Source organism: Roseibium porphyridii (assembly GCF_026191725.2).
Lineage (GTDB): Bacteria > Pseudomonadota > Alphaproteobacteria > Rhizobiales > Stappiaceae > Roseibium > Roseibium porphyridii.
Genome location: NZ_CP120863.1, coordinates 1,888,670 through 2,004,012, shown reverse-complemented (window position 1 = coordinate 2,004,012; position 115,343 = coordinate 1,888,670). Strand labels below are relative to the sequence as shown.

Annotated in this window: 100 protein-coding genes and 2 tRNA genes (1 of these 102 cut by a window edge); 63 read left to right on the top strand and 39 right to left on the bottom strand. The window is 55.3% G+C overall.

Annotated features, from left to right (window positions below; genetic code table 11):
- Positions 1-164 precede the first annotated feature (164 nt).
- Positions 165-2,312, top strand: a complete 2,148-nt coding sequence (locus tag K1718_RS09270) for a di-heme-cytochrome C peroxidase (protein WP_265684006.1) — start codon at positions 165-167, stop codon at positions 2,310-2,312.
- Between the two features lie 65 nt (positions 2,313-2,377).
- On the opposite strand, the gene K1718_RS09265 is transcribed toward K1718_RS09270, so the two are convergent.
- The gene (locus K1718_RS09265) at positions 2,378-2,851 is read right to left on the bottom strand and encodes a DUF6428 family protein (RefSeq protein WP_265684005.1); all 474 of its coding nucleotides are present in this window, start codon (positions 2,849-2,851) and stop codon (positions 2,378-2,380) included.
- Between the two features lie 75 nt (positions 2,852-2,926).
- On the opposite strand from K1718_RS09265, the gene K1718_RS09260 reads away from it, so the two are divergent.
- The 9 genes from K1718_RS09260 (at position 2,927) to K1718_RS09220 (ending at position 9,156) form a co-directional block, all read left to right on the top strand.
- Positions 2,927-3,253, top strand: coding sequence for an ArsR/SmtB family transcription factor (locus tag K1718_RS09260; RefSeq protein WP_265684003.1), 327 nt, complete (start codon positions 2,927-2,929; stop codon positions 3,251-3,253).
- A 291-nt stretch (positions 3,254-3,544) separates the two neighbouring features.
- Positions 3,545-3,619: transfer RNA gene (locus K1718_RS09255), tRNA-Thr, on the top strand.
- Position 3,620: 1 nt separating this feature from the next.
- Positions 3,621-3,685 (top strand) — tRNA-Leu (locus K1718_RS09250).
- 80 nt (positions 3,686-3,765) lie between these two features.
- Positions 3,766-4,020: a hypothetical protein gene (locus tag K1718_RS09245; protein ID WP_152500652.1), complete on the top strand. Its 255-nt coding sequence runs from the start codon at positions 3,766-3,768 to the stop codon at positions 4,018-4,020.
- 63 nt (positions 4,021-4,083) lie between these two features.
- Positions 4,084-5,235, top strand: a complete 1,152-nt coding sequence (locus tag K1718_RS09240; protein ID WP_265684682.1) for a slipin family protein — start codon at positions 4,084-4,086, stop codon at positions 5,233-5,235.
- Between the two features lie 112 nt (positions 5,236-5,347).
- The gene (locus K1718_RS09235) at positions 5,348-5,911 is read left to right on the top strand and encodes an RNA 2'-phosphotransferase (RefSeq protein ID WP_265684000.1); all 564 of its coding nucleotides are present in this window, start codon (positions 5,348-5,350) and stop codon (positions 5,909-5,911) included.
- Between the two features lie 73 nt (positions 5,912-5,984).
- A complete protein-coding gene (locus K1718_RS09230; protein ID WP_265683998.1) occupies positions 5,985-7,460 on the top strand; it encodes an MFS transporter in 1,476 nt (491 codons plus the stop codon).
- Between the two features lie 156 nt (positions 7,461-7,616).
- Entirely contained in the window at positions 7,617-8,519 is a 903-nt protein-coding gene (locus K1718_RS09225; RefSeq protein WP_265683997.1) for a M91 family zinc metallopeptidase, read from the top strand.
- A gap of 70 nt (positions 8,520-8,589) precedes the next feature.
- On the top strand, positions 8,590-9,156 hold the full coding sequence (locus tag K1718_RS09220; RefSeq protein ID WP_152500649.1) for a hypothetical protein: 567 nt from the start codon (positions 8,590-8,592) through the stop codon (positions 9,154-9,156).
- Between the two features lie 15 nt (positions 9,157-9,171).
- On the opposite strand, the gene K1718_RS09215 is transcribed toward K1718_RS09220, so the two are convergent.
- The 4 genes from K1718_RS09215 to K1718_RS09200 form a co-directional block, all read right to left on the bottom strand.
- Positions 9,172-10,398: a DUF930 domain-containing protein gene (locus K1718_RS09215; protein WP_285806066.1), complete on the bottom strand. Its 1,227-nt coding sequence runs from the start codon at positions 10,396-10,398 to the stop codon at positions 9,172-9,174.
- A 145-nt stretch (positions 10,399-10,543) separates the two neighbouring features.
- Positions 10,544-12,538 (bottom strand): RNA polymerase sigma factor RpoD, encoded by a 1,995-nt coding sequence (gene rpoD / locus K1718_RS09210; RefSeq protein WP_152500646.1) that lies wholly within the window; start codon positions 12,536-12,538, stop codon positions 10,544-10,546.
- Between the two features lie 531 nt (positions 12,539-13,069).
- Positions 13,070-15,010, bottom strand: a complete 1,941-nt coding sequence (dnaG, locus tag K1718_RS09205; RefSeq protein WP_265683992.1) for a DNA primase — start codon at positions 15,008-15,010, stop codon at positions 13,070-13,072.
- A 130-nt stretch (positions 15,011-15,140) separates the two neighbouring features.
- Complete coding sequence (locus tag K1718_RS09200) at positions 15,141-15,641, bottom strand: GatB/YqeY domain-containing protein (RefSeq protein WP_265683990.1); 501 nt, start codon at positions 15,639-15,641, stop codon at positions 15,141-15,143.
- Positions 15,642-15,887: 246 nt separating this feature from the next.
- Here K1718_RS09200 and carA point away from each other — a divergent pair, with 246 nt between their 5' ends.
- The gene (gene carA, locus K1718_RS09195; protein WP_265683988.1) at positions 15,888-17,075 is read left to right on the top strand and encodes a glutamine-hydrolyzing carbamoyl-phosphate synthase small subunit; all 1,188 of its coding nucleotides are present in this window, start codon (positions 15,888-15,890) and stop codon (positions 17,073-17,075) included.
- A 90-nt stretch (positions 17,076-17,165) separates the two neighbouring features.
- Here carA and K1718_RS09190 read toward each other — a convergent pair whose 3' ends face one another.
- A complete protein-coding gene (locus tag K1718_RS09190; RefSeq protein WP_265683987.1) occupies positions 17,166-17,603 on the bottom strand; it encodes a MerR family transcriptional regulator in 438 nt (145 codons plus the stop codon).
- Positions 17,604-18,503: 900 nt separating this feature from the next.
- Here K1718_RS09190 and K1718_RS09185 point away from each other — a divergent pair.
- The 4 genes from K1718_RS09185 (at position 18,504) to K1718_RS09170 (ending at position 23,459) form a co-directional block, all read left to right on the top strand.
- Positions 18,504-18,746, top strand: a complete 243-nt coding sequence (locus tag K1718_RS09185) for a helix-turn-helix domain-containing protein (protein WP_173005937.1) — start codon at positions 18,504-18,506, stop codon at positions 18,744-18,746.
- Positions 18,747-18,917: 171 nt separating this feature from the next.
- Positions 18,918-22,280 (top strand): carbamoyl-phosphate synthase large subunit, encoded by a 3,363-nt coding sequence (carB, locus tag K1718_RS09180; RefSeq protein ID WP_265683984.1) that lies wholly within the window; start codon positions 18,918-18,920, stop codon positions 22,278-22,280.
- A gap of 123 nt (positions 22,281-22,403) precedes the next feature.
- Complete coding sequence (greA, locus tag K1718_RS09175; protein WP_152500639.1) at positions 22,404-22,877, top strand: transcription elongation factor GreA; 474 nt, start codon at positions 22,404-22,406, stop codon at positions 22,875-22,877.
- A 111-nt stretch (positions 22,878-22,988) separates the two neighbouring features.
- A complete protein-coding gene (locus K1718_RS09170) occupies positions 22,989-23,459 on the top strand; it encodes a hypothetical protein (RefSeq protein ID WP_265683982.1) in 471 nt (156 codons plus the stop codon).
- A 17-nt stretch (positions 23,460-23,476) separates the two neighbouring features.
- On the opposite strand, the gene K1718_RS09165 is transcribed toward K1718_RS09170, so the two are convergent.
- Entirely contained in the window at positions 23,477-23,944 is a 468-nt protein-coding gene (locus tag K1718_RS09165; protein ID WP_152500637.1) for an Lrp/AsnC family transcriptional regulator, read from the bottom strand.
- Between the two features lie 213 nt (positions 23,945-24,157).
- Here K1718_RS09165 and K1718_RS09160 point away from each other — a divergent pair, with 213 nt between their 5' ends.
- Genes K1718_RS09160 through K1718_RS09150 form a run of 3 tightly spaced genes read left to right on the top strand, consistent with a single transcriptional unit; the run spans position 24,158 to position 27,126 of the window.
- A complete protein-coding gene (locus tag K1718_RS09160; RefSeq protein WP_265683980.1) occupies positions 24,158-25,159 on the top strand; it encodes a mitochondrial fission ELM1 family protein in 1,002 nt (333 codons plus the stop codon).
- A 47-nt stretch (positions 25,160-25,206) separates the two neighbouring features.
- The gene (gene trxB, locus K1718_RS09155) at positions 25,207-26,175 is read left to right on the top strand and encodes a thioredoxin-disulfide reductase (RefSeq protein ID WP_152500636.1); all 969 of its coding nucleotides are present in this window, start codon (positions 25,207-25,209) and stop codon (positions 26,173-26,175) included.
- Positions 26,176-26,229: 54 nt separating this feature from the next.
- Positions 26,230-27,126: a LysR family transcriptional regulator gene (locus K1718_RS09150; protein ID WP_152500635.1), complete on the top strand. Its 897-nt coding sequence runs from the start codon at positions 26,230-26,232 to the stop codon at positions 27,124-27,126.
- 501 nt (positions 27,127-27,627) lie between these two features.
- Here the strand turns inward: K1718_RS09150 and msrP are convergent.
- Entirely contained in the window at positions 27,628-28,590 is a 963-nt protein-coding gene (gene msrP / locus K1718_RS09145) for a protein-methionine-sulfoxide reductase catalytic subunit MsrP (RefSeq protein WP_265683979.1), read from the bottom strand.
- A gap of 190 nt (positions 28,591-28,780) precedes the next feature.
- Complete coding sequence (locus tag K1718_RS09140; RefSeq protein ID WP_265683976.1) at positions 28,781-30,844, bottom strand: elongation factor G; 2,064 nt, start codon at positions 30,842-30,844, stop codon at positions 28,781-28,783.
- Between the two features lie 476 nt (positions 30,845-31,320).
- Here K1718_RS09140 and K1718_RS09135 point away from each other — a divergent pair, with 476 nt between their 5' ends.
- Positions 31,321-31,617 (top strand): hypothetical protein, encoded by a 297-nt coding sequence (locus tag K1718_RS09135; protein WP_152500632.1) that lies wholly within the window; start codon positions 31,321-31,323, stop codon positions 31,615-31,617.
- 74 nt (positions 31,618-31,691) lie between these two features.
- On the opposite strand, the gene K1718_RS09130 is transcribed toward K1718_RS09135, so the two are convergent.
- Positions 31,692-32,171: a DUF992 domain-containing protein gene (locus K1718_RS09130; RefSeq protein WP_265683974.1), complete on the bottom strand. Its 480-nt coding sequence runs from the start codon at positions 32,169-32,171 to the stop codon at positions 31,692-31,694.
- A 531-nt stretch (positions 32,172-32,702) separates the two neighbouring features.
- Between K1718_RS09130 and K1718_RS09125 the strand changes: the two genes are divergently transcribed.
- From K1718_RS09125 to K1718_RS09110, 4 genes are read left to right on the top strand one after another with little or no spacing between them, the layout of a single operon-like run.
- Positions 32,703-33,704, top strand: a complete 1,002-nt coding sequence (locus tag K1718_RS09125; protein ID WP_265683973.1) for a glycosyltransferase family 2 protein — start codon at positions 32,703-32,705, stop codon at positions 33,702-33,704.
- Positions 33,688-35,217, top strand: coding sequence for a hypothetical protein (locus K1718_RS09120; RefSeq protein WP_265683971.1), 1,530 nt, complete (start codon positions 33,688-33,690; stop codon positions 35,215-35,217). Before K1718_RS09125 ends, K1718_RS09120 begins: the two co-directional genes overlap by 17 nt.
- Positions 35,214-35,984, top strand: a complete 771-nt coding sequence (locus K1718_RS09115) for a class I SAM-dependent methyltransferase (RefSeq protein ID WP_265683970.1) — start codon at positions 35,214-35,216, stop codon at positions 35,982-35,984. The genes K1718_RS09120 and K1718_RS09115 overlap by 4 nt, the downstream gene beginning before the upstream one ends.
- 36 nt (positions 35,985-36,020) lie before the next feature.
- Entirely contained in the window at positions 36,021-36,932 is a 912-nt protein-coding gene (locus K1718_RS09110) for a hypothetical protein (protein ID WP_265683968.1), read from the top strand.
- A gap of 65 nt (positions 36,933-36,997) precedes the next feature.
- Here the strand turns inward: K1718_RS09110 and K1718_RS09105 are convergent, their stop codons facing one another.
- Positions 36,998-38,197 (bottom strand): pyridoxal phosphate-dependent aminotransferase, encoded by a 1,200-nt coding sequence (locus K1718_RS09105; RefSeq protein WP_265683963.1) that lies wholly within the window; start codon positions 38,195-38,197, stop codon positions 36,998-37,000.
- 285 nt (positions 38,198-38,482) lie between these two features.
- Between K1718_RS09105 and K1718_RS09100 the strand changes: the two genes are divergently transcribed.
- A complete protein-coding gene (locus tag K1718_RS09100) occupies positions 38,483-40,216 on the top strand; it encodes a caspase family protein (RefSeq protein ID WP_265683960.1) in 1,734 nt (577 codons plus the stop codon).
- 7 nt (positions 40,217-40,223) lie between these two features.
- On the opposite strand, the gene K1718_RS09095 is transcribed toward K1718_RS09100, so the two are convergent.
- On the bottom strand, positions 40,224-41,354 hold the full coding sequence (locus tag K1718_RS09095) for a hypothetical protein (protein WP_152500625.1): 1,131 nt from the start codon (positions 41,352-41,354) through the stop codon (positions 40,224-40,226).
- Positions 41,355-41,608: 254 nt separating this feature from the next.
- A complete protein-coding gene (locus K1718_RS09090) occupies positions 41,609-42,184 on the bottom strand; it encodes a TetR/AcrR family transcriptional regulator (protein WP_152500624.1) in 576 nt (191 codons plus the stop codon).
- A gap of 73 nt (positions 42,185-42,257) precedes the next feature.
- On the opposite strand from K1718_RS09090, the gene K1718_RS09085 reads away from it, so the two are divergent.
- From K1718_RS09085 to K1718_RS09075, 3 genes are all read left to right on the top strand, one after another.
- Complete coding sequence (locus K1718_RS09085) at positions 42,258-42,671, top strand: RidA family protein (protein ID WP_152500623.1); 414 nt, start codon at positions 42,258-42,260, stop codon at positions 42,669-42,671.
- Positions 42,672-42,915: 244 nt separating this feature from the next.
- Positions 42,916-43,146, top strand: coding sequence for a hypothetical protein (locus K1718_RS09080; RefSeq protein WP_152500622.1), 231 nt, complete (start codon positions 42,916-42,918; stop codon positions 43,144-43,146).
- A gap of 38 nt (positions 43,147-43,184) precedes the next feature.
- A complete protein-coding gene (locus K1718_RS09075; protein WP_152500621.1) occupies positions 43,185-43,424 on the top strand; it encodes a hypothetical protein in 240 nt (79 codons plus the stop codon).
- Positions 43,425-43,543: 119 nt separating this feature from the next.
- Here K1718_RS09075 and K1718_RS09070 read toward each other — a convergent pair whose 3' ends face one another.
- The gene (locus K1718_RS09070) at positions 43,544-43,960 is read right to left on the bottom strand and encodes a VOC family protein (protein WP_152500620.1); all 417 of its coding nucleotides are present in this window, start codon (positions 43,958-43,960) and stop codon (positions 43,544-43,546) included.
- A gap of 330 nt (positions 43,961-44,290) precedes the next feature.
- Here K1718_RS09070 and K1718_RS09065 point away from each other — a divergent pair, with 330 nt between their 5' ends.
- The 5 genes from K1718_RS09065 to K1718_RS09045 all read left to right on the top strand — a co-directional run bounded on the left by K1718_RS09065 (position 44,291) and on the right by K1718_RS09045 (position 51,052).
- Positions 44,291-45,523, top strand: coding sequence for an ABC transporter substrate-binding protein (locus tag K1718_RS09065; protein WP_152498999.1), 1,233 nt, complete (start codon positions 44,291-44,293; stop codon positions 45,521-45,523).
- A gap of 135 nt (positions 45,524-45,658) precedes the next feature.
- Complete coding sequence (locus tag K1718_RS09060) at positions 45,659-46,552, top strand: carbohydrate ABC transporter permease (protein ID WP_152499000.1); 894 nt, start codon at positions 45,659-45,661, stop codon at positions 46,550-46,552.
- A 64-nt stretch (positions 46,553-46,616) separates the two neighbouring features.
- Positions 46,617-47,444 (top strand): carbohydrate ABC transporter permease, encoded by an 828-nt coding sequence (locus K1718_RS09055; RefSeq protein WP_209006944.1) that lies wholly within the window; start codon positions 46,617-46,619, stop codon positions 47,442-47,444.
- Between the two features lie 10 nt (positions 47,445-47,454).
- The gene (locus K1718_RS09050) at positions 47,455-48,546 is read left to right on the top strand and encodes an ABC transporter ATP-binding protein (protein WP_265680013.1); all 1,092 of its coding nucleotides are present in this window, start codon (positions 47,455-47,457) and stop codon (positions 48,544-48,546) included.
- A 19-nt stretch (positions 48,547-48,565) separates the two neighbouring features.
- A complete protein-coding gene (locus K1718_RS09045; protein WP_265683955.1) occupies positions 48,566-51,052 on the top strand; it encodes a glycoside hydrolase family 2 protein in 2,487 nt (828 codons plus the stop codon).
- On the opposite strand, the gene K1718_RS09040 is transcribed toward K1718_RS09045, so the two are convergent.
- The 5 genes from K1718_RS09040 to K1718_RS09020 form a co-directional block, all read right to left on the bottom strand.
- Complete coding sequence (locus tag K1718_RS09040) at positions 51,049-52,020, bottom strand: LacI family DNA-binding transcriptional regulator (RefSeq protein ID WP_285806065.1); 972 nt, start codon at positions 52,018-52,020, stop codon at positions 51,049-51,051. The genes K1718_RS09045 and K1718_RS09040 overlap by 4 nt on opposite strands.
- A 154-nt stretch (positions 52,021-52,174) precedes the next feature.
- Complete coding sequence (locus tag K1718_RS09035) at positions 52,175-52,675, bottom strand: thioredoxin domain-containing protein (protein WP_152500617.1); 501 nt, start codon at positions 52,673-52,675, stop codon at positions 52,175-52,177.
- Between the two features lie 30 nt (positions 52,676-52,705).
- Complete coding sequence (locus K1718_RS09030; RefSeq protein ID WP_265683948.1) at positions 52,706-53,380, bottom strand: L,D-transpeptidase; 675 nt, start codon at positions 53,378-53,380, stop codon at positions 52,706-52,708.
- A gap of 21 nt (positions 53,381-53,401) precedes the next feature.
- Entirely contained in the window at positions 53,402-53,980 is a 579-nt protein-coding gene (locus K1718_RS09025) for a L,D-transpeptidase (protein WP_152500615.1), read from the bottom strand.
- A 65-nt stretch (positions 53,981-54,045) separates the two neighbouring features.
- Positions 54,046-54,372 (bottom strand): hypothetical protein, encoded by a 327-nt coding sequence (locus K1718_RS09020; protein WP_265683946.1) that lies wholly within the window; start codon positions 54,370-54,372, stop codon positions 54,046-54,048.
- Between the two features lie 476 nt (positions 54,373-54,848).
- On the opposite strand from K1718_RS09020, the gene K1718_RS09015 reads away from it, so the two are divergent.
- Positions 54,849-55,322, top strand: coding sequence for a DUF3775 domain-containing protein (locus tag K1718_RS09015; RefSeq protein WP_173005935.1), 474 nt, complete (start codon positions 54,849-54,851; stop codon positions 55,320-55,322).
- A gap of 390 nt (positions 55,323-55,712) precedes the next feature.
- Positions 55,713-56,672, top strand: coding sequence for an acetyltransferase domain-containing protein (locus tag K1718_RS09010; RefSeq protein WP_265683942.1), 960 nt, complete (start codon positions 55,713-55,715; stop codon positions 56,670-56,672).
- Here the strand turns inward: K1718_RS09010 and K1718_RS09005 are convergent.
- Entirely contained in the window at positions 56,660-58,057 is a 1,398-nt protein-coding gene (locus K1718_RS09005) for an FAD-dependent oxidoreductase (protein WP_152500612.1), read from the bottom strand. The genes K1718_RS09010 and K1718_RS09005 overlap by 13 nt on opposite strands.
- Before the next feature lie 92 nt (positions 58,058-58,149).
- A complete protein-coding gene (locus K1718_RS09000; protein WP_265683937.1) occupies positions 58,150-59,037 on the bottom strand; it encodes a choline/ethanolamine kinase family protein in 888 nt (295 codons plus the stop codon).
- A gap of 40 nt (positions 59,038-59,077) precedes the next feature.
- Here K1718_RS09000 and K1718_RS08995 point away from each other — a divergent pair, with 40 nt between their 5' ends.
- Complete coding sequence (locus K1718_RS08995) at positions 59,078-59,368, top strand: Rdx family protein (protein WP_152500610.1); 291 nt, start codon at positions 59,078-59,080, stop codon at positions 59,366-59,368.
- An 88-nt stretch (positions 59,369-59,456) separates the two neighbouring features.
- Here K1718_RS08995 and K1718_RS08990 read toward each other — a convergent pair whose 3' ends face one another.
- Entirely contained in the window at positions 59,457-60,692 is a 1,236-nt protein-coding gene (locus tag K1718_RS08990; RefSeq protein ID WP_152500609.1) for an alpha/beta hydrolase, read from the bottom strand.
- Positions 60,693-60,758: 66 nt separating this feature from the next.
- On the opposite strand from K1718_RS08990, the gene K1718_RS08985 reads away from it, so the two are divergent.
- Positions 60,759-61,229 (top strand): MarR family winged helix-turn-helix transcriptional regulator, encoded by a 471-nt coding sequence (locus K1718_RS08985; RefSeq protein ID WP_152500608.1) that lies wholly within the window; start codon positions 60,759-60,761, stop codon positions 61,227-61,229.
- Positions 61,230-61,356: 127 nt separating this feature from the next.
- On the opposite strand, the gene K1718_RS08980 is transcribed toward K1718_RS08985, so the two are convergent.
- From K1718_RS08980 to K1718_RS08970, 3 genes are all read right to left on the bottom strand, one after another.
- Complete coding sequence (locus K1718_RS08980) at positions 61,357-62,388, bottom strand: fatty acid desaturase (RefSeq protein WP_265683933.1); 1,032 nt, start codon at positions 62,386-62,388, stop codon at positions 61,357-61,359.
- Positions 62,389-62,686: 298 nt separating this feature from the next.
- Entirely contained in the window at positions 62,687-63,082 is a 396-nt protein-coding gene (locus K1718_RS08975) for a carboxymuconolactone decarboxylase family protein (RefSeq protein ID WP_152500606.1), read from the bottom strand.
- Positions 63,030-63,512, bottom strand: coding sequence for a MerR family transcriptional regulator (locus tag K1718_RS08970; RefSeq protein ID WP_265683930.1), 483 nt, complete (start codon positions 63,510-63,512; stop codon positions 63,030-63,032). Before K1718_RS08970 ends, K1718_RS08975 begins: the two co-directional genes overlap by 53 nt.
- Positions 63,513-63,723: 211 nt before the next feature.
- On the opposite strand from K1718_RS08970, the gene betC reads away from it, so the two are divergent.
- On the top strand, positions 63,724-65,238 hold the full coding sequence (gene betC, locus K1718_RS08965) for a choline-sulfatase (RefSeq protein WP_265683928.1): 1,515 nt from the start codon (positions 63,724-63,726) through the stop codon (positions 65,236-65,238).
- Positions 65,239-65,267: 29 nt separating this feature from the next.
- On the opposite strand, the gene K1718_RS08960 is transcribed toward betC, so the two are convergent.
- From K1718_RS08960 to K1718_RS08950, 3 genes are all read right to left on the bottom strand, one after another.
- Positions 65,268-66,158 carry a hypothetical protein gene (locus K1718_RS08960; RefSeq protein WP_265683925.1) on the bottom strand — a complete coding sequence of 297 codons (891 nt, stop codon included), beginning with the start codon at positions 66,156-66,158 and terminating at the stop codon, positions 65,268-65,270.
- A 170-nt stretch (positions 66,159-66,328) separates the two neighbouring features.
- Positions 66,329-67,930: a D-Ala-D-Ala carboxypeptidase family metallohydrolase gene (locus tag K1718_RS08955; RefSeq protein WP_265683924.1), complete on the bottom strand. Its 1,602-nt coding sequence runs from the start codon at positions 67,928-67,930 to the stop codon at positions 66,329-66,331.
- Positions 67,931-67,954: 24 nt separating this feature from the next.
- Positions 67,955-68,938 carry a hypothetical protein gene (locus K1718_RS08950; protein ID WP_265683922.1) on the bottom strand — a complete coding sequence of 328 codons (984 nt, stop codon included), beginning with the start codon at positions 68,936-68,938 and terminating at the stop codon, positions 67,955-67,957.
- A gap of 303 nt (positions 68,939-69,241) precedes the next feature.
- On the opposite strand from K1718_RS08950, the gene uvrB reads away from it, so the two are divergent.
- The 4 genes from uvrB to K1718_RS08930 all read left to right on the top strand — a co-directional run bounded on the left by uvrB (position 69,242) and on the right by K1718_RS08930 (position 74,582).
- Positions 69,242-72,259, top strand: a complete 3,018-nt coding sequence (uvrB, locus tag K1718_RS08945; protein ID WP_265684681.1) for an excinuclease ABC subunit UvrB — start codon at positions 69,242-69,244, stop codon at positions 72,257-72,259.
- 135 nt (positions 72,260-72,394) lie between these two features.
- Positions 72,395-73,075, top strand: coding sequence for a HipA family kinase (locus K1718_RS08940; RefSeq protein ID WP_265683919.1), 681 nt, complete (start codon positions 72,395-72,397; stop codon positions 73,073-73,075).
- Positions 73,063-73,917, top strand: a complete 855-nt coding sequence (locus K1718_RS08935) for a DUF3037 domain-containing protein (protein WP_265683915.1) — start codon at positions 73,063-73,065, stop codon at positions 73,915-73,917. The genes K1718_RS08940 and K1718_RS08935 overlap by 13 nt, the downstream gene beginning before the upstream one ends.
- A gap of 377 nt (positions 73,918-74,294) precedes the next feature.
- Positions 74,295-74,582, top strand: coding sequence for a GIY-YIG nuclease family protein (locus tag K1718_RS08930; protein WP_265683913.1), 288 nt, complete (start codon positions 74,295-74,297; stop codon positions 74,580-74,582).
- 351 nt (positions 74,583-74,933) lie between these two features.
- Here K1718_RS08930 and K1718_RS08925 read toward each other — a convergent pair whose 3' ends face one another.
- Positions 74,934-76,082, bottom strand: coding sequence for a caspase family protein (locus K1718_RS08925; protein WP_265683911.1), 1,149 nt, complete (start codon positions 76,080-76,082; stop codon positions 74,934-74,936).
- 129 nt (positions 76,083-76,211) lie between these two features.
- Positions 76,212-77,525 (bottom strand): adenylate/guanylate cyclase domain-containing protein, encoded by a 1,314-nt coding sequence (locus K1718_RS08920; RefSeq protein ID WP_265683909.1) that lies wholly within the window; start codon positions 77,523-77,525, stop codon positions 76,212-76,214.
- Positions 77,526-77,757: 232 nt separating this feature from the next.
- Between K1718_RS08920 and K1718_RS08915 the strand changes: the two genes are divergently transcribed.
- Complete coding sequence (locus tag K1718_RS08915) at positions 77,758-78,972, top strand: DUF1176 domain-containing protein (protein WP_265683906.1); 1,215 nt, start codon at positions 77,758-77,760, stop codon at positions 78,970-78,972.
- Positions 78,973-79,021: 49 nt separating this feature from the next.
- On the opposite strand, the gene K1718_RS08910 is transcribed toward K1718_RS08915, so the two are convergent.
- A complete protein-coding gene (locus tag K1718_RS08910) occupies positions 79,022-79,405 on the bottom strand; it encodes a hypothetical protein (protein WP_265683904.1) in 384 nt (127 codons plus the stop codon).
- A gap of 331 nt (positions 79,406-79,736) precedes the next feature.
- Between K1718_RS08910 and K1718_RS08905 the strand changes: the two genes are divergently transcribed.
- Complete coding sequence (locus tag K1718_RS08905; protein WP_152500594.1) at positions 79,737-81,230, top strand: coiled-coil domain-containing protein; 1,494 nt, start codon at positions 79,737-79,739, stop codon at positions 81,228-81,230.
- A 99-nt stretch (positions 81,231-81,329) separates the two neighbouring features.
- Here the strand turns inward: K1718_RS08905 and K1718_RS08900 are convergent, their stop codons facing one another.
- From K1718_RS08900 to K1718_RS08890, 3 genes are all read right to left on the bottom strand, one after another.
- The gene (locus tag K1718_RS08900) at positions 81,330-82,328 is read right to left on the bottom strand and encodes an NAD-dependent epimerase/dehydratase family protein (RefSeq protein WP_265683895.1); all 999 of its coding nucleotides are present in this window, start codon (positions 82,326-82,328) and stop codon (positions 81,330-81,332) included.
- Positions 82,329-82,441: 113 nt separating this feature from the next.
- Positions 82,442-83,050, bottom strand: coding sequence for a class I SAM-dependent methyltransferase (locus tag K1718_RS08895; RefSeq protein WP_265683892.1), 609 nt, complete (start codon positions 83,048-83,050; stop codon positions 82,442-82,444).
- A gap of 205 nt (positions 83,051-83,255) precedes the next feature.
- On the bottom strand, positions 83,256-84,749 hold the full coding sequence (locus K1718_RS08890; RefSeq protein WP_265683890.1) for a multicopper oxidase domain-containing protein: 1,494 nt from the start codon (positions 84,747-84,749) through the stop codon (positions 83,256-83,258).
- A gap of 219 nt (positions 84,750-84,968) precedes the next feature.
- On the opposite strand from K1718_RS08890, the gene K1718_RS08885 reads away from it, so the two are divergent.
- Positions 84,969-85,505 carry a helix-turn-helix transcriptional regulator gene (locus K1718_RS08885; protein WP_265683888.1) on the top strand — a complete coding sequence of 179 codons (537 nt, stop codon included), beginning with the start codon at positions 84,969-84,971 and terminating at the stop codon, positions 85,503-85,505.
- A gap of 99 nt (positions 85,506-85,604) precedes the next feature.
- On the opposite strand, the gene clpS is transcribed toward K1718_RS08885, so the two are convergent.
- Positions 85,605-85,901, bottom strand: coding sequence for an ATP-dependent Clp protease adapter ClpS (gene clpS / locus K1718_RS08880; RefSeq protein WP_152500589.1), 297 nt, complete (start codon positions 85,899-85,901; stop codon positions 85,605-85,607).
- A gap of 378 nt (positions 85,902-86,279) precedes the next feature.
- On the opposite strand from clpS, the gene K1718_RS08875 reads away from it, so the two are divergent.
- The 7 genes from K1718_RS08875 (at position 86,280) to K1718_RS08845 (ending at position 96,396) form a co-directional block, all read left to right on the top strand.
- Positions 86,280-86,843: a chalcone isomerase family protein gene (locus K1718_RS08875; RefSeq protein WP_265683886.1), complete on the top strand. Its 564-nt coding sequence runs from the start codon at positions 86,280-86,282 to the stop codon at positions 86,841-86,843.
- The gene (locus K1718_RS08870; protein WP_265683883.1) at positions 86,840-88,228 is read left to right on the top strand and encodes an MFS transporter; all 1,389 of its coding nucleotides are present in this window, start codon (positions 86,840-86,842) and stop codon (positions 88,226-88,228) included. Before K1718_RS08875 ends, K1718_RS08870 begins: the two co-directional genes overlap by 4 nt.
- Before the next feature lie 36 nt (positions 88,229-88,264).
- Positions 88,265-88,642, top strand: coding sequence for a DUF6665 family protein (locus K1718_RS08865; RefSeq protein ID WP_265683880.1), 378 nt, complete (start codon positions 88,265-88,267; stop codon positions 88,640-88,642).
- A 278-nt stretch (positions 88,643-88,920) separates the two neighbouring features.
- Positions 88,921-90,951 (top strand): calcium-binding protein, encoded by a 2,031-nt coding sequence (locus tag K1718_RS08860; RefSeq protein WP_265683878.1) that lies wholly within the window; start codon positions 88,921-88,923, stop codon positions 90,949-90,951.
- A 167-nt stretch (positions 90,952-91,118) separates the two neighbouring features.
- Positions 91,119-94,208 carry a PAS domain-containing hybrid sensor histidine kinase/response regulator gene (locus tag K1718_RS08855; protein ID WP_265683875.1) on the top strand — a complete coding sequence of 1,030 codons (3,090 nt, stop codon included), beginning with the start codon at positions 91,119-91,121 and terminating at the stop codon, positions 94,206-94,208.
- Entirely contained in the window at positions 94,205-94,915 is a 711-nt protein-coding gene (locus K1718_RS08850) for a response regulator (RefSeq protein WP_265683873.1), read from the top strand. Before K1718_RS08855 ends, K1718_RS08850 begins: the two co-directional genes overlap by 4 nt.
- Before the next feature lie 479 nt (positions 94,916-95,394).
- Entirely contained in the window at positions 95,395-96,396 is a 1,002-nt protein-coding gene (locus K1718_RS08845; RefSeq protein WP_152500584.1) for a DUF1402 family protein, read from the top strand.
- A 27-nt stretch (positions 96,397-96,423) separates the two neighbouring features.
- On the opposite strand, the gene K1718_RS08840 is transcribed toward K1718_RS08845, so the two are convergent.
- A complete protein-coding gene (locus tag K1718_RS08840; protein WP_152504198.1) occupies positions 96,424-97,062 on the bottom strand; it encodes an MBL fold metallo-hydrolase in 639 nt (212 codons plus the stop codon).
- 213 nt (positions 97,063-97,275) lie between these two features.
- On the opposite strand from K1718_RS08840, the gene K1718_RS08835 reads away from it, so the two are divergent.
- The 7 genes from K1718_RS08835 to K1718_RS08805 all read left to right on the top strand — a co-directional run bounded on the left by K1718_RS08835 (position 97,276) and on the right by K1718_RS08805 (position 102,895).
- Positions 97,276-98,373, top strand: a complete 1,098-nt coding sequence (locus K1718_RS08835) for a DUF1176 domain-containing protein (protein WP_265683870.1) — start codon at positions 97,276-97,278, stop codon at positions 98,371-98,373.
- Between the two features lie 214 nt (positions 98,374-98,587).
- Complete coding sequence (locus tag K1718_RS08830; RefSeq protein WP_274706380.1) at positions 98,588-99,448, top strand: cold-shock protein; 861 nt, start codon at positions 98,588-98,590, stop codon at positions 99,446-99,448.
- A 159-nt stretch (positions 99,449-99,607) separates the two neighbouring features.
- Complete coding sequence (locus K1718_RS08825; protein WP_265683867.1) at positions 99,608-100,132, top strand: GNAT family N-acetyltransferase; 525 nt, start codon at positions 99,608-99,610, stop codon at positions 100,130-100,132.
- A complete protein-coding gene (locus tag K1718_RS08820; protein WP_265683865.1) occupies positions 100,129-100,977 on the top strand; it encodes a 23S rRNA (adenine(2030)-N(6))-methyltransferase RlmJ in 849 nt (282 codons plus the stop codon). The genes K1718_RS08825 and K1718_RS08820 overlap by 4 nt, the downstream gene beginning before the upstream one ends.
- 94 nt (positions 100,978-101,071) lie before the next feature.
- Positions 101,072-101,518 (top strand): hypothetical protein, encoded by a 447-nt coding sequence (locus K1718_RS08815; protein WP_209006882.1) that lies wholly within the window; start codon positions 101,072-101,074, stop codon positions 101,516-101,518.
- A 28-nt stretch (positions 101,519-101,546) separates the two neighbouring features.
- A complete protein-coding gene (locus K1718_RS08810; protein WP_265683862.1) occupies positions 101,547-102,200 on the top strand; it encodes a ribonuclease T2 in 654 nt (217 codons plus the stop codon).
- 47 nt (positions 102,201-102,247) lie between these two features.
- On the top strand, positions 102,248-102,895 hold the full coding sequence (locus tag K1718_RS08805; RefSeq protein ID WP_265683860.1) for a glutathione S-transferase family protein: 648 nt from the start codon (positions 102,248-102,250) through the stop codon (positions 102,893-102,895).
- 108 nt (positions 102,896-103,003) lie between these two features.
- Here the strand turns inward: K1718_RS08805 and K1718_RS08800 are convergent, their stop codons facing one another.
- The 3 genes from K1718_RS08800 to K1718_RS08790 form a co-directional block, all read right to left on the bottom strand.
- Entirely contained in the window at positions 103,004-106,183 is a 3,180-nt protein-coding gene (locus K1718_RS08800) for an efflux RND transporter permease subunit (protein WP_152500579.1), read from the bottom strand.
- Positions 106,184-106,226: 43 nt separating this feature from the next.
- Entirely contained in the window at positions 106,227-107,732 is a 1,506-nt protein-coding gene (locus K1718_RS08795; protein WP_265683853.1) for an efflux RND transporter periplasmic adaptor subunit, read from the bottom strand.
- Between the two features lie 187 nt (positions 107,733-107,919).
- Entirely contained in the window at positions 107,920-108,591 is a 672-nt protein-coding gene (locus K1718_RS08790; RefSeq protein WP_152500577.1) for an outer membrane protein, read from the bottom strand.
- 376 nt (positions 108,592-108,967) lie between these two features.
- On the opposite strand from K1718_RS08790, the gene K1718_RS08785 reads away from it, so the two are divergent.
- The 5 genes from K1718_RS08785 to K1718_RS08765 form a co-directional block, all read left to right on the top strand.
- The gene (locus K1718_RS08785) at positions 108,968-109,984 is read left to right on the top strand and encodes a calcium/sodium antiporter (RefSeq protein ID WP_152500576.1); all 1,017 of its coding nucleotides are present in this window, start codon (positions 108,968-108,970) and stop codon (positions 109,982-109,984) included.
- Positions 109,985-110,063: 79 nt separating this feature from the next.
- The gene (gene uvrC, locus K1718_RS08780) at positions 110,064-112,037 is read left to right on the top strand and encodes an excinuclease ABC subunit UvrC (protein WP_265683848.1); all 1,974 of its coding nucleotides are present in this window, start codon (positions 110,064-110,066) and stop codon (positions 112,035-112,037) included.
- Between the two features lie 170 nt (positions 112,038-112,207).
- Entirely contained in the window at positions 112,208-113,755 is a 1,548-nt protein-coding gene (locus tag K1718_RS08775; RefSeq protein WP_265683845.1) for a tetratricopeptide repeat-containing sulfotransferase family protein, read from the top strand.
- 78 nt (positions 113,756-113,833) lie between these two features.
- Complete coding sequence (locus tag K1718_RS08770) at positions 113,834-114,943, top strand: endonuclease/exonuclease/phosphatase family protein (RefSeq protein WP_265683842.1); 1,110 nt, start codon at positions 113,834-113,836, stop codon at positions 114,941-114,943.
- Positions 114,944-115,040: 97 nt separating this feature from the next.
- Positions 115,041-115,343, top strand: the 5' portion of a protein-coding gene (locus K1718_RS08765; RefSeq protein WP_152500574.1) for a thymidine kinase. 276 nt of this gene lie beyond the right edge of the window; only the first 303 of its 579 coding nucleotides appear in the window; the start codon lies at positions 115,041-115,043; the stop codon falls past the right edge of the window.

Genomic DNA, 115,343 nt, shown 5'->3' with positions numbered 1-115,343 from the left:
CAGCAGCCAAGGCAACCTCGCATTCAAATAAACTTCAGAAGGAAATGAACAAGTCTCATTTCATTGACACAAAATACGAGCTAACCTAACGTAAAGAAGTATTTCTATTATACAACCCGATACACCTTTTAATTGTATTTCCAAGTTGAATTGAGGAAGATACAATGAAAATACTCAAGATTTTCAGCTTATTGATCTTAGCAATTGCCACAACCAGCCTTTCAGTAACAGCATCAGCAGAAGAATGTGTCCCCGCAAGTTTTGATGGAGCCTTCGATGGTGAGATCACCCTTTGCCAGAACTGGGATGCACAAGCGCAACAGGAATTCTGGTTTACACCGCAAGGGTCCAGGGTCATGCCCTATGCCTGGTTCCTGGCACTTGAACAGGCAGGCTCACAAGCGCCCTTTTCCGACAGCAATCACCTGGACACTTTCCGGTACTTGCCGCAAAAGCCGACACCCCTCAATCCTGATGGGCTGCCCATCGGCTTCACCCGTGACAAGATTGCCGATGATGATCCGCTTGCACCGGTTTCAACCGAGTGGCTCGGACTGACATGCTCCGCCTGCCACACCGGGCAGATCGAGTTCAACGACAAGAAGCTCCTGATAGACGGCGCGCCGGCAATGGCCGACTTCGAAGGCTTCATGTGGTCTCTAGAGGACGCGCTCACGGCAACCGTTGAAGATGAAGCCAGGTTCGAACGCTTCGCCGAAAAGATCCTCGGTCAACCGACAACAACAGCTGGCGACAAGACGACACTGAAGAAGCAGCTCACCGAACTGGCCCAAACACGTTCAGCCTGGAATGAGCTGAACAAGGGAGATCATGAGTACGGATTTTCACGGCTTGACGCCATCGGCGCCATCTTCAATGCCGTCTCGGTTTCCGCACAAGGCCTGGACGATGAGAACGGCAAGCGCGCCAATGCACCGGTTAGTTACCCGTTCATTTGGGACACGCCGCAGCACGATTTCGTCCAGTGGAACGCGAGCGTGGCCAACGAAGGGGCGGGTGCGTTGGGCCGGAATGTCGGCGAAGTTCTCGGTGTATTTGGAGGCCTCAACTATAACCCGATCGACGGCAAACTGTCTGAGTGCCTCGCTGAAGATACTGGTTTCCTGGGCCGGTTGGCTCAGGTTTGGAAGAGCATCTGGGGCGGCCTCGACAACACGATTTGTATCGGACACGCCTCTTCGATCAAGGCTGACGGTCTTTTTAAGCTGGAGGCCTTGCTCTGGAACTTGCAGTCGCCCGAATGGCCGGAAGACGTTCTGGGCAAGATCAATTCTCAGCCGGCAACCGACAACGGCCCCTCCATGGTGGAGCGCGGCAAGGCACTTTATGAGCAACGCTGTCTTGAATGCCATGATGGCCGGCTGGACAACACCGAACTGACCACAGCCTTCAAACGCGACGACCCAAACCGGCGCATAGAAGCAGAACGTGTTTCAGTTGAGAAACTCGGGACAGATGCCCAGATGGCCGGAAATTTTTTGGGTCAGGTCTATCCCATCTCTGAAGAAATCAACGGACAGGTCAAAGCCTTTCTCCCACTGACGTTTCCACTAACTGACAAACACCGCTTTTCGTCTCAGGGCGGCGGTGCAGAGCTTGTCAGTTACGCAGTGCGCGGCGTGATCGTGAACAAGGTTCTCAACGATCCCCAAAACACGCTTGATGCCATCATGCTGGGCCAACCGGAAGAGCGGCGGGCATTTCTTGAGCGGGTACAGGCCCGCCTTGTTGAAGCGCAGGATGCAAGCAATCTGAAGCGTATTCGCATACTGATAGACGCCATAGAAGAGGCGGAACGCGATGATCTGATCGACTGGGTACAGGGTCTCGACATTTCCCGTGACGGTATTTTGCGGTCGAAAATCCGCGAGATCCTAAGACGGAACGAACCGTCGACGGATGGCGACACGTCCGCCGCGGACGCGGAGGCGGCACGACAACGGCTGTTTGTGTACAAGGCCAGACCCTTGAACGGCATATGGGCAACTGCACCCTATCTGCACAATGGATCAATCAGAACGATGCGTCAGCTCATGTTGCCGGCGGAATGCCCGGAGACAGGCGAAGAAATCGATGCTGAAACAGGCCAACGACTGTGCCGCCAGAAGACGTTTGAAGTCGGCAGCAGAACATACGATCCAGATACGCTCGGCTTCATCGACGCCGGTGGCTTTGTGGTCGACACCTCGCTGCCGGGCAACAGCAACACGGGTCACGAATACAGCACCCGGTTTTTCAGGGACAATCCGGAACAGCTCGACGCGCTCCTGGAGTATATCAAGACCCTTTAACGTCACCCCTGGCAGAGTCTGAAAATGACTGTGCCAGGGAAGCCTTGGTTACAGCGCAGACCTCATCACCCGCAGCATTGAGACTGTGGCGAGGCCCCACAACAGCTGGACAGGTTCTGGTTTGCAGGCATCTCCGGTGCCGGTTTGCACTGCGCGCGAAGCTGCGTCAGCCGAACAATGACCTTCGCACCCGTCAATTCGGGTGTATCGATCCCATAGAGTTGCATTCCCTCGTTTCCGTGCGCGAACTCCGCTTTCAGAGGCACGGTCGCCAGGCCGCTGACCCTGGACATGCTTTGTCCGAGGATGGCGCTCAGTTTTCCAACCGTCATATGGCGGCCATTCGCGCCATCGAGCAACTGGAGCGCTGCCTCGGACCAATTGGCAATGCGTGTGCCGCAGTCGATGCTGGTTACATGAGACAGCTTGAGTTCAGTGACATGATAACCCGCTCCAATTTCGCCCTCATCTGTCAGAAATACGACCGGCGCTTCACTCGGCAGTGCCTGAAGTGTTTCCACAAGATCACTTAACGACATATCGTCTCCTTTCATTTCAAATTTTATTGAAATATATTTTCATGGATCAATTGAAATTTCAAGAAAGTTTGAAATATGGATGAAGCCGAAGCACTTTCCGCCCTTTCCGCGATTTCCAGCGCGACACGGTTGCGGATCTTGAAGAGACTGGTTGCGGCGGGCCCGGACGGCATGACCGCCGGAGAGATTGCGGAGGCATCCGAGGGAACACCGTCGCGAACATCTTTTCATTTGTCGAACATGGCCGATGCAGGCCTGATCACAGCGAACCGGAGATCAAGACAGATTTGTTACAAGGTGGATTTTACGGCGATGGGCGCATTGATCCGGTATCTCCTTGAGGATTGCTGCAACAACCATGAAACAGTTCGCGCCTGCTGCACACCAGCGTGCCGTTGCTGATTATCGTCGCAGTGCAGATTGTCACAGGAAACACTAAACTCGTTACGCTCTGAAGGAAGAACAGCAGCGCGAAATGCGGATGTGACAAAATTACCACTAATAGTTGCCCATTTGCATCATTCAGGAATAGTAAGCCTTTTCACACTTGAGCTCGTCGCCTGTTTTGTATTATCACCCTTTCGCCGGTCAGATTTTCGGACCAAATGTCAGCGGTTAGGCTATTTTTGCCACTCGCGTGATCCGACACTGTCGCAATCACGTACGGACGTTGTTTTGAACATTCCGGCACAAGCGCATGTAGTTCAACGGTAGAACACCGGGAATGTTACCCGGAAGCAACAGGTTCGACTCCTGTCTTGTGCTCCATGGATAGCTCAGTTGGTAGAGCATCGGATCCAGATTCCGAATGTCGCGGGTTCAACTCCTGCTCCAAAACCCGGTCGTGAAAACCGGACTGGCCTTCCAAGCCAGCAGCTAGTCAAGCTGTTAACAATGCGGGATCTGAAGAGAGCTTGCGGACGCGGTTTGTACATCTGTCCTTCGGCCTGAATGTGCAAGTTGCAGATGTCGGAAGCCTTCGTCCGGTCGCGTTTCAAGGTCGCGCCGCAGCCTTGCTGGAAATACCGGTTTTCGAACGGGTGTGCCCTGCCCTGCTGCCGCAAGATCCGCTGTCTCGTGCCCCGCCGAAAGCCTTTGTGCTTTCTTCAGGTCTCAATATTTCGTCCCGGAAGCCGACAGTCGGTCTGCCGGATTTCAACAACCTCTAACCAGCTTCAACCCGAAGAAAGGACAACCACGTGCCTTAGTGCAATGGAAGGAATATCGAAATGATGAACTTTCTCAACAAGATCCGCGGGCGAACCCGCGTACTGATTTCTGAAAACGAACGTGCTCTTCACCTGTTGAAGGGTGAACTTAAGGGTATCCTTGGACCAGGGGACCACAGCCTGAAAAACGGCCGCGGATCACTCGTGATCGAGCGACACAATCTGGCGATACCTCAGTTTCGTTCTGTCTATGAGAAGGCACTTTTCGATAAGTTTCCTGACGTTGTCGAAAAGCACCTCACGGTAGTTCGAACCGGACCGGGTGAAATCGCGATTGTCGAGCGCGACAAGCTCATTCATGCCGTGGTTGGACCTGACGAAAGGCTGGTTCTCTGGAACGAAGCCGGCCCCTGGACCTGGCAGGTAGTCGACACGGTTGCAGAACCTGAATTGCCTGCAAAGCTGCAGCGTCGTTTGAGCGAAGCCCAAAAGGCCCAGCACCATGTGGTGATCCCGGTGACTGACGGTAGCGTCGCGCTTCTGTTCGTTGATGGAGTTCTCACAAAGGTTCTGCAGTCAGGTCTGCATGCTTACTGGAGCACTGGACGAAAGGTGTCTCAAAAGCTGATTGATCTGAAGCGTCAGAGCCTGGATGTCACCGGTCAGGAAGTCTTGACGCTCGACCGTGTCACGATCCGGATCAACCTGTCTGCGGAATACCGCGTGGTTGACCCGGTAAAAGCCACGCAGGACGTGAAGGACTTCACGGACACGCTCTATAGGGCGCTCCAGTTGGTGTTTCGTAAGCAGCTTGGTGCGCTGAAGCTTGACCAGATCCTTGAACGCAAGGGAGAAGTGAACGAAGAAGCCGAGGCGCAGATCAAGACTGACATGGCGAAGATCGGTATCGAGGTTTCCGATATCGTTCTGAAAGATGTCATTCTGCCTGGCGAAATGCGTGAGATTCTCAACAAGGTGGTGACGGCTGAAAAAGAAGCTGAAGCCAATGTCATCCGCCGCAGGGAAGAAACGAACGCAACACGTTCGCTTTTGAACACCGCAAAGGTCATGGCCGAAAATCCGGTCATGTTGCGCCTGAAAGAGTTGGAAGCTCTCGAGGCCATCGCAGGCAAGGTGGATCGTTTGACGGTCCACAACGGGACTGGAGGCCTCATGAACGACCTCGTCAAGCTGCGTGACGACACTGCAGCGTGACTACGACATTGAACGGCGCAGGGAAACCTGCGCCGTTTGCGGTTAAGGATGGTTTGCAAATTGTTTTTCAACCGAACAGCCCAAAGGGCTCGCAAACTAAAGAAAGCAAATATTGAAACGTGAAGTAAAGATTTCCAAAACCTTGTCATTCTGGCTCCGTCACAAGCCAGATGATGCAGATATTTCTCCGTCGCCCGAGGGATGGGTAGAGGTAGGTGACGTTCTAAAGGCCTTTGAGAAAAAGAAAATCTATTGCAGCTACGAGCTGCTAGAACAGATCGTCACTTCGAACGACAAAAATCGTTTCGAGTTTTCAAAAGATGGTCGGCGCATAAGGGCCAGGCAAGGTCATTCCATACCGATAGACCTCGGACTAGCTCCAACTAAGCCGCCGAATGTGCTCTTTCACGGCACCGCGACGGGTTTCCTTCCCTCAATCCAAAAGGGAGGGCTCAAGCCAATGAAACGGCACCATGTACATCTTTCATCCGATGCCAAACTAGCGGTTACCGTTGGTGCAAGGCACGGAAACCCTGTCGTTCTCGAAGTTGATGCCCAGACGATGCATCATGTTGGCTTCATCTTTTTGCAGACCGAAAATGGCGTCTGGCTCACAGAAAGTGTTCCTGAAAGATTCCTCTCAATCCATCAATCAGCAGCTATATCATTCAGCTGATTAAATAAGTTTTTCTTTTTTTATTACTTTTCCTCCTATATAGAAAGGTAAATCTTTTTTTATTGAGGTTCCCATGGCCGTCAGCTCGCCTGCTCAGGATTGCCCTCCACATCTGTTTTCCCGTGACCGCGCTGCAGGAACTCTGGCCCTGATGCTCGGGGTTGGGTCTCATGCCATCAACGGGTTTGTCACGACAGCGGTTCTCCCGGACATCATTCGCGATCTCGGTGGACAAGACCGGGCCTTTTGGGTTTTCAGCTCCTTTGAAATGATGGCCATCCTGGCAGGCTGTCTGACCGGTGCAGTCAAAGTGCGTTTCGGCGCACGTCTGCCGTTTCTCTTGGCGACCAGCCTGCTTGCATTCGGTTCCACGCTGGCAGGTCTCAGCGGTACTCTGGAAGGTCTAATTGCCGGGCGCGCCTTCCAGGGTTTCGGGGAAGGCATGATCATCGCCCTTTGCTATGGGCTTATACCCGACCTTTTTCCAAACCATGTCGCACCCCGAGTTTTCGCTTTGCTGTCGGGTGTTTGGGCTCTCGCAGCTGGCATCGGCCCCGTTTCCGCAGGTCTTTTGTCAGAGCTTTGGTCCTGGCGCGCTGCATTCCTGGTGAATATTCCACTGGTCCTGTTGCTATTTGTCCTTATGAACACGGCGCTGCCGGCAGGGTCCGCTGTGGCCCGCTCTGGTCACAAACCGGAACAGTCAACGGGAAGCAATCGAATTGCCCTGCGCCTCCTTCTGCTGATCACGAGCATTTACCTGCTGACCGTAATCGGCGAGGCACAGACGCCTGTCCGGTTGGCACTGACCATTTTGGCCGGGCTTCTTGCGGCCACTATTTTGTTGAAGATCGATGCAAACAGCATCCGCAGGCTCTTCCCGAGACAGGCCTTCCGGCTTGAAACGTTGATCGGACTGGGCACCTGGATTGTTTTTCTGACCTCAGTGGTTGCGGCAGTCCGCGCAATCTTTGTGACCACCTTCGGACAAGTCTATTGGGACATGAGCGTGACCGAAGCGAGCTATGTTGCGGCTGGTCTTGCTTTTTCGTGGACAGCCTTTTCCTGGGTGTCCGCACGCGCACCATCCCGCAAACGCGAGTTGACCTATCTGGTCACAGGTCCCGTATTGATCGCCATTGGCATGGCGATGACCGGCTATTCCCTGGAAACGCGCTCGCTCATCCTCTTTGCCCTGGCCGCCATTGTCGCCGGTGCCGGACACGGGCTGTCCAGCCAGATCCTGATGCGCTCACTGATGTACACAGCGAAAGGTCAGGAGCAGAACCTTGTTTCCAGCATTCTGCCAACCATCTCCTCAGCCGGCATTGCGATCGGTGGCGGCCTGACAGGTCTGATTGCAATCCAGACCGGACTGATTACGCCCGGCGCCGAGACCTTGTTGACCAAGGCCGCCATCGCGCAGTCAGGTGCTTCGGTATTCTACACCAACGCATTCCTGATGTTGGTACCGGCAAGCGCAATGATGATATTGCGGCGGCGTCTCATTCTCGTGGAAAGCCGAGACGTTAAACCTGATCGAGCCTAAGCCCCGATCTCGCAGGCAATCCCGGATGCACTAAACCTGGCCAGTGAACGCAAAACCTGAATGTGCTGAAAGACGAAAAGTGTGACGTAGCGGCATTGACTAAAAAGGGCCCAAGGCGGAAAATTTCATCATTATTGCTCGAAAAACGGTAGTTACATGAAATTTCCCGCCGCCCGGCTCCTCATTGACCAGCACATCTGCCCGATGTGTTTTGGTGTGCCGTTGCCGATTGTCTGGAAATGTGCCTGGACGGTACTCACCGGCATGATGCCCCAGGCGCGCGTCACTGATCTTTGCATCTGCGTTGGCCCGCCGCCGCCCATAGGTGGCGATCCGATTGTAACCGGAGCCTGGACGGTTCTGGTCGAGGGCTTGCCGGCTGCACGCATGACCGACCTGACCCTGAAAGCAGGCTCCATCGTTACCGGATACCCAACCGTTCTGATAGGCACAGCAGGCGCAGGAGGTGGCGGCGGAGCTGGAGGTGGTGGCGGCGCAGCCGGCCCCGGCCCGGTCGGCACCACCAAAGTTGGACCGTCAATTGAAATTGAAGGAACTGAACAGTTCCGAGAGCAAACCGTTCAGGCACTGGCCAAAATCGCGCAGACGCCGTCCGGCGCCAAGCTTTTGACCGATCTGCACAACTCAGGCAAAACGATAACGATAAAAGAGACCACTGGCGGGAATAAGGTCACTGGCTTTACCAATGACGGCAAACTCGATTCCAGCGGCAATCCGGGTTCAGGCTGTGATACGACCGTGCACTACAATCCCAACCGGACGAGCTATGGAACTGCACAGCCCTGGCAGACACGCCCGCCCGAAATCGGTCTCGCCCATGAGCTGATACACGCTCAACATGCCGCCGATGGTGAGCTGGATTTCTCGAAGGTGGACAATGACAGCAAGCCAGATCCTGCAGATCCGACCAAAAAGGCCAAGGTCATCAAGGAAGAAGCCAAGACCGTTGGAATACCGCCACATGACAACGAACCCTACAGTGAAAACAAAATCCGTGAGGAATGGGACCCCAAGCAACCCGAACGATTATTCTATTAATCGACGCTTTCTGCTGCTCGGGCTGTTGTCCTCAGGCTTCAATTTCAGTTTCCAGAAAAAGGCATCCGCAATGTCATCGTCCAGCAATCAAAACAATGACATATCCTTGGCGGTTCAATTGCAGCAAGACGGTCCGACGCTCCGTCTCAACTACCAGGTAAGCAATCTGAGCGATCGAACCGCATATCTATTCGATGTCCTTCATGACGAGTTCAACGGCTCTGTTTTTCCGCTGGTAGAGGCTTCTTACGCAACAATCGAGCAAGGCCAACTGGTGTTCAGCCGTCAGATTGTCGACGTACCCGAGGGAATGCTTCTTGAAGGGTTCAATATTCCCTTTGTCACACCGGTCAGGCCAGGCCGTACTATCAAAAAGTCAATCTTGCAGCCACAACCGGTTTACCCCTGGACCGCCTATATCGACCGGGATGACTTCCCACCGGCGCAAGGTGTTCTCGACATGAACGCCTATTTTCGTATCGGCTACTTTATGGAAGCACAGGGTACAAGCGAACTCGCCCGTGTGGCGGAGACCGACAACGGGTCTCACCCGTATTTCGACCCGTTCCCCATAGAGTCCCAGAAGTACCTCATGACCGGACCACTTGGCACAGTCCGGGTCTATGACCTTGGCTGAGGCAATCAGCGCCTCCTAAAAGCCTGTCAGCCCCCTCTCAGCCCATTGGCTTTGAGGAATTTCCGGTCCGATCTTGAAAGCGAATTTTTCAACGCGTGTCACCTCGCCATCCGTCTCGCACCGGAAAGCGACATCGAACCAACGCCCCAGACTTCGAAACGCGGCCCGCCTGGGTTCCAGCACCGTGCCGGGCTGAGGCCTGAAGCTGGGCAAAAGTTCAGGTGGAACCGGGCTGGCAATCGTCAGCTGCGCACGCAACTCTGTCATACACAAAAGGTTCAGCCGTTGCCCGGCTGGCATTCCCCGCATGGCTGTCCGGCTGCGTGTATCGTCCAATATCCGCTCAGAATAGAGTTCGCGTGCCTGCAATAAATCCTGACGTTGAGGAGCTGATGCGGCAGGGCGCACACTTGCCTGAGGCCTGTCGGGCTTGGGCGTTGGCGTTTGAGACGTCGCGATCCGGCCAACCGTTCCAAAGTCCTCAACAGGCGCAGCATCGTCATCGCCAAGAAGCCGTTCAACGCCCGGCTCCTCGACGACATCCGTCTCCACTTCCTGCTCTGGCTCTGGCTCTGGCTCTGGCTCTGGCTCTGGCTCTGGCTCTGGCTCTGGCTCTGGCTCTGGCTCTGGCTCTGGCTCTGGCTCTGGCTCTGGCTCTGGCTCTGGCTCTGGCTCTGGCTCTGGCTCTGGCTCTGGCTCTGGCTCTGGAGCAGAATTGTCTACCGTCTCGGTCTCTTCAATCTCTTCCTGCGGCAGGTCAGTCTCTTCCTCTACTATCTCAGAAGTGTCTTCAGTCGTTTCTTCCGGAAGCTCTTCTGAAACCTCGTCTGTCTCGCTATCCTCTGCGTCCGGAGTGGAGGTGCCCTCTTCGTCTTCGTCGCTAAACTCTTCCACCGACGGCAGTACCGGCGTCTCCTGCGGCTGCTCTGCTTGTGCAAGTTCTTCTGGCGCAGGCGCGGATTGCTCGGGTTCTTCTGCTTCAGGCTCTTCCGATTCCGGTGGCGGCTCTTCTGCCTCGGGTTCTTCCGGGATCTCTGCGACTTCCGGCTCTGGCGGTGTGATCAGCTCAACTTCAATGGGTGTTTGCACCGGCGTCGGCTCATAACCGGATATCACACCGGTTAACAGAAGAGCGGCCAGCCCGTGCAACAGCAAAGACGCCGTCAGACCGAGTGCAAGATACCGTTTTTCCTCGGAGTTTACGTCCTCCATAGGTCTGTCTGTATCTGCGATTAGGGCCAAAAAAGCGCTCCTGAGCGAAAACCCGCCGTCAATCCAGTGTCACATTTTCTGAAAATGGTGTCGATGTTCTGTCACACCGTGCCATTGAGCAAACAAAAACCCGGCATCACTGCCGGGTTTCCGCATTAGTGTTCTGAAAGCAGCCTTAGCTGTCGAGGAACGAGCGCAGCTTGCGAGACCGGCTGGGGTGTTTCAACTTGCGAAGTGCCTTTGCCTCGATCTGGCGAATACGTTCACGCGTCACGGAGAACTGCTGACCAACCTCTTCCAGAGTATGGTCGGTGTTCATGCCGATGCCGAAGCGCATTCTGAGAACGCGCTCTTCACGCGGTGTAAGCGAAGCCAGAACACGTGTGGTGGTTTCACGCAGGTTCGACTGGATGGCGGCATCGATCGGCAGAACGGCGTTCTTGTCTTCGATGAAATCGCCCAGATGCGAATCTTCTTCATCCCCGATCGGCGTTTCAAGCGAGATCGGTTCCTTGGCGATCTTGAGGACCTTGCGGACCTTTTCAAGCGGCATCTGCAGCTTTTCAGCCAGCTCTTCTGGTGTCGGTTCGCGTCCAATCTCGTGCAACATCTGACGCGATGTTCGCACGATCTTGTTGATCGTCTCGATCATGTGCACCGGAATTCGGATCGTCCTCGCCTGGTCCGCAATCGACCGGGTAATCGCCTGACGGATCCACCACGTTGCATATGTGGAGAACTTGTAACCGCGCCGGTATTCAAATTTGTCCACCGCCTTCATGAGGCCAATGTTGCCTTCCTGGATGAGATCCAGGAACTGAAGACCGCGGTTTGTGTATTTCTTTGCAATAGAGATCACGAGGCGCAGGTTGGCTTCGACCATTTCCTTTTTGGCGATGCGTGCTTCACGCTCGCCCTTCTGGACCATTGCTACGATCCGGCGGAATTCGGTGATCTCCAGACCCGTTTCGGTTGCCAGTGTCTGGATTTCCTGACGCAGCTCGCGAACGGTTTCTTTTTCCTTGGCGATGAAGTTCTTCCAGCCACGGGTGGAAAGATTTGCCACCTTGCGCAACCAGTTCGGGTCGAGTTCGGCACCCTGATACTGTTTCAGGAAGTCGGTACGGTCGACGTTGTAGCTGTCTGCAAGACGCAAAAGCCGGCCTTCATAACCCATCAGACGCTTGTTGATGTCGTAAAGCTGAGCAACCAGGGCGTCGATACGGTTCTGGTTGAGAGACAGGCTCTTCACATCGACAATGATGTCTTCTTTCAACTTCTTGTAGCGGCGCTCCTGGCTCGGCGACAAGGTCTTGTTGGCCAGCTTGTTTTCAACCAGTTGGTCCTGAAGACGGCGCAGCTTCTTGTAGTTGTCTGCGATGTTGTCGAAAGTTTCCAGCACTCCCGGCTTCAGCTCGGCTTCCATGGCCGAGAGAGAGACGTTGGATTCAAACTCGTCGTCATCGTCCTCGTCGCTGTCGCCTTCACCCTCTTCACCTTCGGTTTCTTCCGAAACGCCGCCAGTGGATTCAGCTGGTTTTTCACCGGGTGCAACGTCATCGTTTGCAACGGCCGGGCCCGCTTTGGCGTCCGGGCCAGCATATGTCGCTTCAAGATCGATAATATCACGCAGCAGGACCTGGGCTTCATTCAGCTCGTCGCGCCAGATGATGATGGCCTGGAACGTCAGCGGGCTTTCACACAAGCCTGCGATCATGGCCTCGCGGCCGGCCTCGATGCGCTTTGCGATAGCGATTTCGCCTTCGCGGGAAAGCAGCTCCACCGACCCCATTTCACGCAAGTACATGCGAACAGGATCGTCAGTGCGGTCTGCCGGTTCCTTGGTCGTGGTCGTCTTGGCAACCGCCGTCGTCGTGGCCGTCACCAACTCGCCGCCATCGACTTCGTCCGGGCCGTCATCAGCTTCTTCGGAATCGATCACATTGATGCCCATGTCGGAAAGCATCGACATGGTGTCTTCGATCTTTTCGGAGGACACCTGCTCTGAAGGCAGGACTTCGTTCAGCTCATCGTAAGTGACATAGCCGCGCTTCTTGGCTGCTTTGATCATCTTCTTGACGGCGGCATCCGACAGGTCCAGCAGCGGGCCGTCCGGACCGTCCGTGCTCTGCTCCTGATTTTCGTCTGCCTGTGTCGCTTTGGCTACCATATCGTGCTCCAGTTCGTGGCCGATGCGGCCACGCAGCGCCCTTTGTTTAGCTTCAACCCAATCCGGTTTCGGCGCGCCTGCTTTTACTTGCGGCGTCGATCCAAAGAATCAGTCTGGGTTGTTTGTAAGCCGTGTCCCTTAAGTCCCAATTAACCGTACACTTTTCGACATTGTGAAAAATCAGCATCGACGAAGCGCACGACCTTCTTGTCTCACACTCGACAATCGAGCGCGGGTGTGGTGTTCAAACGGGTTGCAGCGTTTCTTCAGACTATTGCCGCGAGCTGGCTTGGTGGCTGCGGCGCGCAATGGCTGCAAAACCCCTATTTAGCTCGACGCTCACGATTCGCAAGTGTGATTCGTCACAGGTCAATGGGAAAATGCGTTTTTTGGCCTTTTGCGGGGCAACAAGCGGGTTTTTATGGCTTCTTTCAAGCCCGCGCGGCATTCGACATTCAAGAAAGAGAGCTCAACTTTTCCGCCGTCTTTGCCGGCAATCACTCAAGAAGTTCACGACGGCACCGATCTGGTCTATCCAGCAGCAACTGTTTCAGCCGGTGCCTGTGGTCCTGCCTGTCTGATTTTTTTGGCCCGTTCCGCAAGATCCTGTTCCTCGCGCGCGCACTCCTCACGCCGCCGACTGAGATCCTGCGTCAACGCCTGAATGCGCGCCCAGGAATGTTCGTCGATTTCTTCATCGGTACTTTTGAGTTCCGTTGCCAATTCGTCTTCCAGGGCGTTTAGCTCCAGGACGTCGATGAAATGGAGGTAGGCCGCTTCGACAAAATCCTCCGGTGGATTTGATTTCAACAAGGGGAAACGGTGATTGAGCGCGGAAAACTCCGCTCGCTTTTGCTGCTGAAGTCCGATCGTCTCCAACATCATCTCATACATGATGTCCTTTAGCGGTTCGTCAAAGGCACTCGTCAGATCCGCAATCGGCGTCTCTTCCAGATCGTCCACGATGCGGCACAGAATATCGCGCAGTTGCACATGCAGTTCATTGACAAACGGCAGTCTGGAAAACCGCTCGAAATTCCGGTCCAGCAGGTGCGGGAACCGCATGCAAAGACCCAACACCAGGCGTTCGGTGCCGAAATCATCACTTGCGGCCACGCTTTCACGCACCTTGCCGAGTGAGGGAATATCGGCGGATTTCTTCCCATCGCCGCGATTTTGTCGGGCTTGTTCGAAAAACAGGTTGGACAGCTTGAATTTCAGGTCGAGCTGATAGCGACGACGGACACGTTCATCCCTGATCGTACCAATCAGATCGTCAAACCGCTTCTCAAGAGCTGCCTTGCGTTCCGGTGTGTCCAGGCGTGAAACCGAGATCTCCCTGTCCCAAACAACGTCGAACAGCGACTGGGCCCGGCCAACCTCGGTATGGAACCCTTCCAGCCCTCGTTTTTTGACGAGATCATCAGGGTCCATGCCGTCCGGCAGGAAGCAGAACTGGAATGAATAGCCACTTTTGAGAACCGGAAAGATCCTGTCGATCGCGCGATGAGCCGCTGAAACACCGGCAACATCCCCGTCAAAGCAAATCACAGGTTCCGGGGCGAATTTCCAAAGCCGCACGACCTGATCCTCGGTAAAGGCCGTGCCCAAAGAAGCAACGACATGCCGAACACCTGCTTGCGATAACGCAATCGCATCAAGATAGCCTTCCACCACCACAGCTTCGCCGGACTTGAAGGCGGGTTCACGTGCCCGGTGCGCATTGAACAGCATGACACCTTTGTGAAAGAGCGGCGTTTCTGGAGAATTCAGGTATTTCGGCTGTCCGTCGGGCAAGAGCGTTCGCCCGCCGAAGGCGACCACACGTCCGCGATCATCCTGGATAGGTATCATTAGTCGACCGCGAAAGCGGTCGTATCCAGGCCGACCGTCCTCCGGCTTGATTACCAGCCCCGCTTCAACCATGACAGCTTCCGGAACATCCTTCGCCGCCAGATGGCTTTTCAACGCATCCCGGCTGTCTGGTGCAAAACCGAAACGGAATTCGGCAAGCGTTTCACGGCTAAGGCCACGCCCAAGCGCATACTTGCGTGCGGTCTCGCCACGACCGCCGGCAAACTCGGCCTGAAAAAACTGCGCGGCCATCTCGCAAACATCTGCAAGCCCGGCCCGTTTCTTTTCCCGTCTCGCAGCCTGCGGGTCGGGTGCAGGCAAGGCAACGCCAGCTTGTTCAGCGAGCCGCTCAACTGTCTCCGGAAAGCTGAGGCCCTCTGTTTCACAGACGAAGGTGAAGTGATCGCCAGACGCGCCACAGCCAAAACACTTGTACCGATTGCGCCGGTCATCGACATGGAAACTCGGGCTTTTTTCCTGGTGAAACGGACAGCACGCCCAATAGTCGCCCTTGCCGGGCTGTGTCTTGCGCTGGTCCCATGTGACCCGTCGCCCAACCAGATCTGACAGCGTCAGCCGGGCACGAATTTCATCAAGAAGACGCTGATCAAAGCGCATGGAGTTATGGCTGCCTGGAGTTCAGAAATAGCAATCGATCCGTGGCTGCCACACGGACGGCCAAACGGACGGACAAAAATAGTGGGTAAATGCGAATGAAGCTAGACCGCGATGGGATTTCTAACTGCCGTTACTCCGCTTCGGTGCCACTGGCTTCAGCTGTTGCAGCGCCGTTTCCGTTGGTTCGCAGCATATCCTTGACGACGCAAGAGGCTTGAACAAAGTCCATTTTCCCCGGATATCGGGTTTTGAGTTCACTCATGCAGCGGCCGATGTCTCTCAGCCCATGGGCATCGATGTCCTTGACGGTCTCTTCACAGATCGCCCGCACTTCCTCGTCACTCAATTGAGCGGGCAGAAATTCGCGAATAATTTCCTGTTCAACACGTTCCTGTTCGGCCAGATCGAGCTGCCCACCGCTTTCAAATTCAACAGCGGAGCTTTCCCGCTGGTGGATCATTTTCTGAAGAATTTCAATAACGTCATGCTCGCTGACGCCGTCCTTGCCGTTCTCTCGGGCCGCAGCCTCACGGTCCTTTACCGCGGTCTGAACCAGACGCAAGGTCGCACATCGGCGTTTGTTGCCGTCATCCTGCGCAGCTTTGAGGGCCGCGCTGATTCTGTCACGCATCGCTTCGCCCATGGATTACTCTACCCCTGCCATGCTGAGGCTCGATGCCGTTCGGCGCCCACGCGAACCACTCAGCCAAGTCATTGAATTTTAAAGATCTTTTTTCAACGGATCAATATTGACGATCCAAGCCGCTTCCCATAGAGTCCCGCGCTTAATGCAGACGGCCTAGCGCGGGTCCTTTTTCCCGCTTCAGACGCCTTTCCTGCAGCGCATGATGTCACCAACAAGACCTGGAAACAAGACATGACGACTGCAGACGCATGGTCCGAGACCCCGGCGACCGCCCTTCTTGTGCTCGCCGACGGCAGCATCATCGAGGGTGTAGGCCTTGGCGCCACGGGACAGGCCGTTGGTGAAATCTGCTTCAACACCGCCATGACCGGCTACCAGGAAATCCTGACCGACCCGTCCTACTCCGGACAGATCATAACCTTCACGTTCCCTCATATAGGTAACGTCGGGACGAATGACGAGGATATCGAGACCGTCAACATGGCTGCCGACAGCGGTATCCGTGGCGTGGTACTTGCGGCAGAGGTCACCGACCCAAACAATTATCGGGCTGCGCGCCATCTGGATGCTTGGCTGAAAAGCCGCAACATGATCGGGATATGCGGTGTGGACACACGTGCACTGACCGCTCTCATTCGGGAAAAGGGTGTGCCCAACGGGGTTATCGCTCATTCCCCGGACGGCAAATTCGACAGAGACGCGCTGAAAACAGCTGCGTCGAACTGGCCCGGCCTTGTCGGTATGGATCTCGCAAAGGACGCTTCGACAACCCAGTCGCACCCCTGGTCGCAAACCACCTGGCACTGGGATGAAGGATTTGGCGAAACAACCGAAGGCAAATTCAAGGTCGTTGCGATTGATTTCGGAATTAAGCGCAATATTTTGCGGTTGTTGACCGATGCCGGATGCGAAGTGACTGTTTTGCCGGCAACAGCATCGGCAGAAGATGTGCTCGCACATCGACCGGATGGTGTTTTCCTGTCAAATGGTCCGGGTGATCCGGCCGCAACGGGTACGTATGCCGTCAAGACGATCAAGAAAGTCGTCGACACGGGTGTCCCGACTTTTGGCATTTGCCTGGGACACCAGATGCTTGCGCTGGCGCTTGGCGGGCAAACCCTGAAAATGCACCAGGGCCATCACGGCGCCAACCATCCGGTCTTCGATCACACAACCGGAAAGGTCGAGATAACATCTATGAACCACGGCTTTGCAGTCGACGCTGAAAGCCTGCCTGACAATGTCCAGCAGACGCATGTCTCGCTATTCGATGGCTCGAATTGCGGGTTGGCAATGAAGGACAAGCCGGTCTTTTCCGTGCAGTATCACCCGGAAGCCTCTCCGGGGCCCCGCGACAGCCACTATTTGTTCAAGCGGTTTACGGATCTGATGAAGGCAAGAGAAACCGAACCGGCTTAGTCAGGTGTCGAAAAGAGACACAAGAACCGACACTCAAAACGAAAAAACCCGGCAAGCAAGCTTGCCGGGTTTTTTTTGAATCGAAACCAGTTAGTGAACGAGTTCGTCGAACACCGTGAGGATCTGGTCAACCTCTGCGATCTGATCATCAAGCATCTGCTTCTGTTCCAGCAGAATTTCCTGCTGGCCTTTACAGATCTCTTGAAGTTCCTTGAACTGATCTTCGCGTTTGGAGTTTCCTTCAACCAGCTTGATCACCCTGCGGATTTCAGCGAGGGTCAATCCGATTTTCTTCGCCTGAAGAATGACACGCATGCGTGACACATCACGCGGCCCGTAAAACCGGCGCGCACCTTTGCGCACGGGGTTCAGCAGACCTTTTTCTTCATAAAAACGCAGTGTGCGCAGCGTGACATTGAAGCGTTCTGACATTTCGGAGATCGCAAGTGAGCGATCTTCAATTACCACGTCCTGCCCCGGACCAGCGATGTCCGGAACAACGACCATCTTGGTAGCTACATTGTTCATTCTATTAAGCCCGATCTTGTCCTTTTTGTTCCAGGCCTGATTGGGTCATGTAACGCCCCTGGTTTTCCGGTCCCACCATCGGTCCGCCAGGTCCCACTGACACTACACTTAAAGCTCCTGTTGCCGGAAAGCGTGGCTTACCGGTTCAGAAGCTCCCAACATCAGACTCCTAGGAGACTAAGCACTAGTCTAATACAACAGAATGACAGATAAAATCTACAGTAAAATTGGAATTATTGACTACTTTCCGCGCAAGTTTCAGCTTTTTGAAAACTAAAACTTCAATAAATGCAGAAAGGACATACAACTTTGAATAAATAGTTCCTGATGGAATTTGATTTCAGGGTATAAATATTAATTATCGATAATCTGGCACTAATAAATAGAGTAATCTTCAGTCGCGATTTCCACAACGATTTTCCCTAACCCCACGGCAGATTGAGGTCAAAAAATACTTTGTTTTCTTTACCTTAACCCTGACAATTATTACATGACGTCGCTAGTCTTTAAATATTATCTAGAAAACTCGCGATCAATCTGAATTCTAACCGCCTGCTGTGAGGCAATCTTTCACACCCACATTGCACGCTTAACGTGCATATCTCAACGAAACTGAAAGTCATACACACAAACTGAGCGGAATTCCGTTCTTGTCTAGCGTACGAATCTAACCCTTCGCGCCGCTAATATTTGTCCGTCTGTTCAAATTTCAAGTGGTGATGGCGCATTCGTCGCACAAAAAAGAGCACATTGTGCACTTCCCGATTGACAAGAACGCGTCCAGGTTATTTTTGTCTTATTTGTCAGCACGCTGGCTGCTGACGAAGCCCGTACGGAACGAAGATATTCCGGAACATTGGTAATATGGCCGAATCAAAATCAAAAAATCCTGTGCAAGGCATGACCCCCCAGCAGTTTCGCATCTGGCGGCGCACCCTGGGACTGAAGCAAAAGGACGCTGCCGACAGGCTCGGTCTGAAGAAGCGCATGATCCAGTACTATGAAAAGGGTAACCGGGACGGCCGTCCGGTAGAAATCCCGAAATCAATCCGACTCGCTTGCTATGCCTTGTCCGAAGGAATTGGTGACTTTGACGGTCAAAGCACCGCTCCCTTGCCCGCTGAAAGCAAAGAGACCGATTAAACCTGCAATTTGGACGCAGAAAACGTCTGAATGATACCCTGCCGGGGTTCCATACCGTCGTTCTTTTCCCTATAAGACGCGCTCAGCCAACATTGTCATTCACCTCATGATAGAGCCCGACCGAATAACGGCGACGTTATCCGGACTGGCCGCTGCGAGCTGCGAGCCGAGATGCCCAAACGCACTGATATCTCTTCCATACTGATCATAGGTGCCGGTCCGATTGTTATCGGTCAGGCCTGCGAATTCGACTATTCCGGCACGCAGGCCTGCAAGGCGCTGCGAGAGGAAGGGTATCGCATTATTCTGGTGAACTCGAACCCGGCGACGATCATGACTGATCCCGATCTTGCCGACGCCACATATATTGAGCCGATCACACCAGACCTTGTGGCCAAGATCATCGAAAAAGAGCGCCCGGACGCACTCCTGCCAACCATGGGTGGGCAAACCGCACTCAACTGTGCGCTGGATCTTGAGGAAATGGGGGTCCTTGAAAAATTCGGGGTGGAGATGATCGGCGCCCGTGCCGATGTCATTGAAAAGGCCGAAGACCGAGAAAAGTTCAGGGCCGCCATGGATGTGATCGGTCTTGAAAACCCGCGTGCATCCATCGCATCGTCACCCGCCATTCGAGGAGAAGACGGCAAGATCACCGGATATGACCGCAACGCCGGATATCTGGAAGCCATGCGTGCGCTAGACGAAATCGGTTTGCCAGCCATCATTCGTCCGGCATTCACACTCGGCGGCACCGGTGGCGGCGTTGCCTATAACCGGGAAGAATACGAGACAATCGTTCGCTCGGGCATCGACGCCTCGCCTGTTGGCCAGGTCCTGATCGATGAAAGCCTGCTCGGTTGGAAGGAATATGAGATGGAAGTGGTCCGCGACAAAGCGGATAACTGCATCATCATTTGCTCGATTGAAAACGTCGATCCAATGGGAGTTCACACTGGAGATTCAATCACCGTTGCACCGGCACTGACGCTGACGGACAAAGAATACCAGATCATGCGCGATGCCTCGATCGCAGTTCTGCGCGAGATCGGTGTGGAAACGGGGGGGTCGAACGTGCAGTTCGCCGTCAATCCCGAAAACGGCCGTCTGGTGGTGATCGAGATGAACCCGAGGGTTTCACGTTCGTCTGCACTTGCCTCCAAGGCAACAGGTTTCCCGATTGCGAAAATCGCCGCCAAGCTGGCGGTCGGCTATACCCTGGATGAACTTGAAAACGACATTACAGGTGGTGCCACGCCTGCATCCTTCGAGCCGACGATCGACTATGTCGTCACCAAGATCCCGCGTTTTGCTTTCGAAAAATTCCCCGGGTCTGTCCCGACCTTGACCACTGCAATGAAGTCGGTCGGCGAAGTGATGGCCATCGGCCGGACCTTCAATGAAAGTCTTCAGAAAGCTCTTCGTGGTCTGGAAACCGGCCTGAATGGTCTCGACGAAACCGAAATCCCCGGTCTTGACCAGGGCGACGACCGCAATGCACTTCGGGCCGCGGTTTCAACCGCGACCCCGACACGCCTTTTGAACGTCGCTCAAGCCATGCGTCTTGGTATGAGCGTGGAAGAAGCACATCAGGCAAGCGGGATCAGCACCTGGTTCCTGGAACAGATGGCCGACATCCTGGCGATGGAAGCAAAAGTGCGCAACATCGGTCTGCCGAAAGATGCGGCAAACTTGCGCAAGCTCAAATCAATGGGCTTTTCGGACGCAAGACTGGCGAGCCTTGCAGGGCTTGAGGCAGACGATATCGTTAAGTTGCGGCAGCAACTGAACGTGCATCCGGTCTATAAGCGCATCGACACTTGCGCAGCCGAATTCGCTTCCCCGACCGCTTACATGTATTCGACCTATGAAACCCCTTTCATGGGCAAACCGGCCTGTGAATCCGACCCGTCCGATCGGAAGAAAGTCGTCATTTTGGGTGGCGGACCGAACCGGATCGGACAGGGCATTGAATTTGACTATTGCTGCTGTCATGCCGCCTTTGCGCTTGATGACGCCGGGTATGAGACCATCATGGTCAATTGCAATCCGGAGACCGTGTCCACGGACTATGATACCTCCGACAGGCTCTATTTCGAGCCGCTGACGTCAGAAGATGTCTTGGAGATCATACGCCGCGAGCAGGAGAACGGTACGCTACACGGCGTTATTGTTCAGTTCGGTGGTCAGACACCACTCAAGCTGGCTCAGTCGCTGGTTAAGGCCAACGTGCCGATCCTCGGTACCTCTCCCGATATGATCGATCTGGCCGAAGATCGGGACCGCTTCCAGAAGCTCTTGATCAAATTGGACCTGAAACAGCCGGAAAACGGTATTGCCTACTCGGTCGAACAGGGCCGTCTGATTGCAGGGCAGCTCGGTCTGCCATTGGTCGTACGCCCATCCTATGTTCTTGGTGGCCGCGCCATGCAGATCATTCGCGACGAAGAAGCGCTCAATTCATACCTGCTCGGCACCTTGCCCGAACTGGTTCCGGCTGAAGTTCGGGCCAAGTATCCGAACGACAAGACCGGTCAGATCAATACGGTGCTGGGCACCAACCCCCTCTTGTTCGACCGCTATCTGGACGGTGCGATCGAGGTTGATGTCGACGCGCTTTGCGACGGCAAGGACGTCTTTGTTTGCGGCATCATGGAACACATCGAGGAAGCCGGCATTCACTCTGGTGACAGCGCCTGCTCTCTTCCTGCTTTCTCCTTGAAACAAGAGCTCATCGACGAGCTGAAGCGCCAGACAACGGCATTGGCCCTGGCGCTTGAAGTCGGTGGATTGATGAATGTGCAGTTCGCGATCAGAGGCGATGAAATCTACGTCCTTGAAGTGAACCCTCGCGCATCGCGAACGGTACCCTTTGTCGCCAAGACCATCGGTGAGCCCATTGCCAAGATCGCCAGCCGGGTCATGGCTGGTGAGAGCCTGGCATCATTCGGCCTCTCCGAGGCAAAACTCGATCACATCGCGGTCAAGGAAGCTGTGTTCCCGTTCGCGCGTTTCCCGGGTGTCGACACCATTCTTGGTCCGGAAATGCGCTCCACCGGTGAGGTCATGGGCCTCGACACGGCCTTCGGACAGGCATTTGCCAAAGCACAGCTTGGCAGCGGCACAGGCGTGCCGGGAAATGGCACCGTCTTCATCTCCATGCGCGACGACGACAAAGCTGGTGTCGTGGATGCTGTCCGCAGCCTCGAAGCTGCTGGCTTCAACATCATTGCCACAGGTGGCACACAGAAATATCTCGAAGCAAATGGCATTGCGGTGAAGAAGATCAACAAGGTGCTTGAAGGCCGACCACATATCGTCGATGCTATCAAGAACGGTGAAGTTCAACTCGTCTTTAACACCACGGAAGGTGCGCAGGCGATTGCCGACAGCCGGTCGATGCGCCGCGCAGCTCTCCTGAATAAAGTGCCGTATTACACGACGCTTTCGGGTTCCGTTGCTGCCGCCAAGGGAATAACCGCCCACAAGGCGGGGAGCCTTGAAGTAAGACCTTTACAATCCTACTTCGGCTGAGGCTATTATACTCGTTGACCGGCCGGGAAAGCGCGCCTTTCCCGGCTTGGTTTGTTTTTGTAGAAGCGCGGTCCTTTAAGAAGAGATGAGAAGAGGACCCAATAAGCTGAAGGTCTGAGACCCATGGAAAAAGTTCCGATGACCTCTGCCGGTTACAAAATGCTTCAGGATGAGCTGAAGGAACGTACCACGGTTGAGCGTCCGCGCATCGTTGATGCCATTGCTGAAGCACGCGCACATGGCGACCTGTCGGAAAACGCAGAATACCATGCAGCCAAAGAAGCACAGAGCCTGAACGAAGGCCGCATTGCGGAACTGGAAGACAAGCTGTCCCGTGCCGAGGTTATCGACGTGACCAAACTTGACGGCGAGATCGTCAAATTCGGTGCGACCGTTTCCCTGATCGACGAGGACACGGAAGAAGAAAAGAAATACATGATCGTTGGCGACGTCGAATCCGACGTGAAGCACAACAAGGTCTCGATTTCGTCTCCCATCGCGCGCGCTTTGATCGGCAAGTCGGTTGGCGACAGTGTTGAAGTCGCAGCTCCCGGCGGTGCTCGCTCCTATGAGATCGTCGAAGTCAGGTTCATGTAGACCAGAGCTTCGCAAGCAACTCATTTTCAAGCAACTTTTCTACCGCTTTACCCTTTGACGCCTGCCGGTCTATCGCTAAAGTAGCAACCGGCACGTGTCGGAGAGCAAGTGATGGTCTTTCATGCAATTGGCGTATGGTTGCTGGTGATCTCGGTTCCATTGTGGGCCTATCGCTGGTTTGCGTTCTCCAAGCTGACTGGTCGCGAGAGACTGGCATTCAAACGCTTGATCAAGCGCAGGCACGAGAATTCGTTTGGATTTGCCCTGCGTGTTTTCGGCTTTCTGGTAGCGCTTGCCATGTCGGTGATACTTCTGGTCCTCGGCCTTCGCTATTTCAAGCAAGGATCCCTGGAACTTGGCACCTTCCGCGACACCATGCGCGGGCGTCTTTATTCCGGCCTGGAGCCGGTTGACCAGGCATTGAACACATTCCACTACGATCAATGGCTGCCGATCGCCATCCTGACCACCTGTGCACTTCTCAGCGTTGCCTTCACGCTGGTGGCAACCGCTCTCAGGGATATTTCGGTCATGGGCCGCTTGCGCAAGCGCCTCAGCAACATCGGTGACCGGCAGGACTGACCGGCCTCAGGTAAAATTCAATCGATTGGTACGACAGGCTCATCTTTGGTCCGACGGATTGTCAGGGCCGTACGCACGCTGTCGACATTTGGAGCTGCCGTCAGTTCCCGGATGACGAAATTCTGGAACGTCTGCAGGTCTGGCGCGACACATTTCAACAGGAAATCAACCTCGCCGGACAACATGTAGCTCTCTCGCACGAGCGGCCACTTCTGGACTGTTTCCTCAAATGCGATCAGATCGGCCTCAGTCTGGCTATGCAAACCCACCATGGCAAAAGCGGTGACGTCGTAGCCTAGCTGCTTTTCATCCAGCAGCGTCCTATATCCGAGAATCAGTCCGGCCTCTTCGAGCGCCCTCACCCGGCGTAAACACGGTGGAGCGGATATGCCGACGCGCCGCGCCAACTCCACGTTGGTCATTCGCCCGTCCGCTTGCAATTCTTTCAGGATCTGCCAGTCAATGGCATCGAGCCGCGCTTTCAAATCCGTCTCCTTTTAGCTCCGCCTTGGGTCGTCCGGGATGGACCAAGATGTGGATGATTCACCCGGGGCGCGTTGGCGTCTTGCGGGCGCGAACCGTCCCGCGCTAACGTATCTGTCCTTGTGCCGGAGTATGATTTTTTGCGCGTTTGTGCAAGACTATAACAAAATTGCGCACGATTTCGAAAGATTACGATAGGGGAACCCCTCCCGACAATGCGAACCATGCCGGAGATTTCCCCATCCTCGATTTGGGTTCTCACCGACGGCAAGGCCGGTGATCTTGCGCAATGTGCAGGTGTTGCCGAAGCCCTTTGCGTTCCCTTCGAAACCCGCACAATTTGTCCACGTCCGCCCTTTTCCTGGTGGCTGCCATTTGGTCCGACTGATCCTCGTGAGTGGGAGAAGAGGCCAGGGAGCCCGATCGCGCCTCCCTATCCGGATTTGGCTATTGCGTCCGGCCGCAGGGCTGTGGCTTACCTTCGGCGTATCAAGCGGCGCTCCAAAGGACACACATTCACGGTTTTCTTGAAGGACCCTCGGACCGGACCTGACAGCGCAGACTTGATCTGGGTCCCGGAGCATGACGCGCTACGTGGTCGCAATGTTCTCGTAACACCGACGTCTCCACACCGCTTTTCTGTATCCAAACTGGATGAATTGAGAGCGCAAAAGTCGCCGGAAATAGACAAACTCGCCACGCCGCGAGTCGCAGTGCTGATCGGTGGCGACAGCCGACATCACACCTTCAGCGAAGACGACCAGAACGTCCTCCTGACCGGTTTGCGGGAAATTGCCCATCAGGGCGCCAGTCTGATGATCACCGCCTCCCGGCGTACGCCACCGGGTCTGGCCTATGGGCTTGCCAGTCTCGCCAAGTCCGGGGGACATCTTTATTGGACGGGCGAACCTCCGAACCCCTATGGGACTTTTCTGGCGAAGGCCGATGCGATCGTTGCCACAGCCGACTCCACCAACATGATCGGTGAAGCAACCGCCACCGGCAAACCCATCCATGTCTTTCATCCAGGCGGTGGTCACGCAAAAATCACCCGGTTTTTGGGGACTTTGCAGCGACTGGGTGCGATTCACCCCTTTCCAGGTGCGCTGAAAACCACTACCTACGAGCCGATAGATGCCACGCCCGTTATTGCCGAACGCATCCTTGCCGATTACGCGGCACTGCGACGGAATGACAACAACGAGCCGGCAGACTGATTTTTCGCCGCCAGGCAAGAACACTTGAACAGGACAAAGGGGCGACCATGAGCACAGAACACAGCAAACTTCTGATCATCGGCTCCGGGCCGGCCGGATATACGGCTGCCATTTATGCCGCGCGCGCAATGATCGAGCCGACGCTTGTCGCTGGCATTCAGCCAGGCGGACAGCTGACCATCACAACGGACGTTGAAAACTACCCTGGTTTTGCCGATCCCGTGATGGGCCCTTGGCTGATGGAACAGATGCAAAAGCAAGCTGAAAATGTCGGCACGAAGATTGTCTACGACACAATCACCAAGGCTGACCTGTCCCAGCGTCCTTTCCGCCTGGAGGCCGACAGCGGTACTGTCTTCACCGCCGATACGCTTGTTATCGCCACCGGGGCGCAAGCACGCTGGCTCGGGCTGCCGTCGGAACAGGACTATATGGGGGCTGGCGTTTCGGCATGTGCGACATGCGACGGCTTCTTCTACCGCAACAAGGAAGTCGTGGTTGTTGGCGGTGGCAACACGGCAGTTGAAGAAGCGCTCTACCTGGCAAATCTTGCGTCCAAGGTGACCCTTGTTCACCGCAGAGACAATCTGCGCGCGGAAAAGATCCTTCAGGATCGTCTGTTCAAGAACCCGAAAATCGAAGTGATTTGGGACCATCAGGTTGATGAAATACTGGGTGGAGGCGAACCGAAGGCCGTAACCGGCGTGCGTCTCAAGAACACCCAGAGCGGCAGCACTCAGGAAATCTCCGCTGACGGTGTTTTCATTGCCATCGGTCATGCACCTTCCGTGGAACTCTTCAAGGATCAGCTTGGGCTGAAGCCCAACGGCTACCTGGAAACGGCACCGGACTCGACAAAGACCTCTATCCCGGGTGTCTATGCAGCCGGTGATGTAACGGACGACATCTATCGCCAGGCCGTAACCGCCGCCGGTATGGGCTGCATGGCAGCGCTTGAAGCGGAGAAATTTTTGGCCGAACACGAGATCGAAACCACCCAACAGGCGGCTGAATAGCCCGCCGTCGGGCCCGAAACTGCCGGGCCCGCTACGTCCTGTGGAGGGGCACGCATGGATTGGGACAAACTGCGAATTTTTCATGCGGCCGCTCAGGCTGGCAGCTTCACTCATGCCGGCGACAGCCTGCACATGAGCCAGTCCGCCGTCAGCCGGCAAGTCAGTGCGCTTGAGCAGGATCTCGGCGTCCCGCTCTTTCATCGCCACGCACGCGGTCTTTTGCTGACGGAACAAGGGGAGCTGCTCTACCGGACCGCATCAGATGTGTTGATGAAACTCGAAGCGGTTCAGACAAGCCTGACCGACAGCAAGGAAAAACCTTCAGGAGCACTGCGCGTCACCACGACGGTAGGTCTGGGGTCCACCTGGCTCACGTCACGCATCAAGAACTTCATCGATCTATACCCAGACGTTGACCTGCATCTGATTTTTGACGATGACGAGCTTGATCTTGGTATGCGTGAGGCAGATGTCGCTATCCGGCTGCGCCAGCCCACTCAGCCGGATCTGATCCAGCGCAAACTCTTCACCGTGCACTTTCACGTTTTCGCCGCGCCGGAATATCTGCACCGCTTTGGCGCACCGTCCACGATCGAAGACATCGACAACCACCGTATCATCACGTTTGGCGAACAGGCACCAGCCTATTTGCGATCCATGAATTGGCTGGAGACCGCCGGTCGAAGCTCGACTGATCCGCGTCGCTCAGCGCTCAAGGTGAACAATCTGGTTGCCATCAAGCGAGCCGTTCAATCAGGCGTCGGCATCGCAATGCTGCCGGACTATATCATCGATCATGCGTCCAACATGGTTCCGGTGATCACGGAAGAAGAAGACAAGGTGCCGTCATTCGACACGTATTTCGTTTATCCTTCGGAACTCAAGAACACGGCGCGTGTCACAGCGTTTCGTGAATTCTTGCTGACCAACGCCGAGAATTGGGTTTATTGACCTGGCAAGCGTCCTGCTGGCCCCCTCGCCTCTGTCAGCTCGCCCCTGAACTGCTCGTAATTCAGGCTACAAGGGTGCAGAATTTGAGCACCTCGTTCAGGGCTCTCTGAGGAAATGGCCATAAAAATCCGCTTTGTCCAAAAATAATTTTATACAAAATTCGAACTTGAATGCAGTATTCGGGTTCAAAACAGGCCTTCTAAAGCGTTGAATTTACTGAGTTTAAATCGGAAACGAATTTTCCGGACATCAGCCCTGCGAAAAATGCATAGCAGATCTGCGCGGCTGCCTCTTGTTTATGCAGCTTGTGCACTGCATATAAGCAGTACTGTTGGTCACGCGGGCGTCACGTCCTCCTCCCAGTGATGTCCAGACCAGCTGTTCCCCTCTGGAAGGTGATTCTACTGTTTTCAGTGAATCAAAACAAACTGCCGGGTCCTTAAAGACCCGGCTCTTTTTTTGCCTATACTATATTGCAGCGCACAATGCACCGATCTGCATTTACATGAACAGCAATTCGCCCGTCATGTTCTTGTAGATCCCGGCAACCTGTTCTTCATAGCCGTTGTAAAGAAGTGTCTGTCGGCGTTGATCCGTCCCAAGCAAACGCTCGGAGTCCTGTGGCCAACGGCGGTGCGGAACCGAAGGATTCACATTGGCCCAGAAGCCGTATTCTTTGGGCTGAATTTCTTCCCAGAAACTGACAGGCCGCTCTTCCGTGAAGGTGATGCGCACGACGGACTTGATACACTTGAAACCGTATTTCCATGGTGTGACCAGACGGATCGGCGCTCCGAATTGTTTCGCGAGCGGTTTGCCGTAAACGCCCGTCGCCATGAAGGCCAGTTCATTGGTGGCCTCTTCCAGCGTCAGGCCTTCAACATAAGGCCACGGATACCAGGACTGTTTTTGTCCACTCGCGACCGAGGGATCAAGGAAGGTTTCAAATCGAAGGTATTTCGCATTTGATTTGGGACTGGCCAGCTTCACCAGTTCGGAAAGCTCAAATCCCGACCAAGGCACGGCCATCGACCAGGCTTCCACGCAACGATGACGGTAAAGCCGCTCTTCGAGTGGCATCTGACTCAGGAGCTTGTCGATATCCACGATCTGCGGATTGTCGACAAGACCATCTAGCGTGACCGTCCACGGCCGGATCTGGAGTTCCTGCGCGGCCTGCCAGATCTGCTTGTGTGAGCCGAATTCGTAAAAGTTGTTGTAAGTGGACGCGTCTTCCTCATCAGTCAGGTCGCGATCAAGTGTGAAGGCTGGGTTACGCTTCACTGGATAGAGGCCCGCACTTGGGTCTTCTTCAGCAAAGGCCGGACGTAGTCCGAGACCTGTGCCCAGCAGAGCGCCGCTACCGGCCAGACCTGCAAGGATCTGCCGACGGTTCAGGAAGACATGTTCCGGCGTCGCTTCGCGCTCGGGAATCGCCCAGCTGCGCTTTTTCAATATATTCATTCTCAGGCTCCTGTTTGCCCTGAAGAGAACCGAAATCGGTGTTCAATGGCAAATAACGCCCTGGTGACCATTAGCAATACGAATGTGAACGACGTCCAATTTACAGCAAAGTGGTAGCTGCATTCTCCCGACAACCAGTTGAAAAGAATGAGAGGGAAAGTTGCCCTCTCACTCAGTCGCTATTCCCGCATCAGGCAGCCTGCTTGCCTGACCGCTGCAGAGCCTGATCTGCCGCCTTGCCGGAAAGTTCCGCCAGATGGTCGAACGCCGACATATAGCTGGCAACCCCTGCCGTTGCAGACCGCAGCTCGACGATCAGATCGCTGATCTCTGCTTCGGGCATCAGGGCCTGAACCTCGTCCCAGCCTGGCCAGTCCGGCCTGGCGTCGAACCCGAGCAGTTGACCGCGTCTGGCCGAGACAATCGCATTCACTCGGGCAGTCGCGTCGTTCGGACAGGCAATCGTCACTTTGTGGATCGGCTCGAGCAACACCGGTTTGCAGTCTTTAAGTCCTTCACGAATGGCAAGGATACCCGCCATCTTGAATGCCTGGTCCGAACTGTCGACGGAATGATAGGACCCATCCGTCAGGCAGATGGAAACATCAACCACCGGGAAGCCAAGCGGACCTTGTCCGAGCGCATCCATGACACCGTCCCGCACTGAAGGAATATACTGTTTGGGAACAACGCCACCGGTGATCGTATCGCTGAATTGAAGACCCTCGCCCCTTGGCAAAGGTGCGATCTCGAGCACGACATCACCGAACTGGCCGTGCCCTCCAGATTGCTTCTTGTGCCGGCCACGCACCTTTGTGCTGGTCCGGATCGTCTCGGCGTAAGGTACATGCGGCGCATGGGCAGCTATGTCCAAGCCGTATTTTCCGGCCAACCTTTCCTGGGCAACCCGTAAATGCATCTCACCCTGTCCTGCCAACAGTGTTTCTGCTGTTGTCTGGTTCTGACTGATCGTGAGCGACGGATCTTCCTCGGCAAGCTTTGTCAGTGCGGTCGACAATCTAACCTCATCTTTGCGCTGCGCCGCTGCAATTGCTGTTGCAAGTACCGGACTGCGTCTCTCATCAGCCGGCTTGGCTGCGATTTTGCCTGCCTCGAAGGCAATAAGGTCGCCCGTCTGGACATGTTCAAGCCGGCCAAGGGCAACCAGATCTCCTTTGCCAGCGGTTGCGATCTTGGCGGCATGTTGGCCGAAAACGTTGAAAAGACCAGACACCTTGATTTCTGTTTCACCATTGAGAAACAGGCTGTCGCCGTCGGAAAGCTGACCGTCCAGAATGCGCGCTATGGAGAGTTTCCCGCCATGTTGTGTGTGCAGCGTTTTGATCACCTGCAGGGCCGCTTTTTTGTCGCCGTCCAGAACGCGTTCCCTCAGCCGATCGACAACCGGAACTTCATGACGAAGCGCCTTCAGCAGCTTGCTGACACCATTTCCATGTTCGGCTGACCCGAAGAAGACAGGACAGATAAGACCATCCTGCATTTCATTGACGAGATCGGCAAAAATCTGCTCGCGATCCGGTGCAATGTCTTCCAGCAGGGCTTCCATGAGGTCGTCATCGTGGTCTGCCAGATGCTCCAACATCGTGAAACGCGCTTCATGTTCACGCGCCAGATCCTCATCGGACATGTCGATCTGCGTACTTGGTTCCTTCTCGTGATAGACATGGGCCCTTTCAAGCGCCAGATCGATAAACCCTGTCGCGTGCCCGTCTTCCCAGATAGGTATCTGTCGAAGCACCAGCGGAACTGCCGAGGCCGGCTGCAACACGTTGAGCACATCTCTCACCCGACGGGTACTTTTGTCGATCTTATTCAAAAACAAAACCCGCGGAATGGCGCGGGCTTCAAGAGCTTTCAGGATGAGTTGCAAGGCCGGAACCTTGCGTTCGTCATCCTCCGCGACGACGATGGCCATATCGGCTCCGCTTAGGGCTCCGTCCATCTCGCTCAGGAATTCAACTGACCCCGGACAGTCAACAAAGACGAAGCGGTCGCCCAGATAGTCTGCATCGGCGACATTTATTTCAACGCTCATCCCATGCGCACGTGCTTCCGGCGAAGCGTCGCCGACCGTGTTGCCATCCGTGATTGACCCTTGACGCGCAACCTTGTCGGTTCGCGCGAGAAGGGCTTCCAGCAAGCTGGTTTTGCCACTGCCGAACGGACCAACTAGTGCAATACAGCGCGGCGTAGTGCCGGCGGCGTTTCCTCTTCCGTTTGTTCCGATTGCCATAATATGCCTCTCGTGTTTGAGGGGGGAGCCCCTAAAACTACGCGGCAAGGCCGGTTCGGTTGGACGCGGGCCCGCCGCGTCTCGCCCGGATGGGATCGAAGGCCCAAAAACCCGGTACTCTTAAGCACCAAGCCCCAACTGAAAGGCACATCGACCGGGGGCGGTCATTCATCGTCGCGCCGAAAAGGAGCTGAACGCAAGGAGAATTATTGACGCAGCGCAACAATTCGGATGGTTCTCGGTCCGCCATTCTACTGGAAAACGCACAATCAGGTCCCCACATATGCATTAGTCTGGCGCTAACAGCAGGACTATGAACTTCGGAACTGTGCAAATATTATGCCCGTCGGCTGTGTCTGCTGGGCGGATGCCAATGACCAGGCTGACAAGCGAGACCGTGTTCATTCATCAGACGTCGGCTGACAAGCGATACACTCGGTAAGCCCTTACCTTGGTCACAATCAGGAACAAGCATCATGACCCGGATGACTGCAGCAACGGTAGTGCTAGTTGCCACGCTTCTCGCGGGAACAGCGAACGCACAGAACAACCAGCTTCGCGGCTTGCCACAGTCCGGTTCGTCCCTGCTGCCTTCAGCGCAGCAACAGCTGAACCAAAACAGGAACAGGCAGCAGTCGGGGTTCTCGACCCGTCAACAGATCGAAGGTGCAAACCGGCTGAACAGAACGGATCAGATCAACCGCGCCAACACCCGTCCGGATGTCTCATCGAACCCTTGCGCAGGGGCAAACGAGAGCTGCCAGAACAGGTAACCGGCCAAACGAAAATTGGTAAGACAAGTGAGCGCAAAGCCCGTTCCAGTCGGAAACGGGCTTCGCCTTTCGGTTCAGTTTATGGGTTCGAGCGTCATCTTGCTGACACCGATGGTCAAATTGGTGCCCGTTTGACTTTCCAGGCTGAAGGGATTCAGCGCAATTGACCGGTCAAGCCCCCCGATAAGAGCATTGGCTTTGATGCCTGCCCCCAGGCTCGCGCCTGCGGTCAAACCGCCATAGGTCCCCGCCAACAAGCCCGGCTTGCGATCCGCAGAGGGTGCTAGGACGCCCCAAACAAGGTTGGCTTCCTTGGTAGTTCCGATATCGAGGCCATAGTCCCGCACTTTACCCTTGTAGTATTCGACCGTTCCGCCATCGGCAGGTTTGAAGCTACAGCCGAGCGTAGCTGAAGAACCAACGATGAAATTGTGCTCTCCCTCCACCAGACAATTAAGTGTCCCAATTTCGACAGTTGGCGTGTTCTCGGAGGCCAGAGCCGTTCCTGCACAAAGAACAGCGGCCACAGCAAAACCAAATCTAGAAAAACGCATTCTGAAACTCCTGGTATTGAATGCCGGCAGGCTCTCAGGAAGAGAAGCCTGGCCATCGTCACCATATGGGTCGGCATCAAGTCAAAATCGCGGCAAAATTTTAAACACGCAAAAGTCGTACCCCATCACAAGTGGAATAGCCTGCTTTCCTGCCTTTCAACCGCAGGACAATTGCTGGGCAGTACAATGCACCGCCAGCATCCCAAGTGGTCAAACTTGGTCGATGCTGCCTGCTGGGCTGTCACCTGTAGCCTTCAATTCTTGACCTACACTTGAAAGAAGCTTGAAGGACGTGATCCGACATCGTCAAAACAGGCGATAGGCAAGAATTTTCGAAATATAAATTTGAAATTTATTTATAAAACACGAAGAAAAAATCAGAAGACTATCGATTATTTAAAATTACCAAAGTTATCCATTTCTTAAACTGTAATATCTAATTGTAACGATGCTTAGGAGGGGGTTTTTCTGGCTTGGAACATTAGCAGGGAAACTCAAGACCGTTTGTCAGATGTTTGCATAGTGTCGTTCATGAAACTGATCGTTCAAATTCCGTGCTTCAACGAAGAAAAAACGCTTCCACTTGTTGTTGCGGAAATACCCAGATCCATTCCAGGTATCGACAAAGTCGAAATCCAGGTCATTGACGACGGCTCCACCGACAACACAGTCGATACAGCGATCGCCTGCGGTGTCGACCACATCATACAAAACGGTCACAACAAGGGGTTGGCGAGAAGCTTCCAGTCCGGCATCGAATCCGCCCTCAATCTCGGAGCAGATATCATCGTCAACACGGACGGTGACAATCAGTATTCAGGCGCATCCATCCCCGACCTGGTAAGACCCATCGTCGAAAATCGAGCAGATATCGCGATTGGCGACCGCAACCCCGGTGAAAATCGTGAATTCTCCTGGGCGAAACGACAACTGCAAAAGTTCGGGACGCATGTGGTACGCAGTCTCGCTCAAGTTGATGTAAGCGATGCGGTCTCAGGCTTCAGAGCCTATTCACGCGATGCGGCCCTTACGATCAATGTCATGACCAGATTCAGCTATACCACCGAGACGCTGATCCACGCCGGCCAGCACGGACTGAAAGTGGTGTCCGTTCCAGTGTCGACAAACCCGACAACCCGCCCATCGCGGCTGGCAAAATCCACCATTCGGTTCTTGCAAAAGCAGCTCGTAACGATCCTGCGCAGCTATTTCATGTACCGTTCGCTCAGTGCTTTTCTCTGGGCAGGCATCTTGATGATTACAATCGGTCTTCTGCCGGTTGTGAGGTTTCTCTATTTTTACGCTATTGGCGATGGTGACGGCAGAATTCAGTCGCTCGTTCTGGGCAGCATGTTTCTCCTGGCGGGCTATATCACGGTCGTCATCGCGTTCCTGAGCGATGCGTTGGCAACAAATCGTCGATTGACGGAATCTGTTCTTCAGCGCCTCCGCCGTCTGGAACAAGATACCCAGCCGCCGCCGGCCAACCCGCAACTTCAATCCAGTGGCCAGCGCGATGACGATATCCAGTGAAATCACCGGGTCTGCCAACCCAATGCCGCTAAGAAAGTCATGGGACCTGATCGCCATCGGCATGGTCCTTTACGCATTGCTGGCGACTGGTTTGCTGAAAAGCGTTGACGGTTTTCCGCTCGGGCAAAACCTCTACGACGAATACTTTCTTGCGCTTTTGGACGGGCGAATGGACCTGCCTGCGCGCGTGGCACAATTTGAAGGACACTATACCCCGGACGGGATTGCCTATCTCTACCATGGCGTCGGTCCGCTGATACCCCGTTTTGTCTTTGGTTGGATCTGGCCGTTTGAGACCTATTCTCTCGCACCGCTGGCAATCTGGTTATGGTCCTGCCTCGGAACACTCGGTCTTCACGCGGCGTTCCACAAGGCAACGTCAGGAGCATTGGAACAACTCGGCAGTCGAGGCCTCACGCTCAGCCGAATGCTCGGCATAGCGATCTGGTTCGGGTCACCGGGATTTTTGCTGTGCGCAAGCACGTCCTTTTATCACGAACCCATTGCCTTGGCGTTTGCAGCAACAAGCCTCTTCATATTGATTTGGGCCAACGTCGCCTTTGGCGAATGGCCTCTCTGGAAAACAGCCCTACCCTGCGCAGCACTTGCGGCGCTGGCACTACACGCCAGGCCAAACGTTGCAATCGGGCTCTATTTCGCAACAATACTTTCCCTTGGCTTGCTCGCCTGGATGTCGCTGCGCATGCATATTCTGCGGATTGTGATCGCTCTGGCAATTATGGGTGCAGGCGGTGCAGGTTACCTCGGCCTGAACGCGGCCCGCTTCGGATCTCCCACCGAGACCCATGGCAGCTTCTCCCAAAGCGACGTTCAATACGGATTTGTCTACTGGGGTGCTGAGGACACCGACAGCGAAAGAGCGCAGGCGTTCAAAGACCACGGCAAGTTCAATATCAAGCGTATTCCGCACAACGCGACGATCTATCTGTTCGACATTCCCGCCGTAACGGGTCAGCTCCAGGCAGTCAGCAAAGCGTTTCACGCATCGGTCAGATCGACGCTGGCGCAAAACCTCGGCTTTATTCGCGTTGAAAGTCCTTATGTCGGCATGGTGTTTCTTTGGCCGCTCTGGATACTGTTTGCCGTGAGTGCACCTGCGGCCGGCGGACAGGTCTGGCGTCGCATGGCCATACCATTGGCTGGCGGGTTCGCAATCGCCGGACTGACCCTGGCCTACGGAACCATAACGCTGCGCTATCGGGTCGATCTTTGGCCTTTGCTCGCGCTTCTGGCGCTCCTGGGAGCATCTGCGATTGCAAAACTGTTCGCCCAAGGCAAGTCCGGAGTGTTTTTGAAGGGCGCACTGATTGCCGCCTTCCTGATCGGAATTGCCGTGTCCGCCAGCACCGTCGCCCAGCTTCGCGGCTTCCAGATGGCACCTCAGAGCAAACCCTTCTGGAGCATGGAAGAATGCCGGCACCTGACTGGCCAGAAAGACTTTTCAGACGCTGACACTGAGCGGATCTGCCGTCCGCCGAGGATCGGACATTGACGTTATCCAAGGCCATCACACCAATGCCTAGTGCCAAACAACTCTATGTCGGCGCCGTCCGCGCTGTGCACCCACTTGCCCGAGCCACCGGGCTGCTGTCCTGGCTGCAGTCTTCGGCAAAGAAACATCGGTTCGCCCACTGGCTCAGAAGTCTGTTTGCCATTCACGATATCGACGGCCTGATCGACCTCGATGTGCCTTGGTGGACCTACAGGGCAATCGACGAAACCGAGGCTTTCCTCGCTTCGAGGCCAAAAGCAAGGGTTTTTGAATATGGATCCGGCGCCAGTACCGTTTGGCTGGCCAAGCGAGCTGGAACCGTGGTCAGTGTAGAACACGACGCCGGCTGGCACTCTCTGGTCCAAACACGGCTTGCCATGGCCAACAGCGCAACAAACCTTTCGCACATCCTCATTGAGCCCTTGAAAGTGCAAGCAAAAACGGACTCACGGTACCTTTCGGTCAAACCCGGTCACAATGGATTGTCATTCGAGGACTATGCCAAATCGATCCTCGATCAGGACGAAGCCTTTGACCTCATCGTCATTGACGGTCGTGCACGCGGCGCATGTCTGGAACATGCAGTCTCTCGCCTGAAACCAGATGGTTTGATTGTCTTCGACAACTCGAAGCGCAAACGTTACCGGCAGTCGATTGCCGCCTCCGGTCTGGTTGCTCGGCATCTTGCAGGTTTGACGCCTTCGCTCCCCTATCCGGACGAGACCACCTTGTTGACATTTTCACCGAAACGCACGGCAAAGACATAGAGGTCTAAATCCGTGAGGACGCTGCCGGAGCAAGAAATGACTGCCTTGGCCAAACGAGCAAATATGAAGAAGCTCGCTGTTTGGGTGGGACGCTTTGTACTTCTGGCAGCATTGATTTTTCTTGCATTCGAGTTGCGCAAGCATTGGTCCGGAATTTCCGGGTGGCGCCCAACAGGCCAAGATGTAGCGCTCCTGTTCAGCCTTGCTCTCATTTACGCGCTTGGCCTGCTGCTTCTGGCAGAATGCTGGCATTGGATCTTGAAGCTATTCGGTACACTTCACCGGAAGCTGGCCTACGCTTCATTTCTGATCACACAGGTTGCCAAATATCTCCCAGGCAATGTTGCTCATCTGATCGGTCGCGGGCTCTATGTTCGCGGCAACGGTCTGAAAGACGGTCATATCGTTCAGGCAACCTTGCTTGAAATGGCGATCATTCCCTCAGGTGCCATCGTGGCAATCATGATCCTGGGTTGTGCAGGCCAGCTTGGCGCGGTCCTTCCCTTCATTCCAATTTGGCTTTGGTGGTTGGGAAGTTTTGCAATTCTTGCCTCAAGTGCGATTGCGGTCGGCCTCTCAGACCGTTTAGGCCTGAAGTTGCGGCCCGTCCTGTTGGATCTGTCCTTCAGTCTTGGTCTGTCTGTCTTGTTCATGGGACTTCTCGGCACAGTATTTGCGGCAATTTTTTTAATGCTCTCCCCTGCACCGGTGGCTGCCCTCGCCGGCAGTGCAATCCTCGCTTGGCTTGTTGGGTATCTGACACCCGGCTCCCCGGGAGGTCTGGGAACGCGCGAAGCAACCCTCTTTGCACTTCTCAGCAGCCTGCAAATGCAAGACACCGCACTTTTGGCAGCCGCTCTGTTTCGGCTTGTGACCGTTCTTGGTGATCTCATCGCGTTTCTGGCCGGCTGGTTGTTGTTCCGAAACACCGACAAAGGCGGGACCTGATCCAATCAAAAAAAAGAGCGGCAAAAGCCGCTCCTTTATCCGTCATGCGCCTATCGGCAACATGACTATTTCAGGTTGCCACAGAACCGCTGAATACGCGTACAGGCTTCTTCAAGCGCTTCCGTAGACGTTGCATAGGAAATTCTGAAGTTCGGACCAAGACCAAACGCCGAGCCATGAACAACTGCAACACCTTCGCTCTCCAGGAGTTCAGTGACGAAGTCTGCATCCGTCTCAATGACTTTGCCGGACGGAGCCGTACGCCCGATTGTTCCCGCGCAAGACGGGAATACGTAAAATGCGCCTTCCGGAACCGGACAGTTGATGCCGTTGGCCTGATTGAGCATGGAAACGACAAGATCACGCCGAGCCTTGAAGACTTCATTGTTTTTCGGAATGAAATCCTGTGTACCGCTCAGTGCTTCCACCGCAGCCCACTGGGCGATCGAGCAGGGGTTTGATGTCGATTGCGACTGCACCTTTGCCATTGCCTTGATGAGCTCGGCCGGGCCGCCGGCATAGCCGATGCGCCAACCGGTCATGGCATAGGCCTTGGAGACACCATTGACCGTCAGGGTGCGATCATAAAGTGAAGGCTCTACTTGTGCCGGCGTGGTGAACTGGAAATCGTCATAGACCAGGTGCTCATACATGTCGTCGGTCATGATCCACACTTGAGGATGCTTGACCAGCACATCGCAAAGCGCCTGCAACTCAGCCTTCGTATAGGCAGCGCCTGACGGGTTGGACGGAGAGTTGAAGATAAGCCATTTCGTGCGCGAAGTGATTGCGGCATCGAGAGCTTCAGGTGTGATCTTGAAGGTTGATTTATCAGCCTCCACGATCACCGGCTCACCACCTGCCAAAAGCACCATATCAGGATAACTGACCCAGTAAGGCGTCGGAATGACGACCTCGTCACCAGGGTTCAAGGTCGCAATCAGGGCATTATAGAGTACCTGCTTGCCGCCGGTTCCGACGGTGATCTGGTTGGTCTCATAGTCAAGGCCGTTTTCCCGCTTGAATTTGTCGACAATAGCCGCCTTCAACTCCGGAATACCGTCCACAGCCGTGTATTTGGTCTTGCCTTCGTTGATTGCCGTGATGGCCGCCGCCTTGATGTTTTCCGGCGTGTCGAAATCCGGCTCGCCAGCACCGAGACCGATCACATCGCGGCCTGCGGCTTTAAGCTCGCGCGCCTTGTTGGTGACGGCGATGGTCGCAGAAGGTTGAACACGCGCCAATGCGTCAGCAAGAAAGCCCATAATGTCCTCCAGGGGGAAACGGGAATAACAGCGCGCGGACCCTAAAACCGCTGACCGAGGATGACAAGACCCATGAGCCAATTCTCTGACGCTGACCAAGGAAAAGCCCTTGCGTTTCAAGCTGCGGTTTTTGGCAGTCTTTGCCTGTCGTTCCCAAGATAACGAAACGCCGTGCCGCTGACGCAGCGTCTGCCATGCCTTGACGGGTCACGCCGCACCGTCCCATGATCTCTTTGAGGACGAAGAAATGGCATCTTCCGGTCCGGTGCATCGAACGGGGGCTCAATGCAAAAACCAACACTGCTTTTCCTATTGGTCCTGGGCATGCTCTGGCAGCCTGTCGCGTCTTTGGCAGCAAGCGACCGTGTCGCGCTCGTGATCGGAAATGCCAGCTATCGCCACGCAACTCAATTGAGCAACCCCATCAACGATGCAACCCTGATCGCGGACAAACTGACGGATCTCGGATTTCGTGTGCATCTGGTCAGAGACGCAGGCTTTGAAAAATTCACTGCTGCTTTGAGAAAATTCGAAACGGATCTGCAATCCGCCTCGACTGGCATGTTCTATTATGCAGGCCACGGAATGCAGTTTCGCGAAGAGAACTTCCTGCTTGCGACGGACGCAGCCATCATAGACCAGCAGGATGTTGTCACGAGCGGCAAGAACCTCAACGAGATCATTGGCATGATGGAAACACACGTGCCATTGAGCCTTGTATTCATCGATGCCTGCAGAAACAATCCGTTTGCCGACAATCTGAGACAGAAGCTTGCCGGGCGAGCGCGTGCGCTTGGCCTAAGCCGTGGCCTGGCGGTCCCAGAGCAAACTGCCAATTCTCTCGTTGCGTTTGCGACGAAACCGAATGAAGTCGCGCTGGATGGCGACACCCACAATTCTCCCTTCACGACAGCGCTCGCAAAGCACATTGTCACTCCGAATATTGAAGTCTCGACGATGCTGAAACGGGTCACGCGTGATGTGCTTGAGGCCACCGGGCATCAACAGCGGCCCGAAGTCGTCGCTTCCATGTCATCAGAGTTCTACTTCTTTCACAACAGCGCTTTGGTCGCCCCTGTGGTTACCTATGACAACGATGTTGAGCGGGAAGCTGCAGCCACCCTCGCACTCAAGGAGGCCGTCAGGAACAATACGGTTATCGGCTACCGGACTATTCTTGAGCAGTTCCCGAAAACCGCCGCTTCAGATGTCGCAGACAGCCTTTTGAAGGAATTGCAGCAGGAGAAAACATCCGGTTCGAGCAGAGCCTCACAAGAGCAGACGGAACTGACCGTATCAGCACAGACGCTTTTGGATCGCATGAGCGAGGCAAGCCGAACGGGCGCGCCCCTGACAGTCGCCAGTACAGCACCGGACGTGATCGAGCAGAGCCTGAGCTTGGGCGTTGAGGGATATAAGAAAATTCAAACAGCCCTGAACATGCTCGGTCACGACGCTGGCACCGAAGACGGCGTCTTTGGTGCAAAGTCGCGATCAGCCCTGCGCGAGTTTCAGATTGCGACGAAAATCGAGGAAACCGGCTACGTTGACCAGACAGCACTTTTGCAGCTGATCAAGGTATTTGAGGAAACGCCGAAGGTGCTGGATGGCCTATGGCAGCTCCAGGTGCATCGCTTCAACCCTCACCCGGAAGACCCCTATCAGGTCAATGCGAGAACTCACTTGTCTTCGGCCGATCTCCGGTTTCGCGATGGCCAGTTTTTTCTGCTGGATTGGACCAACCTTGCCGGTGCTTCCCGTCAGGACGATCGCAATCCCTTTGCGAATTTTCGCGGCGTCGTCTCGCAAGACAAGAAACTCACCTTGCGATTGGAAGCAGACTATCTGTTCGGTAAACGAAAGGTCAGAACCGTAGAGATCCGCGGGACACTGCCTGAGTTTGTCGCTTATGGGTCTACTTTGGGGTTCACCGGCCCACGCCTTGAACGCAATGGGCCCAAGGATGAAATGTGGGTTCGCGTTGAGCTGAAACGGAAACCGCCTGAGAAGACGAACTAAACGATCCTCAGCTTCTCGTTTCCAGGATCAGTTTTGGCTCATTTGTGGTCTCATCAATCAGCGCACACTTGAAGCGTTTCTTCTTGGTTTGGCCGTTGAGGATATTCACCGAAACCGACAGAGGTACGTCCGAGCCCTGTTTGGCGGATCCGATCAATGCCTGGTAATCATTGGCATGAAGCAGAGTCTCGGTAATCGGTCGATTGTCGATGGCATCTGACGTCAGATGGTAGATTTTCATGGCCGCGTTGTTCGCTGCAATGATCATACGGGTCTTGGTGTTGATCACCAGCATTGGAGCACTACAGATTTCAAAGACTTTTGTGAAATCGACATCGCCACCGGCATGACCGGCTGAAAAGAGCACTCCACCCACAGTTCCGCCGACCCGAAAATACATGGCATCGTATTTCAGCTCCAGGCTCTCGTTGCTGGCAAGCAGAAACTTGCCCCGGCCTGTCGCGCTCGCACGCCGCGTCAGTGAAGCGAGTGACAGTGAAACGATCGTCCTGCCGACCCTGTTTTGTATGTGGGCGATATTGCGTCCGAGGATCAGTCGAGCATCGTCAATTTGAAAACTCTTCAAAAAGCCATCGCTGGCAAATCGCACATAGCCGAAATTGTCGACCAGCAGCACCACACGCGTGGATGATGCAACGAAGTGCTGGAGTATTGGCGCCAAGCCAAGTGCGATCCGGCCGGGATTGTCGTCGCTTTGTCCGATTGAAGGAAAACAGATTGCCAGGATCTTTCCATCCGGCAACTCATAGCGATACGCAACGATTGGAATGCCTGGAATGCGATGGTCGGGACCACCGCCCACATCAAACGGACCTGCCTGTCCGTCTCTGATCGCACCTTGTACAAGATGCAAGATGGTCTTCCGATCTTCCGGCGACAAATGCCGCAACGCCTGGTTCGATGGCGCTTCCTGGAGGTCCATCACTTCACTGTTGAAGCTCTGGGAACCGATTTCATGCCAAATCAGTGTCTTTTTGCTGATGTCCGCTATGAAAAACTGAAGGCCTGCAAGCGCGAGCGCCGGACCGTCTGCATCAAGCGCCGGAGCCTTTACCGGTTCAGCTTTTGAAGCTGTCGAAGTCTCTGCGAGTGCGCCCTGTGCCGCATTCATCGTCATTTCACTCTTGACCTGTTTTTAGCAAGCTCTCCCGTGACGATGAGTATGTGTGACAAATACAAACAAAGACTAAAACCTTGCCATAAAATCCAAAAAGATAAGTAGAATTAGGGATACTATTTACAAATATATCTATTTCTAAAATTGAAATAAACAAGTTGTTTACCAAGAACACTGGTTTCACTTGTTGAAACTTCCCGATCAAAGAACTGCCCGACGATTGAATTCAGACTGGTCTTTGATCGTGCTGAGGTTCACTTTTCACCGAGGACTGTCCGGAATATGGAGGCTATTTGCTCCTTGGACGGTTTCGGGCCCTGGTTGGTGGCGTACATGAGAGAGATGCCATCGATAAGCCCCGCACATGTCTCGATCGGTACATCCGTCCTGCCGCCTGAGATGAGTTTCAGAAAAAATGCGATGGGTCTTCTTGCCGCTTGAGCCAGCTTTTCGCCTGCACCTGCAAGGTAATCCTGTCGCGCAGCTGCGAGAGTCAATTCCAGGCGCGCCAGGAACAAATGCCTGGCGCCATCGGTATAATCTGCGAGTTCCTCAGCCACATATTCAACCGCCGCATCGACGCCTTCGCTTGCGGCCCTTTCGGAAAAACCGACTTGAAGCTCATCGCAGTCCTTTTCGAGCAATTCCGCAAGGTATTCGCAAGCCGCGTTCAGAAGGTCCGGCTTCCTTCGATAGTAATAGGATGTTGATCCTTGGGGAATCTTCGCAACTTCGTCGACTGCACGATGGGTAACGCCATCCAAGCCCCTTTCCGCGAGGAGCGTAATGACAGCATCCAAAATCAGCATTCGGCGGTCCGTTTTTTTCATTGCCACAAAATCTCTACATTTGTAGTGTTTTTCTAAATCATCGAATTGTTAAATCAGACGAATGAAGTGAACCATGACACAAACGATCAAAAGAATGAACCCGCCCTCATTGCCGGACGCAACGGCCATCGGCTACTCCCAGATCTCCATTGTTGAAACCGGAAAGCTGGCATTCGTTTCCGGTCAGGTTGCGCTGCCGGCAGATGGGTCACCTGTTCCCGAAAACCTGCGGGAGCAAGCGGCCATCGTTGCAGAAAATGCTGGAGCCGCCTTGCAGGCGCTTGGCGCCGAAGCAACGGACATTGCCATGGCGCGCTGTTATGTGACCGACTTGACGCCTGAACGATTGGATGAGGTGTTTCCGCCAATCCTTGATTTCTTCAACGGGGCCAAGCCCAGCCTGACCGGCATCGGCGTTGCCGCGCTTGCCGCACCAGAGTTTCAAGTAGAGCTGGAGCTGACGGTAAGCTTGCAAAACAAGAACTGATCGTTCGCACAAGTTCTCCAGTCGAGCACCAGAATCAGGTGCTCTTCTGGCTGGCAGCAAATAGAGATTTGCAACGAAACCGATTATCCAGCCGCTCTGCACAACGGGTCGTTGAACGGAGTTTTAAACCGTTCGAATTTGCCGCAAAATTGTCATGAAATCATACGGCCTCAGTCCGATTCAGGACTGCGTCGCGGCGCAATTTTCAATCAGATTGCGACCATCCAAAGTGATGGAGGCCGTGATGCCGGTTCAAAAAACACAAACAAAGAGACTGTCGGGAGCGGGTTTACCGCTCGCCTTACTGTTTCTCTTGGCAACGGTCCTTTTGCTCGGGACAACCTTGCTGCTTGAGCCAGGTATCGGTCTTCCGTTTGCGGCGTTTCTCGCCATGGTCACCTTGACGCAACTGCTCGGCAGACGTGTCTTCGACGAATTGACGGAAGCCTCGAACCGGGCTGAGCAGAGCCGGTAAAACCAACACTATCCCATCACCAAGAAAACTGGTTGATCATGTCTCGCGTTCAGAACCAGAGCAAACGCAGAGTTGCTTCGCACAAACACGAACTGAGTGAAGCCCGCCCACTCCTCCAGGCTATTCTCCTGGGCATCGTCCTGGCGACCGCATTGATTGCGGCAGCGGCAATGGCAAATCCAGACGACTGGACGGATGGCCAGGGCAGCAAGAACCAGAACCTGAAACAGGGGCAGGTTCATCAGATTTCAGCACCTCTCCAAGCCAGGTCGGAGTAAACACCGACCATGGCTGGTGCACTGAAAAGCACTGGAGAGTTGACACCCTAATCATGCTCGAGGCTACTGCAATAGCGTAGCCTCGACGCGTTGGAAACCCAGCCTTGGTTTCCTGGTTATCACCACTTTCCTGTGTTTTCCATGGACGCCCAGGGTTCTCGCGCCTCAAGCGGGTCACCTTTTTGCAGGAACTCGATCGATTGGTTGTCCGGTGTGCGCACAAAGGCCATTCGGCCATCGCGCGGCGGACGGTTGATGGTGACACCTGCTGCCTGAAGGTCTTCGCAAGTTCTATAGATGTCATCGACCTGATAGGCGAGGTGACCGAAGAACCGCGCTTCCCCCAAATCCTCTGGGTCATAATTCCAGGTCAGTTCAACAGGCGTGTCCTCCCCTCCAGGAGGTGCCATCATGACAATCGTGAAGCGTGCTTCAGGCTCGTCGTATCGGGCGGTTTCCTTGAAACCAAGAAGCTCAAAGAACGCCATGGACTTTTCAAGGTCGCTAACTCTGAGCATCGTATGCAGATATTGCATTGCTTGATCTTTCTGTTTGAAACTGGACTCTAGTTTCTGCAAGGCCGTTTGCCGAACGGATCAGATACACGCCGAATTGGAACTGCGTGCTGGTATCCATATGCATCGATTGCACTTGCCGGGCATTTTTTGACGGACACAGTCACTCGAAACTCCGAATGGTAACGTTGTCCCTAATTGTCTTATCATTTTTGTCATTCTTGACAAGAAAAATACAAATTATTCTTTTTCAATATATTTTTCTGACACTTAAAAGGTTTCAATATCAGAATTTGACTCCCAACTGACTTTAGGTTTATCGATAAACAATCAGAAATCTGGGAGGAGACTATGAAAGCACTACACGCTGTATTTGCAGCAACCACCGCACTGTGCGCGGCGACTGCCGTCCACGCGACGGATTTGGAAGTTACGCACTGGTGGACATCAGGTGGTGAGGCTGCAGCTGTTGCAGAGTTTGCGAAGGCGTTTGACGCGACGGGCAACAAGTGGGTTGATGGTGCGATTGCCGGATCCGGCGGCACGGCGCGTCCGATCATGATCAGCCGCATCACGGGCGGCGATCCGATGGGCGCGACGCAGTTCAACCACGGCCGTCAGGCAGAAGAGCTTGTGGAAGCCGGCCTGATGCGCGACCTCAGCGATGTGGCGGCGGAAGGCAACTGGGCGGAGATCGTGCGTCCTTCCAGCCTGCTCGACAGCTGCACGCTTGACGGCAAGATCTACTGCGTGCCGGTCAACATTCACTCGCCGCAATGGCTGTGGATCAACAATGCCGTTTTTGAAGACAACGGCCTGGCCGTGCCGACCAACTGGGACGAGTTTGTCGCCGCTGCGCCCAAGCTGCAGGAAGCCGGCGTCGTGCCGCTCGCCATGGGCCAGCAGCCCTGGCAGACCACCCTCGCCTTCCAGACCCTTCTGACTGCGCTCGCAGGTCCGGAGACCTACACCAAGGTGTTCGGCGACAAGGATGCCGACCTTGCTGGCGGTCCGGAACTGGCCAAGGTCTTTGAGGCCGCGGCAACAGCCCGCGACATGGCCAAGGATTCCAACGTTCAAAACTGGAACGATGCCACGAACATGGTCATCACCGGCAAGGCCGGCGGCCAGATCATGGGCGACTGGGCCCAGGGTGAGTTCCAGGTGGCCAACCAGGTCGCCGGCAAGGACTACACCTGCCTGCCGGGCCTTGGCGTCAATGAAGTGATCCAGACCGGCGGCGATGCCTTCTACTTCCCGCAGGTGGACGATCCGGAGATCTCCGCGGCCCAGGCTGAACTCGCCAAGGTCATGATCTCCCCGGAGACACAGGTTGCCTTCAACCTGAAGAAGGGTTCCCTGCCGGTGCGCGGCGATGTCGATCTGTCGGCTGCCAATGACTGCATGCGCAAGGGCCTGGAGATCCTGGCCAAGGGCAACATCATTCCGGGCACCGACCAGTTGATGTCTGCTGACAGCAACCAGCAGGTCAACGACCTGTTCGTCGAGTTCTTCAACAACCCGTCCATGTCGGCTGAAGACGCTCAGAAGCTGTTCGCCTCGATCGTCGCCAACGCCGACTGATCCGCACAACGGGCTCCGCCGGTTCCCTCAACAGGGCTTGACGGAACCGGCGTCCTCCAGCCCTGCGCGCAGTTTCTGCGCGCAGGGAATTCTGGAACACTGCAAGCAGGCTTTTACGGGACAAGGAAGACAGGCATGGCCGCACCCTCAGGCCCAGCCAGATGGCACCGCAACTTGAGTGCCAAGGTGGCGGCAATTCCGATGATTGTCACCGCCCTGGTGGTCTTTATCGGCGGAACCGCCTGGACGGTTCTCTACTCCTTCACCAATTCCAAGCTGCTGCCACGGGAGAAGTTTATCGGCTTTGGCCAGTATGAACGCCTGTGGAGCAGCAACAAGTGGCTGATCTCGATCGAGAACCTGGCCATCTATGGCGGCTTCTCCCTCGTCTTCTCCCTCCTCATCGGCTTCATTCTGGCCGCCCTGCTCGATCAGAAGATCCGCTTTGAGGACACCTTCCGCACCATCCTGCTCTATCCCTTCGCGCTCAGCTTCATCGTCACGGGTCTTGCCTGGCAGTGGATCCTCAATCCGGATTTCGGCATCCAGCATGTCGTGCGCAGCCTGGGCTGGGAGAGCTTTGCCTTCGACCCGCTCTACAATCCCGACATCGTCATCTACGGCATTCTGATTGCCGGACTGTGGCAGGGTACCGGCCTCATCATGTGCCTCATGCTGGCCGGGTTGCGCGGCATTGACGAGGACATCTGGAAGGCCGCCAAGATTGACGGCATCCCCATGTGGAAGACCTATATCTTCATCGTCATCCCGATGATGCGCGGCATCTTCATCACCGCCATCGTGCTGGTCGCCTCCGGCATCATCAAGGTCTATGACCTGGTCGTCGCCCAGACCGGCGGCGGACCCGGCATCTCCTCAGAAGTGCCGGCCAAATACGTCTATGACGCCATGTTCCTGTCCCAGAACCTCGGACAGGGCTTTGCCGCCTCCACCATGATGCTGCTCACCGTTGCCATCATCGTCATTCCCTGGGCCTATCTCGAATTCGGAGGCAAGCGCCGTGGCTGATACTGCATATCTTTCCGGCCCCTCAGGTCCAAAACCCCGGCGCGTCCTGTCCCGCCGCAACATCATGATCTACGGCACGCTGATCGTCGTCTCGCTCTACTATCTGCTGCCCCTTTACGTGATGGTCGTCACCTCCCTCAAGGGCATGCCCGAGATCCGTCTCGGCAACATCTTCTCGCCCCCGGTCGAGGTTACCTTCCAGCCCTGGGTCAAGGCCTGGGCCGAAGCCTGTACCGGCCTCAATTGTGACGGCCTGTCGCGCGGCTTCTTCAACTCCGTGCGCATTCTCATTCCGTCCGTGATCCTGTCGATCATCATCGCCTCGATCAACGGCTATGCGCTCGCCAACTGGCGCTTCAAGGGCTCGGAGACCTTCTTCACCATCCTGATCGTCGGGGCCTTCATTCCCTATCAGGTCATGATCTATCCGATCGTCATCATGCTGCGCGAGGTCGGTCTTTACGGCAGTCTCACAGGCCTGGTCATCGTGCACACCATCTTCGGCATGCCGATCCTGACCCTGCTCTTCCGCAACTATTTTGCCTCCGTACCGCAGGAACTCTTCAAGGCCGCCCGCGTCGACGGCGCTGGCTTCTGGGGCATCTATTTCCGCATCATGGTCCCCATGAGCCTGCCCATCTTCGTCGTCGCCATGATCCTGCAGGTCACCGGCATCTGGAACGACTTCCTGTTCGGCGTCATCTACACAAAGCCGGACCTTTATCCGATGACGGTGCAGCTCAACAACATCGTCAACTCGACCCAGGGGGTGAAGGAATACAACGTCAACATGGCCGCCACCATTCTCACAGGCCTTGTTCCCCTCACCATCTACTTCATCTCCGGCAAACTCTTCGTCCGCGGCATCGCCGCCGGAGCGGTCAAAGGCTAACGAGAAAACAATGGAAACAAGTATCTCCGTCAAGAACCTCGCCTTAAGCTTCGGACACCTGGACGTGCTGAAGGATCTCAACCTGGAGATCGGCAAGGGCGAATTCCTGGTCCTGCTCGGGTCCTCGGGCTGCGGCAAGTCCACCTTGCTCAACTGCATCGCAGGCCTGCTCGATGTCACCGGCGGCCAGATCTTCATCGGCGACAAGAACGTCACCTGGGAAGAGCCCTCAAAGCGCGGCATCGGCATGGTGTTCCAGTCCTATGCCCTCTACCCCCAGATGACCGTTGCCGGCAATCTCAGCTTCGGCCTGAAGAATGCAGGCCTGCCGAAGGCGGAAATCGAGGAACGGGTCAACCGCGCCGCCAAGGTGCTGCAGATCGAGCCCCTGCTCAACCGCAAGCCCGCGGCCCTGTCCGGCGGCCAGCGACAGCGGGCGGCCATCGGCCGGGCCCTGGTGCGCGATGCCGATGTCTTCCTCTTCGACGAACCGCTCTCAAACCTGGACGCAAAGCTCAGGGCCGACCTCAGGGTCGAGATCAAGCAGCTGCACCAGAAGCTGAAGAACACCATGATCTACGTTACCCATGACCAGATCGAAGCCATGACCCTGGCCGACCGGATCGCCATCATGCGCGGCGGACGCATTCTGCAGCTGGCATCGCCCAACGAGATCTACAATCGCCCGGCCAGCAAATACGTGGCCGAGTTCATCGGATCGCCCACCATGAACTTCTTCAAGGGTGAACTCAAAGCCGAGGGCGGAGCTTACAGCTTCACAAACGGCACACTCACCGTCCCCTTGAACGACTATCAGTTCAAGGAAACCAGCCCCGCCCCGGAACCTGCATGGTTCGGCATTCGACCCGAACACATGAGCTCAGGCGATGCCGCACAAAACGCCCCCGTGCGCATGAACGCATCCGTCGAACTCGTCGAACCCCTCGGATCCGACACCCTCGCACGCGTCAATGCACTGGACCATACCCTGTGGGTGCGAATGGACGGACAGGCAAACATCAAAAATGGCGACACAATCAACATCGGGTTCGATCCCAAACGCGCAAACATATTCAGCAAAAATAACGAAATCAGAATCTGAGCCGCTCGGAGTTTCTATAGTGAACTATCACGCCAACGCCCAATCAGCAGACGGTCTCTCCTCGCAGAAAACCGCAACTCAATCCTTGAACAACGGCTGGACGTTGCGCTGTGCACGAACGGTTGCCGCCGCCTCGATCACGCCGGACATGAGCTGGGAAGCAACCGTTCCGGGCTGCGTGCACACCGACCTCATGGCGGCACGTACCATTCCGGATCCATATTTGGACTGCAACGAATTGGCGGTCCAATGGGTCGGAGATTGCGACTGGACCTACGAAACGGAGTTCAATGCTGATCTTGCAGTCGGTCAACGGCACACACTTGTATTCCACGGTCTGGATACGGTTGCGACAGTCTCATTGAACGGCGACATCATCCTTGAAAGTGAAAACATGCATCGGACCTATCGGGTCGATGTTACCGACAAGCTGAAAGCTGAAGGCAATGCACTCAAGGTAGATTTCCTGTCGCCCTATCAGCACGAAAAGAAACTGCGTGAGGAGTTGGAACCGCGCCCCAATTGCTATCCGGGGCCAGGCAATCTGATGCGCAAAATGGCCTGTAATTTCGGCTGGGACTGGGGTCCCACACTCGTCACAGCCGGGATCTGGCGGAATGTGGACCTGGTCAGCTGGTCGACGGCCAAAATCGACAATCTTCGAACGGACGTGTCGATGACCGGTGCCGATGGCCAGGTCTGCATTCATGCCGGGATCGATGGGATGTCCGAGGGCCTTGAACTTGAAGCCCGTATTGGCGATCAGTCCGCTTCGACGTTCCTCTCAGGCAATGTTGGCTTTCTTGAACTCAATTATCCTGCACCGCACCTGTGGTGGCCACATGGAATGGGCGGCCAGCCACTTTACGATCTCGAAGTCTCGTTGAAAAAAGACGGCGAACTGCTGGAGAGGCAAACCAGACGCATTGGGTTCAGAACAATCGAACTGGATCTGTCCGGTGACGACGACCAATCGGCCTTTACATTCATCGTCAATGGCAAGCCTGTCTTCGTCTTTGGTGCAAACTGGATCCCCGATGATTGCTTTCCCGCGCGCATCACGCGTGACCGGCTGGCCGAACGCATCACCCAGGCAAAAGATGCCAACATGAATATGTTGCGCATCTGGGGCGGCGGCATTTACGAGAGTGACGACTTTTACGACCTGTGTGACGAAGCCGGCATCATGGTCTGGCAGGACTTTCTCTTTGCCTGTGCCGCTTACCCGGAAGAAGGCACGCTTCCGGCAGAAATCGAAGCAGAGGCCAAAGACAATATTTCGCGTTTGATGTCGCATGCATCACTGGCGATCTGGAACGGCAACAACGAAAACATTTGGGGCTTTCAGGCCTGGGGTTGGCAAAAACCGTTGGCCGGCAAAACCTGGGGTGAAGGCTACTATCTGGATCTGCTTCCACGCCTTGTCGATGAGCTGCATCCAAGCGGCACATACTATCCGGGCAGCCCCTATTCCGGTTCAATGGAACGCTTCGCAAACGCGGACGAACATGGTTGCCGCCATATCTGGGATGTCTGGAACGAGGTCGGCTATGAAGTTTACGCCAATTACGCACCGCGTTTCGTTTCCGAGTTCGGGTGGCAGGCCCCTCCGACCATGGCAACGCTCACGCAATCGATCTCAGATAATCCGCTGACACCGACCTCGCCCGGCGTCATGCATCACCAGAAGGCAAGCGAGGGAAACGAAAAGCTTCTGCGTGGCCTGAAAGGTCATCTGCCTGAACCGGACAGTTTTGAGGACTGGCACTTCACGACACAGCTCAATCAGGCGCGGGCCATACATTTTGGTATCTCCCATTTCCGTGCGCTCCAGCCACACTGCATGGGGTCAATCGTCTGGCAGTTGAACGACTGCTGGCCGGTCACCTCCTGGGCTGCGATTGATGGCTATGGCCGGAAAAAGCCGCTTTGGTACGCGCTCAAAAAAGCCTATGAACCGCATTTTCTCACAGTCCAGCCATCCGATAGCGGTCTTACACTCCACATCGTCAATGACGCCAACCTGGAATGGCGAACACCGGTGTCGATCAAGCGCGTCAGCTTCGACGGAAAAGAGCTTGCCGAGCACACCATCTGGCGCGTTTGCGTGGAGCGGAACAAACCAATCAGCGTGCAGTTGCCGGAAAGCATCACGACACCAAACGACAAATCAAACGAGCTGATTGTCGTCACTGCGGACGGTTGCAAAACGTACTATTATTTCCAGGAGGACATCGGCCTCAAACTGCCGGAACCGCGCCTCAGGTTCGACATCGAGGTCACCGCATCCATCACCAGGATCGTCGTCACAGCAGAAACCTTTGTGAAGGATCTCTGCCTCTTTGCCGATCGCATTGGTCCGGACGTTACTGTTGATCGGATGCTGGATACGCTTTTGCCGGGTGATACGCTGACCCTTGAATTGGAAAACGCCCAAGATCTCTCGCTTGAGGACCTTAGTCATCCAGGCGTTATCCGAACCGCGAATACATTGCTGGCGTCCTAGAGCAGCTCTGTTTTCACGATTTGCTGCAAGACAGCCGGAGCCTCACCCTCAATCTGGCGGATCAACATGTCCGCCAGGTTCCAGCCTGCATCCAGCCTTGAAAAATAGGAGGTGATCGGCCGCTTGGCGAGATAATCGCCGAGATTGGTGCCGCTGCGTACGGAAAAGTTGAACTCTTCAATTCGATTTGCCGCAGCGTCGCGAACGCCTCTGCGTGCGCCCATCAGCACGATATCGTTGACACAGACGAAACTGTCCGTATCGGTTGTCCTGACGAGTTCAGCAGCTGCTTCCCGGGCAACATTGGCCTGCGGGTCGAGATTGCGCACAAGCGTCTCCCGATATGACAGTCCTTCTTCGGCAAGAGCTCTCTTGTAGCCCGCCATACGTTGCAAGACGTAGGTGAATTCGGCCGGACCATCGAGCAGGGCGATGTTCTTGTGACCGAGCCGTATCAATTCCTTCGTTCCCTGCCAGGCCGCAAATTCATTATCGACATCGAAATAGGCATGCTGCGAAAAGAGTTCGGTTCGCCCGAAGGTGACGAAGGGCAGCTCCATTTCCAGAAGATACTTGGCGCGCGTATCCTGCGGCGTCGTATGGTCCATGATGACCCCGTCGGTGGCACGTCCCCTGACGAGTTTTTCCAGCTCTCGGATGTCTTCGCCACCATCTGGCGCGATGATGGTCTGGATGGAGTAGTCCGAGTTTGCACATCGCTGGTGAATTCCCTGCAATATGCCAAGGAGTGTCGGATCGCCTATTTCCGTGTCGGTTGGAAAATTGAGCAACGCGGTCAGCACGAAGGTCCTGCCGGTGCGAAGCTTCACGCCTTCCATATTACGGACATATCCGAGTTCTTCCGCAACACGGTTGACCTTCTCGGTCATTTCAACGCTGGTCTTCGGCGACCCGTTCACGGCGCGCGCAACCGTCGTCACCGACACACCCAGCCGTTCGGCAATCATCTTTAATGTGACATTCTTGCTGGAAGACGGGCCGGGCATGGACTGGAAGAAACCGATTCAGATGAAACAAATTTGAACGACCAGAATAGCCCGGCAAATCCCCCGACTGCAAAGCAAACGTTGAACAGATTGAATTGTGGCTGCTATGCCCTGCCTAACCCGCCAGAAGCCTCTCAAAGGCGACTTTCAGTTGATAGGAACCCTGCTGACCCTGAACGATGTCCTGCAGGTCACCTGCCTCGTCAAAGAGCAGAAGCGTGACATGCTGTGCACCATACCGGTTGGCAAATTCCCGGCCCTTCTGGGTCCTGATATTTGCAACCACATAGTCGATCTCCTGGCCCTCAAGCATGTCAAGCGCCTTGCGTGTCTCGCGCTGAAGGGCAAGGCACATGGAACACTGCGGATCATGTATCTGCACAATTGTCGAGACCCCGTTCCCAACACGCTCGAGATCATGCTCGTGCATGGTCGTCATGACGTTGTCGGCGAAAACGTAACCCGTTCCCCCCAGGACTGCCGCGCCTATGGCAACGTTGCGAATAAGCCGGAACATGCCGCGTCTGTCCATGTCGGCGCCTGAAGCAGATTGAGTGGAGGCCACAGCTGACGCGCGCTTGGCCTTGCGATTGGTGCTTTTCCGTTGTTTCTTCATCGGTCACCTGTCTGAAAAATGTCTTTGGTGTCAGATCACGAGGATGCCCGCGCCCGAGCGCACGCGGTCGTAGAGATCGATCACATCCTGATTGACCAGCCGCACGCAGCCCGATGACACGGCTCGGCCGATCGAGGCCGTTTCATTCGTGCCATGCAGCCGATAAAGCGTGTCGACATTGCCCTGGAAAATGTAGAGCGCTCTCGCTCCCAGCGGATTTTCAAGACTTGGCGCCATGCCACCGTTTCTGGCACTGTATTTTTCAAGTTCCGGCTGGCGTGCGATCATCTCATCCGGTGGAGTCCAGGTCGGCCATGGGCGCTTCCATGCGATCCTTGCCCGGCCCGACCATTCAAACCCCTGCCGGCCAAGCCCGACACCATACCGCATGGCCGTCCCATCCGGCTCAACAAGGTAAAGGTAGAAACGGCTGGTATCGACCACCACGGTGCCGGGCTTCTCCTGGGATTGATAAGGCACCCTTTGTCGCCTGTACTGGGGCTTCAAGACCTTCGGGTCGACCGCAGGAAGCGGGAACTCCTCGTTGGGACGCGATCCGTAATTCAAGACGAATTCAGGATCGACGCGCGGTTGAACGGGGGTTGGTATGGGAGCCTTGGCCGTGGGTGCGCAAGCTGCCAGCGACAGTCCGGCAAGACCCAGCCCGCCCGACAACACCTGACGCCGTGTCAAAAATCTATTCATGTATTTTCGTCCGAACGTCTCTTAGAGAACCACAACACGAGTTCCCACAGGGACACGGTTGTAGAGGTCAACCACATGATCATTGATCATGCGAATACAGCCGTTCGAGACGGACCTGCCTATTGAGGATGGCTGGGTGGTTCCATGGATCCGGTAGTAGGTATCCCGACCGTTCTTGTAGAGATACAGTGCCCGGGCACCGAGAGGATTGTTGACACCGCCAGGTACACCATTGGCGTAACGCGCATATTTTTGCGGCTCACGACGGATCATGTTCCGGGTGGGCGTCCAGCTCGGCCATTCAGCTTTGCGCTGGATGATTGCCGATCCCTGGAAGGCAAGGCCTGCCTTGCCGACGCCGACGCCATAGCGCCGCGCGCGACCCCACCGTTCCATCAGGTACAAAAAGTGGTTTCGCGGATCCACGACAATGGTGCCGGGTGTGTAGTTCAGGGAATAAAATACCCTTTGGGGTGCATATTCCGGATTGAGTTTGAAAGTCTTCTTGAATTTGGCCGTGTGATGGGCACTGGCCACATCTGCATTTGCAACGACCAGTGCAGCCGCACCGCCGAGCAGCAGCTCTCTTCGATTGAACATCTGAAGTCTCCTGAAAAATCTGAATGTGCCGACCGGAAAACCGGTCAGGTGATCAAGACAGACTTTCAGGTATTTGGCGGACGGGGCTCGAGACGTCCCGAAACGGAACTCCGCCTGAGCGGCCGCGTCGTATCGAGACGCTCACGCGTCTCAAATGTTTCCAGCAGACCGGAGCCAATAACCGCCTTGCAGTCCGAAGACTTGCAATAGGTTGGTTTGGTGTCCGTTACAGCCTTGTCCTCGCAGCATTCGTCATCAAGCAGATCAGCTTCATCAACGACATAAACCGCGATTGCTTCGGGCGCCGCCTGATAAAGATCGACATTGCCGCGCGCAAGACTTTGTTGCGCGCCAGCCAAGAGAAGGCCGACAATGAGCAGAATCCGAAACATGACAGGAAGTTACCGGCGATTCCTGACAAAACCTATACAACCCACTTCACACTCCCGTGAGCAGGCACGCGTCTGGCGTGACGGCGCTCGACGAGGTCGCGCTAAACTTGGTCGACAAGTCTCTGGCTTTGGAGAAGCTGGGGTCCGACACGCATGCACCCCTCTGCATGAATGCCGGACCCCGAGCGCCCGGTCCGCCTCCGGAAAAAGGTTCTCGCCCAGCTTAACAAGCTTGACGTCAAATCCAAGCAGGAAACGCACCTCGCCGCATTGGCGTTGATCCCGGTCAAGGACAGAATTTTGCTCGTCGTGCAAATTAACCAATAGGCCGAAGTGTCTGCAAGACGGATTGGGTTTGCTGGCGCGGAGGAGACCAAAAATAATTCAAATCCCATTCAAGAGGATTTGGTTGCCGGGGATAACCTCGGGCAGAGACCATCTCAGACCGGGTGACGGCAAATACAGGAATTCGGAACATGACCATTGCCAACGATGAAAAGTGGATCGATAAAGAAACATCGGGTTTGTCGGAGGCAGCCATGGATATCGACCTCACAATTTCCGCGGATACGGTCCGCCTGTTCGCACAGAAAGCGCGCGCGGTCGCGTCCTCGATTCAGGACACGTTTGAGGACGGGCATGAAGGCGACGTGGAATTCGACGCTGACACCCTTGAAGAAAGCCACAGCCATGATGGTTTGGCCGAAGAAGAAAGCGACGACCTTTCAGACGAGGAACTTCGTGAACTGATAGAGGACCTCAACGTCGACGAGGCAGCGAACCTTGTGGCCATCACCTGGATTGGTCGCGGTGACTTTGAAGCTGAGGATTTCGATCAGGCCGTTGCGGAAGCCAAAGACCGGGCTGTCGGATCCACTGCCAAGTATCTCCTTGGCATGCCACTTCTTGCCGACTACATGGAAGCAGGCCTGGACGCACTTGATCTTTGAGCCTGCCAGCGGCCTTCAAAAACTTCCCTAGGGTCAATAGCCGAGCTGTGATTTTAGCGCCTACTCCACAATTAAACGGTTTCCTTGGGAAAACCGGTTGAAGAAGCATTTCTTGTCTTTCCCCAGGCGCTCGATTGTCGCAGTGTCGTCAGTGGTGATGGGAGCAGGGAGCTGAGTGCAATGCTACAAGACCCGACGAACCGTGATGCATTTACAGTTCATCGACCGTCTCCGTGGCCATATGTCGGAGGCATGATGGCAGCAACTGCTTTGATCACGACATTGGTCATCGCATTCAGCAGCTAGACAACCCAACAAAATCCGAACTTTGTTGTCAGGCGGTCCCGGTTTCTAGAACCGGATGACCAGGTTTCTGTCCGGAAAGTACTTATGACCACGAAGCGATTGGCCGTGCTTGATCTCGCCCGTGGCCTCGCTGTGGTCGCCATGGCGATTTATCACTTTTCCTGGGATCTTTCCTGGTTCGCGTTCGTCGACTGGCCTGTGTCTCAGGGAACAGGCTGGCGAATATTCGCAGCTTCCATTGCCGGCAGCTTTCTCTTTCTTGCTGGGGTCAGCCTCGATCTGGCGCACAATGACCGCATTCGCTGGCAGGCATTCGGGCGGCGGCTTGCGATGATTGTGGTAGCTGCTGCGGCTGTTTCACTTGTGACCTATTTCACCTTTGGCGATAGTTTTGTGCGTTTCGGTATCCTGCACTCGATCGCATTGGCCAGTCTCATAGCCCTGCCCTTTACCAGGGCTCCACTCATACTTGGTGCCGGCGCGTCCATCGTGTTTCTGACGCTGCCTTTGTGGGCAAAATCTCCGACCTTCGATGGCTCGCTCTGGCTATGGACCGGGCTCGGCACGGCTGGCTACCCAAGCGTTGACTACGTTCCTATGGCGCCCTGGACAGGGATCACGCTCGCCGGCCTTGCCGTTTCAAGAACTTTTCGTGCACTCAAACTCTGGACCAGATTGTCTGAGTTTCGCCTGAACAGCTCCTCGGCAGGTATCATTCGTTTAATGGGACGCCATTCATTGGCAATTTACCTGCTGCATCAACCGGTGCTTTACGGGCTTGTGTGGTCAGCGGCTGCAATCGGACCCGATATGGATCGGTCAGGTAAAGCATTCGTCCGTAATTGCTCACTGGCATGCGAAGACAGTCTTGGAACACCTGGCATCTGCCGGTCCGCATGCAGCTGTACGCTTGAGCAAATGAAATCGGACAACATATGGGACGCCCTCCAGGAGGATCCGCAGAACCAGTCTTTGCGCAGCCGAATGAACACAAGCTACGCCCAATGCCTTGCCGATGCCGAGCTTGCTCCTCAGGACGACTGAAGCGCGTGATCGCACGCCCTGAAGGCAAGCGCGAGGGCAGTCAATGTGGGGTTCACGGCGACAGGTGCCGGAATGAGGCCTGCACCAGCCAGATAGAGATTGTCGAAACCGTGAACCTTCGCGTTGCGGTCGGTGACACCTGACGCGCCTTCACAGTCCATCCGACACGTCCCGACAAGATGCGATGTGCCTGCCGGCACCCAGACGGGTTCTCCCCCCTTCCGCCACGGGCCAAGCTTTTCACCAAGGTGACGAATATCTTCTTCCAACCGCTGCATCTGTTTGCGGTCATCTTTCGAATACGAATACGTCACCGAGACGTTGCCGTCATCATGGAAGGAAAGGGAATTCCCTTCATTGAACTCGACAGGCAAAAAAGCTTGGAATTCCAGCAATCGGTTCGGATTGTCGACCTCTTCCACAACGGGCAGCGGACACGTATCCCGTAACACCTGAATATGCCAGGGCGCGTTCTCGGTCGGGGCAACCCAATATCTGGGTGGAACATCATCGCGAGCAGGCGTGGATGCCAATTCGGGAGACAACACAAGTTGCGCGAAATGGAGCGCATGGAAGGAAAAACCACGTCCAAGGGCATCGGGTCTGATGCCAGACTTGTGGAGCAATCGCGGAGTTCCGAGTGCACCGCCTGCAATCAGGATAATACCTGCGCTCAAGACCCGGTCACTGGCATCGCCCGTCCGGACTGCCACACCGGTCACCTTGCCGTTTTTGGTCAGTAACTTTTGCGCAAGCGCTGGCGCATAAATCCTAATCCGTTCAAGAACTTCGCGGTCGACTGCGGTCAACAGATCTGCCGTGCCGGCGAAATGCAGTCCGCCACCTCCTGCGCGGTGGCCCGAGAACGGCAGGCTTTGAAGCGTACGCCCCTCCTCTCGAAGTCCGGGCAACAGGCGCTCCTTGATGTTTGCACCGACCCGAGAGCCAGTAGCGGCATCAATCGTGACCTGAAGAGCCGTTTCCGCTTCACTGTAATAGTCATTCCACTGAGCGTCACTAAGGGCGTCAAAACGTTCAAACACCGAAGCTCGCGGGCAATTGTTGGTCCACAAGACGCCTTGGCCGCCAATCGCGGCTGTGTCGGCAATTCCCGGCAGGACAGCGTCCTGATCCAGCGCCATGATCGGTTGCAAGAAGGGATCTACGGCTCCAAAAAAGGCATCGGGATCCTGTTGGAACTTGGGTTTATTGCGAAGATGAAAACCGGGCGGCTCCGTAACCGCCTCCCCCTGTTCAAGCACAGCGACACTTAGCCCCTTTCTTGCAAAACGGATCGCACAAGAAACGCCGATCGGGCCGGATCCGACAATGACGACGTCAGCCTGCGTATCTGTCGTCTGATTGGGCAGATCTAGAATTCGCATCGACCATTTTCCTCCGGCCCCCGGCAAGTCTGTGGCACTGGAATGGTAGCACTATCTCCACGCTGGGCAATCCAACTGTTTCAAGCAATAGCTCAACTCAGCTGGTCGATGTGCCGCAAGGCACGTGCGCAACGTCGGCTTGCAAAATCGCAAAGGTTACGCGGGTTTTCGAGTGCCCAAAGTGCCGATATGACGTCACAGCGAACTTTCATGAAAAGAAGGTCGCGCTCTGTCCAGGATGCTATCAGTGAAGTGCCGTTCCGATATGCCGTGAGGAAGGCCTGCTCCTGGGGAGGCGTAAAGTTCATTTCCAACGCAGCATAGGCGATATCCCAAAGGGGGTGCGCCATCGCGGAAAACTCCCAATCAATGAAAAGGAGGCTCCCGGAGCTGCTTAGACAGTTACCGGGCGAAACATCCCCATGACTGGGTACCAAAATGTCGGTGTTCAACGGGTCGATTGACCTTTGCACAAACCTCAGCACGTTTGAAAGTTCAGGAACCTTCGCCGTGACATCGTCAATGCTTCCTGGGCTCCTGATCTGTGCGGCAAGCACTCTGTCTGGATCCAGAACGCCCTGAAAGGTGAGCTTCGAACCGTGCAGCGCGGCAAGTTTCGTTCCCAGTTCTTCGACAAACGCTGTTGGAGCAAGGTCTTCTTCTTCCTGGGCACGTGTGACAAGCACACCGTTTTCAGGATCACAATAGACGGCGGGCAAGGCGAGACCGATCTTCGCCGCAAGCTCCATATTGTGCGCTTCTGCGATCCGGTCCACGGTTCCGACCACCGACGGACCAGGCACTCTTACGAAAAACCACCCATTTGAAGTTTCTGTCCGAAAGACCCTGTTCGTCAGCCCTGCTGCCGGCATGGATGAGATGATTTCTCCCAGCACCGCTCGCAGGTCAGCATCCCGGGCCGAAAGCAACAGGAGGTCGGGCGCAACGGCATCTGGTGTTCGAGAGGAGGACTGTGGCACAAGCTTGAATAGATCATTCTGAGAGAGGTATCAGGACGCTATGGCCAACGTCCCTTCGCCCCATATCATCATCACCTATTGCCGCCAATGCAATTGGCTGTTGCGCTCAGCCTGGATGGCGCAGGAAATTCTGACAACATTCTCCGAAGAAACGGGCACTGTCTCACTGGTGCCGGACACTGGCGGAACCTTTACGATCACCTGTGAAGGACAAACCATATGGGATCGAACAACTGATGGCGGATTTCCAGAGGCCAAGATCCTGAAACAACGATTGCGGGACCAGCTCTGGCCTGAAAGAGACCTCGGTCATTCCGACAAGCCCAAATGAAACGAATAGTCGCCGGCAAATAGGGTCTCCAAACACGGCAAGCCTGGCACAGGTCTTCTCATGCCAGGCAGCTGATATGAGGACCCGGTCAGCGCAGATTATCCTGGATCCAACTTGCAGCCATTGCTTCTCGGGAGTCACGTTCGGGGCAATGGCCGGGCGTATCGTAGACAACACGTTTGACATGCGTTCCGCGTGACAGAAGCTCATCAACATCTGAGAGCGGTGCGACGGGATCATCATTTGTCAAAATCGCAAAGATTGGCGTCTCCACCTGGGGCACCTCATAGAGACCCTGCTGCTTTAGGGACAGAGTCCTTGCAATTGCGGAAATGTCCTCAAATCCTGCCCCAGGTTCCAGTCCGAAACGGGTACGCACCCCATCCATGGTGTATTTCGGAAAATGCGCATACGCCTGAGGTGGTGCCATGAGAGGGCTGTGTATCGGGCCACACATGTAGATGACACCAGCCAGATTCAGTTCCGGGCGGGCAATCCACGCACGTGCGGCCGGGTGACCACCAAAAGAAGCTCCTTGAACGAAGAGGTTCTGGGCATCAATTTCCGGCAATGTCTTGAGATGCTCGACAGCAGCGACGTGCAGTTTGTCGAGATCGGGACTGAACCGCCATTCCGCAGATTCGCCCATGCCCGGCAAGTCCAGCGACAACATTGCAATTCCACGAATGGAAAGCTGCTTTTCGAAATATGGCAGAAGCTCTTCCTTTGCGACATCCGATCCCATGGAAACCACCACTGCAGGAGCTGGTCCATCGGTGGCCGGTAAATGCAGCCAGGCTTTGAAAGAGCCTTCTTCGTAGGGAACCTCGATTTCCCGAATGAGGAGCTCGTGGTGTTCTGCAAGTGCCCTGTAGCCCACATGCGCAAGATCCAGCGCAGCACGTTGCAGCGGGTCATCGGTGTGAGGTGAAGATGCTCTCAAAAAATAGGTAACAGCTGCTCTGTACCTTGCGACCGCATCGGCTGAGTTGCCGTTTTGCGCAAACGCCTCCCCCTCGCGCATTGCCTGTTCGCCTGCTGCGCGCCACTCGACAATCCAACTTCCTTCCCCCTGATAGGCCGGATCATCGGGAAGGTCTCGGTCAGCACTTGCTGCCGCGATACGGCTCAGCACTGCTTCGATTTCCCCTCTGTCTCCCCCGATGTGCACCCAACTGTCGGGTTCAACCGGATGATACCAGTTGCCTTCTTCGGGCGCTCGAAAGCGTGTGCCGTCAATCTCCTGTGCCCCAGCCTGACCACTGCCCAAAAACACCGCTGCACAAAAGAGCGCACCACAAATCTCATAGCCAAAACGCATCATTGCCTCCTTATTGTCAATCTTAGTTGACAATTGACAATGTGGTGATGGCTGCGGAAGCTGTCAAGCATGAATGACAAAAAGCCGACTCAACCTCCATTTGCCAGCATTCGCGGCTTGGTCTTCGACCTGGCCGAACAGCTGGACAAACGCATGATTGAGTTGCGTCAGGGGACGGGTTTGGATGCCGCCCGCCCCGCAGATGCCAATTTATTCATGATGATCTGCCGCAACCCTCGGACAATCTCTGAATTGGCGCGGGATAAAGGCATCAGCCGCCAGGCCGTTCATTCCGCAGTATCCAGACTGGTGGATCTGGGCGCGCTCAGACTGGAGCCTGTCCCGGGCAGCAAACGCGACAAGCTGCCGGTTCCGACGGAACTTGGTCAGGAAGCACGTGTCAAAGTGGCTGGTTTGTTGAAGCAGATGGAAAGCGAGTTGGAGGAAGCCGTGGGAACGGATGACCTCGAAAGACTGCGCGCACTCTTGATCAAACTGGTCGCCACACAGAAATCCAAAGACGTCCAAGGCAAACGTTGATCAGAAATCGGCCCGCAATCCCTTCCCATGAACGGAGTTGCGAAGACGACCAAAGCCTAGACTGCGAAACCTCGAAGAAGGCGGATCGTGAACTCACCGGACCGGAATTTGTGCCTCTTGGATCCTGTTACGGCAGAGCACGTGCCTGCGAAAATGACAACAAGCGCCTGGAGTCCTCGTCCCAAAGCCGAAGCCGCAAGCTGCTCAGGCTTTGCCGGATCGTCATGCGGTTTCCCTCGGCGAAATAGTCATGATCTCGAAGCACTTCAGGCAACCGGTAAAAGGGAATCCGGCTATTGAGGTGGTGGACATGATGAATGCCGAGATTGGCGACGGCCCATTGCAGAACCGACGGCAACACATAGTAGGAGCTGCCGAATAGCGCAGCCTCGTGCAACTGCCAGTCAGCCTCGGCGTCCCAGTGTGTTGTTTCGAACTGGTGCTGAACATAGAACAGCCAGACACCGACCGTTGCGGCAAGCAAGGTCGTCGGAAGGAAGATCAGCAGGAGCGGTGCCCAACCGCCAATCGCAAAGACAATCGCAAGACCTGCAAAAATAGCGACATTTGTCGCCATGGCGCTGACCCAGAACTTGGTATTCGTCATGAAGCCGAAGGGCAGCCGGTTTTCCAGATAAAACGTGTAGGCAGGCCCGAGCCCGAACAACACCAGCGGTGAGCGATAGATCTTGTATTTCAGCTGATTGCCTGGCGTCATGGCTCTGTATTCAGCCACGGTCAGCGTATGAATGTCGCCCATACCGCGTCGGCCTAGGTTTCCAGACGAACTGTGGTGTATGGCATGTGCCCGCCGCCAGACGTCGTAGGGCGTCAGTGTCAGGACACCAAGGATCCTGCCAAGCCAATCGCTCATGAAACGGCTTTTGAAGAACGATCCGTGGCCACAATCGTGCTGGATCGCGAAAAGGCGCACGAGAAATGCCGAATTGACCAGGGCGATCGCCACAGTGAGCCAGTAACTGACCCCCATGGCCCACCAGGCCAGCGCCCACAGGAGCACAAAAGCACCAAACGTAACGGCAATTTCAAAGGAACTGCGCAAAGTGCTGGGTTCACGGTAAGACGCAAGAATGGTCACCCAATCCTTTGGCGCTCGCATTTCCGGCTCAGCGCCAGCAGCATCGGGTTTTTCGAACATATACCTGCTTCTTATGATTTCCCTTCCTACATAGACAGATACTGGGCTCTTGCAATGCTACAATGTGATATCCGGGACAATTCTTGGGCATTAAGCGATTTAAGCAACCTCACCTTGTCGGAATTATTTGCTCAACTTGATGCTTTCACTTCAATTGCAATCCTCTGAGCTTCCGGCAAACACCATCTGCCTGGCCGATTGGCGACTCCAGATGGAGCCGCCATTGGTCAGAACTCGCCGAAAGCAACGAACCAAAGGGCCAACGGCTTTCAGGTAACGAGTGGTTTTCAGAACGCTGCTACGCCTGGGTTGCGCTGATCCCGTCTTGCGCGTCAAACACCTCACGGGCAGCATTCAGCCCGTTGATTGCAGCCGGCAGACCGCCATAGACAGCCATCTGCCAAATCGCTTCCAGGATTTCACCGCGCTCCGCACCAGTTGCCAAAGTGTGTTCGATATTGACTTTCAACTGTGGTCCAGTCTGCCCGCCGAGCACTGTCAGCGCAGCAATTGTACAAAGCTGGCGGGTTTTCAGATCAAGTCCGGGGCGCGCATAGTGACGCCCATAGGCCCATTCGATCAGACTTTCTGCAAAGTCCGGCAACAGGTCGTCATACCGGTCGCGCAGGACCTCTTCCAGGTCAGGGTTGAGATTTTGCGTCAGCTGACGCCCGCGTTGAAGTGCTGTGGTCACAAGACTGGTCCTTCACTACTGGCTGCGAGCCGTGTTCGGTCCGGGCACAGCTTTCGAAAGCCGGATCGACGGTCTCGCCCGCCTCCATTTTTCGGTAAAGTTCAACTTTATCGTCCAGAACATCCAGCATCTCAGTCAACCTGGCGATATCACGGGCCACCTTGCAGCGATGTGCTTCCAACATTTCACGGCGCTCGGTCAACGACGCTCCGCCTTTCGTGCGCAACTCCGCATATCGCAATCGGTCCCTGATCCCCATGCCGGTCGCCTTGAGCCGGTCGAGAAAGTCGATCCATCTGAGGATGGCCTCGTCATAAACCCTCCGGCCGCCGGCATCCCTCAGGGCACGCGGCAACAAACCGATCTTTTCGTAATAGCGCAAAGTGTCGGTCGAAAGTCCCGATTTTGCTGCCAAGTCACCAATCCGCATGTCTGTCTCCGAACGGAACGATTTCCTTCACCTACCGGTTGGAGTGCACTCCAGGTCAAGCATTTTTTGAACCATTGCCCCTGCGCCCTGTAGCGCAGTGTCGGCCCCGTTGAGTTTCATGTCGATTTTAATTGATCGACCAATCAAAAAAAGCGCATCATCAATTCGAGCGACACACTCCCGGGCAGCGGCGAATGAAGAGGAAACGGGCATGAGCGGCAAAAACATTCTCATCCTGATGGTTGATCAGCTGAATGGAACGCTGTTCCCCGACGGGCCTGCCGATTTCCTTCATGCTCCAAATCTTAAAAAGCTGGCAGAAAAATCCGTCAGGTTTGAAAACGCCTACACGGCCTCACCACTATGTGCTCCGGGTCGCGCAAGTTTCATGTCTGGTCAGTTGCCGCGCCGAACAAGGGTCTATGACAATGCGGCCGAATTCGCGTCCGACATCCCGACTTACGCCCATCATCTGCGCCGGGCCGGATACACAACCTGTCTCTCGGGCAAGATGCACTTCGTCGGACCGGACCAGATGCATGGTTTTGAAGAACGCTTGACCACAGACATTTATCCGGCGGATTTCGGTTGGACACCGGACTACCGCAAGCCTGGAGAACGTATCGACTGGTGGTACCACAATATGGGTTCGGTCACCGGTGCAGGCGTAGCTGAAATCTCGAACCAGATGGAATATGACGATGATGTCGCGTTTCAGGCCGTTCGCAAGATCTACGACTATGGCCGTGGAAAATATGACCGGCCCTTTTGCCTGACAGCGAGCTTCACACACCCGCACGATCCTTATGTCGCTCGCAAGAAATACTGGGATCTCTACGAAGACTGCGAGCATCTTCTGCCCCCGGTTCCGGCGATGGACTACGAGGATCACGACCCGCATTCCAAACGTATCTTCGATGCCAATGACTGGCGCAGTTTCACCATCACCGAGGACAATATCCGCAGATCGCGGCGCGCCTATTTTGCAAATATTTCCTATTTAGACGACAAGATCGGCGAAATCCTGCATGCACTGGAAGCGATGGATCTAACCGAAGACACGACCATTCTCTTCGTGTCCGACCACGGCGACATGCTTGGCGAACGAGGGCTCTGGTTCAAGATGTCCTTCTTTGAGGGGTCTTCACGCGTTCCACTGATGATCGCCGACAAGGACCTGGCCGCTGCACATATCAAAACACCTGTCAGCACGTTGGATGTGCTGCCCACTGTCTGTGACCTCGGCGGCATCGACATGGACGAGATCATGCCGTGGACCGACGGCGAGAGCCTGGTGCCACTGGCAAGTGGCACAGAACGTACGTCACCGGTGTTGATGGAGTACGCTGCAGAAGCCTCCTATGCACCGCTTGTCGGCATTCGTGAAGGCGAGTGGAAATACATCCATTGCGAACTCGATCCGCCGCAGCTTTTCAACCTGTCGAACGATCCGCACGAACTCAACAATCTCGCAACAGATCCGGACCATGCGGATATCAGTGCCCGTTTCGCTCAATCCATCAGAACGGGCTGGAACATGGCTGCCTTTGATGCGGAGATACGACAATCCCAGGCCAGGCGCTGGATCGTCTATGAAGCTCTGCGGAACGGCGCCTATTTCCCCTGGGACTACCAGCCACTCCAAAAAGCTTCGGAGCGCTACATGCGCAACCATATGGACCTCAACGACGTGGAAGAATCCCAAAGGTATCCGCGCGGAGAGTGATGAATTTTTCAGGTTTCTAACGTTCGGTCCTACTGCTCGGCAAAAATCTCATACCCGGCAGGCAATGGTTTGCCGGCGCGTTCGGCTTCGGCTTTCAGGCGGTCGAGCAGGTCCTGCCGGCTGTCCTCAAAACTGGGCATGACACCGGTTGCAGCAAAAGCCATCCGTTCCAGACCGATGCCGCCAACTTCAGCTGCCGATTTCGACTGCCCGGACGGTGTGATCCCGATTTCCGCAATCTCAAGGTGCCCTACCGGAGGATAGGCAAGTCCATCTTCCATGCCCGCACTCAATGGATAATGGATACTCACCGTCGGGTATCCGGGGCTCGCTGGATGCCCCTTTGGGGCAAAGTAGCCGGACCCGTCACCTTCGGCGCGAGCCTCGTCCATTGGCCTCAGGAAGGTTCGACCGGCCCGGACCAAGTCGTTTGTTTCCGCGAAGGGAGCAAAAACATCTGTCGAAACAAACACCATCCGGGCAGGATCAAGCTTGGCGTTTTCAACCAGGAAAGACAACAAGGCGGCAAACAGACTGCCTTGCTCTAAAGGGGCCGATTGGCGGATGCCGCAGATTGTAAAAAGGGCAAGAACACCGGTTTCATTGCGACGCGCAATATCTTCCAATCTCGAGGCTGGCTGGACAAACAGGCTGTTGCCGGAAACAGGAACTTCCAAAGTCTCGTCATATCGCAGACCGCCATTGAAGCTATCGCCTGTCAGCAGCCCGAGTGGCTCCGTCGTTTTGTAGCCCAACTGGCCGAAATGTGACCGAAACTCCGTTTCAAGCGAAACAGCCGCTTCTGTGGCACCGAAGGCAAATCCTGTTCCGGCCGTCAGGCCGGCAGCTCCGGCAAGCGACAGCTCCAGAACGGTTCTACGGGAAATCTGCTTGGTCTCGCTTTTCGTCATCTCGCTCAATCGCTCTCGCCGGGTCTATCCTGAAACACTCGTTTGACCGCCTGATCCATTTGTTCCAGGCCACACACTTGTCTTCAGAATACGCACAGAAAGAGCTTTGACCAGATCCAGCTCCATTACAAATTCTCTAGAAAGTCTGCGTTCGATGCGACACACATCGGGAGACTGAATCAGCGTTGGTCCCAATTGGCGCGCGTTCCGCGCACATCGATATGCACAAAGCTTCGGTATATTCCAACCCCGCCTTCAAACAGACCACTTGAGCGAAGTGTTTTCATGCGGCTGGCCCAGTCGCCGGTAACACCGGCACCGACCCCGACAACCTTAAAGTCTGCAGCGGTGAAGGCCATGTGCTGGCTGCGCGTCGCCCCGCCAATGCTGGCATTGTATTTCGGGCTCCGATAGACGCTGGTCAGAACCACCGGGACACCAACCTGTTCACGAAACTCATCCAGAGCCCTGGCAAGAGGCAGAACATTTTCCCAGAGTTCACGGGGTGGATCAGTGTTGAGGCCGTTTGTGCCATGGGAGCCGCCCTTGATCAGAAATTCATGCCACTTGAAATGGCGAATACCTGGCAGGCGTTCTTCAAAGAATGCCTGAAAAGCATGCGCTGGGGGCACGACACCATCGATGTTGGGCTTGTTGTCGTCGACGACCGCATCCGCATTTGCATCTGAATCCGGTTGTCCCTGTTCGTTCTCGCTGACTACATCCAGCTTCAGGTCCACATGCCCATGGTCATGAAGAAATTTCAGAAAGGTCGCGCAACCGCATTGTTTGGAAACTGCCGATTTGTTGAAAACGCCGTCTCCGACATATTTTCCCTTCGTGTAGATGGATGAAAAGCTCCAAAGATAAGGCGACGGCAGCCTCTTCTTGCGATAGCCCCAGCCGTTGTACCGCTCCCATCGCCAAAGTGCTCTGGGCAAAGACCAGTCGGAGAGACCCGCAAGCTTTTGGTGAGTGAGCGCGTCCCGGGCGCTCTCCTCCCAGGAGTTCGGAGGCAGCCAGGCGGCAGGACGCCCTGACGGCACGCGAAAGGTGCGGTTCGACAGCGGGTCGCCGTTATGAAGATGCGTTGAAAAATTATAGGACGATTCAAGCAGGTGGATCGCTGCGACGAACCACCAGGGGATCCCGAGCGGGGTACCGACAGCTTCATAGCGCGCTTTCTCCGCCACTGCCTTCAGAGCATATTTCTTGACCAGCGCTTCACGGTCATTCTTGAAACCGGAGGATACAAAGAACCGGATGTATTCGTCCGCAATTTCCTCATATTTGCGGCTTGTCGAGGTCTTGGGTCCGGTCAGGATGCCGGTATTGACGATATCATCGGGTATCTTCACAGGATCAAGGACTGGCGCGATCATGTCCTCGTCGTTGTTCAGATCCTCCACTTCCTGGTCGGAATTGTGTGTCTTGCGCATACCTTCATCATCATGAAAAAGGCGAAGCGCTTCGCCCAGACGTCCGATAATCGATGACAATGCGGGCGCTTGAATGGGATTGCGAACCGGAGAAATTGCAACAAACGTTCGGTCCAGATCCGCCATGGCCTCCAGCATTTTCTCAGTAACGTTCAAAAAGCGTCGGGTACCGGCACGAAAGCCTTCCACGCTTTCCAAAAGGCGACGCTCTAGCAGCTCGTTGCCGAAGGTGCGGATCGCGTTCACTTCTTCAATCGTTTGGGCCTTGTCGAGCAGATCGAACAGATTGGCCAAAGACAGTTCGTCGTTGAGCTGAGCAAGTACTTCTTCAGACGAATCCACAACACCCTCCTTGAGACCAGCGCCCTATTGGCTGCCGGCGGCAGCGAGACGAACTTTTCGGATGGACACCCAGAATGCATTTGACCGTCGCCGGATCTCCTCGGCCTCAACCGCAACCTCGGTAAGGTTGGCGACGGTTACCTGTGGTGTTTCAGCAGCCGCGACCAGGACATCCAGTGCCTCCGAAGTCTGGTCAAGCAGGTTCACGTAAGCTGTCAGGCTTTCGTGAAAGCGTTTTATGCTGAGCGAGATGGCACTGAAGCGCTTGTTGGCTGCAGCGACAGCCTTGGTATCGCCGGACAGTTCCGCGATCCGGCGGTCTGCCCGTATATTGAAGAGATCAATCTCTCGAGCCTTGCGGAATATGTTGTAGATGGGTGTCGTGTCGTCCGCGAGTGCCTGGATCAGCTCCTGAATGTCATCCTTGCTTCTGAGGATAGATTGCCGGACGGTTGCGTTCGCGCGTGCCTGTCCAAGCCGGTTGGCAAGATCCTTTGCGTACGCGGCAGAAGGCGGGATCAGCGCCGACATGCCGCCGCTTGGCACCACACCGATCGCCGCAACCGAATTTGCCAGCCGCACAAGCTCGTCGATCCGGTTGCCGAATTCCTCCGAGCGTTTGCCCTCGGCGATATCCACCAGCATGCTGTTATAAAGTGTGATCGCTTCCAGGGCATCACGACGGGCGATGATCGAGGGATCCTCGTTGATACGGGCATTGTCCTGACTACGGGCCGTGTCCGGATCGAAACACAAGGGATATCCGAGACGGGATGTTCCGCATCGGGCATTGCCTGCCGTTGACGTTTTGGCCGAGACAATGGGCGAAATCTCGTCCAGCAGCAGGTCGCCTGCATCTCTCGCCTGCGCGAAAGCGTCTGCATAAGTTGTCAGAGTCTCGACAGGTATTCCTGTACACCCAGTGAGAAAAAGAAAAAGTGTTGTCCAAAGCCAGTACAAGGACTGCCTTGCCAGAAGCAGTGGTTTCACTTCGCCGGAAATGCTCAATAACTCCCCCAAACCGGATTGCACCTACGGCACTTATCCGCGACGAAAGTAAACTACAGGCAGATACAGTTAGCAACCATAAGAAGCGGCAGATAAATACAACCACCTGTGGTAACAAGGTTGTGGAGCTGAAAATGCTGCCCGAACTTGCACTTGCCTTCAAAATCCTGGGCTGCTTCGGATGGGTCTTAGAAAACCTCCTGACACCGTTCTGTCAGGAGAATGGCAGGAAGTTTGAATTTGCGGAACAAAACCGCAACAGCCCTCTTCCCTCGCGCGCGCAACCGGACCATATTGGCCGGTATGAGCAAGCGCCCCACGAAATCCGCCCCAGACGAAAAAACAACACCGGAAGGCTTCGGCGAAGCGCCGCAGAAGCCCTTGGGCGGTGCACCGCTCAGTGGGTCAATCGAAAGCTGGGCTGCGGAAATCGCCGAAGAGGCCGAAAAGCCAGCGCCTAGCGCAAAGTCGAAGATCAGGAACCCTGCTGACCTCGCGGATCTCGCACCAGGCGCTCCAGGCACCATCAGCCGCACTGCGCGGACCTCATCGCGCGAGCGGGAACGGGCTGGCGGCGACGGCGCTGTCGCACGCAATGTCGCGGAAGGACGCAAGGCGAAGCTGTCCCCCAAAGGGGCCAAGGCCAAGGGCAAGATCGAAAAACCGACCAAGTCTGCGCGCGGCACGTCCATCGGCAAGGCGGACAGCGTCAGAGAACGTGCGGCCGGTGGCCTGAACCCGGTGGCCGGCCTCGACATGACGCTGGAAGAGGCTGAACAGCTTGAGCAGAAGCTCAAGGAACATCAGAAAGACAACAAGAAGAAAAAGAAAGAAAGCAAGTTCGGAGAACTGACCGGCAACCAGGGTGCCACCGCAACCGTGGAGGCCCTGTCCGCGCTCATCGAGAGCGGCAACCCGCTGCACAAGAATGGTGAATTATGGGTGCCGCACCGGCCCGACCGGCCGGCCAAGTCCGAAGGTGGTGTTCCCATTGTCCTGAAGTCGGACTATGAGCCCAAAGGTGACCAGCCGACGGCGATTGCCGAATTGGTCGGCGGCATGGAAGGTGGCGACCAGACCCAGGTTCTGCTTGGCGTCACAGGTTCGGGCAAAACCTACACGATGGCCCAGGTGATTTCCCGCACCCAGCGTCCCGCCCTGATCCTGGCACCGAACAAGACGCTTGCCGCTCAGCTTTACGGCGAGTTCAAATCTTTCTTTCCCGACAATGCCGTCGAGTATTTCGTTTCCTACTACGATTATTACCAGCCCGAAGCCTATGTGCCGCGCACCGATACGTATATCGAGAAGGAAAGCTCAATCAATGAGCAGATCGACCGGATGCGCCACTCCGCAACGCGCGCCCTGCTGGAACGTGACGACGTTATCATCGTCGCCTCGGTCTCCTGCATTTACGGTATCGGTTCGGTAGAAACCTATACGGCCATGACCTTCGCCATCGAGGTCGGCGAACGTCTTGATCAGCGCCAGCTGATCGCCGACCTGGTGGCCCTGCAATACAAGCGCAATGATGCCGCCTTTCAGCGCGGCACCTTCCGTGTGCGCGGCGACACGATCGAGCTGTTCCCGGCCCACTATGAGGATCGGGCTTGGCGGATTTCTCTCTTTGGAGACGAGATTGAATCGATCGTTGAATTCGACCCGCTTACAGGCAAGAAGTCGGGCGAACTGAAAAGCGTCAAGATTTACGCCAATTCGCACTATGTCACGCCCAAGCCAACGCTGAACCAGGCAGTAAAATCGATCAAGGCGGAACTGAAGCAGCGGCTGGAAGAGCTGAATGCCCATGGCAGGCTTCTGGAAGCGCAGCGTCTGGAACAGCGCACAATGTTCGACCTGGAAATGCTGGAGGCAACCGGCTCGTGCCAGGGCATCGAGAACTATTCGCGCTACCTGACCGGCCGCAAGCCCGGTGAGCCACCTCCCACCCTGTTCGAATATCTGCCGGACGATGCCATCGTCTTCACCGACGAAAGCCACGTCACCATTCCGCAGATCGGCGCCATGTACCGGGGCGACTTCCGCCGCAAGGCAACCCTTGCAGAATATGGCTTCCGCCTACCCTCCTGCATGGACAACCGGCCCCTGCGGTTCGAGGAATGGGACGCAATGCGCCCCCAATCCATCGCAGTATCCGCAACGCCCGGGTCCTGGGAGATGGAACAGGCCGGCGGTGTCTTCGCCGAACAGGTGATCCGCCCAACCGGCCTGATCGATCCGCCGGTGGAGATTCGCCCGGCAACCAGCCAGGTCGACGACCTTCTTGGCGAGGTGCGCGAGGTCGCTCAGAAGGGTTACCGCACGCTGGTGACGACGTTGACCAAGCGCATGGCAGAGGACCTGACGGAATATCTGCACGAGAACGGTGTGCGCGTGCGTTACATGCATTCTGACATCGACACGCTGGAGCGCATTGAGATCCTGCGCGACCTGCGCCTTGGCGCGTTCGATGTTCTGGTGGGCATCAACCTGCTGCGCGAAGGCCTCGACATTCCGGAATGTGCCTTGGTTGCCATTCTCGACGCCGACAAGGAAGGCTTCCTGCGCTCCGAAACCTCTCTGATCCAGACCATTGGCCGCGCGGCCCGAAACGTCGACGGCAAGGTCATTCTTTATGCCGATCACATGACAGGCTCCATGGACAGGGCCATCGCCGAAACCAATCGCCGCCGGGAAAAGCAGCTCGCCTATAACGAAGAACACGGCATCACGCCTGAGAGCGTCAAACGCAACATCGCCGACATTCTCGACAGCGTTTATGAACAGGACCACGTCACGGTCGACGCCGGCTTCGCCGAGGAAGGCTCCCTCGTCGGCCACAATCTGGCGGCCCATATCGAGGATCTGGAAAAACAGATGCGCGACGCCGCCGCCGATCTCGACTTCGAAACCGCTGCGCGCCTGCGCGACGAGATCAAGCGACTACAGGAAACCGAGCTGGCCGTCGCCGACGATGCCATGGCCCGTCAATCCGACGTCAACGACAAGACCGGCGGTTACAAGGGTGACAAGAAATTCGGTGCCGGTGGAACCAAGGAAGGTGCCAGCGGCAAGAAAAAGGAAACGGCCCGCGACAAGGCAAGAGCTGCAAAAGCAAAGAACGCTCTGCCCTCCCCGAGCGCCAAAGTCCGCAAAAACACACTCGACGAAATGACGGTTGGCCGCACCGAAGTGCCGCTCGGCTCCGACGACCCGAAACCCGTGGTACGCGGCAAGATCGGCGCCGGGTCTTACGAAGACCCGGTGGAGGAAAAGAAAAGACGCGGACGACCGAAGAAGAGCGGACGGCCGGGGCAGTAGGCTGATAACAATGGACAAAACAACAATTCTTACCCTAGAAATTTAAGTGAGGTTTTCTAGGGGGCTCACAGACTGCAGATGCACGACAAGCCATATCTGACTGTAGATGAGATTATAAGAAAATCAGACACTGGAATGTCACAGCCCTATCTGTGCGGCTTGTCAGACGAAAAAAAGTACTACGTGAAAGGTCGGTCGGCGACCAAAAAGGGATGTATTTGTGAAGCTGTTTGTGCCGAACTTGGAAAGAGCTTTGATTTACCTATACCAGACTTTGCTTTCGTAGACATTGACGACGAAGTCACAAAATATGATCCCGAGGCTGCATCAGCAATGGGGACAGGGATAGGTTTTGCGTCTCAACTCGTCAACAGTTTAACAGAAGTAAAAATATCTGATTTAAACAAGTTTAACCAAGATTTGCTTAAAAAAGTTTTCCTTTTTGACACTTGGATTTGCAACGAAGATAGAACAGGCACAACACTTGGTGGAAACCCCAATTTGTTCTTTTCCGCTCCAAGCGACGAACTGGTTGTGATTGATCACAATTTGGCCTTTGACAAAAATTTCAACATCGTGTCTCAAAAAGAACTACATATCTGCCGAGAATACTGGTTCAGCGATCCTCAAGATGTGCTACTTAGAAGCATTTTCGAGCCTCAAATGGCAGCTGCGCTCAAGAAACTAGACGGCTATCTCAACGCCTTACCTGAGGAATGGATTGACGCTGAACCCGATTTTTTAGAGTTTGTAGACAAAACTCTGAAACGCTACGACAAAGACGAGTTTTGGGAGCCAATAACATGGGCGGTATAGGACAGTACGCAATTTTGCGTTTTCGCCCATATCCCGAAACCGGTGAATTCGCCAATGTTGGCATCGTTGTATGGGCTCCAACGACTAGGGAGCTGGCTTACAAAGTCGTACCCAAGAATTTTCCGCGTGTCAGAAACTTCTTCCAAGAACTCGAAACAAGCATTTTGAAGGAAACACTTGCGAGCTTCGAAAAAGAACTTTCTCGCCTAAAGACAGATTTGAGCGGGTTAAGCGAAAAGAAATTCAACTCGGCAATTATCCACTTCACGAGACCGAGAGAAACAATATTCAAATTTAGTGAATTGAGAAGTATCCGAATAAAAAAAGAAATTAATATCACTTGCGACCACCTATATGAAAGATTTGTCGGGCGTAGCTTTGTAACTAAAGAGTACCGCGAACGGTGGATGGAAAAAAATATTCAAGAAACTTTAAAACAACACCAGTTGCCGGATTTCACTCGGCAAAAAATTGTGACGCCTTTGTTTCCTATCGATTTGCCGTTGGTACACAGATCGGTCGGAAAGGTGTCTGTGATAAAGCCTCTTGCCTTCGACCAAAACACTGCGTCTAAGATGTTCGATCATGGAGAACATTGGAACGCTCGGTTTCGTGCGCTCTTGGATACAGGAGCATTGAACAACAACGATATATTGGTACCAGTGGAAGGCCCAGACTTTACCGCAACAGAAGAGCTGAATAAAACCTACAGATACATAAGAAAAGAGCTTGCTGGATTTGAGATAAAAGTTGTTGAATTTAAGAAGACCTCTGAAATAGTTAGATTTGTTGCACAGAAGAACTCTGCCAAACCATTTTTTCCTCCGACAGAGAACAATTGATCGGCTTGGGGTACAATTACATTTGCGACCGACTTCCGGGTCGGACAGCTTGAAATGTGAGCGCAAAGGCGCGCTTTAACACGCTCGGTTAGTTGACAGTCGGCCGCACCGAAGTGCCGCTCGGCTCCGACGACCCGAAACCCGTGGTACGCGGCAAGATCGGCGCCGGGTCTTACGAAGACCCGGTGGACGAGAAGAAAAGACGCGGACGACCGAAGAAGAGCGGACGGCCGGGGCAGTAGGTCTCGGTCAACGTTTGGGATTTAGTTGGACCATGGACGAGGTCCGGGGTGACACCGTATCCAACACAATGCCGTTCCCACCCACTAACGTCATCCCCGACTTGATCGGGGATCCAATGCGCGTCACATAACGGCATGGCCTTCTTCGTCTATATCCTGGCCAGCCGCCAGCGTGGCACGCTCTATACGGGAATTACAAATGACCTCGGGCGGCGGGTCCATGAGCACCGGCAGAAGACCGGAAGCAAGTTCACACGGCGATATGGTGTGACGCGGCTAGTTTATTACGAAGTCTTTGAAGATCCGAACACGGCGATAACGCGGGAGAAACACCTCAAGCGCTGGCCACGTGAATGGAAAATCCAGGCGATCGAAGAGTTCAATCCGGACTGGCGAGACCTTTATGAGGAGCTAAACCGTTAGGAACCAGTCTGGCTGATAAGGGGATTGGATCCCCGATCAAGTCGGGGATGACTGCTGTTGTCTGAGGGACTACCGAGCTTATAGCTTAGCGGTGTCACGTTGCTGAACCGGTACACGCTTTAAATCTTGCGAGAACTTGATTGTCAGCGAAACGGCAATAGTTCGGCAAAACGTTGCCTCTACAAAATGTTCTGGAAATGATTGAACCACGGATCGCGCGGTAAGCGAAACCCATTGTCTGACGCAAAATTTGCCCTGCCTTCAGCGTCATCCCCGACTTGATCGGGGATCCAATCCACCTGTCGTTTCCTAAACGTGGTCGGCTAAGGACGCAACGGTTACGCCGCCCTCTCACAGCACCCACCCAGTCGTGATCCACGACCGTTCCTTGCCGTTAACGTAGAGACCGATCTCGACAGTCGCATCGGGGTTTGCCGGGTCGGCGTAGAACCACAAATGCGCGTCGTGACCGCCACCGGTCTTGAAATAGTAACCGGCGCCTCCGTCGTCTGGATTTCGAAGGTCTGCCGGGGAGTAGGTCTGGCCAAAGCCGCCGGATACCAGAAGCGCACCGTTCAGAACACAGACTTCCAGAAAGGTGTTGCCGCGGTCAGTCAGCACCAGGGCTTGCAGGTCATCGTCATATTCCAGGTAGCGGTCCGGCGCCTCGAGCGAGAGGATCTCTCCGTCCGCGGGGCAGGACCCCTCGTCCACGGGCATCGCCGTTTGCAGGGGGTGCTCGAGAGTCAGCTGCAGATGAACCGACAGCGTGCCTTCGGTATAGGGCAGCTGCTTGTCACCGGTTCGCGTGCGCACAAAATTGGTGATGTCGATCAAGGCTTCGGTCAGCTTTACTTCTTCCTGTGCTGTCAGAACAGAAGAGAAGGCTTCCATGAACGGGCTGTTCTGCCCATCGCCGTCATAGGCCAGATGGTTGGGTTGGGCGGAGTAGATCACCATCAGGTCGGAGAGCTGATGATTGACCCTGGACAGACCGGAAGCGTCCGGATTGAAGAGTTTTTCCAGGGACCGGGTTGCAGCAAAGGGATTGTCCCGACAGGCGTCCACGATCAGCAGTTTGACACCGGACGATGCCCCAAGCGCTTCTAGAAACTCTTCCATCCTGACGGCGGTTTCCTCAAAGACAGCGCGCGTGGCAGCGCCTGTATCAGTCGCGAGCAGATAATTGACATTGTCTGCCTGAACGCCGTGACCGGCAAAGAAGATGGCCGCTACATCGACATCGACAGCATCCTGCCGGAACGCGGCAAGTGCTGTTCGCATCTCCGAGGCATCGGCATTGAGCACCAGTCGGGTTTCGAACCCGAGCGCGGCAAAGGTTCTGGATGCAAGATCTGCATCACGCGGCGGATTGTCCAGCGGCAAGACATTGTCATAGGCGGCGTTGCCGATGATCAGAGCCAGTTTGCCATCTGCCACAGCCGAAAATGGCAGCAGAAACAGAACAGTTCCGACAAGTGCTGCGGCGGCTTTTCTCATCAATTGCTTCCCCCATTGGTATGGCCGGACCAGCATGTTGACTACAGGCTCCTCAAATTCCGAACGCACACACGCTTGCGGACTATACCAGCCCTGGCCGGTTCGTTGCACATATTGACGCTGCGGAATTTAATCTGGCATCTGCATAGGCAGTGCGAAAACCGGGATTGGATCGGCAAGTCCGCGCAGGTGCTGGGGCCCGAGTGAAACAAGGTTGTCCTTCGAGAGCCGGTCGGCAACGTTGGCATCCATGAGGACAGACCGCCCGAGAGCCTTGGCCTGTGCTTCCAGGCGGGCAGCGCGGTTGACCGTGTCACCGTAGACAGTAAAGGCCTGCCGATCTGATGAACCGATGCTGCCGGCAGCAACTTGACCGGCTGCCAGTCCGATGCGGATTGAAAAACCGGCCTCGCCCGCTTCAGCGATCAGCGCGTTGCTGGCGGCAACCGCAGCCTGCTCCGGTCGCGCGCTGTCAATCGGCGTACCGAAGGAGGCCATCAGTCCGTCACCGGTGAACTGAATGACGACCCCATCGTGCCGACTGACCTCTTCTGCACAGCCGGACAGGAAGTCGTTCAGGTTTTCGATCACTTCGGTCGGCATGCGACCAGCCGAATAGGCCGTAAAGCCCGCAATATCCATGACAAGGATTGCCGCATGACGTTCTTGCGGGACAAGTGCGGACGGATCGTCGATCAAACGACGGGCAATGGCTTCAGGCACATAACGACCGAGTGTCGCCGCAATCTGCTCGCGCTCTGCCTGGGCAGCGACCTGAGCCATGAAAACCCGGCGGGCACGCAGCACGGCAAGCGCCAGGATGAGCGTTGCAATCATCAGGAAACCGGTCTCTTCGATCCGGTTGCCGCGCCCGATAAAATTGGCAGACAGAAACAGCGCCTCATAGTCTGCCCTGGAAGCCCCGGGGGTCAGATCCGACCAGGAAAGCGTGGTTTCCAAGTCCGAGATCGCGACAAAAAAAGCTGCGAACCAACCGGCCACCGCAACACCGCCGGACCACAGAACCAGTCTCGGTGACAAGGACAGTGTCGCCATGGCAACAAGCGGAAACAGATAGTAGATGCCATAGGCCCTGAAGGCGAGGATCTGCGGCACCGCCTCTCCCTGGACCAGGGGCAAAAATGCAAAGACGGCACATATCCCGAGAATATCGACCGTATAGATCGCGAATTTCATCCACCAGCGGTCGAACCGCGTTCCTATCACTGCGGCATGCGCGATGCCGACGGCGGTGAATGCACCCAGCACACCGAAGACCAGCGGATTGGGATAAAAGCCGAAGGCAACCCAGGAAGAACCAACCCACAGGAACGCTGCGCCGACGACAAGCGTCCGGCAAATGATGGCAAGCCTCAGACCACGCTGCTCGGCCCGCAAAAGACGGGAAGTGTCTGGCAACTCGCCGGCAGAGGTTTGGATCATTTTGCGCGCTCCATCGGCGAAGACATAGGACCGGCCGCAAAAAATGTAAGGCTCCCAATGACGATACAGTCCCTTATACACGAAACACCGGAGAGTTGGTTGCACGCCCCAAGAACCGCGAGATGCATTGGTTGTCGAGTGGCTTTCCCACACGCGGCAGCCCGAATGATCGATTGACAACGCACGCAACGTCGTCATCTTCAAGGCATGATCTGGGTCAGAGGGGGCTGACATGGCGTATCGAATTTTTCTTTCTCTGAGTGTATTGCTCATGGGCGCGAGCAGCGCCTCTGCGGAGCTGGCCAAGACCGACTTCGGCACGTGGTCGGTTTCCTGTGATGAGAACAATTACTGCATTGCCGTGACCAGCGGCGAGAGTTCGAATGGCGAAGCGTTCCGCCTGAAGATCGAGCGCGGTGCAAAACCCGCCAGCCAGGTCTATGTCACCTTTGATCCGACGACGGAGCTGCAGGTCGGCCTGCCGGCGCGCATCGAGATCGAAAGCCTTGAAGAAGACAATTACGGCTATTTCGGCAAGGTCGACAAAGTCTACAAGGGCAATGAAATGACCTTTGGCGGCGCATCCGATCGGGACCTCATCGAGAAGCTGCGAATGGGTGAAGATGCGGCCGTCCAGATCGAATTCGGCGGATCCACCGGAACACTCACCTATTGGGTTTCGATGAATGGCATCACTCATTCCCTCCTGAAAATGGATGAGGTTCAGGGCCGTATCGGCCGTCTGGACGCCATAGTTGCCCGGGGCGGCCTGTCGTCGGACAAAGCCACCGGCATCGCAGCGGCGCCTTCGACCGCGAGCCAGCCTGTTGCCCGCGACAATGCTGCCGCGGCAACAGACACGGCCTCGTCATCGGACGCAGCGTCTGCTGCCCCTGCCAACGACCTGCCGCCTCCGGTGATGCCATCGCAGGATCAAACTGCGGGCCTGAGCGGACCTGTCGGTCAGGTGTATAACCTGAGTGAAGTGCCGGATTCGGTCCAGATGACCGGTTATAGGGTACTTGACTGCGCGCTTGAAGAAACCGTGCCGGCCTTCGGTGCGCAATACTACGCCGAGGGCGATGTCGAAACCTGGGTTGTCCCCTGCACCATGGCCGATGCCAATGTGCCCTTCTACATGATGGTCCACATTCCCTTTAACCCGTCTCTTGACGAGCTTAAGGAGTTTGAAACACCACCGGACTTCAACCAGCCCAATCATGCGCTCGTCAACAACCTGTTCTTCGACCCGGATAGCGGCCAGGTGACAGGCACCACATATTATTCGCCGAACTATGATTGCGGCGCGTTCGAGCGCCATGAGATGGAAGCCGAGTCGGGCAACTTCACGCTGATGGAATATCAGGAAAAGTCCAATTGCGACGGCGTCACGGGGCCCCCGGAAGGCTGGCCGCTTAGCTGGACGATCGACGAAATGGGTGGCTAGGAGGCCACTCTATTGGGAACCACTCCGGAGGCTGCAATGGGCTGCGGTCTCATTGGCCCGACGTGAAGAGACCTTGAAAGGTTGCGCATTGGATCACCAGAACACCGTTCATGGTGGAAGCATTCATGTCGATGACAATCTCGATGTAGTCGCTTTTTGACCCTTTCACATACTCAAGCTGCTGCTTGCACTCGTCGAGGCCGCCATCGGACTCGATGATGATCTCATTGCCCATGCCTCCGGAAGGAACGACGGTCAACGCTAGTGCCCAGGGGTCTTCGTCGACATGGTCGCCTTCCGCGATCGCCAGAATGTCCAGTCCGGCGATCCGGTATGTCAGGAGCTGCTGATATGCGGCAGCGGGCACCCCCGGCAACGCCCCTGCACAAGACATAGCAACAGCAAGGAAAACTCGGTTCAGCAATCGGGTCATCAGTCTAACTCCCCCAAAAACGGTCGCCAAAAGACGCCATGCAACAAGCGACGCGTCAACAAAATTGCCTTCGAAAGCAGTCGACCCGCCCTGATCCATGACTGGTAAACATGACAGGTTCGACGCTGCCGGCAGCAACCCATTTGTTAACCAAAACGTAAACTCCGTTAAAATGCCGGGGATATCTGTCTTTTAGGGGTAACACTTTGCAAGGTATTGTGGCGTTCAGCACTCGTGAGTCGTTGAAACGCCCACGACAAATGAGTTAATAAAGAGTTAAAGTTTACGTATCTCGCCGGTGCGGCGCCGGCGCGGAAGTCAGGAGACAGGAATGGGCATTTTCTCGAAAACCACGCGCCCTGGGAGTGACCAGGAGCAGCGGGTCGAGACATCAACAGCAAGCCAGCAGGTAGAAGAGGCAACACCGGCTCCAGGTCAAGGCGGCAATGTTGAGCAGCTTTCACCTTTTGCGCTCAAGATGCAGGAGAAAATGAACCAGCTCGACGGTCTGAAGTCGCGGGTTGGCGGCCTTAACCAGACCTTCGATCAGATGGCGGCCTTTGCGGCGGAAAGCCAGACCTCGATCCGTATGATGGCGGAATATCTGGAGGCCTCACGCGCAAGTGTTGAGACCGAGGTTCGACTGAAGTCCGAAAACGCCAAGATCTCGACCGATCTTCTGGACGCCGAGCACAAGATCAAGACGCTGACAACGCAGTTGGAAGACGCCCAGGCGGAAGTGCATTCTCTCCGGAAACGCGCAACAGAAACCCGCACGGCCCTGGAAACCGCGCGCAATGATATTGTGTCCATTCGCGACAACAACAAGAAGGTCAATGAAGACCACCGCCAGCAAAGCGCAAAGCTGGTGGACGCCAATGCGCAAGTCGCAGACCTGTCGGGTCAGCTTAACGATCTTCAAGCCAAGCACGACACGCTTGAAAAGCACGCAGAGAGCCTTGGAAACGATCTTGAAGCGTTCAAACTGCGCGAAAAGGAACTACAGCAGAACCTGTCTGAAAGCGCAAAGCTGCTGGAAGACGAGATCCGCAAGAACAACCAGGCCTCAAGCGAACTGGAATCGGCCAAGCGTGAGCTTGTTGAGTTCCGCAACGACAACATCGACCTGAAATCTCATCTCGACGTCGCAAATCAGGAACTGGTCTATGCCAAATCGCGGCTTGAGGAAGAACAGCGCAAACACGACAACGAGGTTTATGCCCTCAACGCTGAAATTGAGAACCTGTCGTCTCAGCGGCGGATCGGCGCCCAGTCCTTGCAGGAAATGGCACGCGAGAACACCCAGCTGAAGGACCGCAGCCGTGACCTTCTCAAGCGCATGCAGGAAATCGAACACCTGCTCGACAGTGCGCAGAAGAACCACGAAAAAGACCGCAACGAGCTGATGGCAACCACCGCGAAGCTGCGCGAACTCAATCTGCGCTACAATTCCGCGCTGACGGACCTGAACCACCAGCGGAATCAGAACCAGAAATTCGCCGACAATCTGGAAGATCTCGTCGAAGAGAACAAACGCCTGCAGCGCTACAAGATCCAGGTGGATACGGCCAACGAACAGATTGTTCAGCTTAAATCCGTGATCGCCAACTACCAGATGGCGATGGAAGGCAAAGGACCGGCGGAAGAACTCGGCATCACAGAGGGCTTTGATCCGGCGGCCGAACTCGGCATCACCGAACCGGCCTCAGACGATCTGAAGCCAATGGATTTGGACAATGCGAGCGACGCGGCTGGCGACCTGACCGACCCCGATGATGACACGCCGGGCGGTGGCAACGACAAGATCGTCAAGCTCCGCGACTAGATCATCGAAATTACCAGCGCGGCTATATGAAAATCAAAGCGGTCTTGAAGTTTTCTAGGCCGCTTTTGTTTGCGCTCGCAGGAAATGGCGGGTGGGAAATCAGCTGGCCTGCAACAGCCGGTCTGCCCGTGAAAGGTAAGCGCCGCAAAGAGCCTTGAGTTCATCATCAAAACTGCCGTTTTGCCGATATCCCAGCGCCCGGATGGCTTTGTCATTCAAACGACCGGCCGTTTCACCGCGTCCCTGTTCCTTCGCAAATCGCAAACCTGTTTGGGTGCCCACAAGGTCAAAAATCTTCTTTGCCACCCGCAGGTCGGACAAACGCTCTTCGCCACCAAGATTATAGACCGAAAGGTTTTCTGCAGATGGCCAAGAAAGAGCCTGGCAGATGGCATCTGACAGATCACTGACAGGCAGGTAGGAACGTTCAGTCCGGCCATCTGATTCAAGTGAGAGCCGCTGCCGTTTGAGGGCCTCTATCACCAGGCGCGGAATTCTCTTTTCCGCATGCTGACCTGCCCCAACCGTCGTGACCGGCCGCAGGATTGTTGCTGTTAGCCCGGCTTGCGCTGCAAGCATAACCGCTTCCTCAGCCGTTGCCTTCGACGTTGCGTAGGGCGTTTCGGGTCTAAGTGGCGCGGTTTCCCTGACCAGATCCCTGCCCGAGCCATAGACCTGATGTGTGCTGACATGGATGAATTTTTTGACCCCAAGATCGCAGGCCGCATTCAACAATGTCTCTGTTCCAACCACATTGACTTCGAAAAAGAGTTCGGGATTTGCAATCGATCGAGGCACATGCGTTTCAGCAGCAAGGTGAATGACTGCGTCACTACCCTCCAGTGCCTTGTAAACGTCCGAAGTCGAGCGGATATCGCCGCGCAGAATTGGAAGATTTTTTCCCGAAAAGGGATAACCGAGCCGCCGGAAATCCGCCGCATAGGTCACACGGTCAAAGATAACGAGTTCTCCGACATTATTCATTGATGCCAATTGAGACACCACCCGGGCCCCGACAAAGCCCAACCCACCCGTGACGACAATTTTGCGATAGGAAGTGTTCTGTTCCGGTGCAACCGTTTTCGCATCGCGTTTCATAGTGGGACGGATCCTGTTCCTAGGCTTGTCTATTTGCTTGGAACAGCAGTTTTCGTGCCAGTGACCAGTCTCAACAGCTCCCTGTTTGGCTCAAAGCTTTTTCGCCCCCATCCTCAGAGGAGTTCGTCTTTGCGCTGCAACGTATAAACGCAAGCAGGCGGCACATTTGCTGGGACGAACGCCTCCTTGTTTGCGGCAAGGCCAAGACGGTCAAGTGTATTGCCCGATACGGGACACACGGGCATATAGGAAAAGAGACGAAAGACCCCGCCCGGCCGCAACGCTGAAAATCCGTTGCTGACAATTCGCATGACTTTGGCGCGCGTCATGGACATGAGCGGCAGCCCGCATACGATCGCTCCTGCTCCGTTGCCTCCGAATGGCGTGATGTGCCGAAGTCGATCCGCATCCGATCTGATGATGGCTACTCCGGGATACCGGGCGGCCAAAATGCTGCTGAATTTTTCGCTTGTTTCCACCAGTGCCAAGCGATCTTGCGGAATTCCGGAAGCAAGCAATGCTGAGGTAAACACACCCGTCCCTGGCCCAAGCTCAATAACTGGCGCGGATGCAACGTCAATTCCTTTGGTTATTGCAGTACCAAGGGCCAGACTGGAAGGTGCGACAGCGCCGACCAGCAAAGGGGCATTCAACCACTCTCGGCAAAACAGAAGCGCATTCGAGGAGCGAGAAACCTCCCGTTTTCTAGAAAGTTTCAGCATACAACATCAACTCCAACGACCCTTTGGGAAAAGCCCGGCGATCGGTGTGCCGTTGTTGGCAGCAAGGACCAACGCCGGATCAAACAACGGCGGTTCGACCGGCGTTTTCAAAAGTGTCGCGCTGCTCACAACATTCGCCGAATGAATTTCAGACTGAATGGGACACACGGAACGTAACATGCCGCATATTATCTTGGCCGTTTGATCAGGTGACCGTGAATTGGCCCATCATGCCGCGGTCTTCATGTTCCAGAATGTGGCAGTGATACATGTACGGGTGTTGCTCCGTTGCCGAATGATCAAACCGCACGACAAACTCGGACCAGTCGTCATCATCAAGCACCACCGTATCCTTCCAACCTTGCTGATCTGGAGGCGTGACAGAGCCTTCCATCTGCTCGATCAGGAACGAACATCCATGGACATGAAACGGGTGGGCGCCCTGATTGGAACGGACCCGCCACCGTTCCCAGACACCTCGTTTGACCCGCTCATTGATGACGGACATATCCATCGCTGCGCCATTGATGGTCATATCCATTGCAGCGTGACCTGCATGCGCTCCATGATCACCGCCATCCTCCATATCGAGGACAAAGTCGCGGACATTCGCTATCTCGGCCTCTTCGGGCCGGACAATTGATGCAAGGACGTCGGGTAACGGAGCCTTGTGAGCGACAAGAGCCTGATCGACATTCAGCTTCAAAGACCAATTTGTTGAAGGCGCATTGGTTTCACTGAAAATGTTTTGCAAGCCGCTGATCAGCCCTTCTTCTTCGGCGTCAATCTCATCTTCGAAAAAGACAAGCAATTCAGCTGAAGCCCCGTCTGATAGATCAACGACAACCTCGCAGCGCTCGCCCGGCGACATTTCCATTGTTGTCATGGGGACCGGTTCCGCCAACAAACCACCGTCGCTGCCGATCTTGAAAAAGGTTCGGTTGTCCGCAAATGCAAGGACGTAGAACCGGGCATTAGCTCCATTCAACACCCGAAGCCTCACCTTACCGGCGGGCACGGCAGCAACCAATGGTGCGATGGCCCCGTTGATCAGCACGGTTTCTCCGAACCACCCATCTTCCCCGGCCTCGTTCAGGGAATATACGAACTGACCCTGCGCATCGAACGTTCGGTCCTGGATAATGACGGGCAAATCATCGACGCCATAGCGAGAGGGCAAATCGATTGCATCGCTCTCCTCATCATCGATGATAATCATGCCAGCCAGGCCACGATAAACCTGCTCACCGGACTTACCGTGCGTATGAGAGTGGTACCAGCAGGTCGCGGCCGGCTGCAGGATCGACAGCCTAGGCTGCCACTGATCTCCCGGCGCGATTTCAAGCTGCGGCCCTCCATCGACAATTCCAGGCACATGCAATCCGTGGCCATGAATGGCGACGCCTTCGCTCAAGGAATTGGTGTAACTCAAATTGAGTTCACTGTTCCGGCGCGTTCGAAGTGTCGGACCCAGATAGTCCTGGCTGATCCCGAGCGTTGAGGTTTCCAACCCCGGCAAAAAAGCGCGCTTGCCAGTGCGAATTTGCAGATCGACAGGGTCGCCGTTGGTGCCGTCGACAAGTTCAGGTATCGGCAATCGCGTCGGCTGCATGTTTGACCAGGCAGGGCAAGTAAAACCGACGCTGAATGCGGAAACGCTTCCGGCAATAAAATGTCGCCGAGACAGAGAAAATGGCATGCTTGTCCTCAGATCACATGAGACTTCGTTGATTGCCGCCAAGTCGACATTGCAGATGATCGCAAATGCGGAAGCAGCTGTTCAGATCTCTGATTGACAAGCGGACCAAGATCCATCGGACAAATGCCCGATTTTCAGTCTGAAACATCCGGCATATGGTCAATTTAACGCTTCGACCGACTGGTGCATGGCTATTCGGGAAACGAAAAGGAACGATACATGATCGACCCGTCAGGGCCATTTCGCCACTGGCAAACACTGTTTGCTGTCTTCGTGCTCATTGTTTTTGGCACCAGCATTATTGAAATTGTCTCAGAATTCATGAGTGGAGAAACCTTGCACTCAATGGCTGACGACATTGCAAGGCTGGCCGTGAGCGCATTGGTGCTGGCGGGATTTGTTATTGATCGCCGCGCACAGCAAAACGCTTTGAAGGATCTTGGTGGACAACTCCAAAAGGCGCGCGGTCAACTTGCCCGGCTTGATTCAAGATCCCCTGAACTTGCAGGGCAATACCGCGCCGTGATGCAGAAACAGTTTGACGCCTGGAACCTGACCGGCAGCGAACAGGATGTTGTCATCGGCATGTTGAAGGGATTGTCCTTCCGGGAAATAGCAGGACTTCGTCAGACGCGAGAAAAGACCGTTCGCCAACAGGCCTCGTCTGTTTACCGGAAGGCGGGTGTTTCCAGTCGAAACGAACTCACAGCCTGGTTCTTTGAGGACATGCTTGATCCGCCGGCGTCGGGCAACTGACGACCAGACCTGTCTCCGATGACCTCACTCGCATTCCAGTCGGTTCGGTGGAAATCGCGTATTGCGTCGTGAGACACCAGAGACTGAGAAAGCAAAAAACTATTCTGGTTCGACCGTGAACTGCAGCGGATAACCAAGTTGCCCTGCTGCATCAATCGCACGCGTCGCCTTCGTCTCCGCTACATCTTTCGGATAGACCGAAACAACACAGGCCCCTTTTTGATGGGCCGTCATCATCACCACCTCAGCCTGCGCCATATCCAACCGAAATTCGGCCTTCAAAATCAGCACCACAAATTCACGCGGGGTGTAATCGTCATTCACCAGCACGACCTTATAAAGCTTTGGCCGCTGAACCTTGGTCTTTTGTTTCGGTTTTAGGTCAATCTCACTCATCGCACTGGCCTAAGCTGCCGCCGTATTCTCCGGACGCATTGTTTTGACTGTCTCTTTGGAAGTACCGCCAAAATATTCATATCGGCGTATCGTCGACTTGCTAATATTTCCTTGCTGATAACCGCAGCTCCTGCCGCAGGTTCCCAAAAGGAAGCAGCCTGTCTCTGGACGACAGTATAGTGCATCGCGAAATCGAAGAAAACATGAGAGGCAAATAATTGTTCCGGATTCGCTAAATGCGTAACAGTTCAACGGGCTCTTGAGCGCTAAATTCACGAACGCGTGAAGTCGGCAGTTCATTTTTGCAAATCTAGCAACCGTTCTCACTCGTAGGCAGTCCAGTCACTCAAGGCAGAACTGCCGTCTGGAGGAAAGAACATGACCCGGCGTCTCACCACAAAAGTATCTCGCTGGCCGGCAACGGCTCTGTTCGGCCTGCTGCTCGCCTTTGCTCTTGTTATGCCGGATACCGCGCGGGCCGACCTCGGGGCTGCAGCCAGATCTGTTCCATCTGCCGAGCTGGTGGGCAAGGGACGAATGACTTATCTGGGGTTCAAGGTCTTCGATGCGGAACTTTACGCCCCTGGCGGCAGTTACCGACCGTCAACTCCCTTCGCTCTGAAACTCACCTACCTTCGGAATTTCAAAGGCAAAGACATCACGTCAAGCTCTGTCAAGGAAATCAAACGTCAGGGCGGCGTGTCAAAGCAGCAATTGGACAGCTGGACCAAGCAGATGAAATCGATCTTCCCGAATGTTTCCTCCGGTCAATCAATCATTGGGGTACGCACGGCAAAAGGAAGTACTATCTTTTACCTTGGCAACCGCAAACTGGGCTCGATCAACGACGCGGCCTTCACAAACAAGTTCTTCTCGATTTGGCTCGGTAACAGCACACGCAATCCGCAATTGCGCGCCAAGCTTGTCGGCAGCGGTTCGTGACGGCAGACACTGATCACTCACAGCACGCATCCATGGATACCGCAGCTTCGCCTGGAGCAGATCTTCAAGCTGAAGGCGCGCAAGGCACTCAAGGGTCTTCTTTTCAGGCCGGAACTGCACCTGTAACAATCTCAGGACTGGCTATCTACAGCGCGATGGCCTTTCCCCTGGCCTTCGCCGGGTTGCCAATCTACCTGCATGCTCCGGACTTTTACGCGGTAACGCTTGGACAGCCTATCGCCGCGCTTGGTGCTGTTCTACTCGGTCTTCGTTTGTTCGATGCCATTCAGGACCCCTTGATCGGCAGCCTCAGCGACAGGTTCCATCATCGCCGCGGAGTGATCCTTGGTGCAGGTGCGGTACTGCTGGGTGCCGGTTTCTGGATGCTGTTTCATCCCATGGAACAGATCCCCTTGCTGTGGTTTGCCGTTTCAGTCTTGCTGTGCACCACCGGTTTTTCTGTTGTGTCGATCAATTTCCAGACGCTTGGCGGCCTGTGGCGAACCCATAGCCGGGACCGCACCAGAGTAACTGCCAGCCGGGAAGCTGTCGGGCTGCTCGGTTTGCTGGCCGCGTCCGTTGCCCCGCCGCTTTTGGCAGGTCTCAGCGGCAAGGAGGCCGCCTTTCACTGGCTGTCGCTGGTCTATCTGCCATTCCTGGCAATCGCCCTTTGGCTCCTTTTACGCTGGATGCGGCAGACGCCCGTTAACGAGCCGCCGCCAAATGTTCGTGGAACCGGATGGCTGAAATTGATCGGCGATCGTTGGCGGGCGCTGTTTTTTGGCATGGTCTTCCTCAACACATTCGCCAGCGCTATTCCAGCTGTTCTGGTGCTATTTTTCATCCGGGACCGTCTGGAAGCAGAGTCCTTTACAGGTTTGTTTTTGCTGATTTATTTCCTTGCTGGAGCGCTGTCCATGCCGATCTGGACATGGTTCGCAGCCCGTCTTGGAAAAATGCGCGCCTGGCAGTGTTCACTCGGGGCGGCAATCCTGACTTTCTGCTGGGCAGCTCTTTTGCAGCCGGGTGACATCACAGCTTACGCCCTCGTATGCGCATTGTCAGGATTGGCGCTCGGCGCCGATCTTGCTCTACCACCAGCAATCCTGGCTGATCATATCGACGAAGACAGCCGGCAGGCCGATGCCTCCAGACTGTTCTCGGTCATGGCGTTTCAGTCAAAGGGCGCACTTGCGGTCGCGACCGGCCTGGCGCTGCCTCTTCTTGGACTGGCGGGATACCAGCCGGGCGGCACCATGACACCTGAACTCGGTTTCCTCCTCAGTGTCACCTATGCCGGTGTTCCTTGCGTTTTGAAACTTCTTGCCCTCATCGGGCTTCTCTGGTTCGAAAAAGACCTTGCCCTGAACAAATCCCCTGTGTGACTTTCCTGGAAGAAGCCTGCAGATGGAACCAGCAAGATGAGTGTTCGACCGCCGAGACAGACATTGATGTCCGACAAGGACCCGTTGGCGGCGGCACTTGAGCAAGAGATTCTGAACGAAAAGGCTTCAACCCTCTCCCGCTTGAACAAGAAGCTGGAGGCCGCCCTCGAATTGTTGAAGAAGGCCGAAACAGACCTTGACCGTTCACCGGAAGACCGGCATGCAAAACTTGCTGAGGCAAGTGAAGCGCTCTGGCACGTCACCATTCAGAGAGAACTTTGTGGCCTTCGGCAGCATCGCGCATTCTATGATTTTCTCGGCGTTCCAAAGGCCGTGCGGCTGCACATGGGCCCAGCCAGCAGCATCAGAGCATTGAAACCAGAGCGACAAGATAAGACTGATTTAGATCGCTGATTGAACGCAGGTCTAATCCGGACACAGGTTGTCCGACGAGTTGAGCTCGCGAAGCCATCTCAAATCTACGCCTGTCGAAAAGTATCATTTGTATCAAATGTGAAACAGCTGCTGATACGTGGCTTACAATTAAGACGTTTCTTCCTTCATTCAAACATCCAGCAGATACATCCAGCGCTGAAGATGGCTGCTCCGCTATCGAATTCAAAGCGGAACTGGGCAGGACAGTTTGAACCCAAAGCAGCAAAAGATCTGCATACATTTGAAGGAATATTGAAATGTCTACCAGGCTAACTGGCCGAGCAAACACATCTCCTGCCAATACCGGTAAATTTGAACTATTGCGACCTTCTGAGAACCTCAGAGAGGGTGCCAAAGCCAGCGAAACTGAGGAATTCATCTCAGAAACGCAAGGACGTGACACCATTTTCAGCGACGATAATGGCCAACGCACCGGGCGTGAAAGCCAAAGCATCGATGTCGAGTTCGAGAGCGAAGGTGGTCAGGAACCAATCGCAATGCGTGGCCGCTTGCAAAACAATCTCAAGCAACTTGGATTGGCCAATTCTCAAGCTGACGATCAAGAGTCTGCAAACTGGAACGTCATTGCCGAACTGGAATCGGACTTTGCCAGCGCGATGTCTCGCCTTCAGTCAAATTTAAGTTCAAACCTGAAAAAACTGGGCGCAGCCAACCAGTTTGAACCTTTTCCGTCGAAACCCAGTTTTGAGGCTGGAGATTTCCAGCCGCTGGATCAAACCATTTGGATCGACTGGTATAGTGACGATTTTTATGCCGGTGGCGATGGCATCGACATTGCCTACGGTCTCGGTGGCGTCGACAATCTCTGGCTCAACGGCGGCAACGATGTTGCTTACGGTGGCAGCGACAACGACTACATTTATGGCGGAGACGGCGCAGACCGACTTAACGGCGATAGCGGCGACGACAAACTTTACGGTCATGATGGTAACGACACCCTCAATGGCGGCACCGGTGATGACTACCTGTCAGGCTGGCGCGGCGATGATGAACTTCTCGGCGGAACCGGCAACGACACTCTGGAAGGCGACGGCGGAAACGACCTGCTGAACGGTGGCCACGGTGACGATTATCTTTATGGCGGAAATGACGATGATCTCCTCTATGGCGGTCATGGAAACGATCGCCTCTACGGAAACCGGCACAATGACCGCGTCTATGGTCAGGACGGCGATGACGTGATCAGTGGTGGCACTGGTGACGACAGACTTTACGGCGGCAACGGTGAGGATCTGATCTATGGCGACTTTGGAGACGACATTCTCTACGGCGGTAGCGACAACGACACTCTCCGCGGTGGCCGGGACGACGACACTCTCTACGGCGAATCCGGAAACGACACCCTTTTCGGCGAAGAAGGAAACGACACCCTTTTCGGCGGCAGCGGTATCGACCGGCTTTATGGTGAAGACGGCGATGACAATCTGAACGGTGGTTCCGGCAACGATCTGATGTGGGGCGGCGACGGCGCCGACACCATGTATGGCGGAATTGGCGCTGATGCCATGCAGGGCGGGAATGGCGATGACGTTATGTCGGGCGCCAACGGCAACGACATCCTGTGGGGTCAGAATGGTGCCGACGTCCTGAACGGCGGTTGGGGCAATGACTCCCTTTACGGCGGCGAAGGCGACGACGAAGTCAATGGCGACGGCGGCAACGACTTCCTCTATGGGCAGCAAGGAGAAGATACAATAAATGGCGGGTCAGGAGCCGATCAGATGTTCGGCGGTGAAGACCGGGACAAATTGTATGGCGGGATCGGCAACGATACGCAATATGGCGGCGACGGCAACGACCTGGTTTATGGCGAGGATGGAGCTGACAGTCTTTACGGAGGTGCCGGCATTGACCTCATAAATGGCGGTGAAGGCAACGACTTCATCAGTGGCGGAACCAACAGCCAGGGTTTCAACTTTGGCGATGGCCTTTTCGGAGGCTCAGGCTGGGACACATTCCATTTCCAGTCCGGTGACAGCGGTGGTGCTGGCGGCAATCCGATGGACATCATCTTCGATTTCGGTGATGGCGGTGACATGCTCTTTTTCGAGGGTTTTGGCGGCGCGAACTTCCTCGGAGAACAGTCGAGTTTCTCAAACGGCCTAGGTGCTGAAGCTTATTTTGAGCACACGTTTTTCGACGTTGACGGTATCGGAGATGCAACGGTGGTTCACATTCGGGACGATGCCGGCCAAAACGCAGATGTCTCCGTCATCTTGCTTGGACATCTTGACCTTGATGCCCAGTCGGACGTGTTCATCATTTAACTTTCGGTACTGCAAGATGTCAGGTGGCGGGAAAACCCGCCGCCTTTCTTGCTTTATCGGGGTGAAACCTATGCAAACAAAAACAATGTCCTAGAGTGCACCGAAGCTTCAAGCAGCACCATGATGGCTGCATCAAATGCCAGACGAAATGAAACAAGGTGCGGGATATGACTGCAGACAGTTCAAACGATATCGTTGAAAATGAACCTGTTTCGGATCTGGGGTCACCTGCCGCCTCCCTCCAAGGGACGGGTGGCGACCAGCCGTCGTCCAGCATTCTTTTGGACGGTTTCGAGGCCCTTTCAGAAGGTGTCGCGCTCTGGGACCGCACCTGGCGTCTGATTTCCTCCAATGCAGTTTTTCGCGAACGCGTCTTTGAAAACGACACAAGACTGTTTTCGGTCCACAGAGGTTTCCAAGAGATTTTCACAGACCTAGTCGATCATGATTGCTTCGACATTCTAGCCGACACTGATCCAGGTCAGTTTGCCAATGATCTGCAAGAAAAAATGGCAAGTGATGGAAATGCCTACCTGCGTCACCGCGACGGCCGCGTACTGCAAGCAACCTCCAGCGAAACCAAGCAGGGCAATTTCCTGACCGAATTGCGGGAAGTTACCCGACCTCATTCACAGGACAAAATCGGCGAACATGTTTTGCTCGAAGCAATTGAGGCTTTCGATGAAGGCTTTGTGCTTTATGACAGTGACCGGCGCTTGGTATACGCAAACAGCCAGTATGCGAACATGCTTGGACCACACAAGGATGTTTTGAAACCAGGCACTCCCATGTCGGAAGTCATCCAGCGCGCCATGAGCGACGGCCACGTCACCATCATTCGAGGGCCAGCCGGCGGACCAGCGCAAATTTTTCGGACCCTCGATGAACTCGGCACCCTCAAAATCGACATTAAGGTAGCTGACGGCACGTACAGAGTTATCACGCTTACCCGCCTCAAGGGCGGCGGCGTCGTCGCAACCGTGCTCGATATCACTGAGCGCTTCAAAGCCGAACGTCTGTTTACCGACGTGGTCGCTCGCCTGCCGGTCGGGGTTGCCATTGAAAGCGCAGATGGCCGCTTCACACATTGCAACGAGGCCTTCGCCGCCCCTTTCCAACTAAGTGTCGACGAAATTCTCGCGCTGTCGGATGAGCAACGAATAGAAATTCTCGCCCACCACATCGCCACCGTTAAGGGACAGCCAGTTGGAAACGATGCTGCTGCACACTTCAGCAGGGCCGCTCAGGAACAGCGTCAAACGCTCGCGTCCATGGAGGTCAGTTTTAAAGATGGCCGCCATTTTTTTGTGGAACGGGCCGTCACTCAGGACGATGGCAGAGTGATCGTAGTAACCGACACGACTGCCTTGATCGAAGCGGAGGAGCTTAGTCTCTCTGTTCTAAACGATGCCATCCAGTCTCTGGATGAGGGCTTGGTGCTCTACGACGCTGACCTCAACTTCTCGATGGCAAACCGCGAATGGCATCGCATGTTTTTCAGCAACATACCCGCACCCGAAATTGGCGAGAATGTCGTCAGTATCATGCGGCGGCTGTTCAAAGCCGATGTGATGTGCATTCCAGAAGGCCTTGAAGAGGCCGCCTATATGGAAGAGCTCGAAAACACCATCCGCACCTATGAGAAAAAGATAACCCTGAAACTCGCAAACGGAGCAACACTGCTTGCTTCTGCGCACAAGACCGAACTGAACGGCTATCTGGTCTCCTTTATGGATGTCACGGAGCAGCTCCGCGCGGAAGAAGAACAACGCGAAGCCGATATGCTGCTGCGAAAGATCGTTGAAGCCTGTCCGGCGAATTTTCTAGTCTCCCGGGTCGACGACGGGAAGATCATCTATTGTCCACCTGCTTCCAGGGAACGCTTCGGCAATATCCAGACGACCCTCAGCTTCTTCTTGAAGCCGGAAGATCGCGAGGCGTATCTAAGAGCCCTGCTGCCAACGGGTCAACTTGACGACTATCGCGTCCAGTTCCGCAGAGCTGACGGATCCATCATGGAAGGTCTGACAGCTGCCAGGGTCACCGATTACAAGGGCGAGGATGTCATCGTCTCCTCCACCCGGGATATTTCCGATCAACTTGCCATGCAGGCTGAGCTTGAGCGTCAACGCGAACTTGTCCACCAAAACGAGAAACTCTCCGCACTCGGTGAACTTCTTGCAGGTGTTGCACATGAACTCAACAATCCACTTTCTGTAATTTCCGGCTACGCCCAGATGCTTCAGGGCAAGATCTCCGACCCAATTCAGGCAGGTCGCGTTGACCTGATCTGCCAGTCCGCAGAACGGGCGACAAAAATCGTTCGAACGTTCTTGTCCATGGCGCGTCGCAGGCCAGCGAGGGTCGAGCTCTGTTCCGTCAACGACGTGCTGGCCATCGTCCTCGAAGTCTCAAGCTACGGACTAACGTCCAGCGGTACGATCCTAACAAGCACACTCGACCAGAGCGTGCCGCCGGTTTCTGGCGATTTCGATCAGCTGGCACAGGTCTTCAGCAATCTCATCACGAACGCAAAGCAAGCCGTTCAACCTCTTGGACATGCGGGCAAGCTCTCCGTCCGGACACGTTTCGAGGCAGGATCGAAGCGGGTGGTCGTCGACGTTGAAGACAATGGGCCAGGTATCCCTCCGCATCTTCAAAAGCGCATTTTTGAGCCCTTCTTCACGACCAAGGATGTCGGCAAGGGCACGGGGGTCGGCCTCGCGTTTAGTCATCGCATCGTCGCCAACCATGACGGAAAACTTGTGTTGAAATCAGCTCCGGGAAAAGGAACACGATTTTCCGTCAAATTGCCCGCCGTGACGGACCAAACGGAAGCCAACAAGGCGCGTGTCAAAGAGGAAGTTGCCCCTGGGAATTTCTCGGTTCTCATTGTTGAGGACGATGTTGGCGTTGCTCAACTTCTCTACGATATTCTGAAAGAAGAGGGGTACAACACAACGAAGGGTGTCTCTCCAAGAGAAGCACTACGGAAGGCAGAGGCTCAGTCTTACGATGCCATTCTGTGCGATTATAAAATGCCCGGCATTAACGGCGCGGAATTTTTCTACGCGTTGGAAGTCATCGCACCGGAAGCGGCCCAACGGGTGGGTTTTGTCACAGGAGACACTATGAGTGACAAAATTCAGCGCTTTTTCAGCTCGACCGGATGTCCACATATCGAAAAGCCCATCGCAAAGGAAGATCTCCTTCTGCTGTTGAAACAGATTGTTGAACAAAGAAAGAAAACTACATGAGCGAGGACTGTCGCGAGATCATAATCTGTGATGACGAGGCACCGCTGAGAAGAATGCTGAGCGATCATCTAAGTGAGTGTGGCTATCTTATCCGACAAGCTGAGGACGCCGCGTCCTTGTTCGTTCTGATGAATGAGCGGGAACCGGATCTCGTGTTGCTCGATGTCAAAATGCCAGGCAAGGACGGGCTGACAGCTCTGCGCGAATTGAGAAAAACGTCTGTTGTCCCTGTTCTCATGCTGACGGCCGCAGGTGAACTGGTCGACAAGATCCTCGGCTTGGAATTCGGCGCCGATGATTATCTTGTAAAGCCGGTCGATCTTCGTGAGCTTCAAGCGCGGATCAAGGCGACAATTCGTCGAAATGAAATCGGCCAAGGAGCGAAGGACAAGTCCAAAGCACCTGAAGGAGCGGTGCAATTCGGGCCCTGTCGACTTGATGTTGATAGCGCTCGTCTGTTTGGGCCTGATGGCAATGAAGTAACCATTACTGCCATGGAGTTCCGTCTGTTACGTGTATTTGCGGCCAACCGTGGACGGATACTCAATCGGGACCAGCTGCTTGAACAGGCACATGACAAGGCTTGGGAGCCTTTCGACAGATCCATCGACCTGCGAATTTCGCGCATCCGGCGAAAAATCGAACCCAATCCGGATAAGCCGGAAATCATTCGAACAGTTCGAGGCGTTGGTTACATTTTCGACTGACAAGCCAACGAATGCAGACGATCGTTCGAAGTGGTGACAGATCATGCAGACAAGACATTCAAATCAACCTTCGTGACGGACCAACAGAAACCGAAGACAGCGGCTGGTCTAGGCAAGGCCTAGGCTAAGTACAGCTCTGAAAACGGCTTGGTCTATTTCACTAAGAGGCGTGTTCATAACTCACCTGTGATCCCACCTCTCCATGGAGGTGCACTAGTGTCGTTGATGGGGGGGTGATCGGACTGATCGCAGGATTCCGAAACCTTGTGATAGTCATCACTTCTTTGTTGATGTCCCCGACTTAGAAAAGCGTACCGCTTGCATCTTGTATGTGGCGGTGCTTTTTTCTGGGGGCAATCTGAAAAATGAGTTATTTACAGTCGCGCTCAGCGAACTATGTGAAACCGTTATGGTTCGAGGCGCTGCCGGGTTCTGTTCGGCGAAACATTAACAACAACGTCAATCGCAGAGCGATCACAATGTGCAGGAAGACCGGCCCGCTAAGGTTCACATCCAGACTGGCGACAGGATGCCTTGCATTGGCGTTGCTATTTAACCCGGTGTCGACACACCTGATGCCGGTGGTCGAAGCGCAGGCCCAATCCGTGCGCGCGGTCCCCGAGGGAAACAGATACAAGTCCCAACCCAAGATCCCGTTTGCTTCCTCCCGCCGCACCAATGCGTCCAAATCCAGCTACGATGCCAAGTTCAACAAGGTCTTGTCGGTTCTCAAGCGCGACCGCCGGCTGTTAGGTTCCATCAAGCGCGTGTCCAAGCGCTACGGCATAGACCCAATCCATCTCATCGGCGCGATTGTCGGCGAACACACCTACAATTACGACACACTCGACAGCGCTCAATCGTACTACGTCAAGGCGCTCGCCTATGCCGGCATCAGGTTCGAGTTCGAATTGAATGGCGAGCATGTCGACACATTTGTCGAACGGCCACAGTTTGAGCGCTGCAGCAAGGACCACATTCAAAAGAGCAGCGACAGGCGCTGGTCCTGCTATGAGAATGTCTGGAACAGCAAGTTTCGTGGCCGCAGGGTTGATGGCGTTCGGTATCCGAAGAAGAACTTCAACGAAGCGTTTTTTCAGCCGCTGTTTTCAGGTCAGAGTTTCGGGCTGGGTCAATTGAGCCCACTCACCGTTCTCAAGATGACCGACCGAGTTGCCCGTCAGAGCAACTATCGCAAGCTCGAAGCTTCCAAGCCGAAGGAAGTCTATAAGGCCACCATGGATCCGAATATCTCGCTCCACTACATGGCGGCGATCATTCAGGACGCGATTGCAGCTTATAAATCCGTTGGCAAAGTCGACATCTCGAACAATCCGGGCCTGACGGCGACCCTCTACAATCTCGGCGACCCCTGGAGCCGGGCTGCCAAGTTCCGCAGAACCGGAAGATCCTGGCCCCGCGAGAACTATTATGGCTGGCTGGTCAACGATCGCATCGATGACCTTCGGGCTTTGCTCTGACAACCCAATCTTAGACAGTGTGTCGAACTAGGTCAGAAACGGATTTGTTTCCCGTTCCTGTCCCAGTGTCGATGCCTGGCCGTGGCCGGGCAAGAACGAGACATCGTCACCGAGCGGCAGCAGTTTTTCCTGAATGGATTTGATCAAGGTCGCATGATCGCCTCCAGGCAGATCGGTTCTGCCGATCGAACCTGCAAAGAGCACATCGCCGGAGATGGCGAACCGCAGTTCCTTGTCGAAGAAAACCAGATGACCGGGCGAATGACCCGGGCAATGCAGAACATCGAATGTCCTTCCGGCAATTTCGATCTGATCACCTTCCACCATCCATCGATCCGGCATAACCGGTTTGACGCCATCCACACCGAATTGCACAGCCTGGTCGGAGATCCTGTCTATCAGCGGCTGGTCGGCTTCGTGAGGGCCCTCGACAGGCACACTCAGCGCAGCAGCAAGGTCAGCTGCGCCGCCCACATGGTCTATGTGACCGTGAGTGAGCACAATTTTTTCGACGCTGACACCCTGCTTTTCAATTGCAGCCTGAATGCGCTCGACATCGCCACCAGGGTCCACCACAGCACCTTTCATCGTCGCCGGATCCCAGATCAGCGAGCAGTTTTGCTGAAACTGTGTGACGACAATAACCATGACCTGGATCGGCGGCATCTCGTCACCGTCCTGGCCGTCGGGTCCATTTTCTTCTTGCGACAAAACCGCCTCCTCTCGTGAAACCCAAGTTCCGGCATTATAAGTAATACGGGACAACACAGGCCGTTATTAGGAATATGATCATAAGCGGCTTCACCTTGCCGCAAGCATTTCGTACAAGAAGACAAGACCGCTGAGAAGACGGCAGCCACAATCGGGTATCCGAACCATATGAAGCGAAGACTATTAACACTGCTGATAACAACGGCGGCAGCCCTTGTCCCCGCCTCGGCGGGAATGGCGCAGCCCGGCAGAACGGCTCCCAGTTTTGAAGGCTGGACCGTTGACTGCGGCAATACGGGTGTGTGTTTTGCGTCCTCCTTTACCAGGTCCCAATCCGTCTGGGTGGATGTTCGGATCGTTCGTGATTGGCAAGCAGAGGCCCAACCTCTGGTGCGTCTGACGACCAACACGGAGCTGCCTCAGGACGGAACACTACAGTTTGAAGTTGATGGAGGCGTTATTGAGGCGCTGCCGATCGAGCAACTGCGCGAGATGCAGACCGCAGTGACACCTCCTGCAGGCTTCCGCCCGCTCGGCGGTGAAGGTTTCTGGTATCCGACGGGCCCTGCCACAGTGACATTGCTGGAGGCCATGCGTTCCGGCCGGGAACTGACAATTCAATTGCCCCCCGTGGGAGATGCAGATCCCGTTGCTGTCCCTGTTCCCTTGCAAGGCCTGAAGGCCAGCTTGCTCTGGCTCGACAATCGGCAGGATCGTACCGGCACCGTTGCCGCAATCATCTCAAAGGGCGATGAGCCTGCCAAAGATGCTCCGCATGCAGTCCCGGTCGTCAGCGCAGATCAATTGCCGCCGGAAGTCGCCGCCGTTTGGTCCGCCAACAGGCTGTGCTCCGAAATTGACCCGACAATTTTCGCGAGCCTCAACGCCGTCCGCGTGCCTCTTGAAGACACGTCATCGCTTTATATTATTCCGTGCGGCGCACCCACCGCCATAAACAGTCCCTATGTTGCCGTGCTCTCTGGCAAGGACGGAGCCGCGCGTCAGGTGCATGTCGCTCGCATGTCTGAAAAGGGGCCGATTGCATCGGATCTGATCTACAACGCAAGATGGATCCCGGCAGATCAGCAACTTATAAGCTACTTTAAGGGCTCCGGCGTCGGCGAATGCGGGCTCTGGAACCGGTGGAGCTGGAACGGAACAGGACTGGTGCTGCTGGAAGAAGCGACACGAAAAACCTGTGACGGTACACCCCCGGACTTGTCCAATTGGTCAAACACCTGGCCGACCAAAAACGCCTCCAATTAGGCCGTGGACCAAGGAATTTCTTGCGATTTTGCCTCTCTCGCCCTTATGATGATGACGCAGCGGCTGGAGAGGGATGCGGCAGGTGTGTTTCAGCCCTATCCCAGAATGTTGAACAGACGTACCGGGTGCGTCTTGGCGAAGTGACTCGACTGTGAAGGCGGGTGAGATTGGGTGTGATGTGTCGGTGCGGCACAGAAATTAAGGTGATTTAGTAATGCACGATGGCGATTCGGACCGGCGGTCGCGTGGTCGACGCGGCGGCAAACGCGAGTTTGGCGGTCCGCAAGACTTCGGCAGTGATTTTGGCGGAAGCGACTTCGGTGGCGATTATGGCGGTGGCCGCAGCGGAGGTTACCGGGGCGGACGTGACAATGATTTTGGTGGCGGCTACGGCCGCGACAATAGGGATGGCGGATATGGCGGCGGCCGTGGCGGATACGGCGGCGGCGGTGACCGAGACGGTGGTTACGGCGGTGGGGGCCGCGGTGGCTACGGCGGCGGTGGTGATCGCGAAGGCGGCGGCGGACGCGGCGGTTACGGTGACCGTGATGGCGGCGGTGGTCGTGGTGGCTATGGCGGCGGCGGTGGTCGTGGTGGCTATGGCGGCGGCGGCGGCCGTGGCGGATACGGCGGCGGCGGTCGTGAAGGCGGCGGCTACGGCGGTGGTGGTCGTGATGGCGGTGGTTACGGCGGTGGTGGCCGGGACGGCGGCTATGGCGGTGGTCGTGGCGGATACGGCAATCGTGAAGGTGGTGATGGCGACGGCTTCCGTCAACAGCGCCCTCGCGGAGATGGCCCACCGGTTGAACGCGGCCCACGCCAATCTGGCACCGTAAAATTCTTCAAGACGGACAAAGGCTTCGGCTTTATCACACCTGATGAAGGCGACGCGGATGTGTTCGTCCATATTTCAGCGGTGGAACGCTCCGGTATGGCTTCGCTGGACAGCGGGCAACGGATTTCGTTTGAAACCGAACCCGACCGTCGTGGCAAAGGACCGAAAGCGGTGAACCTGCAGGTCGTGGAAGAGGACGGCGGACCCTCGGAAGACGACAGCGCACCTGTCGAGGAATAGACTTCCGATCACGGTTTAACTGCACAGACATGAACAATCTAAGGGCGCAGCGTTGCTGCGCCCTTGTCGTTTTCCGGCCTCAGAATGGACTTCTTCAATAACCATAGGTACGGCCTTTCGGCCGAATACCCTCGTTAACTTATCTGACAAGAACCACCAATGGACAATGAAATCACGCCAGTCCGGGTCCGCCCATTTCTACCCGGGGACCTTGGAACTCTGCTTCCACTGAACAATGCTGCAGCGCCAGGTGTGAGCGCACTGAGCGCAGAAGCGATGCTGGACTTGATCAACAGCGCGTTGATCAATCTTGTGGCGGAAATCGACAACGCACCAGTAGGCCTTCTCCTGTGCATGGGCGATGGTGCCGACTACAGCAGCCCAAACTATGTCTGGGTAAGCGAACGCTTTTCCAGTTTTGCCTATATCGACCGCATCTTCGTTGACGAAACACTGCGAGGCCGAAAAATTGGAGACGCGCTCTATGCGGAACTTTTCCGGCATTTCGCCGGGACGGGACGTTCATTCCTGTGCGAGGTCAATGAGCGCCCACCGAACCCGGGTTCCTTGCGGTTTCACGGACGCCTCGGTTTTCAGGAAGTCGGCAAAGCGGATCACACAAACACTGCCGTTATCTACATGAAACGGGATCCGGAGCCTTCTCCAGGAGAAGGTGCTCAATGAACTACCGTCACGCCTACCATGCTGGAAACATTGGCGATGTGCTCAAACACATCGTATTGACCAGGTTGATCGTCTATTTTCAACGCAAGGACAAGCCGTTCAGGGTCCTGGACACCCACGCCGGGATTGGCCAGTACGATCTGAACTCGAAAGAGACCCAGAAAACGGGTGAATGGAAGCAAGGGATCGGGAAAGTCCTTGCGGCAGATGCACCTGCTTCAGTTGAAACTCTTATAGCCCCCTGGCTCGACGTGGTCCGCGATCTCAATCCGAGTGGTGACCTGACGATCTATCCAGGGTCACCCGGCCTCACGCGGCAATTGTTGCGAAAGACTGACCGGTTGAGCCTGACTGAACTGCATCCGGCTGACTTCAAAACACTGTCCGCCCACTTTGAAGGAGACTTTCAGGTCAAGACAATTCATCTCGATGGTTGGATGGCCATGGGAAGTTTTCTGCCGCCAAAAGAGAAACGGGGCTTTGTTCTGGTCGATCCGGCATATGAAGCAACCGATGAATTTGATCGCATGACACAGGCAGTAAGCAAGGCTTATCGGAAGTGGGCGAGTGGAACCTATGCGCTCTGGTATCCAATGAAGGATGCAAAAGCGATCAACCGAATGCACGAAGCTTTTGAAGCATCCGGTATCAGCGACGTGCTCGCAATAGAACTGAATGTCGGGAAAAGCGGCCCTGATACACGAATGCTCGGATCCGGGATGACGTTGATCAACCCGCCATTCACTCTTGCGGATGAAATGCGGGTTCTGCTGCCGTGGCTGTGTGACATTCTGCGTCAAGGGCCTGGAACAAGCTGGCAAGTCAAACAGGTGATCGCCGAATAATTGCGCCATAGGGCACTTTTGCTCCTATCGGCGCTTGACGTTGCACCTCTGCTCGCCCATCGTCTCCACTCAGTTTGCCTTCGGAGTTATTGCCGTGCGTATTGCCCGTTCCGCCCGTTTGATCCTGTCTGTCATGACCGCCTGCGCAAGCCTGGCCACCCCCGTGGTTGCCGACGAGCACCGCGCCTATTTTTCCTTTGGCGGTGAGCCTCGGCTTCCAGACTGCACAGCAGGTTCCGTTCAAAGCGCAGTTGCCGGTTCCGTTGCAAAGGCAAGGAAAGATTACTACGGCGGCCGCACGATCCTCAGCATCGATGAGATCACGGAAGTCGCCTATCGGGCCAACGACGTCAGTCCCCTTGCACGCCGCTTCTGTCGCGGCAAGGCAAGCCTTTCCGACGGCAGCTATCAATCCGTTCATTACATGGTTGAAGAACACGCCGGTTTCGTCGGCGTGAGCTGGAACGTGGAAGCCTGCCTTGCACCGTTGGACAAATGGCGCGTCTACGGAGCATATTGCAGCACCGCGCGTCCACACTGACGCGATCACCTGCGGCAAAGGACAATTCATGGCGCTGATCAGCCGCGCATTGGGCTTTTGTGCATGTCTGATGGCAGCCAGCCTACAGTCGTTTTCGTCGCTCGCCGACCAGGCGGGTGAGTTCGATTTCTATGTCCTGGCGCTGTCCTGGTCGCCCACCTACTGCAAACAGGAAGGCGAAGACGCGAACCCCCATCAATGTGATGTCCGCAACCCTTTCCGGTTCGTCGTGCATGGCCTTTGGCCCCAATATGAAAACGGCTATCCATCTTCCTGCCCGGGCGTACGCCAAAGGATCGATCGACAAATCGCAGTTGATATGGAAGACATCATGCCCAGCCATGGACTTGTTTTTCACCAGTGGCGCAAGCACGGTACATGCTCAGGTCTGGAGCCTGATGAGTACTTCGACCTGACCCGCGATGCATATGAAAAAATCACCATTCCCGGGGCGTTTGAAAACCTGAACAAGCGCGGCAAGGCGGCACCGGCAACTGTCGAGAAGGCTTTCAGACTTGCCAATCCTGGTCTCAAGGAAGACGGTATGGCCGTCACCTGTTCAAGGGGCGAATTTGAAGAAATCCGCATCTGCCTGACCAAAGATCTCGCTTTCAGATCCTGTGCAGCTGTCGACCGCAGAGGCTGTCGCAACGGAAAACTCGCTGTTCCGGCACCGCGCTAACCGCATCCGAAAACGCTTTACCTGTCCAATTCTGAGGAAACACCGTCATGAAATTGCGTTCTTCACCGCCTTCACCGTTTGGCCGGAAGGTGAAACTGGCTGCGGCACTCCTTGGATTGAAGGACAAGATCCAGATGGAAGACGCAAACACCGCGGATCCATCCGACAGTCTTCGCAGCCAGAACCCACTCGGCAAGATCCCGGCACTGATCCTGGACAATGGCGATGTGCTCTATGACAGCGCTGTTATCGTGGAATATCTCGACCACCTGGCAGGAGGCGGCAAACTGCTGCCTCAAGGCGATACCCGGTTCACCGTTCTCCGCGACCAGACACTGGCTGACGGCATTATGGATGCCGCGTTGCTGAGGGTTTACGAAAAGCGCTTTAAGGATCCAAAGTACCGGGACCCTGCCTGGGACGCCTATCAGGGAGCAAAGGTCGAGCGTGGCCTGGCACATTTTGAAACCAAAACACCACCCGCCCCATCTTCCGCAAACCATGTCACAGTTGCTGACCTGACGCTCGCCTGTGCGCTCGGATATCTCGATATGCGTTTCAACGGCGACTGGCGGTCAAGCTGTCCGAACCTGGTTGCCTGGCTAAGCGCTTTTGAAAAGGCTGTCCCTGCATTCGCAGACACGAAGCAACCCGCCTCGCCTGTTCCCGACAACGCACCGGCCCTCCTGCAATAAGAGTTGCTGGACTGGAAACAAAAAAAGTTTGTTTCCAGATGCTTTTCCACCCACGGGACCCGAGGCCGGTTAGGCTGTCGAACACTGCCCTATTACACAGAGACAGACCTATGTTCCTCCGCCGGACAATGGACGTCGGCCACGGATTTTCAAAAGCCGGCGTCCGCTTGAAACAGACTTGCCGAAATCGTTCTGCAAAGCCAAAAGCGTTGGCACCAGCAGGATCACGAGGAAAAGGCCGACACCGAGCCCATAAGCCAGGGTAATGACGGTCGGCTTCAGGAACAGGGCCTGACGACTCGTTTCGAACAGCAGTGGCGCAAGTCCGAAAACGGTGGTTGCGGTCGTCAACACGACTGCCCGCAATCGATCGCACACCCCTTGCACCAGAGCCTGCCGGAACGGATGGTTCTTGGCGTATTCATCGATTGTCGTGACAAGCACGATACTGTCGTTGATGATGATGCCGGACATGCCGATGAACCCGACAACGGAGAACATCGACAGCGGCAACCCGTGCAAATAGTGCCCCCAAAGCATACCGATTGCGCCGAACGGGATGATGATCATGATCATCAGCGGTCGTGTCCAGCTCTCAAAAATCCAGCAAAGCGTCAGATAAATCCCGGCCAGACAGAGCGCAAACCCCAGCACGGCATCTGACAGGAAAGACCGTTCCTGTTCAGCCAAACCGCTCATCTCGCTTTCGACATCAAAATCCGATGCGAGTTGAGGCAACAATTCGCTTTCCAGAATGCTTGTGACCCGAGCCGCAGCCTCCGGATCGTCCTCAGAAACATCGCCGGTCACTCTTAGAGTGCGCAGACCGTCGCTCCGCCGGACAGATGCAAATCCGTAGCTGCTGTCCACATTGACGATTTCACTGAGCGAGACATAGGTGCCGGAATTGGTGCGAATGCGTGTATTGTATAGAAACGACGCATCGGTCTCGTCATCGGGCATCAGTACCTTGACCTTGGCAGTTCGGCGACCGATAGGAAATTCTGCAACTTCAATGCCTTCCAGCCTATTGCGCAGCATCTGGGCAACATCATCCGTGGTGAACCCCAGCGCTTCTCCGCGCGGCGTCAGTGTCAGGCTAAGTTCGGGCTTGTCATAGGCGAGCGTATCTTCAAGTGCACTGACCCCTTCCATGGGGGCAAGCGCCTGCTTCAGGAACTCTGCTGCCGCCTTTAGGTTTTCCGTGGAAGATCCATAGAGCTTGACGTCAATCGCGTCTCCACCCGGTCCGGACCGCTCCCCTCGCAAGGCCAGCGTTTCCAGAAGCGGCGGTCGCTGGATTTCTTCACGCCAGTCTCCAATAAACTGAAACGCGGAGTACGGCCGTAGATCCGGATCCAGAAGTTCGATGGAGATCCCGCCGAGCTGATCGACGTCTTTGGAATCTGCGCCGCTCAAACCACGCCCGGCAGTCCCTCCGACCGTGGAAAGTGCGAAGACAACCGGTTCCGTGCCGTATTCTTCCTGATATCGCGTATTTACGACATCAAGTGCTCGCTCCAATTCAGCGATCATCGCCTTGGTGTCTTCCCGTTCCGTTCCGGGCATCATGGCAATGCTTGCAGACACCACAGCCCGTTCCGGCGCATTGAAGAAGCGCCACCTGACGCTTCCATCAACAAACAACGTCAGGGACAACAACAGAACCATCACAGCAAACCCGATAGCTGGGTAGCGGACCGTGATCAACCAATCGACAAATCGGCGGAACAGGTTCTCGCGAAACCAGACAAAGCCGCGGTTGAACCACCGGTTCGGCAGATCGTACCAATGGGTCTTTTTGCTGGCCGACAAGGCATGGTTCATATGAGCCGGCAGGATCAGAAAGCTCTCGACAAGGCTGGCAACCAGAACAACTGCGACCGTAAACGGAATGTCCGCAATCAAGGTACCGAACCGGCCACCGATCGCGGTCAGCCCGACAAATGCAATCAGGGTGGTGATTGACGCGCTGAATACCGGGGCTGTCATCCGGCGAGCTGCAAGACTGGCTGCTTCCGCAGGCGGATAACCGCGTCTGTGCAGTGAATCTGCGTGTTCACCGACCACAATTGCATCGTCCACGACAATGCCGAGACAGATGATCAGCGCAAAAACGGACACCATATTGAGTGTCAGGCCGAACGCATACATCAGCCCGATGGTTGCCGCCATGGCAACCGGTATGCCCGCCGCCACCCAGAACGCGGTTCGCGAAGACAGAAATAGAAACAGGAACGCAAGCACCAGGGACAAGCCAAAGATGCCGTTCTCGACCAGAATATTCATCCGGTCGATAATGTTTTGCGAACGGGTCCGGGTCAGTTGCACCTCGACACCATTCGGCAAGGTCTCCTGAAACTCCGCGGTTATTCTCTCAACATCCCGCTGAATGGAGATGGTGTCACCCTGTGCGCTTCTGTCGACACGCAGCACTACTGCCGGCATGCCCTTGTGATAGTAGGCACGGCCACTTTCCACGCCTTCTGTAACGATCTCCGCAACGGAACGCAGCTGTAGTTTTTCACCCTGCGAGGGCGCTTTCAGGACAATTTCACCGAGGTCCTGTTCGCTTCGCCGTGTCTGGCCTGTCCTGAGCCGGGCACCACCGCCACTGACGTCACCGGCTGGCGTCGTTTCCATTTCCGCCTCAACAACATCGGCGATCTCACGAAGGGTCATATCGTGGCGGACCAGCATGTCCTCGCCGACATTGACCCTGATAATTGGATTGGCCAGCCCCTGAATGGAGACCCGCGTTACACCCTGGCGAAAGAGAGTCGTCTGCAAATCCTCTGCGAACCGTGCCAGCTGGTCGATATCAACCGGTCCGAAAATCACAACGTCGGTCACCCTGTCGCGATAAACGCCACGAGTCACCACCGGCTCCTCGATTCCTTCGGGCAAGCTGGAACGGGCCTGGTCGACGGCGGCCTTAACATCGTCGGTCGCCTGCCCCATGTTCCAGTCGTCTTCGAATTCCAACTCGATGCTGACTGTGCCCTCACGGGCAACGGACGTTGCTTCGTCCACGCCGTTGATGGCAAGAAGCTGAGGGCCGAGTATTTCCACGACGGATTGATCGAGATCTTCCGGCCCGGCACCAGGCCAGTTGATCTCCACGTCGACTTCTTCGCGCACAAAATCTGGAAAGAACTGGGTTCTGATCTGCGTGCTGGCTGCTATCCCGGCCAAAAGCATGAGGAGAAGCAACAGGTTTGCTGCCGTCCGGTGACGCACCATGTAATCCAGAAACGACGCAAATCTCGGTCCACCGGGTGAACGCATTTCAGGTCACTCCACTCAAGTCATCAGCTCCGAAGACACGCCTTTATCCGCTGCGACCGCGCCTTTGCTCCAATCGGTCGACAAGGTCCTTTGGCACCATCGGTTGGTTCAAAAGCGCCAACAGACGGGCCTTGCGGTTCTCCGGTATGTTGGATTCGTTCAGTTGAGCAATCAGCGCTGCGCGCCGTTCCGGATCCAGGGCGACCAGATCGTCCGAGTTGCGCTCATCATTTGACGGCGACGCCTTGGCGACAGCAGGGCCTTCCGGCTGGTTTGTGCTTCCATCGGTGTCTCTTGGGGAGACCTTCAATCCGGTGCCCAATTGTGGAAGGCGCTCTGTTACATATTTTTCGCCAAACGGAACATTTGCCAACACAACATCTTCACGCATGCGACGAAGAACTTTGGCCTGAATCTCTTCAATCCTGTCGCCTTCGCCGATTATCAACAGTCTGCCATCTTCGGTCACCGCACCTGCCGGCACCACCGCTACGCGGTTCAGTTCTGGTTCCTGGATCTCGACTTTCACAAAATCACCCGGACGCAGCACGGCACCCGGCTCAATTTCAAGTGTTGCAAACAACGTCCGGCCAGCTTCCCCTTCAGAAACAACCGCAGCCGCACGGTCGATATTGCCCGGAACGACGATTGAGCGCCCACCGAGCTGCAACGTCACTGACACGGGCGCTTTGATCAGTTTGCCGCGTTCATCCAGAAGTCTGGCAAATTCGCTGGTGGAAACGGAAAACTTCACTTCCAGGGCAGTTGGATCGATCAGCACAGCAAGAGTTTCCGACGGGCTGACACGACGCCCCAGGGTCGCATCGACTTCCGACAGATAGCCATAGAAAGGCGCAGTGAGGGTCGTTTCATCCAGAACACGCTGCGCATCATTCAGCGCAATCTGAGCCCGTTTCACAGTCAGATCCATGCGCTCGATGCGTTTGCGCGCGGTAATAACGGACTGCAGACGGTTGCTCAGCGACTGTTCAAGAGAGGCAACACCCAGCTCTTCGGTCTCAACCTGAACGGCCGTCGAATAGCCCTTGTCCTTGAGCTGCTGTTGACGCTCCAGTGCCTGTCTGCGCAGTGCAAGCTGGCGGCGTGCTGCTTCCAGCTCCTGTTCAGCGCCGACAATTGCTTCCTCAGCCTCGGCCTTCTGCGCCTCTGCGTCAGCCAGCGCGGCTTCAGCGTCCAGGAACAGAAATTCCGCATTTGCCGGATCAATCTTGAGAAGCAACTCACCTTCGGCAACAGCAGCGCCATCGCGGAACTTGCTCGCAACATTTACCAGGCGGCCTTCAGAACTCGCCCTTAGCTGCAGGCTGCGCCAGCTTTCAACCTGGCCAAATGCAGTCGTCAACGGCGTGACGGTTTGTGGTGCGAGTTCACTTACATTGACTGAATAGATGCGCTCTCGAGCCGGTCTCTGACGGGTGGTTTCTTCCGCCGTAAGGGCATCATAAAACTGATAGGCGCCGTATCCGGCAAACCCGACCATAATCGCCATCAATGCCAGACCAATAAGCCCGCGCATCAAAAACCGCATTCATCTCTCCACCAAAAACATCGTCCCTGCCATGAATGCAGGCACGGACATTGCCGCAGCACTTAGTACAATATCAGTCTAATACCATGGTTGTGGGGCTAAATTCTGAAAAGCTTGTAACCGCTTGTAACAAAGAACCCGGCACCTTCCGGCGCCGGGTTGAATGCTGTCAATTCTGAAGCTGGGCTTAAAACTTGTAGCCCAGTCCGAGTCGGACCTGAGAATTGCTGAATTCCGAGCTGACGCCGGTGCCATTCAGATTGAAATCCTGGCTGCCGAAATCCTGATAAGAATAGTCGAGGCGCGCGCTGACATTGTTGGTAATGGCTGCTTCGCCGCCCGCACCCAGGGTCCAGCCAAGAGCCGTTTTGTTGTCGCTGTCGCCATTCCCGGAAAGCTCCAGATCGGCGATTGCCAGACCGCCGGCACCATAGACCAGATAACGATCAAAGGCATAACCGACACGGCCGCGGATGTTGGAATTCCAGCTGGACTTGGATTCCAGCGTCAGACCGCCGTTTGTACGTGAATCTTCAAGGCTTGTGAGACTGAAGTCCGCTTCGGCACCGAGGACCACATTGGGCGTGATCTGATAATTGTAGCCGGTGTAAAGACCACCGCTTATGCCATTTGCACTGGTGTCCAGGCTGGCACTACCGCTGGTGTTGTTGTCGAAGTTTCCGAAAGCCCAGCCGAGATTGCCGCCGACATAAAGCCCGGTCCAGTCGATGCTCTGCTGTGGGGCAGGAACCGCCTCGTAGGCTGGTGCCGGCGATTGCGGCAGATCCGCAGCCCAAACCGGGGCGGTTCCAGCCGTTGCGGCAGTCAGGGCCAAGCCTGCAATTGCAAGACGTTTCATTGATGGTACTCCAGATCCACATATCCATGTTTGGTGGCCAAAAACAGTCGACCACACGGAACAGAACGAGGTATTACCGCGTCCTCACTCGCCCCCTGCGGTGAGATATGGAGAGCGTTTGTGGCGGATCGGGATTGAGAATTGGGAGTTTTGATGACAAATGGAGGCAACAATCTGGCACAATGAAAGTACGGTTAACCGACTCGCAAATTGCAAGAGGGTGCCGGTAAAAATGACCTATCACTCTGTTCAAAGATCCTTGTCCACGGCTTTCCCCGCCCCAATCTATTGCGTATAAGGCGCCCAACTGTAATTGAGCGCTCCTTCCCATTTGCCGCTCTCTGATGGCACGACCGACCCGAACCGGAACCTTTAGATGCTGTTTGACTACATAAGCCTTGCAGGCGGACTTGTTGTGCTGATTATCGCCGGCGATGTCCTGGTCAGGGGGTCGGTGGGCATTGCCCAGCGGCTCGGCATCCCAAATCTGGTCATCGGTCTGACGATTGTGGCTTTCGGCACCTCGGCTCCCGAGTTGGTTATTTCGCTCAAGGCTGCGCTGGAAGGTGCCGGTGGCATATCCATTGGTAACGTCGTCGGCTCCAATATCGCCAATGTGCTGCTGGTGCTCGGCATGCCTGCCCTGATTGCAGCCACCCCATGTGGCGAGTCGGGGGCCACCAGAAACGCGCTTTTCATGGTCGCCGTGACCATAGTCTTCATCACGTTCTGCTTCTTCACACCGATCGGCCTGCCGGAAGGTTTCATCCTTCTCATTCTGCTCGGTGCGTTTCTGGCAGCCTCGACAATGGTCGCCCAGCGACACCGGAAAGAACAGAAAGCCATCGCAGCAGCTGCGGCCGGTGCTGCTGTTGCGACGGATCAACCCGAAGAAGAAGACGATGCCCTCGACGATGTTGACGATGTGCCGGACTCGGTCTGGATCGCCGTCATCTATATTGTCCTTGGCCTGGTTGGACTGCCACTGGGGGCACATTTCACCATCAGCGGAGCAACCAGCATCGCAAGCGCGTGGGGCGTCAGCGAAGCCGTTATTGGTCTGACGATCATCGCTCTAGGCACCTCTTTGCCCGAACTGGCCACGACTGTCATGGCCGCCATCCGGCAGCATGGCGCGGTCGCCATCGGCAACGTCATCGGCTCGAACATTTTCAACCTGCTTGCCATCATCGGTATCACTGCGGTCGTCGTGCCTATTGACGTTCCGCCTGAAGTTCTGAAGCTCGACATCTGGGTCATGCTGGCTTGCGCGATACTTTTGACCGCTCTGGCCGGATTTCGGATTTGTCTTGGGAGAATATCCGGCCTCGCCATGACAGCTGCCTATGTCCTCTATATTGCGACTGTCTATATGCTGGGCCACAGCGCCTGATCATCAAACGGCTGGTTTTCCCTCTGCACACCGCGCTGTGCCCCTTTCCCCGGGGCGGCAAGACGCATAAATATCTGACATGCAGCAAGAACCTGATTCTCAATTGCCGGATGAGAAGACCGAAGGCGAGACCGAACCTTTGAAGAAGGGGGTCGACGTCATCGCGGATGAGGTAAAGCGTCTGCCAAACGGCCCTGGCGTCTATCGCATGCTGGATGAGAATGGCGAGGTTCTTTATGTCGGCAAGGCACGCAGTCTGAAGAAGCGTGTCACCAGCTATACGCGCCTGCAGGGTCAATCCAACCGGATCATGCGCATGATACTGTCGACAGCATCGATGGAATTCGTCGTGACGCAGACAGAACCTGAAGCCCTGCTGCTGGAAGCCAATCTTATCAAACGCCTTCGGCCGCGCTTCAACGTGCTGCTGCGCGACGACAAATCCTTTCCCTATATTCTGGTGACCGGTGACCACGAATCCGCGGCTATCGTCAAGCACCGCGGTGCACGCAAACGCAAGGGCGACTATTTCGGCCCTTTCGCCTCCGCCGGTGCTGTCGACCGGACCATCAATGCGCTCCAGAAAGCCTTTCTGATCCGGACCTGTTCCGACAGCTACTATGAGAACCGGACCAGACCCTGCCTGCAGTATCAGATCAAGCGCTGCGCTGGTCCCTGCACCGGCGAAATCGATCGAGAAGACTATGCGGGTCTGGTTTCTGAAGCCAAGGCCTTCCTGTCCGGTCGCAGCCAGCTCATCAAGAAACAGCTTGCCGAACAGATGGAAACCGCGTCGGCGGACCTGGAATTTGAAAGAGCTGCCATCTATAGGGATCGTCTGTCAGCGCTGTCCCATATCCAGGCGCATCAAGGCATCAATCCACAATCCGTTGAGGAAGCTGATGTCTTTGCCATCCACCAGGAGGGCGGGCAGAATTGCGTCCAGGTTTTCTTCTTTCGCACCGGCCAGAACTGGGGCAACAGAGCCTATTTCCCAAAAGCGGACAAGTCGCTGGAGGAAGCCGACATCCTGGAAAGCTTTCTTGCGCAGTTCTATGACGACAAGCCGGCACCAAAACAGATCCTCCTGTCACACAAGCTGACGGAGCAGGAACTCCTGTCTGAAGCCCTGACGGAGCGCACTGGACGCAAGGTAGAGGTCGCAACGCCCCAGCGCGGCGAAAAGAAAGAACTTGTAGACCATGCTTTGACAAATGCACGCGAGGCGCTCGGACGGCGCCTTGCTGAAACCTCAAGCCAGGCACGGCTGCTGAAGGGCGTAGCGGAAGCATTTGACCTGAAAGCGCCACCTCGCCGTATTGAAGTCTACGACAACTCTCACATCATGGGCACAAATGCGGTTGGTGGTATGATCGTTGCCGGTATTGAAGGTTTCACGAAAGGCCAATACCGCAAATTCAACATCAAGTCCGAAGACCTGGTTCCAGGCGATGACTATGGGATGATGCGTGAAGTTCTGATGCGCCGCTTTTCGCGTCTCCTCAAGGAACATGCCCGCGAAAGCGCCAAAGACGAGCAAAACACGGCGCAGAACGGTGATGCCAACGACGAAGACAGCGATGTTCCCATTGCTTCTGAAATGCCAGCCTGGCCAGATCTGGTTTTGATTGATGGTGGTCAGGGTCAACTGACGGCCGCACGGGAAACGCTGGAAGAACTCGGCCTTACCGACGTTCCGCTTGTCGGCATCGCAAAGGGACCCGACCGGGACGCAGGACGAGAGAAGTTTTTCATCCCAGGAAGGCAGTCGTTCATGCTGCCGGAGCGGGATCCGGTGCTTTACTTCGTTCAGCGTTTGCGAGACGAAGCGCACCGCTTTGCGATCGGCAGTCACCGGGCACGTCGCAAGAAAGATATCGTGAAGAACCCGCTTGACGAAATCGCCGGGATCGGCCCGACCCGAAAGAAAGCCCTTCTGACCCACTTTGGAACCGCCAAGGCCGTCTCCAAGGCCGGACTTGATGATCTGGCAGCCGTGCCGGGAATTTCCGAAGCCATGGCTCGTCTGGTCTACGACCACTTTCACGAATAGCGGCGTCAAAGAGGTCGGTTTGGTCTTGCCTCGTTTTCGCCCAGCGCGTTTCCGGCATTTTATTCCGTCAACCTAGCTGCTAGAAGCGGCTGACTTCCAAACCCGCGATACTCGGGTTCCCACGTATTTCCAAAACTGCGCAGCTATCCGCGCCAAGCCCAGAAACGAAGATGTCTCAATATACGATCGACCGCGCCTTCAAGCTGATAGACAGCCAAAAATTCGCTGAAGCGATTCCCTTGTTGATCGATCTTCACGATCAGGATCCCGCAAATGCCAGGGTCAACTATGGTCTTGGCCTGGCTTACCTGTTCTTCGGGCAGCCAGGACGCGCAGTGCCGCATCTGGCGTCCGCCGCCAAAGCCGCAAAAAAAGAAGCTGCGGTTCACACGACCCTTGCCAGTGCACTGAACCTGAACGCGCAAAGTGAGGAAGCCTTGGCTCCAGCCCGCAAGGGCGTCGCCCTGGATGGCAAGTCAGAATACACACAACGGGTCCTCGGCCAGATCTACGCCGACCTGCGCAAACCGGTCATGGCCAAACAGGCATTCGAACGGGCTTTGATCGCGGAACCAGGATCAGCCAGATCACAACTCGGCCTCTACGACGTTGAAAGAAGCCTCGGTCACACGGATGCTGCGGAAGAGTGTATTCATGCTGCCTTCGAGTTGTCACCCGACGACGCGCTTGTGCTTGTCGCTGCTGCCAATTCTTCGGACGAAGGCCTAAAGGAAAACGTCCTGACCAGGATTGAACGCATCTTGAGCACTGTACCGGAAGGTGCTGCTCACCCGGAGATCGCAAAGCTGTCCTTTGCTGCCGGTAATATCCTGAACGACCGCCAGGACGTCGAAAAGGCATTTCACTATTTCGACAATTACCGAGCAGGTCTTTACCGAGGTTATCAGCCGGAACACTACGAATGGTTCGTCAAAACCTGCAAAACGGTTTTCACCGAAGAGTTCTTCAATAGCCGCAAAGACTTTGCACTTTCCAGCAGACGACCTGTCTTTGTCGTCGGCATGCCGCAGTCCGGCGCGTCTTTGATAGAAATGCTGGTTTCCAGCCATCCTGATGTAACAGCTGCCGAAGAAGTTCAGGTTTTCCTGCAGACCATTGGAGAATTCACCAAGGGGCAACCTCACGGCCCCGCACTGTTCGATCAGGCTCTCGCTCTCGACAAGAGAACCGCGCAGCGCATCGGACGGAAGTATCTGGGCAGTCTGGACAAACTGGACAAAAGGTCCAAACTGATCATCGATGCCACACTGCTCAGCTTTGAGTATCTTTGGCTGCTTGCCCTGCTCTTTCCCAATGCGTCCTTCATTCACGCAACAAGATCGGCAGCAGACACCTGCTTCGATCTCTATAGGACGCCGTTACCTGCAGAGCACACTTACAATGCAGACCAGAGCTCCCTCGGGCACTATCATGGCCAGTATCTTGAATTGATGGATCATTGGCAAAACGTCCTGCCAGTGACGCTTCTGGATCAGTCTTTTGAAACTCTTGTTGCAGATCCGGAAGCCGAAAGCCGGACGCTCATCGATCATCTGGGCCTGACGTGGAATGACAGTTGCCTCGTTCCTTTCGACAAAGAAAGTCAGAAAGGTTCTGTGACCACCAGCCAGAACAAGCTGTCTACGCCGGGCACATGGAAAGACTATGGATCTCAAATTCAGCCATTGCTGAAGGCGCTTGAACATTCTTCAGCATGAAGGGCGGCAATCAGCAGTGCATAGACAGATCGTCTGCGGTCTCTAATATCGCCGGATGAGCGCTGGAAAATTCCCCTGATGCAACAACAAAAACCAGAAATGCGCAGATCACTGACACGAGCGGGAATATCGCTGATCGGTTGGTGCGGCTTGCTTGGAGCATTGACCGTCTGCCTCATGGGGCTGTCTACATTCGTCGCGCCTGATTTCTGGTTGGCGGACAATATGAGCTTTTTCCTCACGCAATATCTGATGGCTGCGCTGGCAGGCGTGATCGGCGGGCTGCTTGGATTGTTTGTCAGCCATCGCTTCAAGCTGCTCTACAGGTTTTTCTGGCTCCTCTCATTGGCAGCCTTCGCAGCCCTGGTGGCTCAGACCTCCTCTCGCACCCAGACAAACACGATCTCACCAACGGCCCTGGCTGATGGCAGACAGCCGCTCAAGATAATCTCGATAAATATCGAACATCTCTTTTTGGGTGACGAGGTTCTCACCACGTTTCTTGAAAGGGAAAAAGCCGACATTGTCGTAATGCAGGAAGTGCTCTGGTGGCTGCAGGAGCGCAGATGGGAGCGGCTCGGCCTTCCGATAGGCAGCACGGGCCAAAACGGATTTCCGGAACACCTGCAGATCGGAGAACTTGGCGGATTGGCAGTCTATTCCCGCTTCCCCATAGTGAAGGCCGAAACGAAAGTCATTCAAGGCAAACTGCCGGCTGGTGCAAATGTTTATTACGACGCGGACCGCGAGCTGCTTTCGTTGACGCTGGATACTGGCGGCCCCCCTCTGCAGCTGGTGGTCATACATCCTGACAGCCCACGGACCGAACCACGGTGGCAGAACAAGCGGGACTATCTCGATGAGCTGGACAAGGTCATTGAGCGCCTGCGCAATGAAAACTCCGGACAGATCCTGGCAATCGGCGACTGGAACAGTTCGCCCTGGTCGGGCCGTTTTCAGGAAACGCTCAGCACCAATGACTTGGCGACAGCTTATCCAGGCGGCTGGCCACGAAACACCCGCTTCTTTTTCGACTATCGCCTTCACCAGATCCTGGGGGCTCCGGTCGATCAGTTTGGTGCATCTTCAGATCTTCAGATTGTCGACGTGACGCTTGGGCCAGACATCGGATCTGACCACCTTCCCCTGATTGTCGAACTTGGTCTTGTCGAGCCTGCCGCCGATTGAGCGATAAGCTGTGGCCTTTGCCTGAAAGTGTTTGAGGCTTGGCCTCCGATTGGGAACACTGCGAACGACAATCAACCCGATTCCCGATCCTTGGCTCATGGCAAAACTCTATTTCAATTATTCCTCGATGAACGCTGGCAAGTCGACAGTGCTGCTGCAGGCTGCCTACAATTACGAGGAACGCGGCATGAACACGCTGCTTCTGATCGCTGCCTTCGACGACCGGGGCGGCAAAGGAAAAATAGCCTCTCGCATCGGACTTGCAGCTGAAGCTGACATTTTCTCTTCGGCTGATGATGTATTCGTCCACATTTCCAAGGCGCGGGAGGCCGGCAATCTGGATGCAGTTCTGGTAGATGAAGCGCAGTTTCTAACCGAAGAACAGGTCTGGCAACTTGCC

What these genes read in the sequence shown, in the direction of transcription:
- dnaG (WP_265683992.1), bottom strand. Translation starts at nt 15,010, where the DNA reads ATGCGCTTTGATCAGCGTCTTCTTGATGAAATTCGTGCCCGGCTGACG.
- K1718_RS08985 (WP_152500608.1), top strand. Translation starts at nt 60,759, where the DNA reads ATGAATGACAAAAAGCCGACTCAACCTCCATTTGCCAGCATTCGCGGC.
- K1718_RS08970 (WP_265683930.1), bottom strand. Translation starts at nt 63,512, where the DNA reads ATGCGGATTGGTGACTTGGCAGCAAAATCGGGACTTTCGACCGACACT.
- K1718_RS09230 (WP_265683998.1), top strand. Translation starts at nt 5,985, where the DNA reads ATGGCCGTCAGCTCGCCTGCTCAGGATTGCCCTCCACATCTGTTTTCC.
- K1718_RS09070 (WP_152500620.1), bottom strand. Translation starts at nt 43,960, where the DNA reads ATGCAATATCTGCATACGATGCTCAGAGTTAGCGACCTTGAAAAGTCC.
- K1718_RS09050 (WP_265680013.1), top strand. Translation starts at nt 47,455, where the DNA reads ATGGAAACAAGTATCTCCGTCAAGAACCTCGCCTTAAGCTTCGGACAC.
- K1718_RS08905 (WP_152500594.1), top strand. Translation starts at nt 79,737, where the DNA reads ATGGGCATTTTCTCGAAAACCACGCGCCCTGGGAGTGACCAGGAGCAG.
- K1718_RS08825 (WP_265683867.1), top strand. Translation starts at nt 99,608, where the DNA reads ATGGACAATGAAATCACGCCAGTCCGGGTCCGCCCATTTCTACCCGGG.
- K1718_RS09135 (WP_152500632.1), top strand. Translation starts at nt 31,321, where the DNA reads ATGACCCGGATGACTGCAGCAACGGTAGTGCTAGTTGCCACGCTTCTC.
- K1718_RS09010 (WP_265683942.1), top strand. Translation starts at nt 55,713, where the DNA reads ATGACCACGAAGCGATTGGCCGTGCTTGATCTCGCCCGTGGCCTCGCT.
- K1718_RS09120 (WP_265683971.1), top strand. Translation starts at nt 33,688, where the DNA reads ATGACGATATCCAGTGAAATCACCGGGTCTGCCAACCCAATGCCGCTA.
- K1718_RS08885 (WP_265683888.1), top strand. Translation starts at nt 84,969, where the DNA reads ATGATCGACCCGTCAGGGCCATTTCGCCACTGGCAAACACTGTTTGCT.
- K1718_RS08915 (WP_265683906.1), top strand. Translation starts at nt 77,758, where the DNA reads ATGGCGTATCGAATTTTTCTTTCTCTGAGTGTATTGCTCATGGGCGCG.
- K1718_RS09190 (WP_265683987.1), bottom strand. Translation starts at nt 17,603, where the DNA reads ATGAACAATGTAGCTACCAAGATGGTCGTTGTTCCGGACATCGCTGGT.
- betC (WP_265683928.1), top strand. Translation starts at nt 63,724, where the DNA reads ATGAGCGGCAAAAACATTCTCATCCTGATGGTTGATCAGCTGAATGGA.
- K1718_RS09170 (WP_265683982.1), top strand. Translation starts at nt 22,989, where the DNA reads ATGGTCTTTCATGCAATTGGCGTATGGTTGCTGGTGATCTCGGTTCCA.
- K1718_RS08850 (WP_265683873.1), top strand. Translation starts at nt 94,205, where the DNA reads ATGAGCGAGGACTGTCGCGAGATCATAATCTGTGATGACGAGGCACCG.
- K1718_RS08990 (WP_152500609.1), bottom strand. Translation starts at nt 60,692, where the DNA reads ATGATGCGTTTTGGCTATGAGATTTGTGGTGCGCTCTTTTGTGCAGCG.
- K1718_RS08920 (WP_265683909.1), bottom strand. Translation starts at nt 77,525, where the DNA reads ATGATCCAAACCTCTGCCGGCGAGTTGCCAGACACTTCCCGTCTTTTG.
- K1718_RS09075 (WP_152500621.1), top strand. Translation starts at nt 43,185, where the DNA reads ATGTCTCGCGTTCAGAACCAGAGCAAACGCAGAGTTGCTTCGCACAAA.
- K1718_RS08785 (WP_152500576.1), top strand. Translation starts at nt 108,968, where the DNA reads ATGCTGTTTGACTACATAAGCCTTGCAGGCGGACTTGTTGTGCTGATT.
- trxB (WP_152500636.1), top strand. Translation starts at nt 25,207, where the DNA reads ATGAGCACAGAACACAGCAAACTTCTGATCATCGGCTCCGGGCCGGCC.
- K1718_RS08900 (WP_265683895.1), bottom strand. Translation starts at nt 82,328, where the DNA reads ATGAAACGCGATGCGAAAACGGTTGCACCGGAACAGAACACTTCCTAT.
- K1718_RS08790 (WP_152500577.1), bottom strand. Translation starts at nt 108,591, where the DNA reads ATGAAACGTCTTGCAATTGCAGGCTTGGCCCTGACTGCCGCAACGGCT.
- K1718_RS09065 (WP_152498999.1), top strand. Translation starts at nt 44,291, where the DNA reads ATGAAAGCACTACACGCTGTATTTGCAGCAACCACCGCACTGTGCGCG.
- K1718_RS09085 (WP_152500623.1), top strand. Translation starts at nt 42,258, where the DNA reads ATGACACAAACGATCAAAAGAATGAACCCGCCCTCATTGCCGGACGCA.
- K1718_RS08875 (WP_265683886.1), top strand. Translation starts at nt 86,280, where the DNA reads ATGACCCGGCGTCTCACCACAAAAGTATCTCGCTGGCCGGCAACGGCT.
- uvrC (WP_265683848.1), top strand. Translation starts at nt 110,064, where the DNA reads ATGCAGCAAGAACCTGATTCTCAATTGCCGGATGAGAAGACCGAAGGC.
- K1718_RS09080 (WP_152500622.1), top strand. Translation starts at nt 42,916, where the DNA reads ATGCCGGTTCAAAAAACACAAACAAAGAGACTGTCGGGAGCGGGTTTA.
- K1718_RS08865 (WP_265683880.1), top strand. Translation starts at nt 88,265, where the DNA reads ATGAGTGTTCGACCGCCGAGACAGACATTGATGTCCGACAAGGACCCG.
- K1718_RS09025 (WP_152500615.1), bottom strand. Translation starts at nt 53,980, where the DNA reads ATGTTCAATCGAAGAGAGCTGCTGCTCGGCGGTGCGGCTGCACTGGTC.
- K1718_RS09125 (WP_265683973.1), top strand. Translation starts at nt 32,703, where the DNA reads ATGAAACTGATCGTTCAAATTCCGTGCTTCAACGAAGAAAAAACGCTT.
- K1718_RS08910 (WP_265683904.1), bottom strand. Translation starts at nt 79,405, where the DNA reads ATGACCCGATTGCTGAACCGAGTTTTCCTTGCTGTTGCTATGTCTTGT.
- K1718_RS09095 (WP_152500625.1), bottom strand. Translation starts at nt 41,354, where the DNA reads ATGACGATGAATGCGGCACAGGGCGCACTCGCAGAGACTTCGACAGCT.
- K1718_RS09005 (WP_152500612.1), bottom strand. Translation starts at nt 58,057, where the DNA reads ATGCGAATTCTAGATCTGCCCAATCAGACGACAGATACGCAGGCTGAC.
- K1718_RS08820 (WP_265683865.1), top strand. Translation starts at nt 100,129, where the DNA reads ATGAACTACCGTCACGCCTACCATGCTGGAAACATTGGCGATGTGCTC.
- K1718_RS08855 (WP_265683875.1), top strand. Translation starts at nt 91,119, where the DNA reads ATGACTGCAGACAGTTCAAACGATATCGTTGAAAATGAACCTGTTTCG.
- K1718_RS09100 (WP_265683960.1), top strand. Translation starts at nt 38,483, where the DNA reads ATGCAAAAACCAACACTGCTTTTCCTATTGGTCCTGGGCATGCTCTGG.
- K1718_RS08935 (WP_265683915.1), top strand. Translation starts at nt 73,063, where the DNA reads ATGGGCGGTATAGGACAGTACGCAATTTTGCGTTTTCGCCCATATCCC.
- K1718_RS08895 (WP_265683892.1), bottom strand. Translation starts at nt 83,050, where the DNA reads ATGCTGAAACTTTCTAGAAAACGGGAGGTTTCTCGCTCCTCGAATGCG.
- K1718_RS09060 (WP_152499000.1), top strand. Translation starts at nt 45,659, where the DNA reads ATGGCCGCACCCTCAGGCCCAGCCAGATGGCACCGCAACTTGAGTGCC.
- K1718_RS09055 (WP_209006944.1), top strand. Translation starts at nt 46,617, where the DNA reads ATGATCTACGGCACGCTGATCGTCGTCTCGCTCTACTATCTGCTGCCC.
- K1718_RS09160 (WP_265683980.1), top strand. Translation starts at nt 24,158, where the DNA reads ATGCGAACCATGCCGGAGATTTCCCCATCCTCGATTTGGGTTCTCACC.
- K1718_RS09150 (WP_152500635.1), top strand. Translation starts at nt 26,230, where the DNA reads ATGGATTGGGACAAACTGCGAATTTTTCATGCGGCCGCTCAGGCTGGC.
- K1718_RS09130 (WP_265683974.1), bottom strand. Translation starts at nt 32,171, where the DNA reads ATGCGTTTTTCTAGATTTGGTTTTGCTGTGGCCGCTGTTCTTTGTGCA.
- K1718_RS09220 (WP_152500649.1), top strand. Translation starts at nt 8,590, where the DNA reads ATGTCATCGTCCAGCAATCAAAACAATGACATATCCTTGGCGGTTCAA.
- K1718_RS08890 (WP_265683890.1), bottom strand. Translation starts at nt 84,749, where the DNA reads ATGCCATTTTCTCTGTCTCGGCGACATTTTATTGCCGGAAGCGTTTCC.
- K1718_RS08995 (WP_152500610.1), top strand. Translation starts at nt 59,078, where the DNA reads ATGGCCAACGTCCCTTCGCCCCATATCATCATCACCTATTGCCGCCAA.
- K1718_RS08800 (WP_152500579.1), bottom strand. Translation starts at nt 106,183, where the DNA reads ATGCGTTCACCCGGTGGACCGAGATTTGCGTCGTTTCTGGATTACATG.
- greA (WP_152500639.1), top strand. Translation starts at nt 22,404, where the DNA reads ATGGAAAAAGTTCCGATGACCTCTGCCGGTTACAAAATGCTTCAGGAT.
- K1718_RS08795 (WP_265683853.1), bottom strand. Translation starts at nt 107,732, where the DNA reads ATGCGGTTTTTGATGCGCGGGCTTATTGGTCTGGCATTGATGGCGATT.
- K1718_RS08930 (WP_265683913.1), top strand. Translation starts at nt 74,295, where the DNA reads ATGGCCTTCTTCGTCTATATCCTGGCCAGCCGCCAGCGTGGCACGCTC.
- K1718_RS09140 (WP_265683976.1), bottom strand. Translation starts at nt 30,844, where the DNA reads ATGGCAATCGGAACAAACGGAAGAGGAAACGCCGCCGGCACTACGCCG.
- K1718_RS08840 (WP_152504198.1), bottom strand. Translation starts at nt 97,062, where the DNA reads ATGCCGCCGATCCAGGTCATGGTTATTGTCGTCACACAGTTTCAGCAA.
- rpoD (WP_152500646.1), bottom strand. Translation starts at nt 12,538, where the DNA reads ATGGTAGCCAAAGCGACACAGGCAGACGAAAATCAGGAGCAGAGCACG.
- K1718_RS09015 (WP_173005935.1), top strand. Translation starts at nt 54,849, where the DNA reads ATGACCATTGCCAACGATGAAAAGTGGATCGATAAAGAAACATCGGGT.
- K1718_RS09185 (WP_173005937.1), top strand. Translation starts at nt 18,504, where the DNA reads ATGACCCCCCAGCAGTTTCGCATCTGGCGGCGCACCCTGGGACTGAAG.
- K1718_RS08845 (WP_152500584.1), top strand. Translation starts at nt 95,395, where the DNA reads ATGTGCAGGAAGACCGGCCCGCTAAGGTTCACATCCAGACTGGCGACA.
- K1718_RS09105 (WP_265683963.1), bottom strand. Translation starts at nt 38,197, where the DNA reads ATGGGCTTTCTTGCTGACGCATTGGCGCGTGTTCAACCTTCTGCGACC.
- uvrB (WP_265684681.1), top strand. Translation starts at nt 69,242, where the DNA reads ATGAGCAAGCGCCCCACGAAATCCGCCCCAGACGAAAAAACAACACCG.
- K1718_RS08770 (WP_265683842.1), top strand. Translation starts at nt 113,834, where the DNA reads ATGCAACAACAAAAACCAGAAATGCGCAGATCACTGACACGAGCGGGA.
- K1718_RS08775 (WP_265683845.1), top strand. Translation starts at nt 112,208, where the DNA reads ATGTCTCAATATACGATCGACCGCGCCTTCAAGCTGATAGACAGCCAA.
- msrP (WP_265683979.1), bottom strand. Translation starts at nt 28,590, where the DNA reads ATGAATATATTGAAAAAGCGCAGCTGGGCGATTCCCGAGCGCGAAGCG.
- K1718_RS09040 (WP_285806065.1), bottom strand. Translation starts at nt 52,020, where the DNA reads ATGATTGCCGAACGGCTGGGTGTGTCGGTGACGACGGTTGCGCGCGCC.
- K1718_RS09090 (WP_152500624.1), bottom strand. Translation starts at nt 42,184, where the DNA reads ATGAAAAAAACGGACCGCCGAATGCTGATTTTGGATGCTGTCATTACG.
- K1718_RS08810 (WP_265683862.1), top strand. Translation starts at nt 101,547, where the DNA reads ATGGCGCTGATCAGCCGCGCATTGGGCTTTTGTGCATGTCTGATGGCA.
- K1718_RS09270 (WP_265684006.1), top strand. Translation starts at nt 165, where the DNA reads ATGAAAATACTCAAGATTTTCAGCTTATTGATCTTAGCAATTGCCACA.
- K1718_RS08925 (WP_265683911.1), bottom strand. Translation starts at nt 76,082, where the DNA reads ATGAGAAAAGCCGCCGCAGCACTTGTCGGAACTGTTCTGTTTCTGCTG.
- K1718_RS09020 (WP_265683946.1), bottom strand. Translation starts at nt 54,372, where the DNA reads ATGTTTCGGATTCTGCTCATTGTCGGCCTTCTCTTGGCTGGCGCGCAA.
- clpS (WP_152500589.1), bottom strand. Translation starts at nt 85,901, where the DNA reads ATGAGTGAGATTGACCTAAAACCGAAACAAAAGACCAAGGTTCAGCGG.
- K1718_RS09110 (WP_265683968.1), top strand. Translation starts at nt 36,021, where the DNA reads ATGACTGCCTTGGCCAAACGAGCAAATATGAAGAAGCTCGCTGTTTGG.
- K1718_RS08830 (WP_274706380.1), top strand. Translation starts at nt 98,588, where the DNA reads ATGCACGATGGCGATTCGGACCGGCGGTCGCGTGGTCGACGCGGCGGC.
- K1718_RS08940 (WP_265683919.1), top strand. Translation starts at nt 72,395, where the DNA reads ATGTCACAGCCCTATCTGTGCGGCTTGTCAGACGAAAAAAAGTACTAC.
- K1718_RS08980 (WP_265683933.1), bottom strand. Translation starts at nt 62,388, where the DNA reads ATGTTCGAAAAACCCGATGCTGCTGGCGCTGAGCCGGAAATGCGAGCG.
- K1718_RS09260 (WP_265684003.1), top strand. Translation starts at nt 2,927, where the DNA reads ATGGATGAAGCCGAAGCACTTTCCGCCCTTTCCGCGATTTCCAGCGCG.
- K1718_RS09035 (WP_152500617.1), bottom strand. Translation starts at nt 52,675, where the DNA reads ATGAAGAAACAACGGAAAAGCACCAATCGCAAGGCCAAGCGCGCGTCA.
- carB (WP_265683984.1), top strand. Translation starts at nt 18,918, where the DNA reads ATGCCCAAACGCACTGATATCTCTTCCATACTGATCATAGGTGCCGGT.
- carA (WP_265683988.1), top strand. Translation starts at nt 15,888, where the DNA reads ATGACGACTGCAGACGCATGGTCCGAGACCCCGGCGACCGCCCTTCTT.
- K1718_RS08835 (WP_265683870.1), top strand. Translation starts at nt 97,276, where the DNA reads ATGAAGCGAAGACTATTAACACTGCTGATAACAACGGCGGCAGCCCTT.
- K1718_RS08805 (WP_265683860.1), top strand. Translation starts at nt 102,248, where the DNA reads ATGAAATTGCGTTCTTCACCGCCTTCACCGTTTGGCCGGAAGGTGAAA.
- K1718_RS09240 (WP_265684682.1), top strand. Translation starts at nt 4,084, where the DNA reads ATGAACTTTCTCAACAAGATCCGCGGGCGAACCCGCGTACTGATTTCT.
- K1718_RS09200 (WP_265683990.1), bottom strand. Translation starts at nt 15,641, where the DNA reads ATGCGTGACAGAATCAGCGCGGCCCTCAAAGCTGCGCAGGATGACGGC.
- K1718_RS09030 (WP_265683948.1), bottom strand. Translation starts at nt 53,380, where the DNA reads ATGAATAGATTTTTGACACGGCGTCAGGTGTTGTCGGGCGGGCTGGGT.
- K1718_RS09225 (WP_265683997.1), top strand. Translation starts at nt 7,617, where the DNA reads ATGAAATTTCCCGCCGCCCGGCTCCTCATTGACCAGCACATCTGCCCG.
- K1718_RS08860 (WP_265683878.1), top strand. Translation starts at nt 88,921, where the DNA reads ATGTCTACCAGGCTAACTGGCCGAGCAAACACATCTCCTGCCAATACC.
- K1718_RS09265 (WP_265684005.1), bottom strand. Translation starts at nt 2,851, where the DNA reads ATGTCGTTAAGTGATCTTGTGGAAACACTTCAGGCACTGCCGAGTGAA.